Origin of the sequence: Parabacteroides sp. AF48-14, assembly GCF_003477465.1 — a bacterium.
Lineage (GTDB): Bacteria > Bacteroidota > Bacteroidia > Bacteroidales > Tannerellaceae > Parabacteroides > Parabacteroides acidifaciens.
The window spans coordinates 173,015-288,357 of record NZ_QUDI01000001.1 but is presented as its reverse complement, the minus strand read 5'-3'; the positions used below and the strand labels follow the sequence as shown (position 1 = coordinate 288,357).

General features: G+C 45.1%; 96 protein-coding genes, 1 tRNA gene and 7 pseudogenes (1 of these 104 cut by a window edge). 71 read left to right on the top strand and 33 right to left on the bottom strand.

Translation table 11 applies throughout. From position 1 onward, the window contains the following. From DW083_RS01255 to DW083_RS01185, 13 genes and pseudogenes are all read left to right on the top strand, one after another. Positions 1-263 carry part of the coding region annotated (locus tag DW083_RS01255; RefSeq protein WP_122331161.1) for a TraG family conjugative transposon ATPase on the top strand (this coding region is incomplete at its 5' end). The annotated region extends 1,422 nt beyond the left edge of the window, so 263 of the 1,685 annotated nt are shown. Positions 264-277: 14 nt separating this feature from the next. Beyond that, positions 278-592, top strand: a complete 315-nt coding sequence (locus DW083_RS01250; protein WP_004303798.1) for a DUF3876 domain-containing protein — start codon at positions 278-280, stop codon at positions 590-592. A gap of 35 nt (positions 593-627) precedes the next feature. Continuing rightward, complete coding sequence (locus DW083_RS01245; protein ID WP_004295452.1) at positions 628-1,248, top strand: DUF4141 domain-containing protein; 621 nt, start codon at positions 628-630, stop codon at positions 1,246-1,248. Positions 1,249-1,267: 19 nt separating this feature from the next. Beyond that, the gene (traJ, locus tag DW083_RS01240; protein WP_004303797.1) at positions 1,268-2,347 is read left to right on the top strand and encodes a conjugative transposon protein TraJ; all 1,080 of its coding nucleotides are present in this window, start codon (positions 1,268-1,270) and stop codon (positions 2,345-2,347) included. An 11-nt stretch (positions 2,348-2,358) separates the two neighbouring features. Further along, positions 2,359-2,982, top strand: coding sequence for a conjugative transposon protein TraK (gene traK / locus DW083_RS01235; RefSeq protein WP_004295450.1), 624 nt, complete (start codon positions 2,359-2,361; stop codon positions 2,980-2,982). A 4-nt stretch (positions 2,983-2,986) separates the two neighbouring features. Next, positions 2,987-3,286 carry a TraL conjugative transposon family protein gene (locus tag DW083_RS01230; RefSeq protein WP_004295449.1) on the top strand — a complete coding sequence of 100 codons (300 nt, stop codon included), beginning with the start codon at positions 2,987-2,989 and terminating at the stop codon, positions 3,284-3,286. Beyond that, positions 3,261-4,541, top strand: a complete 1,281-nt coding sequence (gene traM, locus DW083_RS01225) for a conjugative transposon protein TraM (protein WP_122331143.1) — start codon at positions 3,261-3,263, stop codon at positions 4,539-4,541. Before DW083_RS01230 ends, traM begins: the two co-directional genes overlap by 26 nt. A 73-nt stretch (positions 4,542-4,614) precedes the next feature. Further along, entirely contained in the window at positions 4,615-5,535 is a 921-nt protein-coding gene (traN, locus tag DW083_RS01220; protein ID WP_118418059.1) for a conjugative transposon protein TraN, read from the top strand. A gap of 1 nt (position 5,536) precedes the next feature. Continuing rightward, a complete protein-coding gene (locus DW083_RS01215; RefSeq protein ID WP_004295446.1) occupies positions 5,537-6,121 on the top strand; it encodes a conjugal transfer protein TraO in 585 nt (194 codons plus the stop codon). A 13-nt stretch (positions 6,122-6,134) separates the two neighbouring features. Then, positions 6,135-6,578: a DUF3872 domain-containing protein gene (locus DW083_RS01210; RefSeq protein ID WP_118458466.1), complete on the top strand. Its 444-nt coding sequence runs from the start codon at positions 6,135-6,137 to the stop codon at positions 6,576-6,578. 63 nt (positions 6,579-6,641) lie between these two features. Next, positions 6,642-8,594, top strand: a complete 1,953-nt coding sequence (locus tag DW083_RS01205; RefSeq protein ID WP_117881280.1) for a DUF4116 domain-containing protein — start codon at positions 6,642-6,644, stop codon at positions 8,592-8,594. Positions 8,595-8,955: 361 nt separating this feature from the next. Beyond that, a complete protein-coding gene (locus DW083_RS01195) occupies positions 8,956-9,342 on the top strand; it encodes a hypothetical protein (protein ID WP_004295441.1) in 387 nt (128 codons plus the stop codon). 70 nt (positions 9,343-9,412) lie between these two features. Continuing rightward, positions 9,413-10,754: pseudogene (locus tag DW083_RS01185) on the top strand (IS3 family transposase). A 69-nt stretch (positions 10,755-10,823) separates the two neighbouring features. On the opposite strand, the gene DW083_RS01180 reads toward DW083_RS01185, so the two are convergent. From DW083_RS01180 to DW083_RS01140, 9 genes and pseudogenes are all read right to left on the bottom strand, one after another. Next, complete coding sequence (locus tag DW083_RS01180; RefSeq protein ID WP_004295440.1) at positions 10,824-11,027, bottom strand: hypothetical protein; 204 nt, start codon at positions 11,025-11,027, stop codon at positions 10,824-10,826. After that, on the bottom strand, positions 11,011-11,190 hold the full coding sequence (locus DW083_RS01175; RefSeq protein WP_004295439.1) for a hypothetical protein: 180 nt from the start codon (positions 11,188-11,190) through the stop codon (positions 11,011-11,013). Before DW083_RS01175 ends, DW083_RS01180 begins: the two co-directional genes overlap by 17 nt. 4 nt (positions 11,191-11,194) lie before the next feature. Continuing rightward, positions 11,195-11,461, bottom strand: a complete 267-nt coding sequence (locus DW083_RS01170; protein WP_004295438.1) for a hypothetical protein — start codon at positions 11,459-11,461, stop codon at positions 11,195-11,197. A 46-nt stretch (positions 11,462-11,507) separates the two neighbouring features. Beyond that, entirely contained in the window at positions 11,508-11,825 is a 318-nt protein-coding gene (locus DW083_RS01165; protein ID WP_004295436.1) for a hypothetical protein, read from the bottom strand. A gap of 42 nt (positions 11,826-11,867) precedes the next feature. After that, complete coding sequence (locus DW083_RS01160; protein ID WP_004295437.1) at positions 11,868-12,194, bottom strand: hypothetical protein; 327 nt, start codon at positions 12,192-12,194, stop codon at positions 11,868-11,870. Between the two features lie 40 nt (positions 12,195-12,234). Continuing rightward, complete coding sequence (locus DW083_RS01155; RefSeq protein ID WP_061436655.1) at positions 12,235-13,518, bottom strand: PcfJ domain-containing protein; 1,284 nt, start codon at positions 13,516-13,518, stop codon at positions 12,235-12,237. Positions 13,519-13,520: 2 nt separating this feature from the next. Next, positions 13,521-13,930: pseudogene (locus tag DW083_RS01150) on the bottom strand (PcfK-like family protein). Between the two features lie 45 nt (positions 13,931-13,975). Continuing rightward, positions 13,976-14,968: a hypothetical protein gene (locus DW083_RS01145; protein WP_117737034.1), complete on the bottom strand. Its 993-nt coding sequence runs from the start codon at positions 14,966-14,968 to the stop codon at positions 13,976-13,978. Positions 14,969-14,980: 12 nt separating this feature from the next. Then, complete coding sequence (locus DW083_RS01140; protein ID WP_004303766.1) at positions 14,981-15,232, bottom strand: hypothetical protein; 252 nt, start codon at positions 15,230-15,232, stop codon at positions 14,981-14,983. 543 nt (positions 15,233-15,775) lie between these two features. Between DW083_RS01140 and DW083_RS01130 the strand changes: the two genes are divergently transcribed. Further along, positions 15,776-16,069, top strand: a complete 294-nt coding sequence (locus DW083_RS01130) for a helix-turn-helix domain-containing protein (RefSeq protein WP_004319131.1) — start codon at positions 15,776-15,778, stop codon at positions 16,067-16,069. Next, positions 16,066-16,377, top strand: a complete 312-nt coding sequence (locus tag DW083_RS01125) for a helix-turn-helix domain-containing protein (RefSeq protein ID WP_004295430.1) — start codon at positions 16,066-16,068, stop codon at positions 16,375-16,377. Before DW083_RS01130 ends, DW083_RS01125 begins: the two co-directional genes overlap by 4 nt. Before the next feature lie 36 nt (positions 16,378-16,413). On the opposite strand, the gene DW083_RS01120 is transcribed toward DW083_RS01125, so the two are convergent. From DW083_RS01120 to DW083_RS01110, 3 genes are read right to left on the bottom strand one after another with little or no spacing between them, the layout of a single operon-like run. After that, positions 16,414-16,779 (bottom strand): hypothetical protein, encoded by a 366-nt coding sequence (locus tag DW083_RS01120; RefSeq protein ID WP_009123631.1) that lies wholly within the window; start codon positions 16,777-16,779, stop codon positions 16,414-16,416. Between the two features lie 27 nt (positions 16,780-16,806). Then, on the bottom strand, positions 16,807-18,096 hold the full coding sequence (locus DW083_RS01115) for a site-specific integrase (protein ID WP_009123630.1): 1,290 nt from the start codon (positions 18,094-18,096) through the stop codon (positions 16,807-16,809). 31 nt (positions 18,097-18,127) lie between these two features. Beyond that, complete coding sequence (locus tag DW083_RS01110) at positions 18,128-19,351, bottom strand: site-specific integrase (RefSeq protein ID WP_004303751.1); 1,224 nt, start codon at positions 19,349-19,351, stop codon at positions 18,128-18,130. A gap of 417 nt (positions 19,352-19,768) precedes the next feature. Here DW083_RS01110 and DW083_RS01105 point away from each other — a divergent pair, with 417 nt between their 5' ends. Next, positions 19,769-20,905 (top strand): ATP-binding protein, encoded by a 1,137-nt coding sequence (locus DW083_RS01105; protein WP_122331142.1) that lies wholly within the window; start codon positions 19,769-19,771, stop codon positions 20,903-20,905. Positions 20,906-21,073: 168 nt separating this feature from the next. Beyond that, positions 21,074-22,174, top strand: coding sequence for a 6-bladed beta-propeller (locus DW083_RS01100; RefSeq protein WP_122331141.1), 1,101 nt, complete (start codon positions 21,074-21,076; stop codon positions 22,172-22,174). A gap of 82 nt (positions 22,175-22,256) precedes the next feature. Here DW083_RS01100 and DW083_RS01095 read toward each other — a convergent pair whose 3' ends face one another. The 6 genes from DW083_RS01095 to DW083_RS01070 are packed head-to-tail and all read right to left on the bottom strand — an operon-like array spanning position 22,257 to position 29,972. After that, positions 22,257-22,733 carry a cytidine deaminase gene (locus DW083_RS01095; protein ID WP_122331140.1) on the bottom strand — a complete coding sequence of 159 codons (477 nt, stop codon included), beginning with the start codon at positions 22,731-22,733 and terminating at the stop codon, positions 22,257-22,259. Between the two features lie 33 nt (positions 22,734-22,766). After that, positions 22,767-23,540 carry a LytTR family DNA-binding domain-containing protein gene (locus tag DW083_RS01090; RefSeq protein WP_115500009.1) on the bottom strand — a complete coding sequence of 258 codons (774 nt, stop codon included), beginning with the start codon at positions 23,538-23,540 and terminating at the stop codon, positions 22,767-22,769. Further along, positions 23,537-24,559 carry a sensor histidine kinase gene (locus DW083_RS01085; RefSeq protein WP_122331160.1) on the bottom strand — a complete coding sequence of 341 codons (1,023 nt, stop codon included), beginning with the start codon at positions 24,557-24,559 and terminating at the stop codon, positions 23,537-23,539. The genes DW083_RS01090 and DW083_RS01085 overlap by 4 nt, the downstream gene beginning before the upstream one ends. Before the next feature lie 42 nt (positions 24,560-24,601). Further along, positions 24,602-25,891: a TolC family protein gene (locus tag DW083_RS01080; protein WP_233551682.1), complete on the bottom strand. Its 1,290-nt coding sequence runs from the start codon at positions 25,889-25,891 to the stop codon at positions 24,602-24,604. Then, a complete protein-coding gene (locus tag DW083_RS01075) occupies positions 25,888-28,926 on the bottom strand; it encodes an efflux RND transporter permease subunit (RefSeq protein ID WP_122331139.1) in 3,039 nt (1,012 codons plus the stop codon). The genes DW083_RS01080 and DW083_RS01075 overlap by 4 nt, the downstream gene beginning before the upstream one ends. After that, entirely contained in the window at positions 28,923-29,972 is a 1,050-nt protein-coding gene (locus DW083_RS01070) for an efflux RND transporter periplasmic adaptor subunit (protein WP_122331138.1), read from the bottom strand. The genes DW083_RS01075 and DW083_RS01070 overlap by 4 nt, the downstream gene beginning before the upstream one ends. A 273-nt stretch (positions 29,973-30,245) precedes the next feature. Here DW083_RS01070 and DW083_RS01065 point away from each other — a divergent pair, with 273 nt between their 5' ends. The 11 genes and pseudogenes from DW083_RS01065 (at position 30,246) to DW083_RS01015 (ending at position 44,419) form a co-directional block, all read left to right on the top strand. Further along, the gene (locus tag DW083_RS01065; RefSeq protein WP_115500012.1) at positions 30,246-31,151 is read left to right on the top strand and encodes a glucosaminidase domain-containing protein; all 906 of its coding nucleotides are present in this window, start codon (positions 30,246-30,248) and stop codon (positions 31,149-31,151) included. Between the two features lie 45 nt (positions 31,152-31,196). Beyond that, positions 31,197-32,389: pseudogene (locus DW083_RS01060) on the top strand (AIR synthase related protein). Continuing rightward, complete coding sequence (prfA, locus tag DW083_RS01055; RefSeq protein ID WP_122331137.1) at positions 32,368-33,477, top strand: peptide chain release factor 1; 1,110 nt, start codon at positions 32,368-32,370, stop codon at positions 33,475-33,477. The pseudogene DW083_RS01060 and the gene prfA overlap by 22 nt, the downstream one beginning before the upstream one ends. 35 nt (positions 33,478-33,512) lie before the next feature. Then, positions 33,513-34,355 (top strand): orotidine-5'-phosphate decarboxylase, encoded by an 843-nt coding sequence (gene pyrF / locus DW083_RS01050; protein ID WP_122331136.1) that lies wholly within the window; start codon positions 33,513-33,515, stop codon positions 34,353-34,355. An 87-nt stretch (positions 34,356-34,442) separates the two neighbouring features. Continuing rightward, positions 34,443-35,483, top strand: coding sequence for a UDP-3-O-(3-hydroxymyristoyl)glucosamine N-acyltransferase (lpxD, locus tag DW083_RS01045; RefSeq protein ID WP_122331135.1), 1,041 nt, complete (start codon positions 34,443-34,445; stop codon positions 35,481-35,483). 13 nt (positions 35,484-35,496) lie between these two features. Beyond that, positions 35,497-36,881 (top strand): annotated as a pseudogene (locus tag DW083_RS01040) (bifunctional UDP-3-O-[3-hydroxymyristoyl] N-acetylglucosamine deacetylase/3-hydroxyacyl-ACP dehydratase). 15 nt (positions 36,882-36,896) lie between these two features. After that, a complete protein-coding gene (gene lpxA / locus DW083_RS01035) occupies positions 36,897-37,682 on the top strand; it encodes an acyl-ACP--UDP-N-acetylglucosamine O-acyltransferase (protein WP_115500018.1) in 786 nt (261 codons plus the stop codon). 133 nt (positions 37,683-37,815) lie between these two features. Next, complete coding sequence (locus tag DW083_RS01030) at positions 37,816-38,376, top strand: hypothetical protein (protein WP_122331134.1); 561 nt, start codon at positions 37,816-37,818, stop codon at positions 38,374-38,376. Between the two features lie 3 nt (positions 38,377-38,379). After that, complete coding sequence (miaA, locus tag DW083_RS01025; protein ID WP_122331133.1) at positions 38,380-39,279, top strand: tRNA (adenosine(37)-N6)-dimethylallyltransferase MiaA; 900 nt, start codon at positions 38,380-38,382, stop codon at positions 39,277-39,279. 329 nt (positions 39,280-39,608) lie between these two features. Then, on the top strand, positions 39,609-42,626 hold the full coding sequence (locus DW083_RS01020; protein WP_122331132.1) for a TonB-dependent receptor: 3,018 nt from the start codon (positions 39,609-39,611) through the stop codon (positions 42,624-42,626). 14 nt (positions 42,627-42,640) lie between these two features. Next, positions 42,641-44,419, top strand: a complete 1,779-nt coding sequence (locus DW083_RS01015; protein WP_122331131.1) for a RagB/SusD family nutrient uptake outer membrane protein — start codon at positions 42,641-42,643, stop codon at positions 44,417-44,419. A 500-nt stretch (positions 44,420-44,919) separates the two neighbouring features. Here DW083_RS01015 and DW083_RS01010 read toward each other — a convergent pair whose 3' ends face one another. Beyond that, positions 44,920-45,291, bottom strand: a complete 372-nt coding sequence (locus DW083_RS01010; protein ID WP_115500023.1) for a DMT family protein — start codon at positions 45,289-45,291, stop codon at positions 44,920-44,922. 3 nt (positions 45,292-45,294) lie between these two features. Next, positions 45,295-46,041 carry a tRNA 2-thiocytidine biosynthesis TtcA family protein gene (locus tag DW083_RS01005; protein ID WP_122331130.1) on the bottom strand — a complete coding sequence of 249 codons (747 nt, stop codon included), beginning with the start codon at positions 46,039-46,041 and terminating at the stop codon, positions 45,295-45,297. Between the two features lie 111 nt (positions 46,042-46,152). Here DW083_RS01005 and DW083_RS01000 point away from each other — a divergent pair, with 111 nt between their 5' ends. From DW083_RS01000 to rpiA, 5 genes and pseudogenes are all read left to right on the top strand, one after another. After that, positions 46,153-47,592, top strand: coding sequence for a tetratricopeptide repeat protein (locus tag DW083_RS01000; RefSeq protein WP_122331129.1), 1,440 nt, complete (start codon positions 46,153-46,155; stop codon positions 47,590-47,592). Between the two features lie 10 nt (positions 47,593-47,602). Further along, on the top strand, positions 47,603-48,079 hold the full coding sequence (locus DW083_RS00995) for an NfeD family protein (protein ID WP_122331128.1): 477 nt from the start codon (positions 47,603-47,605) through the stop codon (positions 48,077-48,079). Between the two features lie 23 nt (positions 48,080-48,102). After that, positions 48,103-49,093 (top strand): annotated as a pseudogene (floA, locus tag DW083_RS00990) (flotillin-like protein FloA). 7 nt (positions 49,094-49,100) lie between these two features. Then, a complete protein-coding gene (locus tag DW083_RS00985; RefSeq protein WP_122331127.1) occupies positions 49,101-49,964 on the top strand; it encodes a nucleoside phosphorylase in 864 nt (287 codons plus the stop codon). A 51-nt stretch (positions 49,965-50,015) separates the two neighbouring features. Continuing rightward, entirely contained in the window at positions 50,016-50,711 is a 696-nt protein-coding gene (gene rpiA / locus DW083_RS00980; RefSeq protein WP_122331126.1) for a ribose 5-phosphate isomerase A, read from the top strand. Here rpiA and DW083_RS00975 read toward each other — a convergent pair. Then, a complete protein-coding gene (locus DW083_RS00975; RefSeq protein ID WP_122331125.1) occupies positions 50,701-51,444 on the bottom strand; it encodes a nitroreductase family protein in 744 nt (247 codons plus the stop codon). The genes rpiA and DW083_RS00975 overlap by 11 nt on opposite strands. A gap of 32 nt (positions 51,445-51,476) precedes the next feature. Continuing rightward, positions 51,477-52,667, bottom strand: coding sequence for an AAA family ATPase (locus DW083_RS00970; protein ID WP_122331124.1), 1,191 nt, complete (start codon positions 52,665-52,667; stop codon positions 51,477-51,479). A 111-nt stretch (positions 52,668-52,778) separates the two neighbouring features. On the opposite strand from DW083_RS00970, the gene DW083_RS00965 reads away from it, so the two are divergent. The 5 genes from DW083_RS00965 (at position 52,779) to DW083_RS00945 (ending at position 61,374) form a co-directional block, all read left to right on the top strand. Beyond that, positions 52,779-53,900 (top strand): DUF362 domain-containing protein, encoded by a 1,122-nt coding sequence (locus tag DW083_RS00965; protein ID WP_115500032.1) that lies wholly within the window; start codon positions 52,779-52,781, stop codon positions 53,898-53,900. Between the two features lie 49 nt (positions 53,901-53,949). Then, the gene (gene mnmE, locus DW083_RS00960) at positions 53,950-55,338 is read left to right on the top strand and encodes a tRNA uridine-5-carboxymethylaminomethyl(34) synthesis GTPase MnmE (RefSeq protein ID WP_199659129.1); all 1,389 of its coding nucleotides are present in this window, start codon (positions 53,950-53,952) and stop codon (positions 55,336-55,338) included. A gap of 126 nt (positions 55,339-55,464) precedes the next feature. Continuing rightward, a complete protein-coding gene (locus DW083_RS00955; protein ID WP_122331122.1) occupies positions 55,465-56,643 on the top strand; it encodes a DUF6361 family protein in 1,179 nt (392 codons plus the stop codon). Next, positions 56,636-58,420, top strand: coding sequence for a phospholipase D family protein (locus tag DW083_RS00950; protein ID WP_122331121.1), 1,785 nt, complete (start codon positions 56,636-56,638; stop codon positions 58,418-58,420). Before DW083_RS00955 ends, DW083_RS00950 begins: the two co-directional genes overlap by 8 nt. After that, the gene (locus DW083_RS00945; protein ID WP_122331120.1) at positions 58,417-61,374 is read left to right on the top strand and encodes a DEAD/DEAH box helicase; all 2,958 of its coding nucleotides are present in this window, start codon (positions 58,417-58,419) and stop codon (positions 61,372-61,374) included. The genes DW083_RS00950 and DW083_RS00945 overlap by 4 nt, the downstream gene beginning before the upstream one ends. A 192-nt stretch (positions 61,375-61,566) precedes the next feature. Here the strand turns inward: DW083_RS00945 and DW083_RS00940 are convergent, their stop codons facing one another. The 3 genes from DW083_RS00940 to DW083_RS00930 all read right to left on the bottom strand — a co-directional run bounded on the left by DW083_RS00940 (position 61,567) and on the right by DW083_RS00930 (position 63,786). Continuing rightward, positions 61,567-61,983: a hypothetical protein gene (locus tag DW083_RS00940; protein WP_122331119.1), complete on the bottom strand. Its 417-nt coding sequence runs from the start codon at positions 61,981-61,983 to the stop codon at positions 61,567-61,569. Between the two features lie 880 nt (positions 61,984-62,863). After that, the gene (locus DW083_RS00935; protein ID WP_122331118.1) at positions 62,864-63,112 is read right to left on the bottom strand and encodes a hypothetical protein; all 249 of its coding nucleotides are present in this window, start codon (positions 63,110-63,112) and stop codon (positions 62,864-62,866) included. 92 nt (positions 63,113-63,204) lie between these two features. Continuing rightward, positions 63,205-63,786 (bottom strand): metallophosphoesterase, encoded by a 582-nt coding sequence (locus DW083_RS00930; RefSeq protein ID WP_122331117.1) that lies wholly within the window; start codon positions 63,784-63,786, stop codon positions 63,205-63,207. 916 nt (positions 63,787-64,702) lie between these two features. On the opposite strand from DW083_RS00930, the gene DW083_RS00920 reads away from it, so the two are divergent. The 20 genes from DW083_RS00920 to DW083_RS00825 all read left to right on the top strand — a co-directional run bounded on the left by DW083_RS00920 (position 64,703) and on the right by DW083_RS00825 (position 88,543). Then, positions 64,703-64,882, top strand: a complete 180-nt coding sequence (locus tag DW083_RS00920; protein WP_122331115.1) for a helix-turn-helix transcriptional regulator — start codon at positions 64,703-64,705, stop codon at positions 64,880-64,882. A gap of 27 nt (positions 64,883-64,909) precedes the next feature. Further along, positions 64,910-66,409, top strand: a complete 1,500-nt coding sequence (locus DW083_RS00915) for an N-6 DNA methylase (protein ID WP_370038520.1) — start codon at positions 64,910-64,912, stop codon at positions 66,407-66,409. Positions 66,410-66,457: 48 nt separating this feature from the next. Next, positions 66,458-67,450, top strand: a complete 993-nt coding sequence (gene xerA / locus DW083_RS00910; protein ID WP_122331113.1) for a site-specific tyrosine recombinase/integron integrase — start codon at positions 66,458-66,460, stop codon at positions 67,448-67,450. 1 nt (position 67,451) lies between these two features. Further along, positions 67,452-68,165, top strand: coding sequence for a restriction endonuclease subunit S (locus DW083_RS00905; protein WP_122331112.1), 714 nt, complete (start codon positions 67,452-67,454; stop codon positions 68,163-68,165). 5 nt (positions 68,166-68,170) lie between these two features. Further along, the gene (gene rhuM / locus DW083_RS00900) at positions 68,171-69,568 is read left to right on the top strand and encodes a RhuM family protein (protein WP_122331111.1); all 1,398 of its coding nucleotides are present in this window, start codon (positions 68,171-68,173) and stop codon (positions 69,566-69,568) included. A gap of 26 nt (positions 69,569-69,594) precedes the next feature. Continuing rightward, entirely contained in the window at positions 69,595-70,776 is a 1,182-nt protein-coding gene (locus DW083_RS00895) for a restriction endonuclease subunit S (protein WP_122331110.1), read from the top strand. 10 nt (positions 70,777-70,786) lie between these two features. Continuing rightward, positions 70,787-71,338, top strand: coding sequence for a restriction endonuclease subunit S (locus DW083_RS00890; RefSeq protein ID WP_122331109.1), 552 nt, complete (start codon positions 70,787-70,789; stop codon positions 71,336-71,338). Positions 71,339-71,343: 5 nt separating this feature from the next. Further along, positions 71,344-71,973 (top strand): abortive infection family protein, encoded by a 630-nt coding sequence (locus DW083_RS00885; protein WP_122331108.1) that lies wholly within the window; start codon positions 71,344-71,346, stop codon positions 71,971-71,973. A gap of 3 nt (positions 71,974-71,976) precedes the next feature. Then, on the top strand, positions 71,977-74,040 hold the full coding sequence (locus tag DW083_RS00880; protein ID WP_122331107.1) for a DUF262 and DUF1524 domain-containing protein: 2,064 nt from the start codon (positions 71,977-71,979) through the stop codon (positions 74,038-74,040). A gap of 5 nt (positions 74,041-74,045) precedes the next feature. Further along, positions 74,046-77,174, top strand: coding sequence for a type I restriction endonuclease subunit R (locus tag DW083_RS00875; protein WP_122331106.1), 3,129 nt, complete (start codon positions 74,046-74,048; stop codon positions 77,172-77,174). Between the two features lie 53 nt (positions 77,175-77,227). Continuing rightward, complete coding sequence (locus tag DW083_RS00870; protein ID WP_122331105.1) at positions 77,228-78,331, top strand: Fic family protein; 1,104 nt, start codon at positions 77,228-77,230, stop codon at positions 78,329-78,331. Between the two features lie 80 nt (positions 78,332-78,411). Then, positions 78,412-78,741, top strand: a complete 330-nt coding sequence (locus DW083_RS00865; protein WP_233551681.1) for a hypothetical protein — start codon at positions 78,412-78,414, stop codon at positions 78,739-78,741. A 95-nt stretch (positions 78,742-78,836) separates the two neighbouring features. Beyond that, positions 78,837-79,754 carry a YafY family protein gene (locus DW083_RS00860; protein WP_115497945.1) on the top strand — a complete coding sequence of 306 codons (918 nt, stop codon included), beginning with the start codon at positions 78,837-78,839 and terminating at the stop codon, positions 79,752-79,754. Positions 79,755-79,828: 74 nt separating this feature from the next. Further along, the gene (locus DW083_RS00855) at positions 79,829-80,158 is read left to right on the top strand and encodes an HIRAN domain-containing protein (protein ID WP_122331103.1); all 330 of its coding nucleotides are present in this window, start codon (positions 79,829-79,831) and stop codon (positions 80,156-80,158) included. Between the two features lie 37 nt (positions 80,159-80,195). After that, positions 80,196-81,638 carry a DUF3375 domain-containing protein gene (locus tag DW083_RS00850; RefSeq protein WP_122331102.1) on the top strand — a complete coding sequence of 481 codons (1,443 nt, stop codon included), beginning with the start codon at positions 80,196-80,198 and terminating at the stop codon, positions 81,636-81,638. Next, complete coding sequence (locus DW083_RS00845; RefSeq protein ID WP_115497942.1) at positions 81,635-82,225, top strand: DUF4194 domain-containing protein; 591 nt, start codon at positions 81,635-81,637, stop codon at positions 82,223-82,225. Before DW083_RS00850 ends, DW083_RS00845 begins: the two co-directional genes overlap by 4 nt. Continuing rightward, positions 82,222-85,596, top strand: coding sequence for an ATP-binding protein (locus tag DW083_RS00840; protein ID WP_122331101.1), 3,375 nt, complete (start codon positions 82,222-82,224; stop codon positions 85,594-85,596). Before DW083_RS00845 ends, DW083_RS00840 begins: the two co-directional genes overlap by 4 nt. Beyond that, positions 85,593-86,747, top strand: a complete 1,155-nt coding sequence (locus tag DW083_RS00835; protein WP_122331100.1) for a Wadjet anti-phage system protein JetD domain-containing protein — start codon at positions 85,593-85,595, stop codon at positions 86,745-86,747. The genes DW083_RS00840 and DW083_RS00835 overlap by 4 nt, the downstream gene beginning before the upstream one ends. A 45-nt stretch (positions 86,748-86,792) precedes the next feature. Further along, positions 86,793-87,320, top strand: a complete 528-nt coding sequence (locus DW083_RS00830; protein WP_122331099.1) for a DUF6125 family protein — start codon at positions 86,793-86,795, stop codon at positions 87,318-87,320. A 266-nt stretch (positions 87,321-87,586) separates the two neighbouring features. Next, positions 87,587-88,543, top strand: coding sequence for a hypothetical protein (locus tag DW083_RS00825; RefSeq protein ID WP_122331158.1), 957 nt, complete (start codon positions 87,587-87,589; stop codon positions 88,541-88,543). Positions 88,544-88,564: 21 nt separating this feature from the next. On the opposite strand, the gene DW083_RS00820 is transcribed toward DW083_RS00825, so the two are convergent. Then, a complete protein-coding gene (locus DW083_RS00820) occupies positions 88,565-89,137 on the bottom strand; it encodes an RNA polymerase sigma-70 factor (RefSeq protein ID WP_115497964.1) in 573 nt (190 codons plus the stop codon). A 163-nt stretch (positions 89,138-89,300) separates the two neighbouring features. On the opposite strand from DW083_RS00820, the gene DW083_RS00815 reads away from it, so the two are divergent. The 8 genes from DW083_RS00815 (at position 89,301) to DW083_RS00785 (ending at position 100,789) form a co-directional block, all read left to right on the top strand. Further along, positions 89,301-90,317 (top strand): FecR family protein, encoded by a 1,017-nt coding sequence (locus DW083_RS00815; RefSeq protein ID WP_122331098.1) that lies wholly within the window; start codon positions 89,301-89,303, stop codon positions 90,315-90,317. A gap of 170 nt (positions 90,318-90,487) precedes the next feature. Continuing rightward, positions 90,488-93,934, top strand: coding sequence for a TonB-dependent receptor (locus tag DW083_RS00810; protein ID WP_199659127.1), 3,447 nt, complete (start codon positions 90,488-90,490; stop codon positions 93,932-93,934). A 12-nt stretch (positions 93,935-93,946) separates the two neighbouring features. Then, positions 93,947-95,770 (top strand): RagB/SusD family nutrient uptake outer membrane protein, encoded by a 1,824-nt coding sequence (locus DW083_RS00805; protein ID WP_199659126.1) that lies wholly within the window; start codon positions 93,947-93,949, stop codon positions 95,768-95,770. Between the two features lie 51 nt (positions 95,771-95,821). Continuing rightward, positions 95,822-97,207: a Gfo/Idh/MocA family protein gene (locus DW083_RS00800; protein WP_122331097.1), complete on the top strand. Its 1,386-nt coding sequence runs from the start codon at positions 95,822-95,824 to the stop codon at positions 97,205-97,207. 171 nt (positions 97,208-97,378) lie between these two features. Next, positions 97,379-98,197, top strand: a complete 819-nt coding sequence (locus DW083_RS00795; RefSeq protein ID WP_158582075.1) for a sugar phosphate isomerase/epimerase — start codon at positions 97,379-97,381, stop codon at positions 98,195-98,197. Positions 98,198-98,203: 6 nt separating this feature from the next. Next, positions 98,204-99,202 carry a hypothetical protein gene (locus DW083_RS22195; RefSeq protein ID WP_199659125.1) on the top strand — a complete coding sequence of 333 codons (999 nt, stop codon included), beginning with the start codon at positions 98,204-98,206 and terminating at the stop codon, positions 99,200-99,202. Next, positions 99,129-99,665, top strand: coding sequence for a hypothetical protein (locus DW083_RS22190; protein WP_199659124.1), 537 nt, complete (start codon positions 99,129-99,131; stop codon positions 99,663-99,665). The genes DW083_RS22195 and DW083_RS22190 overlap by 74 nt, the downstream gene beginning before the upstream one ends. A gap of 128 nt (positions 99,666-99,793) precedes the next feature. Continuing rightward, the gene (locus DW083_RS00785; protein WP_122331095.1) at positions 99,794-100,789 is read left to right on the top strand and encodes a metallophosphoesterase family protein; all 996 of its coding nucleotides are present in this window, start codon (positions 99,794-99,796) and stop codon (positions 100,787-100,789) included. Here the strand turns inward: DW083_RS00785 and DW083_RS00780 are convergent. After that, positions 100,773-103,739, bottom strand: a complete 2,967-nt coding sequence (locus DW083_RS00780) for a PEP/pyruvate-binding domain-containing protein (protein ID WP_122331094.1) — start codon at positions 103,737-103,739, stop codon at positions 100,773-100,775. The two genes, DW083_RS00785 and DW083_RS00780, sit on opposite strands and share 17 nt — an antisense overlap. 230 nt (positions 103,740-103,969) lie before the next feature. Between DW083_RS00780 and gdhA the strand changes: the two genes are divergently transcribed. The 3 genes from gdhA (at position 103,970) to DW083_RS00765 (ending at position 107,471) form a co-directional block, all read left to right on the top strand. Further along, positions 103,970-105,304, top strand: coding sequence for an NADP-specific glutamate dehydrogenase (gene gdhA / locus DW083_RS00775; protein WP_115497933.1), 1,335 nt, complete (start codon positions 103,970-103,972; stop codon positions 105,302-105,304). Between the two features lie 251 nt (positions 105,305-105,555). Then, on the top strand, positions 105,556-106,710 hold the full coding sequence (locus tag DW083_RS00770) for a DUF362 domain-containing protein (RefSeq protein ID WP_122331093.1): 1,155 nt from the start codon (positions 105,556-105,558) through the stop codon (positions 106,708-106,710). Beyond that, positions 106,707-107,471, top strand: coding sequence for a DUF6599 family protein (locus tag DW083_RS00765; RefSeq protein WP_122331092.1), 765 nt, complete (start codon positions 106,707-106,709; stop codon positions 107,469-107,471). The genes DW083_RS00770 and DW083_RS00765 overlap by 4 nt, the downstream gene beginning before the upstream one ends. A 6-nt stretch (positions 107,472-107,477) precedes the next feature. Here the strand turns inward: DW083_RS00765 and ruvC are convergent, their stop codons facing one another. Further along, entirely contained in the window at positions 107,478-108,035 is a 558-nt protein-coding gene (gene ruvC / locus DW083_RS00760) for a crossover junction endodeoxyribonuclease RuvC (protein WP_122331091.1), read from the bottom strand. Then, positions 108,032-108,346 carry a DUF4286 family protein gene (locus DW083_RS00755; RefSeq protein WP_122331090.1) on the bottom strand — a complete coding sequence of 105 codons (315 nt, stop codon included), beginning with the start codon at positions 108,344-108,346 and terminating at the stop codon, positions 108,032-108,034. Before DW083_RS00755 ends, ruvC begins: the two co-directional genes overlap by 4 nt. Positions 108,347-108,429: 83 nt before the next feature. Between DW083_RS00755 and DW083_RS00750 the strand changes: the two genes are divergently transcribed. After that, positions 108,430-108,503: transfer RNA gene (locus tag DW083_RS00750), tRNA-Ala, on the top strand. 65 nt (positions 108,504-108,568) lie between these two features. On the opposite strand, the pseudogene DW083_RS00745 reads toward DW083_RS00750, so the two are convergent. From DW083_RS00745 to DW083_RS00730, 4 genes and pseudogenes are all read right to left on the bottom strand, one after another. Beyond that, a pseudogene (locus DW083_RS00745) lies at positions 108,569-110,142 on the bottom strand (sulfatase). 162 nt (positions 110,143-110,304) lie between these two features. Beyond that, positions 110,305-111,657, bottom strand: a complete 1,353-nt coding sequence (locus DW083_RS00740; protein WP_115497927.1) for a Gfo/Idh/MocA family protein — start codon at positions 111,655-111,657, stop codon at positions 110,305-110,307. Positions 111,658-111,828: 171 nt separating this feature from the next. Continuing rightward, positions 111,829-112,619, bottom strand: a pseudogene (locus DW083_RS00735) (porin family protein). 13 nt (positions 112,620-112,632) lie between these two features. After that, positions 112,633-113,754, bottom strand: coding sequence for a PCMD domain-containing protein (locus DW083_RS00730; RefSeq protein WP_122331089.1), 1,122 nt, complete (start codon positions 113,752-113,754; stop codon positions 112,633-112,635). A 176-nt stretch (positions 113,755-113,930) separates the two neighbouring features. Here DW083_RS00730 and DW083_RS00725 point away from each other — a divergent pair, with 176 nt between their 5' ends. After that, positions 113,931-115,244 (top strand): Gfo/Idh/MocA family protein, encoded by a 1,314-nt coding sequence (locus DW083_RS00725; protein WP_122331088.1) that lies wholly within the window; start codon positions 113,931-113,933, stop codon positions 115,242-115,244. The last annotated feature ends 99 nt before the right edge of the window (positions 115,245-115,343 follow it).

Sequence of the window (115,343 nt, the reverse complement as noted above, 5' to 3'; positions counted from 1 at the left end):
AGTCCTTGTTGGGGCTGACCGACAAGGAGAAGGCGCAGATTCTCTCGATCAACCAGTCCAACGACCCTTCCCGTAAATACAAGGAGGTCTGGATCGGTCTGGGCGGCGTTCAGTCGGCGGTCTATGCCACGGAGGTCAGCGTCCCGGAGTACCTGGCCTACACGACCGAGGAAACGGAGAAAGTGGAGGTACAGCGGCTTGCCGGCGAGCTGGGCGGTGATATGGAACTGGCGATCAGGCAGCTCGCCGAGGGCAAACGTTAAAGGGAGGGCAGGCCATGTATCGCAAGTGTATCGGATCAGACCCCACGGCGGCGCGTTTGGACTTCGCGCTGTACGAGGTGGCGGGCGAGTGGGAAAGCCGCTCGGGTTCTCCCCGGGTTCGCATCTACCGCAACCCGGGACGCCGGGGCGGCGGTTTTTACGTGGAGGTGTCCTACAAGGACGGGACACGCTTCTCCCGTCCCGTAAGGAAGTATTGGGGAGGTATCCGTTACTTCGACCTCTACGGGTATGTCGCCCTGGCCTACGATGCGGGGCGCGAGGTGCTCCAGCTCTCCGCCTACGGGGATTATTACCGGGCGTCGGAATGACCGCCCAAGTATTCACGAATTAAATAATGAAAAGGATGAAACGATTGATTTTAACGCTGTTCGTGGGGCTTCTTTGCTTCACGTACCAGGCAAAAGCGCAGTGGACGGTCATCGACCCGTCGAACCTCGTTCAGAACATCAAGAGCGCGGTTCAAAGCTCGACCACGGCGACCAACATGGTCAAGTCGCTGCAAGAGAGTATCAAGATTTATAACCAGAGCAAGGCTTACTACGACGCCCTCAAATCGGTGCATAACATCATCAAGGATGCCCGGAAGGTGAAGCTGACGCTCGAAATGGTCAGCGAGATCACGGAAATCTACACCTCGGGATTCAACCGTATGGTTTCAGACCCGAACTTCACGGTGGACGAGCTGGCGGCGATCTCGGCGGGTTACGCCCGGTTGCTGGAGGAGGGTGGCGCGCTGGTGGCGGAACTCAAGACGGTCATAACCGGCGGCAACGGCCTCTCGCTCTCGGACAAGGAGCGGATGGACGTGGTGGATCAGGTTTACACGAAGATGCTGGAGTACCGCAACCTCACGCGCTATTACACGCGCAAGACCATCTCCGTGTCCTTCATCCGCAGCCGCGAAAAGGGCGACGCGCACCGGGTGCTGGCACTTTACGGGAACCCGAACGACAGATATTGGTAACCTGAAAACGGAGGCAGTCATGGATTTCGACAATTTACACCAGGTTCTCCGGAACCTGTATCAGGAGATGATGCCGCTATGCGGCGACATGATCGGGGTGGCGAAAGGTATCGCCGGCCTGGGTGCGCTCTTTTACGTGGCTTACCGGGTATGGAAGGCACTGGCCAATGCGGAGCCTATCGACGTGTTCCCGCTCCTGCGGCCTTTCGCCATCGGCTTGTGCGTGATGTTCTTTCCCACCGTGGTTCTGGGGACGATCAACGCCGTGATGTCGCCCGTGGTGCAGGGCACGCACGCCATACTGGAGGGGCAGACGTTGGATTTGCAGGCATACCAGCAACAGAAGGACGATTTGGAAGCCGAGGCCCGCAGGCGCGAGGGCAAGGCTTGGTTAGTGGACGACGAGGTGTATGAACAACGGCTTGCGGATATGGGTATCACGGATTTGGGCGAGATTATCAGCATGTGGGCCGAACGCACGTGGTACGACATCAAGGCCGGTTTCCGGCAGCTTGTCCGGGACTTCTTCGAGTTGTTGTTCAACGCCGCGGGGCTTACCATCGACACGCTGCGGACATTCTTTTTAGTCGTGCTGTCGATTCTGGGGCCCTTGTCGTTCGCCCTCTCCATTTACGACGGCTTCCACTCGACGCTCGCGAGCTGGATTTCCCGCTATATCAGCGTGTACCTTTGGCTTCCCATCGCCGACCTGTTCTCCGCGGTGCTGGCCAAGATCCAGACGTTGATGCTCCAGGCGGACGTCCTGGCCCTGCAAGACCCCAACTACATTCCCGACAGCGGCAGCGGTGTCTATATTATCTTTTTGATTATAGGTATCATAGGCTATTTCACGATCCCCACCGTTGCCGAGTGGGTGATCCAGTCGGGCGGAGCCGGCGGGGCTATGGGCGGTATCAACAAGGCCGGGGCATTCGCCACGGGTGTCGCGGGCGGTATCGCCGGCAACATGATCGGCCGCACGTTCGGGCGTCGCGGCGGTGGCGGTTCCTCCTCCGGTAACGGCGGCGGTGGCCCGGCTTCGGGCAGTGCCCCCAACGGGCGCAACCTGGCAACACAAGGTAACAGTAATCATTCATAACAATTTGGACAATGGAATTCAAGTCATTAAAAAACATCGAAACAAGTTTCAGGCAGATTCGGCTTTTCGGTATCGTGTTCCTCTGCCTGTGCGCGCTGGTATCCGTGTTCAGCGTGGTCGCGAGCTTCCGTTTCGCCGAAAAGCAGCGCGAGAAGATCTACGTCCTGGACGGGGGCAAGTCGCTGATGCTGGCGCTCTCGCAGGATTTGAGCCAGAACCGCCCCGTGGAGGCGCGCGAACATATCCGGCGTTTTCACGAGTTGTTCTTTACCCTCTCGCCCGACCGTGCGGCCATCGAAAGCAACATCAACCGCGCGCTGTTCCTGGTCGATAAGAGTGCCTTCGCCTATTACCAGGACATGCAGGAGAAAGGTTACTACAACCGTGTGGTGTCGGGGAACATCAGCCAGCGTATCGAGGTGGACTCCGTGGTGTGCGACTTCAACGCCTATCCCTACCGGGCCATGACCTATGCCCGGCAAATGATTGTCCGCGAGAGCAACATCACCGAGCGTTCGCTGGTCACGCGCTGCGAGCTGATCAACTCGGGGCGTTCGGACAATAACCCGCAGGGTTTCATCATGGAGAAATTCGAGATTCTGGAGAACCGCGATTTACGTACATTAAAAAGATAAGGCTATGGCAAAGAAGAGAATAAAGGCTTTCGGGGAGTGGGTCGAAGACCACCTGCGCCGCGCTTGCGGGGCGCTCTCGCCCGATAAGCGGATTATCGTGATCCTCACGCTGCTCTTGTTCTTTTCCGTCTTGTCGCTCTACTTTACCGTGTCTTCCATCTACCGCTTCGGCAAGGGAGCCGGGGAACGGATGCAGATACGGCATATCGAGCGGCTGGAGCTGGAATTAAGACAACGGCAGGAGGCCGACAGTGTAAAACATCTAAAAGATTTCAATTATGACGACGAACGAAAAACAGAATAAACGGCCGGAGGCGGGGAAAAAGGAACTCACGCCCCGGCAGATACAGATGCGGAAGAAGATGGTGGTCTTCCCGCTCTTTTTCCTGGCCTTTGCCGGGTGCATGTGGCTGATCTTCTCCCCCGGCGAAAAAGAACGGGAGGAGCCTTCGGCGGGTTTCAACACGGAGCTGCCGACCCCGGAATCGGAGGGTATCCTCTCGGACAAGCGTGATGCCTACGTGCAGGAGGAGATGCGGCGCAGGGAGCGGGAAAAGATGCGCTCCTTGCAGGATTTCGCGTTCGGGATGGAGGACGAGGAGGAAGAACCCGTCATGCCCGCTGCCGTGCCGGATAAGTCTTCCGGCCCTGCCGGCGGTTCGTCGGGAGCTTTCCGGACTTCCCGTGCCGCCTATGCCGACATCAACCGCCAGTTAGGCAGTTTCTACGAGGACACCGCCGGTGAAACGGGGGAAGAGCGCGAGATGCAGGCCCGCATCGAGGAACTGGAACGCCGTCTGGAAGAACAGCAGGCGCAGAAAACGGCCCAGGAGGAGCAGGTAGCGCTGCTGGAGAAGTCCTACGAGATCGCCGCCCGCTACATGAACGGCGGTCAGGCCCCTGAAGCCCCGCATCAGAAAGCCTCCGTTTCCGGCAAGGCTTCCGTGCAGCCCGTGCGCCAGGTGCGCCGTAACATCGTGTCGCTGCTCGCCGCCCCGCTGCCCGATTCGGTCTTCGCCCGTGAGTTCGTCAAGCCCCGGAACTGGGGTTTCAACACGGTGGGGAGCGACCTTCGCGAGCCCGAGCGCAACAGTATCCGCGCCACCGTGCAGCAAACCGTGACGCTCACCGATGGCGGGGAGGTTACTTTCCGGCTGTTGGAACCGATGATGGCGGGAGATCTGCTCATCCCCTCGGGTACGCCCGTAACGGGGGCGGCGAGGATCAACGGCGAACGGCTGACGGTCAAGGTCAGCGCTGTCCAGCACGGCGGGGCGGTCGTTCCGGTCGATCTGTCGGTCTATGACACGAACGGCAACGAGGGTATTCCCGTGCCGGGGTCGGAAGAACTCAATGCCGTGAAGGAGATCGCCGCCAATATGGGCGCGGGCATGGGCAGCAGTATCACGATCACGGACGATGCCGGTTCGCAACTGCTCTCCGACCTGGGGCGCAGCGCCATCCAGGGCGTGTCGCAATACGTGAGCAAGAAGATGCGCTCGGTCAAGGTCACGCTCAAGGCCGGTTACAGCGTCCTGCTGCTCCCGCCCCTTCAATAAGGGTACAAACGACGTACTTCCGTACACCACTGAAAAAAATCCATTTTTATCAACAATCAAAAATTTATCGAGTATGAAAAAGATTCTTCTGGCACTCGCTTTTATCGGGTGCATGTTCGCTGCCCACGCGCAGGAAAAGCCCTCCACGGGCGATTTGTACGACGGTCTTACCCGTCCGCTGACCTTCAACCGGGTTATCCCGCCCTACGCGCTGGAGGTGACGTTCAGCAAGACCGTGCATGTGATTTTCCCCTCGGCCATCCGTTACGTCGATCTGGGGTCTTCGGATCTTCTGGCGGCGAAAGCCGACGGCACGGAAAACGTGCTGCGTGTAAAGGCGGCCCTGCGTGATTTCTCGCGCGAGAGCAACCTTTCGGTCATTACCGAGGACGGGGCCTATTACAGCTTCAATGTCAAGTATGCCGACGAGCCGGTGAAACTGTCGGTCGAGATGGCGGACTTCCTGCATGACGGGGAGGCGGTAAACCGCCCCAATAACGCGCTGGACATCTATTTGCAGGAGTTGGGATGCGAATCTCCGCTGCTGGTCAAACTGATCATGCAGTCCATTTACAAGAATGACCGCCGCGAGATCAAGCATATCGGTTGCAAGCGTTTCGGGGTACAATACCTCCTCAAAGGTATCTACGTGCATAACGACCTGCTTTATTTCCACCTCCAACTGAAAAACTCCTCCAACGTGCCTTTCAACGTGGACTACCTGACGTTCAAGATTACGGACAAGAAGGTGGCCAAACGCACGGCCATCCAGGAGCAGGTCGTATGGCCCGTGCGGGCGTACAACAACGTGCAGGTCATCGGCGGCAAGCGTACCGAGCGCATGATCTTCACGCTCCCGAAGTTCACGCTGGCCGACGACAAGCAGCTGGTCGTGGAACTGCACGAGCAGCAGGGCGGGCGACACCAGACTTTCACGGTGGAGAATGCCGACCTGGTGCGCGCACGTGTTATCAACGAGTTAAAGGTAAAGTGATATGAAACGGGCGATATTCATTCTCACGCTGGGGTTATGCCTCCTCCTTTCGGACGGGGCGCACGCCCAGCGTGCCCTGCCCGCCATGCGCGGGCTGGAAATACGGGGAGGCATGACCGACGGCTTCTATACCCGGGACAGCCGCAGCGAAACGGGCTACTGGTTCGGGCTGGCCATGAGCCGCTACGCGAAGAATGCCGACAAGTGGGTGTTCGGCGCGGAGTTCCTGAACCGTTATTACCCCTACAAGTCGGAACGTATCCCTGTGGCGCAGTTCACTGCCGAGGGCGGTTACTATTACAAGTTCCTCGCCGACCCGTCCAGGACTTTTTTCTTCTACCTCGGCGGCTCGGCGCTGGCCGGTTACGAGAGTGTGAACCGGGGCGAAAGGCGGCTCTATGACGGCTCTACGCTCCGCCACCGCGACCGTTTCCTCTATGGCGGGGCCGTCACGCTGGAGGTCGATGCGTACCTGACCGACAGGATTATCCTCTCGCTGACGGGGCGTGAGCGTATCCTATGGGGCACTACAACGGGACATTTCCACGCGCAGTTCGGCCTGGGCGTGAAATTCATAATCCATTAAACTTGCAAGCGACATGAAAAAGATGAAAAAGATATTGGCCATGGCGGTCTGGATCGCCGCCCTGGGTCTTTTATGCGCATCCTGCGACAACGGGCTGGATATACAGCAGGCGTACACGTTCTCTCTGGAAACGATGCCCGTTCAGAAGCGAATCTCCGTTGGTGAAACCGCTGAAATCCGCTGCACGCTCGTGCGGGAGGGGAGATATGACGGCGCGCGTTACACGATCCGCTATTTCCAGCCCGACGGGCGCGGTGAGTTGAGGATGGACGACGGTACGGTGTTCCTGCCCAACGACCGCTATCCGCTCGACCGTGAGGTGTTCCGCCTCTATTACACATCGCGCAGCGATGACCAGCAGACCATCGACGTCTATGTCGAGGACAACACGGGTCAGGTCGTGAAGACCTCCTTCACGTTCCAGAGCGAGAACGGGACGGAGGAAACGGAACGATAACGGAATATGTCTAACCAAGAGAAGCGCCCGTCACCCGGGCGCTTTCCATAAATACTGAAAACCATGACAGAGCAAGAGAGAATAGATATAGCCTATCTCGATACGGGGGTGTACGAGAACCCGTGGCGCGAGAACCTTTTCGAGACGCTGCCCGAGGATCGGAAAACGGCGGAAGTCTGCCGTTTCGCCATCAAGAAATCGGCTTTCAACATCGAGTTCGTTCCCGAAGCGATGAAAACGCCGGAACTTTGTCTTGCCGCGGCCGGCCACCGGGGCGAAACACTGAAATTCGTCCCTGACCGTCTGAAGACACCGAAAATGTGCCGTGCCGCCGTCGATAGCAACAGCTACGCGCTGTATTACGTTCCGGAGGGGTTGAAGACCCCCGAACTGTGCATGGCGGCCGTGAAGCGCAACGGTCTGGTGCTGGAGGCCGTCCCCGGGGAATTGAGGACGCCGCAAATATGCCGTGCGGCGTTGAAAGCGGTGGACAGTGCCGATTACAAGATACTCCCTTACATTCCGTATCCCGATATATGCCTGGAAGGGCTGAAAAAATTCGGGATGTCGTTCGTGGACAAGTTCGAGATTTTCGCCTCCATTGCCCCGGAGGTCATGACCGGGGAACTGGCCCTTCACGGCGTGGGGATGGACGCGTCCTGCCTTTCGCTCGTGCCGGTGGAACTGCGCACGGAGGCAGTCTGCCTGCGTGCCGTCAGCGGGGACGGCATCCTGCTCCATGAAGTGCCGGAGGAATTACGCACGGAACGGGTCTGCGAGGCCGCCGTGTCCTCGAACTACCTGGCACTGGAGTACGTTCCGAAACATCTGAAAACCGACCGTCTGTGCGGGATGGCGCTGGAGCGCGATCCCCTGGCCATCCGCTTTTTCAACCCCGAACAGCTCACGCCGGAGGTCTGCAACCGGGCGTTGGCCCGTACCGACGACCTGCGTGTCCTCCGCTATATCCCCTTCGAGGAGATACACCTGAAAGTGTTGGGGTTCTATTGCACGAATTACGATAAGACCTTCGATTTTTTGGAGAACATGAACCCCTGGTTCCTCACGCCGAGGGTGGCCCGGGAAATTTTCGCCCTGGAGCCGGAGCTGTTCTACAACCTTCCCGACCACGCCAAGAACGAGGAGATGTGCCGCCGGGCCGTCTGGCACGACGGGAGCTACCTGCAATATGTCCCCGAGAAGTGGAAAACGCCGGAGTTGTGCATGGAGGCCATACGGCGCAGTCCCTATGCCATCGCCCACCTGCCCGAGAGCATGAAAAGCCCGGATCTATACATGAGCCTGGTGCGGGAGAACCCGCAAAACCTGAAAGGCGTCCCCCGCGAAGCCCGGACGCCGGAGATGAGCCGGGAGGCTTTCGAGCGTACCTACGGGAAGGACAAAACCGATTTCTCGGTTATCAGCGCGTTGAGCGACCCCGCCCTGGTCTTGCAGGTGTTCCGCGAGCAGGACGACCCGCAGCAGATACACCGGTTGATGAGTGTCCTGCACCTGAACCGCCGGCTTGTAACGGAGGAGGTGGCGTTGGAGGCCGTTCGCAAGGATGCGGGGGTGCTGTACGACATTCCCCAGAGGGCCATCACGCCGCTCGTGGCCGATACGGCCGTGCGGGGCGACCCGAGGATGATCCAGTGGGTTCCGAGGGAGCTTCGCACGGCGGATCTGTGCCTCTATGCCGAGGCCGCCCATCCCGAGTTGCGGGTTTACGTTCCCGACGAAATAGCAAAGGGACGTAATATCTACTCGTTCCACCGTCAGGTGGACGCGAAATTGCGGCAGCCGCTCGAATACGAACAATACAAGACCCTCTACTCGGGCGGCGCGGTGCGTGTGAACAACGTGTGGACGTCGGTTGCGGGTGAGATTGACTGCTGCGAGGTGCGTTACGACCGTAAGACGGAGAAACTCAAACTGCGGATCGTCGAACCGCCCAGGGAGAAGAAGGCGCAGCCGAAGGTCGCGCCCCGCAAACCCGCCCGGGGGCCGAAATTGTAGGACGGCGGGTAGTTCTTTGGCAGGAAGGTTGTTAAAAATCGCACGTGTTGTCGCCGATACCCGAATGAAATCGTTATATTTGCAATCGAATCCTCCGGCGGCGTGCCGCCGGGCGATTTACATACGGAAGGAACACATTATGGTGGGGCATTGAAAACAGCCAAATTTTAATCCGCTCGCAAAATAATGGGTAGTTCTCTTCTTCATCGTCGTGTCTATATGCGTCAAGCGTATGCGATAGCGGCGTGGGGAGAAATTATCTATCGAGTGGATGGGTGCTTGGCTGTACCTCAATGCCGGTATTTAACGTATTCTCACGCCTTTTTCGTATGGTATTTGTCTGAACCTAAAGAAAAGCGATATGGAAACGAAATCGACAAATGAGGTAAAGGGTGATTACGACCGGGTATCGGCGAGTGAATGCCTGGGGTCGCTAATCGAGTTGCACGGGATTGTCATGGAAGACGATCTGTTCGTCATTCCCGATGCGGATGGCACGGCAGTATTATACAATGACGGGAAGATACGTTTTGACGAGATCGCCGACATCGAGGTCGGCTCGGTGTTTGTGGGCATCCTGCTCCGCAACGGCTATCTGTTCTACCTTTCCCGTACCGAACCGCTCAAGACGTGCATATACACGCATGGCGGGTGGGGTTCAATCTCTGAAATTTCTCCCCGTGGCATTGCCGGACATATCGGGCGTGAACTGCACGGGAAGCTGGGCGACCATACGGCGGTCGATTGACGGGAAACAAAAAAATCGGACGGTTGTTTGTACTGCACCCCAAAAGTTGGACACTTTTGGGGTGTTTTTTATGAAATATAATTATGAGATTCGTTTAAAGGCCGTAAAACTGGTACTCGAAGGCGGACTTTCGGTTAGGGAAGCCGGATGTCACTTGGGCTGTGGCCGCTCGCAAGTTCACTTGTGGGTAACATTATTCGAGCGCCATGGCCTTGCCGGCCTTAAGCTGCGCCACGGTAGCTACAGTGCAGAATTTAAGTTGTCAGTTTTGAAGCATATGCACCAAAATCATCTATCTTTGCTGGAGACAGCAGTGCATTTCGGCATTCCGGGCCCTTTTGTTATTCGTCAATGGGAGCGGCTCTATCAAAACCAAGGTGCTGAAGGCCTGCGGCGTAAACCGCAAAGAAGGAGCCGGCCATGAGTAAATCGAAGACTAAAAAAGTCAAACTCAAAACGACTCCGCACGAAGAGTTGCTTAAGGAACTGGAGTATCTTCGTGCCGAGAATGCTTACTTAAAAAAATTGCAGGCCTTAGTCGAGGAGCGCATTGTCCGCGAGAGCGGGAAAGAGCCCAAGCCATCGAAGGACTAAGGCCGCAGTGCCGGCTTTCAGTATTGCTCAAAGCCGCAGGGATGGCGCGAAGCACATTTTATTATCACTTCAGAAAATCAAAACAACCCGATAAATATGCTCGCGAAAAAGAGAGTATTATAAGGTTATATCACGAACATAAGGGGCGTTATGGTTATCGGCGCATTACCGTTGAAATGAATAAGATCGGATATGCGATAAATCACAAAACCGTACTTAAGCTGATGAATATTTGCGGGATAAAAAGTCAGGTCAGGCTCCGTAAATACTGTTCATACAAAGGACAGATCGGACGGATAGCGCCCAATCTTCTGCAACGCGACTTTGCAGCCGAAAAACCGAATCAGAAGTGGGTTACTGACCTTACGGAATTTTCGGTTTGCGGCGTAAAGTTATATCTATCGCCGATTATGGACTTATATAACCGGGAGATTATTAGCTATAAAATAGCTGAACGCCCTAACTTTATGCAGATCATGAAGATGCTGGACGATGCGTTTGCCAGAATACCGGATTCTCCGGGTATTGTCTTGCATTCCGACCAGGGCTGGCAGTATCAGATGAAGCAGTATCAGCTCCGTTTAAGACAGAAAGGTATTACACAGAGCATGTCGCGCAAGGGTAACTGTCTGGATAACGCTGCTATGGAAAGTTTCTTTGGATTATTGAAGTCCGAATTATTATATTTGCAAAAATTCTCATCCATAGACCATTTCCGAAAAGAATTGGAAGAATATATCGACTACTACAATAACAAGCGGATAAAGAAATACTTAAACAACATGAGCCCGGTACAATACCGAACTCATGCCATCTAAACAAATACTAATCCGTCCAATATTTGGGGTGCACTTCAGTTATCGTCCGATTTTTTTCGCGTCGTATTTTCACGGCCGTTGCCTGCCGTGTTCCCGTTTCCGCCTTTGCAGGGCGAGCAGTTGCCGCAACATGTAGGCATGGTTTTCCCCCACGGTATGCCCCGAGGGCATCAGGTAGGGACTTGCGAGGCACTCCCGGCATTGGCGTACCGCCTCTTTTAAGTCGGTAACGGTTATTTCCGCTCCCGTGATGTCTTTAATCTTTGTTTCCATTCTTGTCCTGTTTTTTTGGTTCGTACCAACTGTCCCGGTAATTTTCTCCCACGAGCGAGAAAATTCCGCTCATGCCGCTTTCAGCGGCGAAATTTTTGGCTTCCCATATACCGGAAAACTCTCCCAGCAGCCGGTAGCCGATGAATAATTTGTACTTGCGCATGATTTTATCGTTTTTCCAGGTTGATAATCGGTGTGTTCTTTTGCAGCCATTCCTTCACGCTGTCCATGTTGTATTCGGATGTGATAACCGCCGTTCGGTCGTCGATTTCGGTGAAGCGCGTAGTTTCATACCCGTCGATCCACTGCTTCAGCGTGGCAACGCCCCACACCTGCGGGTCGTCGAACATGGTGTTGAGCCGCCCGATACCCTCGCCGAAGGTTACGAGCAGCGTTTCATAGGAGATTTCCTTGTTTACTTCATTCGTTTTCATATTCTCGCTTTTTACGGGCGGCTTTTGCCGCCCCGAAATTTTTTAATCAGACAAGTTCCACTCTAACCCTGCTCATGTTCGCCCAGAACACGCCGTTGCAGTAGTAGGCGTAGCCGTTATGCCAGTTGCTCCTGCGGCGTATCACGTCCTGCTCGGGTGGTCGTATCTCGATACTCGTGGTGTAGATGTTGTGTCCCACGGTAATGACGAGGTTGCACCTTCGCCATATCTCGGAATGGGTTTTGAACCCGTTTTTCCCCTCGACGAGCGCAAGGGCCGTCTTGACTGCTTCCCGAACTTCCCAATCCCACTCCCCGAAGGGTTTGAGCGGGCGTGCCATGTAGCTTTTATAGATGATTTTCATTGTTATATTTTTTTTTGTAGGGCGGCTTTCGCCGCCCCGATTTTATAATTCGACAATCCTTTCCACTCTGCCGTACAACATGGAGCGTATGCTCGTCTTGTCCACGCCCTTGTATTCCGTGTAATGCCCGTACTGCTTTACCACGAATGTTTTCAGTACATCGACAAAGTTGAAACGATACCCTAAAAGCGGAATGGAGTCCTTGAAATAGGTGTTATGGTTTACCTCACGGGTAATCCAGTCTTTCTCCTCACGGGTGAGCGTTCCCCCGTCATTGAGCCGTTTGCGTAATATGTACGCTTTTGAGCCTGCAAGGCTTTCGAGTGCGGGAACGTCCCACGACACGAATTTATATGCTATTTGGTTCATTCTATTTTGTTTTTGCGGGCGGCTTTCGCCGCCCCGATTTTTATGCTGTCATTCGTTTCCGTATAAGGGACATGTTCCCCTTCATCAGTTTCAGTATTTGCCCGTGGTATGGGGTATTCTTGTTACACACGCCACGGCTCTGCACGACCTCCATGCGTTTTAGGGACACCTCTATCGTTTCGATACGTTTGCCGTCGATTGTGGCCGAGAGTATGAGCGAGTCGGCTTTCAGATAGTATTCGTTGGTAAACACGCAATGGTGCATGGCCTCGCCCTCCTGCCGTATGGCTTCAACGCTGTCCAATACCTTGATGCAGATTTCCCCGTCGGAAAACTCCACTCCGAAAAACCGCCCTTTGGCTTCGACAAACGAGGCTTCCTGTTCCAACGCCTTGCGCCGTTCCTCCTGCCGCCGTTCCATTTGCATGTGCCGCCGTTTTTTTGCCATGTAGAGGTCATGCGCTGCGGGCAGGTCTGCGGGACACACGAAATGGGCGTTATGCAGGTCTTTCCCGAAAAATCGCAGCAGGTCGATGTAGTCGCACCATTCCGTCGGTTTCCCGATAGCGTACCCGTTACGGATGGCGATACGGATGGCCGGCCAATAGTCTGCGATATTGCGGGAGGAACGGGCGAAAAATCGCACGAGTGCCGTTTGTCCCGCTTTAAGCAGCGTTTCGGCCTTGTTCTCCGAGAGCAGCAGGTGGATAAGGTCGAAAGGGGTTACATCGGGGAGTTGTTTGCCGTAGCCGCTTCGGCGCAGTTCGGGGATAAGCCGTTGCCGGGGATAGATGCGTGTGGGCGTGATGTTGTATTTCCCGTCGTTCTCCGCCCGCAGTTCCAATGCGCTCGACCAACTCCACCCGTGAACGAAGAAGCCCATCGGGCGCAGCCGTGCGAAGGTTGCGGAGCGTCCGTCGGGGGCAATCCACCGCTGTACGGCTTCGATATGGGTGTAAACGGGCGTCTGTCCCACTTTCGCCCAACACTCGATATAGACGAAGCGCAGGACTTGAAAACCCTTGCAGCGGGTTACGATGCACAAATACTCGTAATCGTTGAACTTGCGGCGCAGGGTGGTTTCCACTTTCAGCGTGGTGTGGCAGTGCGGACACTCGCACCCTAACAGATTGTCCGTGAGTTCTCCGTTTTCGCTCTGCCACGTGTGGCCGCACTCGGTGCAGGTGATAAGTCCTTTCGGCGTGCGGCGTCCGATATGCTCGATGCAGTTCTTGTACCCCCATTCGATTTGTGCGGGGGTAAGCGGCGGCAGGTGTTTGCTTGCCGCCACGACGTTCTGTTGGAATTTTGTTCTCGGTTTCATAACTAAAATAGACTGGGCATTAGTTTGTTATCTTCGATTTTCTTGGGTTTGGACTTGGCTTTCGCCAACTTGGCGTAGGCTTCGCTCTCGGCCTTCCGTATGGCGTTCCGCCGTGCCTCGGCTTTTTCCTCCTCGGTCAGTTCAACGGTGTGATTGACCACTACCTTGCAACTGACGGGTTTGCCGATGTCGATGTCCTCCTCGTCGTAATAGTGGAGTGCCATAGAGTATATTTCCTCGTCGCAAACCCGTTGCAACCGCTCTGCCGTACTTGGTTGATGATGAAAGTGCAGCAATCGTCAATGTTCTTTTTCGGGTTGGCGTATCGGGGTGCGAAAAGTTCGTCCTCCCGTGCTCGTGCGTCGAGATAGTTCTGTATCGTCAGTTTGAAATAATCTGTTCCTTGTGCCATGATTTTTTGGTATTGTGGGGCGGCGAGCCGCCCCGTGTTCAACATTTATTCGTCCTTTCCGAGAAGCCGCCGCACCTCGTCCTCTTTGGTCTTTTGGAAAATCCATCCCGCTTTCTTCTGCCCGTCATGCGTCAGCCGTGCGTTGAAGCGTCCCCCGAGTGCGTGAAGGGCGTCCTTGACGGGCTTGGTGTCCCCGAATACGGCTATCGCCTTCTCGGAATAGTCCACGATGATAAACCCGCCTTGCACGCTCGTTTCAGTGCGTTCCGCCCGTTTTTCGTCTTTCGGCTCGGGCAGACATATATTCTCCTCGTTTCCTGCGATATATGCCAGCCTGTCGATGTACCCTTCACGGGTGTAGTGGGTCAGTTTGCAGACACTCCACCCGTATTTCGGACTTTTGCCGAGCGTGAAAACGGGATAGCGGTGTTCGTTCTTGGGGTCGTATTCGGAGAGGTGCGCCGTTTGCGGGAAATTGGCCGCCGCCTTTCTCAACTCCCCGAAGCCGTTGCGGGAGGTGGCCGAAAAGCCGAGAATGACGGTACGCACGCTTCGGGTGGTCGAACACTCGTAAGAGGGGTCAGTGTATTCCGTTTCGTTGAGTTCGGCGATGATTACGCCCTGCACCCCTTCGGGCATGATGCGGCGTAACCTCTGCGCCCCTATTTCCGCTATGCGGTCATGCTCGGCTTTCTCTTTGGCGGCGGCGATGGCCTGCGCCGTGGCTTGCTCTTCCGCCTGCCCCACAAGCAAAGCCACCTCGAAAGCGTCCATGAACTCGGGGTTCACGTCGTCGTAGTACCTGCCGATACCGAATGTTTGCGAGAGGGGTCGCAGAATGTCCGTTTGGCTGATTTCCTTTGTTTCGGTATCGACCATGTGGTACACGTAGCCACGGGCGGTGTGTTCCACCTTGTAAACGACGTAACGCTTTCTGCTCGCACCCGCACCGATACCGATGATAACCTGGTTTTCCTTGACTACCTGCACCTGCGTGTCCGTGGTAGTCGCTCCGAATAATGAAATGTACTTTGTCATACCTGTAATAATTTAGAAGATGTGAGTGAATAGGAAATAGAAAAAGCCGGTTAGAGCCACGAGAGAAACAAGGCAGGAGAAAATGCCCCGCAGGATGTCATAACAGAACGTGAAGCCCAAAACGACCCAAATAAAGTCGATACCCCACACGTGGAAGCCCAAAGCCACCGCCCCGACCTTTACCGCCAACCCGACCTTTGCCTTTATGCCAAGTGGAAGGTTGGAGGATTTCTGTTTCCATTTATTTTTCTCTTCGTTTCTCATAACCTTTGACTTTTTTTTTATGCCGTAGCGGAGCCGGTATGGATGGAATCTGTTTCGGTAGCATCAAAAGGTGTCGGGGATAGCTGCTGCAAGATTTTGTCGGAAAATACGCTCGCCCGCAGGGAAAGAGGAAGATTTTGCGGCAAACCGCCCCGCGGCCCGATCTTGCAGCAGCGTGAGCCCCGTAACTACCTTTGCTACTGACAACAGATTTCCATACCGCGCTCCGCGGCATGAAAAAAAAGAGAGGAAAAGGTTATGGGAGAGAAACGGGGAGAAAACGATATGCCGTGAACGCTCGCGAAAGTCGGTTCACGGCTCACCCTGCATGGAATGATAAATCGCCCGCGAACATTTCCTTTCACGGGCGATTGGCGTATCGGAGCGTGCCGATCCCGTATCGGCGGAGGATCGTTTCCGCCGGACGTGGCGCCACTCGCTGCCACTTTTAAGACGGATACGTCCATATGCCACTGGCTGATAACAAGATACTGTCCATTTGTGTACTTTTGGGCATCCGGGAAACAAAAAATGAAACAGAACATGGAAATAATAAGTATGGACGTGAAGGCTTTCGACGCGCTGGCAGGGCACGTGGAAGCCATTGAAAGAAAAGCCGAGGCGTTATGCCGCAGGCAAGAGGACGTGAGTTTGAAAAAATGGCTGGACAACCAGGATGTCTGTGACGTGCTGGGTATATCGAAACGTACCCTGCAAACCTACCGGGAGAAAGGGTTGCTGCCTTTCAGCCGCATCCGTCACAAAATCTTCTACAAACCGGAAGATGTCGGGAAACTGCTGCAATCGTCGCACTATCCTAATACCGCCGCGTTATGAGCCATTATTTCATCGACAAGCACGATCCGCGTGTGGCGGATCTCTTCCGGCGTTTGGAAAAGGCCGGCAAGGCACTGGATAAACTGGAATCCTCCGGAGGCCGGACACTCAAGGGAGAGCGGTTCGTCACCGACGAGGAATTGTCCCGGCTGCTGAAAATCAGCAGGCGTACATTGCAGGAATACCGTACGGCGCGGATCATTCCCTATTATTTGATTCAGGGCAAGGTACTATACATGGAATCCGAGATACAGAAATTCCTGGAAGATTCCCGGAAGAAATGTATCGGGGGACAGGAATGGGTATAAAAGAAGAACGGCCAACGTTTTGGCTGTTCTTCTTTTTCAGTTCAATATCGTGTTCATACCGGGGAGCTGCCAGACGACAGCAGTCGTCGTGGCCCTTCGGACAAGCCACCGTCGGAAGGCTTCGGCATTCCCGGATTTTAAGCGGAAAGCCAGCGCGGCGATCATTTCGAGCGAATACAGCTCGACAATACCGCCGTCACGGTTGCGCTCCCGGCGGTAAACCCTCTCCTCACAGAGTATGCCGCTTTTGAGTATGGAGCGGATGTTGCTCCCCACGGCAGGAACGAAGACTCCGAACAGGTCGGCAATCTGGTGGCGCGTGAGCCATACACGGTTCTCCGGCGTGTGGATTTCCACCCGCCCGTTTTCAATGCTGATAGGTTCTCTTGTCGTCATAGTCATACAAATTTATCAATTTTGTTATACTGTTCAACCGTTTACCGTTATAATATCTGCCGTTTCCGGTTCGTCCTCCTCGTAGAGATTTATTTTCCGGCCTTTGGTCTGTTCTTTCAGCCGTTTCATGTCCTCGTCCACCTTGCGGTCGGTCACTTTGGCGTAAATCTGCGTGGTGGAAATGCTCTTGTGTCCCATCATGCGGCTGACAGTTTCGATAGGCACACCCAACGAGAGCGTGATATGTGTCCCGAAATTGTGCCTCGCCTTGTGAAAGGTCATGTCGAAGCCGTATGTCCGTCCCAGTTCTCTGGTGAGCTTGATGAGATACCCCCGGCAATAGAGATTGAAAATCCTGTCGCTTTTACGCTCGTGGCGGTATTTCTCGATGATCTGCAACGGCACGTTCAGCAGGCGGATGGCCGAGGGCGTTTCGGTCTTCTGGCGCCGGATGTGTATCCAGTACGTTCCGTCGTCCGACTGCGTGATGTCTTTTTCGGACAAGCGTTTCAGGTCGGCGTAGGACAACCCCGTGAAGGTAGCGAAGAGAAACCAGTCCCGCACCCGCTGGAGGTTGGGTTTATCGACGGGAGTTTCCATCAGCTTTTTGAGGTCTTCGAGTTTCAAATGGCGGCTCTTGCGCCGGGGCAGTTCCGGGTGCAGCTTCCCGTAAGGGTCGCGCCGGAGTGTACCCTGACTGACAGCCCGCTTGGTCATTTTCTTCAACCGGTAAAGATGCTCGTGTACTGTCTTGGGTTTCATTTCACGATCTGTACGCAGGAATATTTCAAAATCATCGTAGAACTCCCGGTCAAGGCTCCGCAACGCTACATCCTCCTTTTCCTTCCTTTTTTTCACGAAGGAGGCTAAAATATTATAGGAGTTCTCGTAACTTTCATAGGTTTCTTCCTTGCGATCCACGCCGACACGCTTGCGGAACTCCTCGTTATGCTCGCGGAACAAGGCAAGGAGGGTGAACGGTTTCTGCCCGATTCCTTCCACGGCGTTTTTGACCAGCTCGGCCGTCACGAAACCGAGGCTTTTACGAATATGACGGTAATGTCCGGTGATTTTTTCGGTCAGTTTCTCTATTGCCAGGTTTACCGTTCGGGCGTTCTCGCTTCGTCCGTTCGCCCTTTTGGTTTCCGGATTCCAAAGCGATGGCTCGACAAACGCGTTGATATTGATCGGGGCCGACTTGGCGTCGATGCTTACCTTGCATAACAATTTACATGTTCCGTCCTTGCGGACTTTCGTGCGGTTGATGTAGAACAGCAGGGAGAACGTGCTGCGGCGTTTTATCTCTTTATTATTCGTTTCCATAATCGTTGTGAATTTGATTGTCAATGATAGATTAAATAGCTACGGAGAAGCGGCCGGCAATCTTTTCCTCTAAAGACCGGGTATCCATGTCGATCTTGTCATCGGTCACTTTGGCGTAAATCTGCGTCGTGGAAATGCGGCTATGCCCCAGCATTTTACTGACGGTTTCAAGCGGGACACCATGCGAAAGCGTGATCTCGGTGGCGTAGGTATGGCGTCCGCAGTGAAAGACGAGCTTCCGTTCAATTCCGCAAATGGCGGCAATACGTTTCAGTGTCCGGTTGAGTTCGTTGTTGCTGTACATCGGCAGCAGTTTTCCTTCCGGGGCCATATCCCGGTACTTGTCGAGGATGAGCAACGGGATGTCGAGCAACGGCACTTCATAGTCGATTTTCGTCTTCTTGCGGGCGGTCTTGATCCATACCTCACCGTCCTCGGCCACTTCCAGATCCTCCGTCGTCAGGCGGCACATGTCCCCGTAAGGGATACCCGTGTAGCAGGAGAAGAGGAACAGGTCGCGGATATGGTAGAGTTTCGGGTCGTGCAGGGGTGTGGTCATCAGCCGTTGTAACTCCGCTGCGGTAAGGTATTTCTGTTCCCGCTCGGGATGTTCGGCTTCATAACCCGCGAACGGGTCGGCAGTGATAATCCCTTCCGCGATGGCTTCCCCGACAATCGTGTTCAACCGTGTGACAAGCAACACGATAGTTCCCAGGGCAAAGCGGCGCTCCGTGCGTAGGTAGAGGTCATAGTTGTCGATGAATGAACGGTTCAGGGCCGTGAAAGGAACATCCGACAACTTGTATTTCTCCTGGATGAAAGCAGCCACACAGTTACAAGCATAGCGGTAAGATTGCGCTGTTCCCTTTTCCCGGTTCACGCCGACACGTTTTTCGAAATGTTCGATGAACGTCCGGAAATAACCCAACAGGGTTTCCTGCCCGAAAGCCGTCCCCAACAACAGATTCCTTATTTCTTCAGCCGTTACATTCTCACGGGTGGCTGACAGTTCGTCATAAATGGAAATGGCTGAAGCTCGCAAATCGTCCAGTTGCCGGTTGATTTCCCGCGCGGCGTTACTTTTACCCGTGGCACGTCCGGATGCCCACAGTGCAGCGGGTACGGACATTTTCGCACTAAAAGCCGCTTCTGAAAATTTGCCGACAACAAGTTTCGCCATGACCGGGCAATGTCCCTCGTCATTCATTTCGCTCTTTTTGAGGTAGAACGTAACCGTTACATCCGTCTGTTTCATAACTCTATTTTTTTTATGTTGCAAAATTACTTGATATATAGCTATTTACAGTTATGAAAATTATAGCGGAACAAAGAATAAAACCCCGGATGCCGGTAACATAACCTGTATTTCCATGAAAAACGGAAAAAAACGGTTATCTTTACGGGCAAAATATAGGGTTCTTTGCATGGTGAACGGTAAAACCGCAGGTGGTCAAGCGTTATTTTGCCGGATTATCCGGGGCTAAAAAAGGTAACGGATAAGTAGCAAATCTTTCTCTTAACCTTTCATTATCCTGCATTTTAGCGATTTGGAAAGGTATAGAAGAATTTGGCTTAACTCTCCTCAATACCAAACACTTACTTTATTTATCCAAATTTTGCCGTTTTTTTGCGAGTTCTCTTTATATTTGTCTGACAATAAACAAGAAATCGTATGAACAATCCATTTGTAACAAACGGTTATGTGTCGCCGAAGTATTTTTGTGACCGGGAAAAAGAAACAGCTAAAATTGTTTCACTCCTGACAAATGAAAATAACATCGCACTCATTTCTCCCCGCCGTATTGGTAAGACTGACCTGTTACGGCATTGTTTCCAACAACCGGAAATAAAAGAGAAATATCATACATTTATCATCGATATTTATGCAACCAGCTCTGTCCGTGACTTCGTTAATGTTTTTGGCAAAGCCATCTTGGATGAATTACGTCCGAAAGGGAAATCAGTCTGGAACAGCTTCTTGAATATTCTTGCATCATTACGTTCGGAAATCACATTTGATATAAACGGACAACCTACATGGGGAATCGGATTAGGCGCCATCACCAATCCGAGTGCTACTTTAGATGAGATTTTTTCTTATCTGAATCACGCCGACAGACCCTGTTTGGTAGCGATTGACGAATTTCAGCAAATAACCAAATATGCAGATGATGCCAATATTGAAGCCGCATTAAGAACTCACATTCAACGTTGCCCCAATGCACATTTTGTATTTTCGGGTTCTCACCGCCATTTAATGGGAGCGATGTTTACTTCCCCGGCACGTCCTTTCTATCAGTCGGTTACTTTGATCAATCTTGCCCCTATTTCTTTGGAGAAATATACTGAATTCTGTTGCAGGCATTTTACGCAAGAAGGGAAAGAATTATTGCCGGAAGTTGTAATCAACCTGTATAAACGCTTCGAGGGCATAACCTCCTACATGCAGAAAGTGATGAACATTCTTTTTACCATGACCCCGGAAGGAGGAAGATGCTTACCTGAAATGACAGATATCGCAATTAAAGATATTCTTGATCTTTCGTCAGACACTTATGAAACATTATTATATCAAATGCCTGAAAAACAACGAGCTGTTTTCCAAGCCATAGCAGCAGAGGGAAAGGCTGAAGCCATATCCGGCGGCAATTTTGTACGCAAATACCGTTTGATATCCGCAAGTTCAGTATCATCAGCAGCAAAAGGTTTGCTGGAAAAGGATTTCATCACTTTTGATAAAGGGATCTATCAAGTTTATGATCAATTTTTCTTGCTTTGGTTGCGCTACAAAGAAGGGGGGGTATTGTAAAAAAACGGCATAAACGGATATTCTTGTAGTTAATGTATTCTTGTTGAAAATCTCCGTTTTTGGATGAAAAGTACAAGTGTCAATAAAATATCAACAAAATAATCACAGAAAGAAGGAAAGAAATTTGTATTATTGCATCTATAACAACACACATATATCATTTGCAAGATGAATCATATATTAGTTTTTTCAATATTAGTTTTTTGTTTGTCCTGTCAAAAGAAACAAGAAGAAAAAGGTTTAGAGAAGGAAATTAGGTTTTCTACAAATGTTTCTGATATTCCTATAGATACTTTGTTTGAAGATATAAAATATACTCCGTTGGAATTGACTGATTCGTCTTTAGTCGGTGATATTAAACGTATTGTATTATACAATACAGATCTGTATATTTATGACAGGTCAGATGGAATTATCGTTTTTGATATGAATGGAAAATATAAATATAGACTTCAGCATAAAGGAAATGGTATAGGAGAATATGCTTATATGTTCAATTTTAATATGAATAACCAAGGTGATATTTCGATAATATCACGTCCCTCATTTATTTATACTTATACGAATGATGATCAGTTTGTATCCAGGATTATGTTAGAAGGAGTATCGATAAAAGATATTTATTATTTAAATGACAGTACGCTACTCGTTCGTTCTGCTGATGATCAAGATGGCTATAAAATTAATATTGTAGACATGAATAAAAAGCAGATAACTCATTCGTATCATCCAATACAAGGACGTATGCTTGATTTTTGCATGAATGATTGTTTTACAACCTACAACGGAAAGTTACTTTTGAATACATATCAGAGTTTGGATATTTACGAATTGACAAAAGACAGCCTTTCTATTCGCTATACAGTGAATGTTTCCGGAAAAGTACCTCCAAGAGATTTTTGGGATCGTAAGATACCTGATTGGCAGTTGATAGCAGAATGGGAAAGTAGTAATTTTATTGCTCATATACCTTGCTTTACCGAAACAGATCGTTCAGTATTGCTCCGTTATGAAGGAAAATCAGAAGAATCGAAAGGATATGCTTTTGTAAATAAGAAAACAGCGCTCCCGTATGTTTTCAAAAAAATCATTTGGGACGATAAATTCCGCTGGGAACCGGAATTTATGTATCCGTTGAACGACGGTTATGTTGCCATTTGTTTATCAGCATCTGTTCTTCTTGAGCAAGGTAGTGAAACAATGAAGGAACGATTCCCTAACTTGCATGAAGAAAGTAATCCTATTTTGATGTTGGCAAAAGTAAAATAAAAGTAAATGGTAAATTCTATCTTTGCATGGGATGTTTCATGGAAAACACAGTAGAAAGACGAGGCAACAATGCCTCAGTCTTTCACTCCAAAGAAGTTTTACCGAAGCAAAGAGGCAACAACGATTCGGCACTCTCCGCTATAATCACCTCTTTTGTTCCGCATAACAGCACCTTCATCGGTTTGCCGTAACGTTGTTCCGTTTCCAACAAGACTTGGCGACAGGCGCCACAGGGTGAAATGCTTTCAACCTGGCGGCCATTTGTGGCGGCAGCAATGGCAAGCGCAACAACCGGGACATCCGGATACCGATGGCCGGCATGAAACAAAGTCACCCGCTCCGCACACAAACCGGACGGATAGGCGGCGTTTTCCTGATTGCTTCCGGTCACAATCGTACCGTTTGCCAACAGGGCGGCTGCCCCTACATGAAACTTCGAATAAGGGGCATACGACCCTTCCGTAGCCTTTACGGCTGCTTGCATCAACGGCAATTCTTCATCCGGCAACTCGACAAGCGGATATATTCTGATTTTTGTTTCCAGTTTGATCTCTTTCATAAGGCAACATTTAAAGTGATATTGGCAAAAATACTAAAAATTAAGCCATAATTTGAACGCAGAGAGTTTTTCTTCGCTAATCGTCACTTTGGTTTTATAAGGCGGACGTACCGTTACTACGATCTTTCCGTTAAAATAAGGTTCCGCATGGTCGATAGCATCAATGCAAACAATGATCTGCCGATTAGCCCTAAAGAAACAGGCCGGATCCAATTGATCCGTCAATTTATTGAGAGATAAATCAATGATATGTTCCTGACCATTTTTCGTAACAGCAAATGTCACCTTGTTTTCCGAATAAAAATAGGCAATATCGTCAACCCGTAACGTCCAAAAACGATCGACTCCTGAAATCAGGAAACGAGACCGGTAACGTTTTTCCTTCTGTTGCAGTGCATCAAGTAAAGTCTCCAGATAATCCTGCGATTTGACATATTCGCCCCCCAGCAATGTCTCATATTTCAGAATGGCATCCGAAAGACGCTTTTCGTCTACCGGCTTCAGTATATAATCGATACTGTTGACAGCAAATGCCCGAACCGCGTACTGATCATAAGCAGTCGTAAAGATAACAACCGAAGTAGGTTTGGCTACCGAAAGAAAATCAAACGAATTGCCGTCTGCCAACTGTATATCGAGAAAGATAATATCCGGATGCGGGTGTTCCCGGAACCATAGGACCGCTTCGTCTACACTGCCCGGCAGGACAGTTACGTTCCACTCCGGACGCAGGCGCGTCACCATCGAATTCAACAAACGGGCCGCCGGTACCTCATCTTCTATTATGACTACATTCAATTTATTCATACCAACAACGGAACTTTTACGATAAACATTTCTTTTTCATGTAAGGCCCGGATTTCCTCACCCAACATCAGCTTGCACCGATTTGACAAATTCTTCAACCCGATACCGGACGATTTCCTGCTTTTACGGGGCTGTACAGGGTTGGCAACGACCAGACGATCTTCCTGCACGAAAATATCGATCTTCATCGGCCGGGCAGAGGTAATCGTATTATGCTTGATCACATTTTCCACCAACAATTGTAAAGTAAGCGGAGGAAGCATCGCCTCCGTCAGGTCGGCAGGGATATCGCACACACAACTGATACAATCTCCCAGCCTCACCTTATGCAGAAACAGATACGAATCCAGGAACTCCAGCTCTTCTCCGAGTGAGACCAGCGTTTTATCCTGGCTTTGCAGGACATACCGATATACACTGGATAAGTTTTTGGTGAAACGGACCGCATTATCAGGATTGTATTCGATTTCGGCAATCAACGTGTTCAAGCTATTGAACAGGAAATGAGGATTCAGCTGGTTTTGTAAAGCGGTGTAGCGTGCCGTATTGTTTTCCTTTTGCAACGCTGCGGCTTCCTGCTGCAATTTCAATGTGTTCTGGATAGAACGGTTCGCCAGCAACAAGCCTAAAATAACCAACTCGACCAACCAGACGACCAGCAGAATACGCCACCCTCCATTGGGGAAGATAAGCGGATCATCCATACCGACCAGCATCTTGGCTACGACCAGCAGACTGTAATTCAATAAGAGCAACAACAACATTACGATCGCATAGATCACAACTATTTTCCATCTTTTCCGAATGTTCAACGCATACTGATCATTCATCCACGAACTGATCCTCAACGTCGAATACCCCAAGACATTGAAAGCTGCCACAAAGAATACAAACGCCCCTTTCGAATACAGAACATCCGCCACATGGGCGGATAGTTCCGTATAATTTACGAGTAAGAGATAGGAAAAAGCTCCTAACCCGGAAAACAACAAACCATATAAAATTGCATTCCACTTCATACCCGTTTCATCCAAATTACAGAATATTTATTTCACACACAATCAATATTTATTTAACGCCTTTATCAACCCGGAATAATAGCCCTGGGCAAGTGCTTTGGCTTGTACGTAATTTAGCTGCGAAGTCTGCCGGTACGCCTGTGCTTCTATCACTTCCACTACCGATATTTTCCCTTCCGCGTAACGCTCCAAGGCCATCCGCTCGTTCTCGCGCGCTTTCCCCAACGAGTTTTCTGCCAGTTCCACCTGTTCAAGCGCCTGGGACAAAGAGGTGCGGGCTGTTTGCACTTCAAGGTTCACCTGATCTTCAACTTTGTTGATCTGATCGTTTGCCATACCAATTTTCATTGTAGAGGCCCGCTTCTCATTCCTGCGTTTTCCCCACTCGAACAAAGGTACGGACAATTTGGCATATACCACATAGTTAGGATCCAAATCCGCACGAAAATCATAACCCGGAGACGAGTAACTCCCGTCCAGCCCGATGTATAACTGTGGTTTGTAGCGGGAATCCGTCAACCTCAATGAGCTTTCCGCCATCTTCAACTGATCGTATGCCATACGGATCTCCGGTCTTCCTGCTCCGTCCGATATCCAGATATCATTCGTATAGCCGACCTCCGGAATGCTTCGGTCTATTTCGGTCGGATCCTGCAAATTCACTCCGATCAACGAATTAAGGGCCATACGGCCTGTCTCGAAATTACTTTTTGCCTGCAACAACTGATATTCCGCCTCATTCTTCTTTACCTCGACCATCAGTAATTCTTGCCGGTCAACCAAGCCCGCCTCTACCCGCTCGCGAATCGTTTGCTCTAAGGTAGACATCGAATTGCGGTACTCAAGCGCCACATCGACAATTTCCCTCCGCGCCACCGTATTCCAATATTGCATATCTGTCTGGTAACAGACAGCCGAGCGAAACAATTCTTCCTGATTGGAGGCTAACGAATGACGATGTCCGGCCATACGGATCGATTCCAGAATCCGCCCTCCCGTATAAACAGGTTGAAGCAAAGAAAGGGAAACACCGTATTTCAAGTCACGGCCTTCAAACGTCATCGGTTGTTCAAGGGCAGGAAGATCCAATGTCAACTGGATCGGTTGCCCGGTATACTGGAAATTGGCATTTCCGGACAGCTTTGGTTTCCAGTCAGCCTTCGCCGCTTTTTCCAGCTCGATGCTGGCCGAAATATTCTTATCTGCCGATTTCAGATCATGGCTGTATTCCAAAGCCATAGACCGGTATTTCTTTAGCAATGAGCTTTGTTGGGAATAAGAAACTCCGGTCCAGAGCAGGAACACACTTATCAATAGATACTTTTTTCTCATATCTGTTCTTTTTTTACCTTATAAAATAGAGTATACAATGCCGGGGTTACAAACAAAGTCAACAGTGTGGCAAACGTCAAGCCGAAAATAATAGTAGCAGCCATCCCTCCGAACGCCACATCGAAAAGAAGCGGAACCATTCCGAGGATAGTAGTCGTTGCAGCCATCAGTACCGGACGTGTTCGGGAGACGGTAGCTTCGACAACCGCCGTGTACGGGGTAACACCTTTCTTTCGCTGTACGTTGATTTCATCCAGCAACACGATCACATTCTTTATAATCATCCCCAACAGGCCCAGCCAACCGGCAATAGGGAAAAAGCCGAAATCAAAACCGGTCAACAACATTCCTACTGCCACTCCGATCAACGACAGGGGTAAAACACAAAGGATAATTACCGGTTGCCGGAAGTTTCCGAACAAAGCGACCAAGACAACCACCAACATCAAGAATGCCAGCGGAAAAAACTTGGCTATCGCCTGCATGGCTTCTCTTTGGTCCTTATATTGAGAGTCCCAGAAAAAAGAATATCCTTCCGGAAGTTTCATCCGTTCCACCTCATGACGTATCTCGCCATGTACCTCCGCCATCGTGTACCCCGGTTTCACACCGCACATGGCAGACATGGACAATTGCCGGTTATAGGTACGCACTTGCGGAAACTCCCAGGTTGTTTCAATCCGCTCAGTCACTTGCGATAAAGGAGCCGACCGTTCGCCGTTCCATACGGAAAAGTTTCCTAACGAACGGGCATCCGTCACCTCCGCCCCATCCGATTTTAACAGGACAGGAACCTTTTTCTCATTATCACGATAAATACCGACCAGCGTTCCATCGTTGATAGATTTGACGGATTCCATCATCGAAGCTTTTGTTATGCCTAACGCGCCTGCTTTTACCGGATCATAGACCGGACGGATCATCATCGACATATTTCCCCATTCATTACGGGCATCGGCCACTTTCGGATTACGCCGCATAATCTCTATAGCCTCTCCGACCAACGAATCCAACACTTGCGGGTCCGGTCCGAGGAAACGGGCTTCTATCACCGCCTCAGTCAGCGGACTCAACTCAAACTTATTGACTTTAATCAGCGGACCCGGAAAACGTGTACGAATCGAGTCCTGCAGCAAGGCATGCAATTCCCGCGACTCTTTGGAGGATTTACATTTGACCAGAACTTGTGCATAATTGGACTGCGGCCCAAACGACACATTAGAGAGATAATAGCGCGGGGGTGTACGCCCGACATAAGTTGAAATCATTTCTGTTTGCTCATACTCCCGGATATAATCCGCCATTTCCGTCGCCAACCGGTCCGTCTCTTCTATCTTCACGCCTTCCGGCAACCAGATATCCAAGGTGAAATATTGTTTATCCAAGGCCGGGACAAACACTTTCGGGATAAACCTGAAGCTCCAGGCTGACAATACCAGCATCACAACCAAACTACCGAGCGTAACTGTCCGGTGCCGGATCACCCAATGCAGGGAAGAGCGGAACTTCTCATAATATTTACCGGAAAACAACGAATCCTGCAACTCTTCGGGACGCGGGCGGCGGACGTATTCCTGAATAAAGAAAGGCGTCTGCGTCAAAGCAAATATCCAACTAAACATCAACGAAACGCCGATAACGACCACCAACGAAGACAACAGTTCGCCGGTGATATGAGGCGAATAATAAATAGGCAGGAAGGTCAGGATCGCAATCACGGTAGCCGCCAGCAAAGGAAGTGCCGTTGCCGAACAAGCCCGCATAATCGCCACCCGTTTACGCATACCGCGCTGCATATTGACCAATGCCGAGTCCGACACAACAATCGCATTATCGACCAACATTCCCATCGCAATAATAATAGCCGCCAACGACATTCGTTGCAAAGCGATTCCCGATCCGAACATCACGATCAAAGTCGCGAAAATGGAAAAGACCAATCCGCTCCCGACGAGAATACCGTTCTTAAATCCGATAAAGAACAACAGGATCGCCACAACGGTAACAACCGATATGATCAGATTGAGGATAAAGCCCTGATTGGCGACATCCGATTCGTAACCCTGGTCGTATATGGATTGCAATTCGAATCCTTCGGGCATGGTTTCGGTTAGCTTGCCGATACAGGTTTTCACTGCTTCCGCCATATCCACCACATTTCCCGTCGGGACGATAGAGATGGCAATTCCGACAGCCGGCTTGTCATCTATCCGCATCAGGTTGGAGGCCGGTTGCTGATAACTCTCTTCGATCGTCGCGACATCGGCCAGACGGAAATGCTCTCCGGTACGCGAAACGATCGTCAGGTTCCGGATATCATCCAGCGAATAGAAATTACCGGTCGATTCGATCCGGATACGATTCTGTCCGGCATCGATGCCACCGGCATCCACCACCCGGTTCTGGGCATCAAAAGCATGGGCGATATCGGCTGTCGTAATACCGCTACGTGCCATCACGGAGGGACTTACAGACACATCGACCGTTGGCGTCCTGACTCCATATATTTCAATTTTAGCGACATCTTTAACCTTCAGCAGTTCGTTCTTGATCCGTTTGGCCTGGTCTTCCAGTTCACGATACGTATAACGGTCTCCCGTCAGGCCATAAAACACGCCCAGAACATCACCGAAATCGTCATTCACAATAGATGTACCGGCGCCAGCCGGTAACTTTCCCTGTACATCGTTCACTTTCCGGCGTAGCTTGTCCCACAATTGCTGCATCTCATCGGCACGGATTTCCTTTTTCACATAAACTGTAATTTTTGATAACCCTGCACGATTCTCCGTCTTCAGATAATAGAGTTCGCCAAGCGATTGAATCGCTTCTTCCAGCACATCCGTCACCTGCGACTGCACTTCCATCGGAGAAGCCCCCGGATAAGGCGTCAGTACCAAAGCCTGCTTAATCGTAAAAGGAGCATCTTCCAGCTTTCCCATTTTGACATACGAGAAAAGCCCACCGGCCAGGACTAAGACCAGCAACAGCACCGTGACAGCTTTCTTTTGCAGAAAATACTTGATCAGCTTCATCGTTTTCCTCTTTCTGAAATTGATACTTCCATTCCGTCCGACAAGAAACGAAGTCCGCTTGTCGCCACGACCTCATCCTTCTGCAACCCCTCTTCTATCCGGACAGTCCCGTCCGGCAACAATTCACCGACCGTTACAGGCTGCCGGGCAACACGGTTTGTTTCAGGATTTACTACCCAAACATAATCCCCTACCGAAGGACGATGACAAAGGGCAGCCTGCGGAATGGTTATATTCCCGGAAACCACAGGGGCAGATTTCAGGAAAGCCTTTCCGGACATACCGGACAACAATCTGTTATCCTCATTCGGCAAGATAGCCGTCAACAGATAGGACAGATTATTGCGGGTCGTTCCTTTGGATATCTCGACCACGCCTGCTTTATATATTTGATCGGGTTGTGTATCGAAACGCAGGCGGATCGTATCGCGGGGCTGTATGGAACAGGCGATATCCTGTGTCACATAGACTTCTATTTTAAGCCGGTCGATATCGATAAAAGAAATCACAGGTTGGGAAGCTTTTACATCCTGAAACTTTTCCAGATAAACCTCTCCGACATAGCCATCGAACGGAGCGAGCAGTTTCGTGTCTTCCAACTCATTCACGGCTGTTTCGAAAGCAGCTTTTGCCGATGCATAATCCGCTTTAGCTTTCTCATATACACTGGCCGCCATATTTTCTTTCTCAAACAAAACCTGTATACGCTCATATTCGGCTTTTGCTTGCAGAAACACAGCTTCCGCACGGTTACGGCGAATCCGGAAATCACGCGGATCGATACCGGCTATAATACTCCCACGCCTATACCGGTTACCGGTATACACGTCAAACTGGTCGACCGGACCGCTCACACGAAAAGAAAGTTCGGAGGTCCGGAACGGTTGGGCGATAAAGGCAAACTCCGTATCGCCATCCATAGAAACGGATGATACGCGGGCCGTATTCACCTCTATGCCCTGCTCTTTTTTTATATCCTTATCTTTACAGGAGACAAACAACAGGGCAATGCCTACAAGCAGGACGGGATTCAATCTAATCTTCATATCTCATCTTTTAAATTCCGTCCAAAAGTAAAAGACCTTTTCTGCTGTTATAGGAAATTAGTTTCCGAAACCGGAAAAAACACTTCCGAAAAAGAAATTCAGCCTGCCGGAACAAAAAGTTTCAGCATATTCGACCCTGTGAAACTTTTGTTTCATCGGCATGGAACTTTAGTTTCTCCGAGATGGATTTTTTGTTTCTTCGGCATGAAACTTTTAACCAATGCCAGAAATAATTATCTTTGTCTCTGAAATAATTACAATAACAGATCAGTCATGCGATTAACACTACGAATTCTTTCCATACTTGTGATATTTTCCATTACAGGGACAGTTCTGGCAGCAAGCCAGCGGAAAGTTCCGTCATACGAAAAGTACATCAAACAATATAGCAACCTGGCCATCCAGCATCAAAAGAAATACCGCATACCGGCGAGTATCACGCTTGCGCAGGGCTTGCTGGAATCCGGCGCCGGGCAAAGCGAACTGGCGCGCAAGTCGAACAACCATTTCGGCATCAAATGCCACTCCGACTGGCGGGGCGGACGCGTCTATCATGATGACGATCTGCGGGGAGAATGTTTCCGTAAATATAAGAATCCGGAACAATCGTATGAAGACCATGCCCGTTTCCTCGTTGATCGTCCGCGCTATGCTCCCCTGTTCAAACTAAAGGTTACGGACTACAAAGGTTGGGCACGGGGCTTGCAGAAATGCGGGTATGCAACCGACCGGGCTTATGCCAACCGGTTGATCAAACTGATCGAGGACTACGAACTCTATCGTTACGACACCGCCAAGGGGGGCGCATCGAAACCCGCCAAACAGCCTGCCCGCGTCTCCAAATACACGGTTTACCGGACAAACGGATTGCTGTATGTTTACTCCAACGGACGGGATAGCTTCGACGATATTGCCGCCAGCCTCGGTTTCCGGGTGAAAGACCTGAAGAAGTATAACGAGGTGCCGGAAGACTTCCCGTTACAGAAAGGCGACATCGTCTATCTGGAAAAGAAAAAGAAGAAAGCCGACAAGCCGAATTACGACCATGTCGTACAGGTGGGCGAATCCATGCATAGCATTGCACAGAAGTACGGAATACAGATCAAGAGCTTATATAAAATGAATAAAAAGCACTATGATTATATTCCCGAAGAAGGAGATGTTCTAAAACTTAGATAAGTAAGACAAAAAAATAGTATCTTTGCAGGCAAATTTCAGAAAAAAATGAGTGACCAACGTTACAACCTACGCGGGGTATCCGCTTCGAAAGAAGATGTTCACAATGCAATAAAGAACATCGACAAGGGAATATTTCCCAAAGCATTCTGTAAGATCATCCCCGATATCCTGGGTGGTGATCCCGAATATTGCAACATCATGCATGCCGACGGAGCCGGAACCAAATCATCCCTGGCCTATATGTACTGGAAAGAGACCGGGGACTTGTCCGTCTGGAAAGGCATCGCACAAGACGCATTGATCATGAACATCGACGACCTGCTGTGCGTAGGTGCAGTCGACAATATATTAGTTTCCTCGACAATCGGCCGCAACAAACTGCTGATACCCGGAGAGGTGATCTCCGCCATTATCAACGGGACGGACGAACTATTAGCCGAACTCCGTGAAATGGGAGTCGGTTGCTATGCGACAGGCGGAGAGACAGCGACGTGGGCGACCTGGTTCGCACCATCATCGTCGACAGTACGGTTACCTGCCGCATGAAACGCGCCGACGTGATCGACAACAAGAACATCAAAGGTGGTGATGTGATCGTGGGAATGGCTTCCTTCGGACAGGCCACTTACGAAAAAGAATATAACGGTGGAACAGGCAGCAACGGTTTGACCTCTGCCCGCCACGACGTATTTGCCAAGTATCTGGCTAAAAAATATCCGGAAAGCTATGACGCTGCCGTACCGGATGAATTGGTTTACTCCGGCGGTTTGAAACTGACGGACCGGATCGAGGAATTAGGTATCGACGCCGGTAAGTTAGTGCTTTCCCCTACCCGCACATATGCTCCGGTAATTAAGGTGCTGCTGGACAAGCTGCGCCCGCAGATCGACGGGATGGTACACTGTTCCGGCGGTGCACAGACCAAAGTCATGCATTTTGTTGAAAACAAACGGATCGTTAAAAACAACCTCTTCCCCGTTCCTCCCCTTTTCCGGATTATCCGGGAACAGAGCGGTACGGACTGGAGCGAGATGTACAAAGTATTCAATATGGGACACCGTATGGAAGTCTACATCGCGCCTGAATATGCAGAAGAAGTGATCAGCATCTCGAAAAGTTTCGGCATAGATGCACAGATTGTCGGCTTTGTCGAGGAAGCGGAAAAGAACGAATTAATCATCGAAAGCGAGAATGGTCGCTTTACCTATAATTATAAATGGCCGAAAGCAATTTATTAGAGAAGTTAGACGGATTGGTGAGCCGTTTTGAGGAAGTCGGTACGTTAATTACCGACCCGGCAGTTATTGCCGACATGAAACGGTTCGTCAAATTAAACAAAGAATACCGCGATCTGGAAAAGATCGTTGCCGCTCGTGAGGAGTATGTCAAGACATTGAACGGTATCAAAGAGGCCCGCGAACTGCTGGACAGCGAACAGGACCCGGAGATGCGCGAAATGGCCCGCGAAGAGCTGGACGCATGCAACAACCGCATCCCGGTATTGGAAGAAGAAATCAAGCTGCTTCTGGTTCCGACCGATCCGCAGGACGACAAAAATGCGATTGTCGAGATACGCGGAGGAACGGGAGGTGACGAAGCGGCGCTTTTTGCCGGCGACCTGTACCGCATGTACGTGAAGTATTGTGAGATGAAAGGCTGGAAAGTCGCCCTGTCCAGTTGTAGCGAAGGCGCAGCGGGAGGTTTCAAGGAAATCATCTTTACCGTCAGCGGGGAAAAGGTGTACGGCACTCTCAAATACGAATCGGGCGTGCACCGTGTACAACGCGTACCGGCCACCGAGACACAGGGACGCGTGCATACTTCGGCAGCCACTGTTGCCGTACTTCCCGAAGCAGATGAATTCGATGTAGAAATCAATGAAGGCGAGATCAAATGGGACACATTCCGTTCGGGTGGCGCCGGAGGGCAGAACGTGAACAAGGTGGAATCGGGTGTCCGCCTGCGCTATGTATGGAAGAATCCGAATACCGGCGTGAGCGAAGAAATCCTGATCGAATGTACCGAGACGCGCGACCAGCCGAAGAACAAGGAACGGGCGCTTACCCGTCTGCGTTCGTTCATCTACGACAAGGAACATCAGAAATATCTGGACGATATTGCCGACAAACGAAAAACGATGGTCTCCACCGGCGACCGTTCGGCCAAGATCCGTACCTACAATTATCCGCAAGGACGTATCACCGACCATCGTATCAATTACACGATTTACAATCTTTCAGCCTTTATGGATGGGGATATACAAGGATGCCTCGATCAGCTGATCGTGGCAGAGAATGCTGAACGACTGAAAGAGTCTGAACTATAACATTATTTTTAGACTAATTTTTTACACGTAACAACATGAACAAGCAGCAATTATTCGAAAACATCAAGAAAAAGCAATCCTTCCTTTGCGTAGGACTGGATACTGATATAAAGAAAATCCCGCAGCACCTGCTGGATGAAGAAGATCCCATTTTCGCATTCAACAAGGCAATCATCGACGCTACGGCCGACTACTGCGTGGCCTACAAGCCGAACCTCGCTTTCTACGAAAGTCTGGGTGTGAAAGGTATGTTGTCTTTTGAAAAGACAGTCGCTTATCTGCGTGAAAACTATCCCGACCAGTTCATCATTGCCGATGCGAAACGCGGCGACATCGGTAACACATCCGAAATGTATGCCCGTTCGTTCTTCGATCATATCAAGGTAGACGCCGTAACAGTGGCTCCGTATATGGGTGAAGACAGTGTGAAACCTTTCCTGATCTATCCGGAAGCGTGGGTTATCCTGCTGGCGTTGACCTCCAACAAAGGCTCACAGGATTTCCAGATGACGGAAGATGCCAACGGCGAACGCCTGTTTGAAAAGGTGTTGAAGAAATCGCAGGAATGGGCTACCGACGAACAGATGATGTATGTCGTTGGCGCAACGCAGGGTAAGATGTTCCTCGACATCCGTAAACATGCTCCCAATCACTTCCTGCTGGTACCGGGTGTAGGCGCTCAGGGCGGAAGCCTTGCCGAAGTCGCACAATACGGTATGAACGATCAATGCGGACTGTTGGTCAACTCCTCCCGTGCCATTATCTATGCAGACAAAACAGAGAATTTTGCGACCGTAGCACGCGCTGCAACAGAGGCCGTACAACGCGAAATGGCAGGTTATCTGCATGATAAAGGAATTATTCCTTGTAAAGCATAGGCTATCCCAATAATTTTCACCATTTTTGCAAAATGCCTTGGTGCAAGTCAGGTTATTGCATTTGAAATATATATAAAAAAATAAGTAATGGAGTTTTCAGCCCAACAAATAGCAAGTGTTTTAGGAGGAACCGTTGAAGGCAACCCTGAAGTGAAAGTGAACAACTTCTCTAAAATAGAAGAAGGTAAACCGGGAACATTATCGTTCTTGGCCAATCCCAAATACGAACATTTCATCTACAACACTGAAGCAAGCATTGTTTTGGTAAACAATGATTTCAGTCCTTCCGAACCGGTAAAAGCGACCTTGGTAAAGGTTGCCAATGCCTATGCTTCGCTTGCCATACTGCTGAATATGGTGGAACAGGCGAAAGCGAAAAAGGCGGGAATAGATGCCACAGCCTTTATTGCCGGCTCGGCAACAGTCGGCGAAGACTGCTATGTCGGGAACTTCGCCTATATCGGTGAAAATGTGAAGATCGGCAAGAACTGCCGTATCTATCCGCACGCTTACATTGGTGACAACGTAACGATCGGAGAAAACTGCACGATCTATCCGCACGCAACTGTCTATAACGGATGTGTGATTGGCAACAACTGTATCCTGCACGCCGGAAGCGTAATCGGATCAGACGGCTTCGGATTTGCTCCCGAAGGCGATAATTACAAAAAGATTCCCCAGTTGGGCAATGTCGTTTTAGAAGACGATGTTGAGATCGGAGCCAATACGACGATCGACCGTGCCGTTATGGACTCGACCATCATCCGCCGGGGTGTGAAACTGGACAACCTCGTGCAGATCGCCCATAACGTGGAAGTCGGCGAAAATACGGTTATGGCAGCCCAGGTTGGTATTGCCGGTTCCGTTAAGATCGGCAGCCATTGCATGTTTGGCGGACAGGCCGGATTATCCGGTCATATTCATGTAGCCGACCATGTCGTGTTCGGTGCACAATGCGGTGTCATCAGTGACGTAAAAGAACCGACGACTCTGCTGGGAGCTCCGGCCATCAACGCAAAGGCGTTCATGCGCTCGAGCGCCATCTTCAACCGTTTGCCGGATATGTATCGCCAAATGGGACAGATGCAGCGTGAGATTGAGCAATTAAAAAAAGAACTTAATAAATAAATCAGATAAACGTATGCAGAAACAGAAGACGCTTGCCACGAGTTTCTCTATGCAAGGAAAAGGGTTGCATACGGGGTTGGACATTCAAATCACATTCCACCCTGCACCCGAAAATCATGGATATAAGATAAAACGTGTTGACCTGGAAGGAGAACCTGTAATCGATGCCGTAGCCGAAAATGTAGCCGGAACCCAGAGAGGTACTGTGCTCTCCAAAAACGGCATTCAGGTAAGTACTATTGAACATGCGATGGCAGCTTTGTATGCCTACGAGATAGACAACTGCCTGATAGAAGTGAACGCTCCCGAATTTCCGATTCTGGACGGCAGCTCCCGTTTCTTTAGCGAAGAGATCCAAAAAGCCGGTGTCGTAGAACAGAACGCACCGAAAGATTATTACATAGTAAAGCATAAAATCGAAGTGAAGGATGAAGAGACCGGTTCTTCGCTCATTATCCTTCCGGATGATAAGTTCAGTGTCAATGTACTGATTTCTTTCGATTCGCCCGTGCTCTCCAACCAATTCGCCACCTTGAACGATTTAAGCGAGTTCCCGGCTGAATTGGCCGCTTCCCGTACATTCGTATTTGTCCGCGAAGTGGAAATGTTGCTGCAGAACAACCTGATCAAAGGAGGAGACCTCGACAATGCAATCGTGATCTACGACCAGAAAGTGTCTCAGGAAGTACTCGACAACCTGGCTGACAAACTGAACATCCCGCACAAGGATGTGAAAGACCTGGCTACATCAACAACAAACCGTTAGTGTTCGACAACGAACCGGCACGCCATAAGCTGATCGACGTGATCGGCGACTTAGCATTGATCGGCAAACCGATCCGGGGCCGGGTGATTGCAACCCGCCCGGGACATAAGGTCAACAACCAGTTGGCACGCATGATCCGCAAGGACATCAAACTGAACGAAGTACAGGCTCCGATTTACGATCCGAACAACGCGCCGGTGATGGACATCAACCGCATCCGCGAGTTGCTCCCGCACCGTTACCCGTTCCTGCTGGTCGACAAGATCATCGAGATAGGCGGCAACTATATCGTAGGTGTAAAAAACATCACAAGCAACGAACCGTTCTTTACAGGCCATTTCCCTCAGGAACCGGTTATGCCGGGCGTGTTGCAGGTGGAAGCGATGGCACAGACCGGAGGACTGCTCGTTCTGAATTCGGTTGACGAACCGGAACGCTACTCTACTTATTTCATGAAGATCGACGGCGTGAAATTCCGCCAGAAGGTTGTTCCGGGTGACACGCTGATCCTGCGTCTGGAACTGCTGGCTCCGATACGCCGGGGTATTTCCACCATGAAAGGTTATGTCTTCGTAGGCGATAAGTTAGTGAGCGAAGCCGAATTTATGGCACAGATTGTCAAAAACAAATAATAATTATATAAGGTAATGAGTATATCCCCCTTAGCAGTCGTTCATCCCGAAGCAAAGATCGGTCAGAACACAACGATTGACCCGTTTGCCGTAATCGAGAAAGATGTCGTAATCGGTGAAAACTGCCGTATTCATTCGCATGTAACGATTCTGGACGGCGCACGAATCGGTAATAATTGTAATGTATTTCCGGGAGCCGTGATCGCCGGCATTCCCCAGGACTTGAAGTTCAAAGGAGAACAGACAATCGCCGAGATCGGCGATAATACGACGCTCCGCGAATGTGTGACTATCAATCGCGGAACAGCCTCCAAAGGGAAAACGGTCGTAGGCCGCAACTGCCTGATCATGGCTTATTCCCATATTGCCCACGACTGCGTGCTGAAAGATAATATCATTATCGGTAACGCTTCGCAGATTGCCGGGGAAGTAGAGATTGACGACTACGCCATCGTGAGCGGCGGTAGCCTGGTCCACCAGTTTTCACGCATCTCCAAACATGTAATGGTACAGGGCGGTTCACGCATCGGCAAGGATATTCCTCCTTACACGCTGATCGGACGCGACCCGATCGTCTACTGTGGTATCAACATCGTAGGCTTGCGCCGTCGCGGTTTCACCAACCAACAGGTATTCCTGATCCAGGATATCTACCGGACGCTTTACACGCGCGGCCTCAACAATACGGAAGCATTGAAAGCTATCGAAACGGAATACGAACCCAGCGAGGAACGTGATTTGATCCTCAACTTCATCAAATCATCCCAGCGTGGTATTGTCAGAGGTTCGATTGATGAGTAAATAATGTGATAATATGGCAATGTGCCAATGTGCCAATTAAATTCATACTCCCATTGGCATATTGGCACATTATTTTATTGGCACATTATTTTTATTTTACTACTTTTGAACCAACAAAAAACTAATAACGATTATGGTATTTAGATTTCTAATTCTATCAGATGAAGTTGACGACTTCAAACGCGAGATAAAAATCGACTCGGAAGCTACATTCCTGGATTTGTACAATGCCATTATGGACTCTGTTGGGTACACAAAAGATCAGATGTGTTCTTTCTTCATCTGCGATGACGACTGGAGCAAGAATACGGAAATCACCCTGGTTGAGATGGACACCACTTCCGAAGTGGACAATTATATAATGGAAGATACACGTCTGGAAGAACTCCTGGAAGACGAACACCAGAAGTTGCTTTTTGTCTTCGATTATATGACCGAACGCGCTTTCTTCATGGAACTCCGCGAGATCATCCCCGGAAAGGATCTGGACAAACCCGTATGCAGCAAGTCTATAGGCGAAGCGCCTGTGCAAATCATGTCGTTCGACGATATGGACCCGAAAGCCGGCAACACCGAAATCGGCGAAGATTTCTATGGTGATTCCGAATACGATATTGATGAACTCGACAAAGAAGGTTTCGACGGACTCGGCGACGGACCGATGGACAATCCGTACGACGACGAGCGTTTCTGATTAATGAACTCCCTTGTCATCCTATTGGGGCCGACAGGAGTCGGCAAGACGGAACTGAGCCTGCGCATAGCAGAACATTTCGGTTCACCGATCATTTCTTCCGACTCCCGTCAGCTCTACAAAGACCTTCCGATAGGCACGGCCGCCCCTACGGCTGAACAAATGGCACGCGTGCGGCATTATATGGTCGGCACCCTGTCACTCACCGATTATTACAGCGCAAGCAATTTTGAAGAAGATGTGATGTCCCTGCTCCGGGAACTTCACCGCACACATCCGACCGTCGTCATGACGGGTGGCAGTATGATGTATATCGACGCTGTTACGAAAGGAATCGACGACATCCCTACCGTCACGCCCGAAATACGAACAGCCATTTACAAAGAATTTGAAGAAAAGGGCCTTGCCCCTATCCTTGCCGAATTGAAGGAAGCCGATCCCATACATTATGAAGAAGTAGACCGCAACAACTACAAACGCGTGATCCATGCCGTCGAGATCTGTCGCATGACCGGCAAACCTTATTCATCTTTCCGCACCAATACCCGCAAAGAGCGTCCGTTCCGGATCATACAGATCGGGCTGACCCGTGACCGTGAAGAGCTGTACGACCGCATCAACCGCCGTGTAGACCAGATGATGGCCGACGGCATGCTGGAAGAAGCACGCCGCGTCTATCCTTTCCGTGAACTGAACTCCCTCAACACGGTCGGCTACAAAGAACTGTTTAAATATTTGGACGGTGAATGGACTTTGGACTTTGCCATCGAAAAGATCAAACGCAACTCCCGCGTTTACGCCCGCAAGCAAATGACCTGGTTCAAGCGGGACACTGATATTAAATGGTTCCACCCGGATAACGAAGAAGCAATACTCGCTTATTTAAATCAAAAAAAATTCTAAATAATGCCGGAGTTCTGATAGAACTTCGTCGTTTCGTTGGCAAATATATGTAAATATTTACACCCGTAAATTATTCTTGCAAATAAATACTGGTTATTAATCAAAATTAACACAAAAAGTTTCATTCTCACTTCCGGTTTTTACTCAAGTCGCATACCGACTTTTATCAATCCGATTATAACAGTCAGAATACATCCATTTTAGCTTTAGTTCTATCAGAACCACGTATAAAACAAAAACATAAATCGCCAAAAATATTCTCTCCTTTATTGTATTCGAGATATGATGGCATAAAAAATCGGACAGTATTCTTTTTAATCTATAATCCTATGTTGAAAAAGTTAAATTTAGTAAGTACTATTTTGCTAACGGGAGCTTTGGCTGTTCCGGGAGGAGCTTGGGCAGATACAGCCCCGGTAAAGCAAGGTGTCAGCATTTCCCAACAGAATGGGAAAGTAACATGTACAGTGGAAGACTCTTTCGGCCCTGTGGTCGGAGCTTCCGTAGTAATAAAGGGTACGACTAACGGAAACGTATCTGACAGTAACGGTCAGGTCGTTTTAGAAGGTCTGAAACGAGGCGATATCATCCAAGTCTCCTTTATTGGCTATATGACACAAGAGATCCCCTACACCGGACAGGCCAGTATCAAGATTGCCTTGAAAGAAGATTCACAGGCCTTTGACGAAGTAGTAATTGTCGGCTATGGTGTACAACGCAAAGAGAGTCTAACAGGAGCTTTGCAGACACTCAAAGATGAAAAACTGACCGACATCACGACTCCGTCGGTTGAAAACATGCTGAACGGAAAAATATCCGGCGTTTTTGTTGCCCCGGGCTCGGGACAGCCAGGTGCGAAAGGCGCTGTAATGGTGCGTGGTAAAGCCACGTTGAGCGGCTCGACAGCTCCTCTATGGGTAATCGATGGCGTAATTGTCGGAGATGGGGCCGGTCTGTTGAATCCTGCGGATATCGAGACCATGACCATCCTGAAGGATGCAGCCTCTACCGCCATCTATGGTTCCGAAGGTGCTAACGGTGTAATTCTTATAACGACCAAATCAGCCAAAAGCGGTAAAATGCAGATCAACGCTTCTGCTAAATTGGGTGTCAGCACACTGAACAACGGTAATCTGAAAATGATGAACGGTGCCGAGTTGTATGACTATTACAATTCTTTCAACAACCCGGAAATGGTCAATTTCACACGTTGGAATCCGGAATTACGTAATTCCAATTTCGACTGGTGGGATCTCGCCACACACGCCGGATTCACACAGGATTACAATTTATCCATTTCCGGTGGGAACGAAAACTTAAAATCCTACTTGTCTGTAGGTTATTATGATGAAGATGGTGCCGTAAAAGGGTATGATTATTCACGTTATACGTTCCGCTACCGTTCCACCTATACCCCGTACAAATGGCTGACTATTAAACCTTCTATTTCCGGCGCCATGCGCGATGTAGAAGATGCGCAATATTCGGTTACTGCCATGTACTCCATGCTTCCCTGGGATAGTCCTTATGATGAAAAAGGGAATTTAGTTCCGGACCGTTATCAGGGATGGGTGAATAGCCAGCAGACAAACTATCTGAACGACCTCTCGTATGGCAACCATACGGATTATAAAACATACGAATTCCTCGGTAATCTGGATTTTGACATCAAGATCACAGATTGGCTGACATTCCGTTCAACCAACAGCTATCAGTACACGAACTACTATTACCATTCCTACTCTGATCCCCGCAGTAACGGAGCCTTAGGCGTAAACGGACGTATCGAGGAATATCAAAGCAACACAACCCGCCGCTACACCAACCAGTTGCTGAACTTCAATAAGATATTCGGCAAACATTCGGTGGAAGCTATCTTGGCCTATGAGTTCAAAGACTATCAAGGCAAAGCGACAAAAGCTATCGGTACGGGATTCGCCCCGGGCTTTGAAGTACTGGACGTAACAGCCTTGCCCGAAAAGGTCGGAGGCAGTTTGAGCGAATCGGCAAGCCAGTCTTTCTTTATGCGCGCCAATTATTCGTACGACAACCGCTATGTAGCTGAATTATCTCTCCGCCGTGACGGAGCCTCTAACTTCGGAACAGATGCTCGCTACGGTAATTTCTACTCCATCAGTGGCGGTTGGAATATCCATCGGGAACATTGGTTTAATGCGGATTGGGTAGATGCATTAAAGCTGCGTGCCTCTTACGGTACGATGGGTAACAGACCGGGTGAACTTTATCCGCAATATGCCCTCTACTCCATCTCCGCCAACTACGACGGCATACCGGGGACACTGATCAGCCAAGTAGGCAATCCGGATCTGACATGGGAACAAACTTCCACTTTCGGACTGGGGCTGGACGCAAACCTGTTCAATGATCGCCTGCGCATCGTGCTTGACTACTATAATAAGTACACAAGCGACGTACTTTACCGTACACCGGTATCAGGCCTTACAGGTGTAACCAGCCGTTGGCAGAATGTAGGCGAAATCAGCAACAAGGGTATTGAATTGACCATCGGCGGAGATATCATCCGTTCGAAAGACTGGAACTGGAGCCTGGAAGCAAACTTAGGACACAATAAAAACACGGTTGAAAAACTATATGGCGATGATCCTGATATGGAAATTATCGGCGGTGGTGATATTAATATTGCGGGAACGGCCAGTAAGATCCTGAAAGTAGGCTACAGCAGTGATGCTTTCTATATACAAGAGTGGGCAGGCGTTAATCCTGAAACCGGTGCTCCGCAATGGTATACGACAGACAAGGACGGCAGTCGTGTCATTACTGAAGACTATTCAAAAGCAGACAGGATAATTTGTCCGCCTTCCACACCGAAACTGTTCGGAGGTTTCAACACCTCTCTAAGCTGGAAGAATATAGATTTGAATGCCGTATTTGGTTATTCGATCGGTGGAAAGATTTACAATTATTCCCGTCTGGAATACGACTCCGATGGCGCTTATACAGATCGTAACCAAATGAAATTAAAGAGTGGTTGGAGCCGTTGGGAAAAACCCGGTGACATCGCAACACACCCGGTTGCCTCCTACAACAACAAGTCCCAATCAAACGTAGCATCTACTCGTTTTCTGGAAAACAGCGACTTTCTGAAACTCCGTTCATTGACGATCGGCTACAACCTCAGCTTGCCGCAATACTATATCCAGAACATGCGTATATTCTTCGCAGGGGAAAACCTGTTCACTGTTACCGGTTATTCCGGTGTCGATCCTGAAATTCCGGCAGATGGTAATTCGGTTATTGGTTCCGCAGGTCCTTCTGTTTATCCATCTACTCGTAAATTCATGTTTGGTCTTAATTTAACATTCTAACACGCAAAGCACGTATGAAAAAGATTATATCAAAATTTCTTCTGGTAACTGCCTGCGCAGGTGTAGCATTGACTTCCTGCGACATCGAACGGTTGCCGAATGGAAGCATGGCAGCCGAAGACATTACTTCGGACCCGAACACTTATCTCGACGGTCTGGTACGCGGCGCATATGCCCAATTGAAAACATGGTCCGACCCGATGCACCGTTTAGGTGAATATGCCGGCGACAATATGATGATTCGCGGTTCTTCCTCGGATGCATTCTACGAATTCATTTCTTATTCCCGTACCGCCGATAACTACCGTTTGCAGAGTTTCTGGGATTCCGGCTACAAAGCTATCGCCCAGACTTCCAACGTCATCAAAATGATCGAAGAAGGACAAAGTACCGAGATCGATAATAAATTAGGCGAATGTTACTACATCCGGGGCATGATGTACTTCTACCTGACCCGTGCCTTCGCCCGTCCTTATTATCAGGCTCCGGACAAAAACTTAGGTGTCCCCATCGTCAACGGTACGCCGGACGACTTGAACAACTTGCAATTGCCCGACCGTGCAACCGTCACACAAAGTTACGCACAAGCGATCGCCGACCTTCGAAAAGCTGAAAACATGCTGACAGTCAACGATGGTCCCGCCTATGCCTCCAAAGGTGCGGCACAAGCCATGCTGTCGCGCGTATATCTTTATATGAGCGGCACCTATTCGAATCCGAACACACAATATGCCGATTCTGCCGCTTATTATGCAACACAAGTGATCAATTCCGGCGAATACCAGTTATTGCCGCGCGAAGAGTTCATGCTCTACAACACCTATGTTCCAGAAAACAACAAGGAATCCATCTTCGTCGTTAAACGGGTTGCTTCCGAATTCTCCGGCGATGACCACTATTACGGCATCGGAGGTATGTATGCCAATATCGGCGGTATGGGCTGGGGTGAAATGTTTGCAAGCGCCAAGTATATAGACTTGCTGAACGAAACCGGTCGTAACGACTGGCGTCCGGATCAGAAAAAGATTGTCGATGCCCGTGCGAACTTTATCGAACCGCAATATGTCGAAGACGACAACGGCAAATACACCGAAGTATTCCGTTTCATTAAGAACGTTTACGACGCAAGCGGCAAGCATACGAACTACAACTACGTACAGGCCGCATTGAACAAAAACGGGAACCAATACACCTGCACGGAAACAGTTGGAGACGTAACAAACACTTATCCGATGACGCCGGTCAATGAAGCTCAGCAAATCTATTCAATCAAGTATTCCGACGGTAATACCTACACCGGTGTAATCGACTACCAGATGACACTGAACCGTGTCTACCCGGAATTCTACATTACAAAATGCTCACGTGAAGGCGAAGACTCGCATCTGTACTCTCCGCTCATCTCGCGCCTGGGCGAACTTTATCTGAACCGGGCCGAGGCTTACGCAAAAATGGGACGTTACGGTGAAGCACTAAGCGACCTCAACACGATTCGCGAACGCTCTATCCCCGGCGCAGGTTATTCTTCACTGGATGCAACGACCGCCCCGACACTCATCGATAAGGAACGGCAGTTGGAATTGGCCTATCAGGCAGAACGCAGCTACGACGTATTCCGTAACGGCGAAGCACTGACACGTCATTATCCGGGTCCGCAAAACGCGATGGAAGACATACCGGCAACAGAATACCGCGTAACCTATTTCATCCCGCAAACGGCTATAAACTCTTATCCGAGCGGTAGCAAACTGACACAGAATCCGTTGGATAACAGCGGAGTTATCCTGAACTAAATCTTTATATATAAGAGAGTATGCCTGACACACTTGGCATGCTCTCTTTTCTTTTCCGCACAACCCGGCATCACCCGGTAATTAATCCGCCATTTTGCCGACACCAACCGGCTTTTCTTCAGCAAAACAACACTATTCAGGTATGCACAAATGATGATTTAACGGTTCATTATTTCTTAAAACTTAAACAAGCGTGAAGGTCCTGACTCGTCAAGATCGGCTACGAAATGGTATTGCAGTACTTCATGGGGTTATAGTGCCGTAAAGGAATGAATAACCCGGCAGATAGAATGAACGATGCGGGATGTGTGCCCCCTCCATACCTACCCGCTATTCATGTTACAGCCGTGAAACAAAAGAAATCCAACTGTAACATAGAAGGAAGACAGTTGTGACATGAAAAGAATACAACCGTAACATGCAATAGAGGACCGGTCTTTATCCGTTATTGATTCGCTATTTGCCAGATATGAAATATTAGTTCTGCAATTCTTCCCTGTTTACTTTTTAAACACCAGGTAGACAGCCGCCACCAGGAACAGGAACGCTAACGCATGGTTCCATTTGAATGATTCGCCTTTGAAGGCAATCGTGCTGAATCCGACAAAGACAACCAGCGTAATCACCTCCTGGATCACTTTCAACTGTATCAGGTTAAACGGGCCGCCGTTATCACGGAATCCCATCCGGTTTGCCGGAACCTGGAAACAATACTCGAAGAAAGCTAAAAACCAGCTAAACAAGATAACGCCGATCAACGGCAGATGCTCGAACCAACTGAACTGCTGTTTCATCTTCAGATGCCCGTACCAGGCACACGTCATAAAGACATTGGACACGACCAATAACAGAATAGTATAAAATCCCTGCATAATTTATTTTAGTTTGTGAGGCAGATAATCCTCCTGAATATTCGACATACTGCTCCAAAGGCTGTAGCGCGCCTCCGGGTTAATCGCTTCCAGCCGCGACAAAACCTCCTTCATATCCGAACGGCTGGAACCGGATTCGTACGGGCAATTCTTGATCTGCTTCCTGTAACCCCGCCACGCCGCAATGCGGACCAGCTCCTTCTCCTCCACTAAGCACATCGGGCGGATAATCTCCATCTCGAACTTATCCATCTTCAGACGCGGAGGCATCGTCCCGATCGCCCCCTGATGGATCATATTCATCAGAAGCGTTTCGAGAATATCGTCCTGGTGATGCCCTAATGCAATCTTGTTGCAGTCGTGCTGCCGGGCAATGTCGAACAAGGCTTTACGCCGTGTCCAGGAACAAAGGAAACAGGGAGATTTGCGAGTGTCGGTCGAGGCGTCGAAACTCGTCTCGTGCACGAAAAAGGGAAGCCCGTGCTCTTCGGCGCATCCCTTCAGGTAGTCGAGATCCGAACGGTACGGGATATTCGACATGACAATATGCGTCACGACCACTTCGAACCGGGGCCGGAAGATTTTGGAACGCCGTCCCAGCAGGTCTACCAGCGCCAACGAATCCTTGCCGCCCGACAGTCCGATCAGGATACGGTCGCCATCCGAGATCAGGCCATATTCGAATATTGCCTTCTTAACCTTCTCTTCTACTTTTCGAAACAGGAGTTCTTCTTCCGTCAGCTTTGCCATACTCTTTTTTAATCGGGCACAAAAATACATATTTATCCCGCGAATTGCATCCTCTACTAAAAATATTATTATCTTTGAAACGGTATAATTATATCATACAATTAAGGTACTATGAATTGGTTATCACATAAACTGTTTTATACAATAGGAATTACGTTACTCTGCGGCGGGCTGCATGCGCAAAGTCTGGCCGAAGCAAAGAAATTATATAATGAAGGGAAATATGCGGAAGCCAAGCCGGCTTTTGAAAAGCTGGTCAAGCAGGCTCCCGGTAACTCATCTTATAATCATTGGTACGGTGTCTGCTGTTACGAGACCGGAGATTTGGCGGGTGCCGAAAAACACTTGCAAGTTGCCGTCAAGCGCAAAGTGCAGGAGGCTTATAACTATATGTCCAAGATTTATTACGAGACATACCGTTTCGATCAGGCAGCCGAAATGCTGGAGGACTACATCGACCTGTTGGCAAAAAAAAAACAGGACCCGCAAGCGTTCGAGGCAAGGCTCGACCTGGCAAACAATGCCCAGCGCATGATGGAGAAAGTGGAAGACGTGCAGATCATCGACAGCCTGGTTGTCGACAAAGATGATTTCCTCTCCGCCTATATCCTGAGTGAAGAAAGTGGGACGCTCGAAACCTATAAAGATTTCTTCCAGACGAACGAGCCGGTGGGCTCGACGGTCTATAAGAACCAGAAAGGCGACAAGATATACTACGCCCATCCGACAGACGGCGACCGCTACTGCCTCTTCACCCAATCCATGCTGATGGATGAATGGGGAGACGAAAAACAGTTACCGATGAATATCAACAGTAACGATGACGACAACTATCCGTTTGTCCTTCCCGACGGTGCTACGATCTATTACGCCTCCAAAGGGAACGGCTCGATAGGCGGTTACGACCTGTTTGTCACCCGCTATAACATCAATTCCGATACGTATCTGGCCCCGGAGCAGTTGGGCATGCCGTTCAACTCGCCTTACAACGACTATATGATGGTGTTCGACGAGGTGAAGGGATTGGGCTGGTTCGTTTCCGACCGTTTCCAACCGGAAGGCAAGGCCTGCGTCTACCTCTTTATTCCGAACCCGGAGCACAAGCGGGTGGAAAGTGAAGACATCGATCTGAAGCGGGCCCGCGCGGCGATCACCTCCATTCAGGACTCCTGGAAGGAAGGTTCCGACTATGCCGAGCTGATCCGTCTTTCCCATACGGAGATTCCTTACGGGGAAGAAAAGATAGAAAAGGATTTCGAGTTTATCATCGGCAATGACATTGTCTACTATAAGTTGGACGATATCAAAAGCCCGGAAGCAAAAGGATATTACGAAAAGGTGGTCGCTCTCAATAAGCAGATCAAAGAGCTGAACGGAAAGCTGGACGGCCTACGTGCATCGTACGCCCAAGGGAACAAGGCCCGCAAAGACCAGTTGAAGCCGACCATCCTCGAAGCGGAAGAGCAACTGAACTCGCTCATGGATCAACCCGGCGAACTGGAGAAGAAGGCTCGTAATGCAGAAATCAAATATTTGACAAACAAACGATAATACGACTCTTATGTTATTCGAAACGCTTATCATCGCTTTCCTAATGATTGTGGCCATCGTGCTCGTCCTGCTGGAAATATTCATGTTGCCGGGAATCACGGTGGCAGGTGTAGGAGGCTTCCTCTTTGCAGCCGGAGGACTGATCTATGCCTACTCGGTAAGCGTATGGATGGGAAACATAACGTTAGGCGTTTCGCTTTTGGTGTTTATCGCTTCATTTGCATGGCTGCTGCGCTCCAAATCGTTCAACCGGGTGGCTCTGAAAACGGATGTTGATTCGAAGTTAGTGTCCAGTCGGGATTTAGGAATCGTACCGGGTGACGAAGGGATAACGCTTTCCCGCCTCGCTCCTATCGGCAAAGCCCGTATCAAAGGGATCACGGTGGAAGCCAAGTCGATGGACGAACTGATCGATGAAGGCACACCGGTCGAGGTGATGCGCGTAGACGGTTACAACGTACTGGTAAAAAGGAAAAATAATTCATAATTCATAACTATAATTCTATTCACATGGAAATGACCTTTGTTCCGATAGCCCTACTGGGCGCAGCGATACTGCTGTTGGTTATATTCTTTTATTATGTGCCGTTCCTGCTGTGGATCTCGGCAAAAGTTTCGGGTGTCAACATCTCGCTGATACAACTCTTCCTGATGCGTATCCGTAATGTACCGCCTTACATCATCACCCGTGCCATGATCGAAGCCCACAAAGCCGGTCTGAAAACATTGACCCGTGATGAGTTAGAAGCGCACTACCTGGCTGGCGGACACGTGGAAAAGGTTGTCCATGCCCTGGTTTCGGCCTCCAAAGCAAACATAGACCTGCCTTTCCAGATGGCTACCGCTATCGACCTGGCCGGACGTGACGTATTCGAAGCCGTGCAAATGTCTGTAAACCCGAAAGTGATCGACACGCCTCCTGTGACTGCCGTTGCCAAAGACGGTATCCAGTTGATCGCCAAAGCGCGTGTGACGGTTCGTGCCAATATCAAGCAGTTGGTCGGTGGTGCAGGCGAAGAAACAATCCTGGCCCGTGTAGGCGAAGGTATCGTTTCGTCCATCGGTTCGTCCGAAAGCCACAAGACGGTATTGGAGAATCCGGATTCCATCTCCAAGCTGGTACTCCGCAAAGGGTTGGATGCCGGGACAGCTTTTGAAATCCTCTCCATCGACATCGCCGATATAGATATAGGTAAGAACATCGGCGCCTTCCTTCAGATGGACCAGGCACAGGCCGACAAGAACATTGCCCAGCAAAAGCCGAAGAACGCCGTGCGATGGCCGTTGCACTCGAACAGGAAATGAAAGCCAAAGCGCAGGAAGCCCGCGCCAAAGTGATCGAAGCCGAAGCACAGGTTCCGCAAGCTATGGCAGATGCATTCCGTTCCGGCAACTTAGGCGTCATGGACTACTATAAAATGAAGAATATCGAGCTGACACCAGCATGCGCGAAGCAATCGCCAAGCCGACAAGTACGCCTTCCAAACCGTTAAAGGACTAACAGAGTTATGATTGCACCTTCTGAACTCATTATCAATCCCGATGGCAGTTGCTTTCACCTGCATCTGAGACCGGAACAGTTGGCCGACAAGATTATTATGGTCGGCGATCCTGATCGTGTGAATACGGTTGCGGCTTACTTCGATACGAAAGAGTGCGAAGTGTCGAGCCGCGAGTTCCATACGATCACCGGAACATATAAAGGGAAGCGCATCACAACGCTTTCCCACGGCATCGGGACTGATAATATCGACATCGTCCTGAACGAGTTGGACGCATTGGCAAACATCGACTTTGCCACGCGTACCATCAAACCGGACTTCCGGCAACTGACAATGGTACGTGTCGGTACTTCAGGAGGCTTGCAACCATTCGTCCCCGTCGGCACATACGTGGCAGCCGAAAAATCGATCGGCTTCGACGGGGTGTTGTATTTCTATGCCGACTCTGCCAAAGTACGCGACAGGGCGTTCGAAGCGGAACTCCTTAAACAATTAGAGTGGAAACTAAGCGGCATCCAGCCGTATGTCGTTTCGGCCGATCCTTCGCTGGTCGAACAGATCACGCAGGGTGACATTATCCGGGGCGTAACGATTGCCGCCAACGGTTTCTATGGTCCGCAAGGCCGCCAACTTCGTCTGCCGCTTGCCGATCCTGAACTGAACCGAAAAATCGAAGCATTCGACTATAACGGCAGCCAGATCACAAACTTCGAAATGGAGAGTTCATCGCTTGCAGGACTGTCCGCCCTGATGGGACACCGGGCAATGACTGTCTGTTGCATCATCGCCGGACGGGTTGCCAAAGACATGAACACCGAATACAAAGGTTCCATGACCGGCCTGATCGAAACAGTATTAGACCGGATCTGAGAACCGAACCTTCCCGCCGGTTGTTGACATTATATATAATGTATGTAGATCATGGAATGGGGAAAGACTATATTATCATCTTTGGAGTGGGGTAAAACCATCTCCAACAGAGAAGAGAAAGAGAGAGTGGCGGAGGTCATTTCCTCTATGGTGAATGACGGGGATATTATCGGTGCAGGCTCCGGCTCGACCGCTTACCTGGCATTAACAAAGATTGCTGAAAGAGTCAAAAACGAACAGCTGCACATCCGCGCTATCCCGACCTCACAGGAGATTCGCATGACTTGCGCCCGTTTAGGGATTCCCGTCACCAGCCTGTGGGAACATAAACCGGATTGGACATTCGACGGCGCTGACGAAATAGATACGGAGCACAACATGATAAAAGGGCGCGGCGGAGCGATGTTTAAAGAGAAGCTACTGATCAGTTCCAGCCCCCGGACCTATATTATCGCCGACCCATCCAAGATGGTCACGAAGTTAGGCACCCGCTTTCCGGTTCCCATAGAAATATTTCCCGAAGCACTTACTTACGTGGAAGAAGTACTCCGGGCTTATAATCCAAAAGAAATCAAATTAAGAATGGCAGAAGGGAAAGATGGTCCCGTAATCACGGAGAACGGAAACCTGATTCTCGATGCCTGGTTCGACAACATTCCCGATAATTTAGAGAGATCGATCAAATCGATTACCGGGGTTATCGAAAGCGGGCTGTTCATGCACTACAACGTGCAGATCATTTCATAAAGCCCTGGTCTTTCAAGACTTTCAACAAGACATCCGAGAAATATTCATTGTTGGCCTTCGTATAACGCACATCCGTAAATACCTGAGCCAATGTTTCTTTCTCATTTTCCCGTACGAATTGTTTGTTTACCTCCAGCTCTTCTTTGTCGTGGTACAACGTATCGATAGAGGCAGGCGTGTAATCCGTATAAGTTTCCTGATGGATAACAGCGTCGAGCGGCAGGCGTTCCACCTGTTCAGGCATTCCGTCCGGATAACCGACTGTCACTGTTACGATAGGCACAACCAAACGGGGAAGCGAGAGGGCATCAATAATCTTATCCGCATTATAGGCAGTCGTTCCTAAGTAACAGATTCCCAACCCTTTTTCTTCCGCAGCCGTGCAGAAACTCTGTGCAAACAACATCGCATCGATCGTCGAAGCGATAAAAGTCTGGAAATTGTCGAAACCGGCCACAGCCTTACGTTGCTCCGCCCACTTGACAAAACGGTTGGCATCTGCACAGAAAGTCAGCACAACCGGAGCAGTTGTTATCATCGGCTGATTGAAATGGGCGGGAGCCAACTTTTCCTTATTCGCCTTATCGCGGGTAATAACAACACTATACAACTGCATATTTCCCGTATTGGAGGCACGGGCCGCTATTTCCAATAATTCATTCAGCAATGTATCCGGGATGTCCTGAGTCGTATATTTACGGATCGTCCGTCTGTTCTTCATATTTTCCAACATAACTTAGTCTATTTAGTTTATGACACAATTTATTAATAGCAAAGACCGAGCGCCCAGATAGGGATCTTGTTTCCTACGCTCTTCGGCTGTCCGTGAATGGCGGCAAAGGCATTCTCCACTTCTTTGATCCGCTCATAATCCATCAACGGATCACCGATCATAAATGTATATTTGTCATTCACCCGGTAATCGCCATTCTGCAAAAGCTCGACCGTTCCGCAGTTCGACATCTGATCGACAAAGAAAGTTTCACCGAGATAAACGCGTTCCATTTCCCGGAAAAGGCTTGCCATCAGATTGGTATTTGCCGTGAACGACCGGTAGGCACGGGACAGGCCGCCTTCTTCTTTCGTAGCCTGCAAAAGCCGGAGGACGCCTATCTCTTCCGCATAATCCAGCAATTTATGCACACGCGTATTATCTAATTCATATTTCGACGACAAGGCTTGCATGCGGGGCACTTCGGGCGCTTCCTTACCAAGCTGCACCAGCAGTTGTTTCATCTTACGGAACATTCCGAAATTCATCGGGTGGACAGAAACCAAGTCTATATCGACCGAGTCACGGACCATATCTTGTAAACGGAAAATAAAAGCATCCGGATCTTCCCAATAGAAAGGATAGCAACCATGTTCCAGATAATTCCGGAAGATCGGAACGACATTGATCTCGTCCATCACCTGCTGTGTCACTTCCGCATGGTTAAGCAGCAGTTCATCCAAAGGGACCGGCTTAAGGTCAAGCGCTCCCTCGTAGGACAAATATTCACGGAACGACATTGTGTGCAACTTGTACCAATCTCCTTTCCCGGCAAAAGGCAGTTCCGCCTTATCACCCTCAAGCAATAAAGGTGCGGCAAATACGATCTGCATCTCAGGGTAAGTTTCATATAAATGCACTATCGCCTGCTCCCAGTCACCATAGCGGTGGACACTATCCAGAAAAAGATGCCTGCCGCCATCCTCGTAAAACGTCTTTACGATCTCGGGCAACATCTGCTGTTCCTGAAACCATATATTGTCGAGTGGCAAATACAATGCTTCATCCGAATCCCCATAAGCGGATTTGATATGCTGAAGCAACAAGGTTGTTTTTCCGACACCTTTTGCACCGAAAATACCGATCAACCTCTTGTCCCACTTGATCTGCCGGGATAAATAACGTTGGAAACCCAAATTGACACCCTTGAGCAATTGCTCATGGTTTAGCCGATACATGTCCATACTATAACTGATTTGAGACAAAAATACTATATTAAAGCCAATCTACAAAACCAACAACTCACAGGAAGAATAGTTTTTTTCGTACCTTTGCATTTCTAAACCAATAAACAAATGGAAACATCTAAAGTTTATTTCACCAATCTCCGCACTACTCCGTCCAGTAACCTGCTGGACAAGATGGAACGTCTTGTAAAACGTGCCGGGATAGCAAGCATTGATTTCCAAAATCAATTTACAGCGATTAAGATCCATTTCGGCGAACCGGGAAACCTGGCATATATTCGTCCGAACTATGCTGCCCGGATGGCAACGTTACTTCGCAGCCTCGGAGCAAAGCCTTTCCTTACTGATTGCAACACCTTGTATTCAGGCCGTCGTGCCAATGCCGTGGATCATCTGGAGAGCGCTATGGAAAACGGTTTCAATCCTATTTCCGCCAAATGCGATGTGATTATCGCGGATGGCCTGAAAGGAACGGAATACCGGGAAATTGAGATTAACGGTGAGTATTGCAAAGCTCCTAAAATCGGTTCTGCCATTGCAGATGCGGATATCGTCATCACGATGAACCACTTCAAAGGGCACGAACAGACCGGATTCGGAGGTGCTTTAAAGAACATCGGTATGGGATGCGCCAGTGTCGGCGGAAAGCTGGAGCTTCATTCGGCTTCACAGCCCAGAATCGACATCGAAAGTTGCAAAGGTTGCAATATCTGTGTCAAGCATTGCCGCCACGATGCCATTCATCTGAATGCATCGCATAAAGCGGAGATCGACTACACGAAATGCGTCGGTTGCGGTCAGTGTGTCGCTCTTTGTCAATACGACGGGGCCGTCATGGGTGAAGGGGATACTTCCGAACGTCTGAATTATAAGATTGCCGAATATTCCAAAGCGGTATTATTAGGTAAAAAGCATTTCCATGTCAGCTTCATCATGAACGTATCGCCGGAATGTGACTGTTGGAATCATAATGACGCGGCTATTATCCCGGATTTGGGTATCGCAGCCTCTTTTGATCCGGTTGCTCTTGACAAAGCATGTGCCGATATGGTGATCAAAGCTCCGATCCTGGAAACGGGCAACCGTCTTTCAGACGCTCCACACCATGATCATCTGGAAGATTGCGACAAGTTCCACATCATGCACCCGGAAACCAACTGGCAAGCAGGTCTGGAACATGCCGAAAAGATCGGCCTGGGAACACAACAGTATGAATTAATAACCGTATAAAACCGTAGGGGCGGTTCGCGAACGCCCTTTATTATTTATTTTTCACATGATCAATCAAGATACCATCTGCGCCGTATCAACCGCCCCTGGGGCCGGGGGAATTGCTGTGATCCGTGTCTCCGGCCCGGAAGCAATCACGATCTGTAACACGATATTCGTACCGCGTACAGCAGGAAAAGGCCTGTTGTCACAGAAAGCCTATACGTTGCGCTATGGTAGTATCCGGCGTGGAGGAGAACTGATAGACGATGTACTGATAGCCCTTTTCCGTGCCCCCCACTCTTTTACCGGAGAAGATACGATTGAAATCACGTGTCACGGCTCCGTTTATATCCAGCAGCAAATCATGCAGCTTCTGATCGAAAACGGTTGCCGCTCCGCCCTGCCCGGCGAATATACGCAGCGTGCTTTCATGAACGGCAAAATGGACTTGAGCCAGGCGGAAGCTGTTGCCGACCTGATCGCATCGACCTCAGCCGGTCAACATCGCCTGGCACTGAACCAGATGCGCGGAGGTTTCAGCAATGAATTAAAAAATCTGCGTGAACAGCTTTTACATATAACTTCCCTGATGGAACTGGAACTGGATTTCAGCGACCACGAAGAGCTGGAGTTTGCCGACCGCAGCGAACTGAGTGCTTTAGCAGCTCATATCGAAACAGTCATATCGCGCCTGGCTAATTCCTTCAGTGTGGGAAACGCAATCAAGAATGGTATTCCGGTTGCGATTATCGGTGAAACGAATGCGGGGAAATCCACCTTACTAAACGTTTTACTGAATGAGGAAAAAGCTATTGTAAGTGATATTCACGGTACGACACGTGACGTAATCGAAGACACGATCAACATCCAGGGCATCACATTCCGTTTCATCGATACCGCCGGCATCCGTGAGACGCATGACGCTATCGAGAGTATCGGCATCGAACGTACATTCCAGAAACTCGACCAGGCAAATATCGTCCTTTGGATGATAGATGCGGTCGATGCACCCCAACAAATCGCCCAATTGTCCGAAAAGATTCTACCTCGTTGCGAAGGCAAGCAATTGATCCTCGTTTTCAACAAGGCCGACCTGCTTGCCAATACAACTGGCCTCATCCCTGCCGACCTACCCGAAAATGTCCAGTCCATCTTTATCTCCGCCAAGAAAAAAGAGAATATCAACGAGCTGCAGGATTTATTAATTCAAGCCGCCCATATCCCTTCTCTATCCCAAAACGATATCATCGTCACCAACATCCGCCATTACGAAGCCCTAACCCACGCCCTCGACTCCATCCACCGCGTCCAGGAAGGCCTCTCCGCCAACCTCTCCGGCGACTTCATCTCCCAAGACCTCCGTGAATGCATTTTCCATCTTTCAGATATCGTCGGCGAGGTTACGACGGACCAGGTGCTGGGGAATATTTTTGAGAGGTTTTGCATCGGGAAGTGACGCACAACAATCACGTGATGTTTTGAAGAATCAAATATTCATCAAAATAGGACTTCGTATGCTCCGCATTTCCACGACAGATACAGTGAATAAGGAAACGATTAAAAATTCATTATTAGAAATTTTATGAAATTAGGATATATACACAGTAACCGAGAGGAACAAACCCGAGCCATGCAGGTACTGAAAATGACTTCGGAATCTGTTGCTCTCGATGAACTCGGCATTGGCCGCATCCGTGATGCCTTCGCAGACCGTATGTTCCCCGGAATATCCACCCTGCAAAAGCACATGAAATATTTTTCGCTCATGCCGCAACTCTATCGCAAGGCTACTGAAAAACGATATAACCGTTTGTCGGAGGTGAAAGCGGAAATTATCCGGCTGGAACGCATCATGACAAAGAATCTCTACGAAGGCAGTGCGGACAAACGAGGCATTACCGGAAGTGAGATGATTGGTAAAAATGGGAACAATTATGTAAAATATGATCCGGCATACATCTACAATTCAGGATTGCAGACCTTCGGAATCTTACGTAGTCCACAATTATATGAATTAATCTACTCCACCTCAAAGGCCTTGCACAATGCCCCTAAGGTGACCAAGACGGATGACGAAGATACGAATGACGATGCGGATGACAAGTCAGGCTTGTTCCAGTTCTGCTCTTTCCCTAATGTGGATTATGATTTTACCCAGAAATGTACATTAGACCTGACTGTAGAGGACAAAAACTTCATTGTGGATCACATACTGAATGCAGAAGCATGTCAAGGTACCTTATTACGTTACATCGTGGATAATCCTGACTTTGCGATAGCCAATAGGTTTGAACAGATTCCATTCCGCCACTTGCCGCAGGAGATTGGAGAATTACAAGACCTGGCCCGACGTTTCGCTAATTTTATATATATGGTGCACATCCGCTATAACTATATCTATTCGCAATACCAAGATGAAGAAATGCGAACTGAATTTCAGGAGAAGCTCGAAGAATACCGGAATAGTGATACAGACATAGACAAAGTGCTGAATGCCGTAAGCATACGGGAGAATAGTGGAAAATGGTTCTGCAAAGAAGTTGCGGAATGCATTACAGCCAATGACATTGAAAAAGATGGAGGTCTGGACCAGTTGATTATCAACCGAGAACGAAGAATGAAAGGGAATCGTCGAAAAATTGGGAATCCTGCATATATTTACGACAGGAAGAACCGCATACACTACTATAAACTCACTTACCGATGGGAAACGGTAAAGACCTTTGCCGAGGAATTAAGAAAGGAGGCGGTCAATGGCTGATACGTTATGGAATGATATAGTCTATACGGATGTGTTGCAAAGCGATGGCTTTGTGATTGATTATGCAGTATGCACCACCTACAGTCTGGACATGCCCTCCTTATTGTCGGTACCATTTATGCTGGGAACGATGACCGACTTGACGGAGACGGCTATGCGCTCTCCTCACCTGATATTGGAGACTATCAATCAATCGGCAGGTAAGTTTGCGGTTTTCTGTAATGCCGGATGTATTGCAGTACCGCAGGCCAACTCTAAAGTGTATTCACTTCTGGAACAGAGTGTTGTACAGGTAGCACTGCAAGCAAAAGGGGGCGGTTTCGTCAATTTTCACCCCAAAGTATGGATAATCAAAGAAACAAATCCGGACACAGGTACTCAGCAAATCAAACTGATTGTCCTTTCCCGCAACCTTACCGGCTCCAACGACTTGGACGTAGTATGTGAACTTGTCGGTAAAATCGGATCAAAACCAGCCACACGAAAAGCCCAAATCCAACATGCACCGCTTGTGGACTTTCTTACATGGTTAATCGCAAAAGCTGATAACCGTACTATCCGTAAAAATATGCGTTTGCTCTGTAATGACATCAACTACATTGAACGATTTGATCTTACAGAGTCTCCCTTTGAAGATTACGAGTTTTTCCCTATGGGGATACCGGAATATGACGGATATGCAGAATGCTTTGAACAAAGTATGCTGAATCATGTGGCAGAAATGCTGGTCATCTCCCCGTTCGTGGACAAGAATATCTTGAATCAGATGGTCGATTGCAGTCCTGGAGCTAAGAAAACACTCATCACAAGACATGCTTCAGTTACACAAGATATAATCAGATTGTTCAAAAATGAGGTTTATGTCCCTAAGGAAGTACTGACCGATAAGGTAGAAAAAGATGTAGCTGTCGATTTACACGAGAAAGTTTATTTCGTACGCCGGTACGAGGGCAATCTTAGCTATAATCATCTGTATCTCGGCTCTACCAATGCCACCATGAATGGATTCGGGCGGAATGTGGAGTTTTTACTGCACTTAAAGTTTGCCCCCTATAAATCCTCGTATGAAAAGTTCCGGAATGAACTGATTAATGACAGTAAAGAATGTATGTTCGAGCAAGTCATTTCGGTACTTGAAGAAGGTGGTGGAAAAGAGGATGTCAGCAACGAATTGATGCTGCGTCGTGCGATTGCAGCCATTCAAAAGGCACAAGTTACATCAAATGACAGTAGCTATACCGTCACAATACAATACCTGCCAAACAAGATGCCTTCGGAACCTGTTTTTCTTTATCCTTTAGGATGTGACAGAAAAGAACAAGAATTGACTGACGACCTTACATTTAAAGATATGCCACTGGATTCATTGACAGAATTCTACACGATAAGAATTGGAGATTTACGCCGTCTGATAAAAATACAGACAGAAGGAATGCCAACAGATGAAAGGGACAAAGCAATATTCCGTTCCTTTATCAATACGAAAGGAAAATTCATCAACTATTTGGCATTCATGCTGACAGATGATGTGGAACAGTATATTCTGGAAAGTCAGCAATTGGAAAAAGAACTGGCCTATGAGAAAACCTCAGCTCTGGAACAGCAAATAAGCACCTCGCTATATGAGGATATGGTGAAAATGGCCTATAAATACCCTGAACGCATCGCTTCCATCCGGCAAATCGTAGAGAAAGCGGACGAGACAGTTATCCCAGACCATTTCATGGAAATGTACAACACATTTGAGAATGTTATTAAACGAATCAAACGCTTATGAGGCAGGAAGTAAAAGATTTTCAACGTGCTACTGCAGACCGTATTCTGCATATCTATAAAAACTTAGGCCACCGTCGGGTATTGCTTGCCGACGAAGTGGGCCTGGGCAAGACGTTAGTGGCCAAACAAGTCATCAATCTGGTTCGTGAATGGCACAAACAGGAGAAGGATGACTTCTTTAAGGTTGTTTATATTTGTTCGAATGCCAACATAGCCGACCAGAACATTGAGAAATTAGGGGTTGAAAATCGGATGAGTATCAGCGAGAGCCGTCTGTCAATGCAGCATCTCTATATTAAATTGGCTGAGAAACGGATTGCAGAACAGCATGAGAAGGGAGAAATGCCTGAATCAATCATTCCGCTGACACCTTCCACTTCCTTTCGTTTTTACAGTGCACAAGGAACGGCCAATGAACGTGCCTTGATGTATGATATTTTGCGCAGACTGACTCAATTCAAAGATTATAAGGAAGTTATCAGTGATTTTCTTAGCTATAATGTAAAAAACTGGCAGGAACTTATCCACATTTATAACGACAAAATCGGACTATGCGGAGAAGATTATCTTTGTGAAATGTATGGCAAGTTACAGACGGGTTTGTCGGATACTATCATCAATCAACTGATTGAATATGCACAGAATGGTTGCGACAATCGTCAGCGGGCAGACATGATTAACAAGCTGCGCCGTATCTTTGCAGAAATCAGTATAGACATGCTTGATCCGGACCTGGTCATCATGGATGAGTTTCAACGCTTCAATTCACTGCTTGAACAAGGCGATGACGAGCAATCCATGCTGGCCAACAAATTCTTTGACAACGAACGGTCCAATACAAAGATTCTGTTACTTTCCGCCACCCCCTACAAACCTTATTCCACTCTTGAAGAGTTGAATACAAATGGGAATAACGAGCATTATCAAGACTTCATGCAAGTAATAGACTTCCTATATGCCACAAAAGATAAAACCGACCAGTTCAAGTTGATATGGCATACATATTCTACTGCATTGAAGCGTACAGATGTGGTTGATTTGACACCGCTTGTTACTGCTAAAAACGAAGCGGAAGAAGCTCTGTATGGGGTAATGTGTCGCACGGAACGGTTTAACAGTGGCATTATTGACGATTCCCGTGTATGCGATGTGCAAGTCATGCCGGAAGATATCCTTTCTTTTGCGGAGGGCCAGTATCTGATGGATTGTCTAAGCCACGAAAATACGAGAGTACGTTTGGGTAATCTTCCCATGGAATACGTCAAATCTTCGCCTTATTTGTTGTCCTTTATGGATAAGTATGAACTGAAGAAGCGAATTGTTTTGGCATTACAACATTCAGATGTAAAAAAATATGGCAAAATGGACGCACTACTTCTATCAAGATATGCCATCAACAATTATCGTTCAATCCCTACTGCCAATGGAAAATTAAAGTATCTCCACGACCTCGTATTTGGTGCACGCCATGAAAAGAAGACGCAGCTGTTACTTTGGGTTCCTGCCTCCAATCCTTACTATAAGGCCGAAGATATATTCGAGAGTTACGAAGCCCGTAACTTCTCCAAGGTTATTTTATTCTCTTCATGGGAAATGGTACCGAGAATGATTTCCATCATGATGTCATATTATTCGGAGTTATATACTTTTGGAGAGTTAAAGAAAACAGAACCGGAGATGCGTTATACTTCTCAAAAGAAGAACCGTTACGGCGAGAACCGTTTAAGAGTCGACGGACTATTGGAGTATCCTTGCCGAACTTTAGCCAATCTTTTTTCTCCTGCCGCATTTTATGGAGAGAGACTTTCTTCAATCCGGAAAATCATAAAACAGAGGATCCAAGAAAAATTTGCACAGAATACGCTCATATGTACTATTCCACAACAAGGGCGTAACAACGCCAGACTTATTCTTACTCTCATGAAAATACTGGATGGAGAACCAGTAGAAGATTTGACCGGCCTGTATGTACCCTCAAATGCATTGGATGTGATGACGGATATCACCATCGCTTCACCTGCGGTATGTACTTATCGGCAATCCGGCAGTGATGAAGATGCCAAGATGGTGGCCAAAGCAATCGTCTCAGTATTCAACAAGCCTGAAAGTGCAGCTGTGATAGACCTGATGTACAATAAAAAGAATGATGATGATTATTACGAATCGGTCCTTGATTACTGTGTGATAGGCAACCTGCAGGCTGTACTCGATGAGTATGCACACATGACACAAACAAAGATGTTGGGACATGCAGTCACGAATGCTATTATCGGCACAAGCAATCTCAGCATAGACACAACCGATTCGTTGGGCAAGGAAGAGAAAAAGCAACTTATGCGTTGCCACTTTGCTATTCCATTCATTGATAAAACGGTCACAGACAAATCTGTCACACGTACCACCAATATCCGTAAGGCATTCAACTCCCCTTTCCGCCCGTTCCTGCTTTCCACTACTTCTGTCGGTCAGGAAGGTCTTGATTTTCATTGGTATGCCAGAAAGATTGTTCACTGGAACCTTCCTTCCAATCCTGTTGATTTGGAGCAACGGGAAGGTCGTATCAATCGCTTCAAATGTCTGGCAATCCGTAGAAATGTGGTAAAATTGTATGGCAGTGAAACCTATCATACTTGGGATGAACTGTTCTCTACGGCCTATTCAAATTTGAAAGGTACACATTCGGATATTGTTCCTTATTGGTGTCTTCCTGTCGCAGAGCTAACGGAAGAACAGCAAGCTAAATTGGAATACATTGAACGTATTGTTCCGCTTTACCCGCTCAGCCGTGACCGATATAAATACGAGCGTCTTATCAAGGTGCTTGCTTTGTATCGCATGACGTTGGGGCAACCACGCCAAGAGGAGCTGTTGAACCTTTTGAAAAATATGCGTCTTTCGGATGAACAGCTCAGAGAGTTGACAATCGATTTGTGTCCATATAATAAAAGAGAATGATTATAGAACAGGTCCTTTCGAAAGACTCCAAATTTTAGAGCTTCACATTTATATCAGATAAAGTACATCCAAAAGTTGAACAACAAACTTTTGGGTGTACTCCATGTAATAGAAATACTCAATTATGCTATTTAATGAACTATAAATAAAATAATTATAACCGCATTTCGAGAGAAAGGCGTCCCTATATAATTATAGACTCTTATGGATTTGCTCTTCCAATATTTGACTCAAATCATAACAATTGATATTTGTCGGATGAATTGGGCATTCTTGAACCCCATTACCAAGATCAAAACAACTATCATATAATTGAATGTTTGTAACACTGGATTTTTCGCCTGATATAAAATCATGACACGCATATACTTCTTTCTTAAACCAATGTGGAAAGACTGATTTCATGTGCAGTATATAGTTATCCCACCTTAAAGTTTTCTTCGGAGGTGAAATAACTCTTGGAGGTTGCTCATAATGCAACGAAGTATATTTTTCAAGTGAAATTTTTGTACCTTCTGAAAACAAAGTTTTTACAATATCATGCGGATCATTAGCTAGGTCATCATGCTGATCAATATGACAAAAGTTATATTCTTTATGCCGATCCAAAGTATTATACTAACACCAGCCTGCAGCAAGATGATTGTCCATTATGTAAGCACAACCTTCTTGATAAAGAATATTTAATACACTTGAAGTGTGACTCCGATTTTTTAAAATTCTTATTCTGTATATGCCAAATATGTTCCATAGATTTATATATAAATATCTTTTATTAAAAGTCAAGCATCTTTTCATAACTTATTCTTTCTTGGATACCTTTTCTCATTTCTTAAGACTCAAATCCTGCAATACTTTTTCCATTGCATCTTCCTTTATAACTGTCTTTTCACTGGTATGCTTATTAGCATGAAAAGCTATATATGTTTGCCTCGGTTTTTTTCTTAGAGAAATCAATCCCGATAAATAATTTATTCATACCTTTATATTGTTTTAGGATTAACCGATAGCAGGGATGGGCTACTACTCTAAATGATATTTAAAGATCTATAATCTATTTAGTCTTTGTCTGCTGGACTAACAGAAGTCTGTTACAATAACTAGTCTCGAGGGACTATTAATTCTTTTAGTGTACTTCCGTTAGTCGGTTAATCTTTTTTCTTCATACAACAAAGATATAAATTAACCTCAGTTTCTTTTATTACGCAAACTTAGAGTAATTCTTAGATTTTCTACTATTTTATACTTGTTATTTATCCAAATTTCGCTATATTCGTATTGAAGTTTTGACTGCAAAAAAGTGGAATAGCACAAGTACGAGAATATATACGTAATCATTGATTTTCAGACAATTAAAATCACCGTAATTTCTTCTCCTATTTCCAAAATGACTACTCGTACCTATTAAATCAGAAAGTGCTGAATATCATAATTGTGAATATATTGTATCGGCAAATAAGAGTGAAGAACGGAAAAAACGCCAACTTACTTATTTACGCATCACTCTGACATACCATTCACAATCAGGATGATAGCCATAATAAGTTTTACCATCACCGCCTAAGTCCCATGGAGAGGTCAATTCAATGGAACGTGTTGGCAACAGTTCATATTTCGCCTGACTAATCAATACTTTTGTACGCCTTCTGAATCGTTTTGAAGCAACCCTTTTTCCTCTCTTTTGCGACTTACAACAACAGCATACTCCTGCAGGAACTTTTTTTCTTGATCTGCTCATATTAATGTAATGTTATGAAGCACAATAGGCCTTGCACTAATTATGCTTCGGTTAGACATTACATCTTCTTACTGTTTAATTCATCATTCTATCTATATATTTCTCGCTTTATCTATCTGTTTTAGAATAATCTTCCTCACCTGCTCATACGAAACAGGCGTATAGTTATTATTATCTACCCCAACATCGTATTGTGTGGGTAAAAGCATATCGAGACGCGACGTATCAAGTCCCGTGCTATTGGGACTGGTATGCACATGACCGAAAAGTTGCCACACATCTCGATAGGCACCGCCATAACTGAGGAAAGGGTAATGATTCAAATAGATGCTACGCTTGCCAACTTCAATACGCATCTGCATCACTACATCTTCAAATTTATTCATATAGCCTTGCCGAATGTTCTTCCGGTCATGATTGCCTATTATCAGATAGATTTTACCATTCAAACGATTAAGTATATTGTTCCATTCAGCGGAACCTCCTAAACAAAAATCACCCAAATGGAAAACTGTATCATCGGGTTCTACCACCCTATTCCAATTAGCAATCAGTGCTTCATTCATCTGATCCACATCCTTAAACGGACGATGGCAGAAACGAATGATATTCGCATGGCTAAAATGAGTATCTGACGTAAAGAACGTATGCTCGGCATCAAATTTATAATCCATAACTTTCTCCTTTCCGCGTATCACTACGCATCTAAATCAATTTAATTTAACGAATAGGGAATGAGGAGAAGGTAACAGGTGGTAAATCTGTGTTTTTCATTCCGATTTTGCTTTCTCAGCATCGAAAAAGTGTGCAAAAATATGATAAAGCATTAAATCTTACAAATTTTTCAGCAACTATTTTCCGAGACAGATTCCATGGGCATGGGATTTCAGATGGATGGGCATGGGATTTCGGATAGATGGGCATGGAATTATCTTCCATTCTTAATTTCCAAATGGTACTTATTGTATAAAACGCATTTCTCAGGCTCGAAAGACATCCAAAACCAAACAAATGTTAATCCACTTTTTTGACCTCAAAAAGGGACTTTTTCGCCTTTTCCGAACGTTTTCCGCAATTACGACCGTCCTCTTTGCCATTACGACCGTGCTAATGTGTAGTGCACTCGGCACCTCGCGAAGATTAAGACGGTCGTAATGGCGATTTGGACGGTCGTAATTGGAAAGAGGACCGTCTTTAGGGCAAAAAAGCACCTAAATTTCCTTCAAATATTCGGGACGCCGTCTGTTTTATTTTGCTACAGGCGATTCTCCAGGAGTTAAGCTTTATCACTTTGCTGGCGTTTCCGTCTCACAGCAATCAAATTGTACGTTTTCCGGAACGATCTCGGCATCCCATTCCATCTATTGTCAGCCAAAATGATCAAAACCGTGAAAAAAGTCAATCCAAAATGGACCAAGATTTCAGACGAAATAGAAAAATACACGGGAAGGGAGGTTGTTGTATTTTTAACATATTTAAAGTCCACTAATCAAGCTGTATATATCAACATCTCCATCTTTCCATTATTATATAGCAGAATATTTCATATCTTTAGAGCCAAACAAAAGAAAACATCAATATCTAATTGATATGAACCGAATAAAAGAAGTCCTTGAAGAGAAAGGGATCAAGCAAACGTGGCTTGCAGAAAAGATTGGCAAAAGTTTCAGCCAGACCAATGCCTATGTTTGCAATCGTCGCCAACCAAGTCTTAAACAGTTGTTTGAGATAGCGAAGATATTGAATGTGGATGTAAAGAATTTGATTTAAAATGAGAAATAATAAAAATTAATGTATATGGCTAATTCTACAGAAATAGGATTTGAAAAAGAGATTTGGAAAGCAGCGGATTTGTTAAGAGGCAATATGGACGCTTCTGAGTATAAATCAGTTGTATTAGGTTTAATATTTCTAAAATATATATCAGACAGATTTGAGTCCAAATATCAATCATTAATTGATGAAGGTGACGGTTTTGAAGAGGACAAAGACGAATATACATCAGAGAATATTTTCTTTGTTCCTAAGGAAGCGAGATGGGAAACTATCGCCAAAGCAGCTCACACCCCTGAAATTGGCACCATAATAGATGAAGCCATGCGCCTCATTGAGAAAGAAAACACCCGATTGAAGGGGATTCTACCTAAAAACTTTGCTCGTCCGGAATTAGATAAACGAAGATTAGGAGATGTTGTTGATCTGTTCACCAATATTTCCATGAAGGAACATGGGGATAGCAAAGACATTCTTGGCCGTGCTTATGAGTATTGTCTTTCTAAATTTGCAGAAGCTGAAGGTAAGTTAGCAGGAGAATTTTATACCCCTGCTTGCATTGTCCGTACACTTGTGGAAGTTTTGCAACCATATAAAGGTCGAGTTTATGACCCAGCTTGTGGCTCTGGTGGTATGTTCGTCCAATCTGCAAAATTCATCGAACGACATCAAGGTAATATTAACAATATATCTGTGTTTGGACAAGATAGCAATCCCACAACATGGAAAATGGCACAAATGAATCTTGCTATTCGTGGTATAGAAGCTGATTTAGGCAAATTCAATGCCGACACATTCTTTGATGACCAGCATCCTACCCTAAAGGCAGACTTTGTCTTAGCTAACCCCCCTTTTAATATGAGTGATTGGGGTGCTGATAAATTGCAAGATGATACACGTTGGAAATATGGTATTCCTCCGTCAGGTAATGCCAACTTTGCATGGCTTCAGCACATGATTCACCACCTTTCTCCTAATGGGCAAATTGGTATGGTACTCGCAAATGGTTCCTTATCATCACAAACCGGAGGTGAAGGTACTATTAGGGAAAATATTATAAAAGCCGACCTTGTGGAAGGTATTATAGCAATGCCCTCACAGTTATTTTATACAACAGGAATACCGGTATCACTATGGTTCTTAAACCGTGCAAAAAAGCAAACAGGAAAGATATTGTTTGTTGATGCTCGTAATATGGGCACTATGGTGTCTCGTAAACTACGGGAACTAACCGAAGATGATATTCTAAAAATAGCAGATACTTTTAACAAATTTAATAACGGTACATTAGAAAATGAAAAAGGATTTTGTGCCACAATTAGCATAGATGAAGTATCTAAACAAGATTATATCCTTACTCCTGGTAGATATGTCGGCATAGCTGATGCGGAAGACGATGGTGAACCATTTGAAGAAAAAATGGAGCGACTCACGACCGAACTATCAGGCTTGTTTGCCCAATCTCATGAATTGGAAGAAGAAATACGCAAACAATTGGGAAGTATCGGATTTACAATTAAATAAATTGTCTTTCGTATTCTTTGCTTAGTACACTACTAACAAATAAGAAATATGAAAGAAAAATTAATTCAAGAGATTAGCAATGCAATGACAGATGTTTTAGATATAGAACAACAAGCTCAACTTAATGGGGTATTGCTTCAAATAATAAGCAAATATACTATTACGGAAGACGGAGAGAAGGCGCATGAAGATATTGCGACCAATGACCGTTTATTAGAGGTTTTTCTGTCTGCCAAACAAGTGGAAGGATGCACAACTCCTACCATTAAGTATTATAGCTCTACTATCAAACAGCTTTTCAAGAAAATGCCTAAAAAGGTTGTGAGTTATACAACTGAGGACATTCGTGCTTATCTTGCTGTATTTCAGCGCAAGAATAAATCCAGTAAGGTGACAATCGACAACATTCGCCGTATATTTTCATCATTCTTTGCATGGCTCGAAGAAGAAGACTATATTCTGAAAAGCCCTATCCGAAGGATACATAAGGTAAAAACAGGGGTACAAATCAAAGCTGTTTTAACAGATGAAAATATAGAGCACTTACGTGACAATTGCAAAGAACCACGCGACCTCGCCATCATTGACTTATTGGCATCTACAGGAATGCGTGTTGGCGAATTAGTCAAACTTAATCGTGAGGATGTCAATTTCAACGAGCGAGAGTGTATCGTATTTGGCAAAGGGAATAAAGAAAGAATTGTTTATTTCAATGCACGCGCTAAAATACATCTAGAACAATATCTCGCAACTCGAAAAGACCGGAACAAAGCTTTGTTCGTCTCTTTAGCAAAGCCACACAACCGACTTGAAATATCAGGTGTGGAAACAAGGTTACGCAAAATTGGAAAACAATGTAAGATTGTACGTGTGCATCCTCATAAATTCCGACGGACATTGGCTACAATGGCAATAGACAAGGGGATGCCTGTGGAGCAAGTGCAACGATTACTTGGTCATGTAAAGATTGACACCACAATGCACTATGCTATGGTGAATCAAAACAATGTGAAACTATCTCATCGTAAATTTATAAATTAGCATGATAAATAAGAATAGTATATATTATACTCATCATCATTTCGCACCACAAAATAAGCACAGAAATGATAATTTAGAGCAGCAGGCACAGGCCTGGCTCAATGAACTACTTAACAAATATGCAGATAGTACAACTGTATTAATTCATGAAATTGCAGAAATTAACCCTAAGCGAAATTTAAGTAAAGGCACATCTGCAAAGTGCATTGAAATGGCAAATCTTCCAACTATGGGGAGCTTTCCTAATGGGTGGATAGAAAAAGAATACAATGGTGGTATGAAGTTTCGTAATGGAGATACTTTGATAGCCCGAATTACTCCTTGCCTTGAAAATGGGAAGACTGCTTTCATCAATTTCCTTGATAAGGATGAAATCGCATATGGCTCCACCGAATATATAGTGATCTCAACTAAAAGCAATTATTCTTCATCATTCTTCTATTTTTTGGCTCGTAACCATGATTTTGTAGACTATGCTGTTAAAAATATGAACGGAAGTAGTGGACGTCAAAGGGTTTCAGGAGATACAATCGGCAAATACAGAATTCCGGTCATTCCCCGTGAAAAACTTGAATCATTCATGAGCCATGCTGAAATTACATTAAAAACAATTAAAGACAATTCGCTTCAAAATATGCGATTATCAATGATTCGCGATGCATTATTGCCAAAACTCATGTCTGGTGAGTTAAAAGTTAATGATTTAAACAGCTAACACATATGGAAGAGAATAAAATACCTGAAATGAAACCTCAGCTTGAACTAATAAAGAAACAAAGCTCAGATGGGAAGGAATATTGGACTTCACGTGATTTGTGTGGGGCTATGGGCTATACCACTTATTACAGGTTCGCTTCTGTAATAAAGAAAGCCATTGCTATTGCCCAAGCAAAAGGAATGAATATAAACGACCATTTTTACCTTACTGTAGAAATGGTCAAGTTAGGTTCAGGTGCATACAGAAATGTAGAAAACTTCCATTTATCAAGAATGGCTTGTCTTATCATTGCCGAGAATGCAGATTCCAAGAAAGCATTAGTACAACAGGCTCGTGCTTTTTTCAAGTGCCAAACAAGTTTGTTAGAATTAACATCCAATAATCTATCTTCCAATATCTTATTCTATAAAACAAGTCAAGGAGAAGTAAAGATAGAAGTAATATTCAATAATGAAACATTTTGGATGTCACAAAAGCGAATGGCAGCTCTTTTTGGTGTCGATGTAAAGACAATCAATTATCATTTAGGACAAATATATGAATCGGGAGAACTACAAGAGGAGGCAACTATCCGAAAAATTCAGATAGTTCAACAAGAAGGAGAGAGAGAGGTGGAGCGTTCTCCCATGTTCTATAATCTTGATGCAATTATTGCCGTAGGATACAGAGTAAACAGTTATCAAGCCACTCAATTCCGAATTTGGGCAACTGGAGTACTTAAAGAGTTTATCGTAAAAGGCTTTGCAATGGATGACGAACGCTTAAAACAAGGTCGTCATTTTGGAAAAGATTACTTTGACGATTTACTGCAACGCATCCGTGAAATCCGTACATCTGAACGAAGGTATTATCAGAAAATAACAGATGTATATGCAGAATGTAGTGCTGATTACGATGCTAAATCGGATACAACTAGGTTGTTCTTCAAAATGGTACAGAACATGATGCATTGGGCAGTAACTCATCATACAGCAGCAGAAATAATATATAACCGTGCTGATGCCGAGATGCCCCACATGGGACTGACAACATGGAAAAAAGCCCCTGATGGAAGGATACAAAAATCTGATACAATAGTTGCCAAAAATTATCTGTCAGACAAAGAGGTATCGCAATTAGAACGTTTATCATCCGCATTTCTTGACTTTGCAGAATTAAGGGCAGAACAACAGCTCATCACAACAATGAATGATTGGAAAAACAAATTAAGCAGTTTCCTATCGATAAGTGATTATGAGGTTTTGATGCACTCAGGCACAGTTTCTAATGAAGAAGCACAAGAAAAAGCCTTTTGTGAGTATGAGAAGTTTAAGCTCATACAGGATCGTGAATATTTATCTGACTTTGATAAAGAGCTAAAACGTTTGAAAGATAAAGGACTATTTAATGACGAAAATTAACTATTTACACCGCTAAATTCTCATTTATGGAAGAGATAAAAACATATACATTAGAGGAACTAATAAAAGGTAAAGGCAATTATGGAATAGCAGCATCAGCTGTACCATACAATCCTTCTTTACGTACTTATTTGAGAATAACTGATATTAACGATGATGGTACACTCAATAAGTCTAGCATGATGTCTGTTGATGAAAAAAACGCAGATGCCTTTCTTTTAAAACCTAATGACATTGTATTTGCAAGAACAGGGAATAGTACAGGGCGTTCCTATTTCTATGACGGCTCTGATGGTGAACTCGTATATGCTGGATTCCTTATAAAATTTTCTTTGGATGAAACAAAAGTTAATCCTCGTATTTTGAAGTATTACACCCATTCAAAGCTTTATTATGATTGGGTTCATTCTTTTGATACAGGTGGGACGAGAGGGAATATCAATGCAAAGACTTATGGAACAATGCCTATTATGTTACCTTCACGAGATGTTCAAAATAGAATAGTTGATATCCTGAAATCTTTGGATAATAAAATCGAGCTCAACCGCCGGATAAATGATAATTTAGAGCAGCAGGCACAGGCGTTGTTCAATCACTTTTTTATTGAACAACCTGCATTATTAGGAAAGTATAGTCTAGGCAATCTTACAGATTCAGCAAACTATATTAACGGTTTGGCTATGCAAAAGTTTCGTCCAAGAGAAGGTGAACAGGGTATTCCTGTTCTAAAAATCAAAGAATTAGGGCAAGGAAGAACTGATACATCATCAGATATTTGTTCTGAAAGTATAGACGAAGTTTATAAAGTTTATAATGGAGATATAATATTTTCATGGTCAGGAACTCTTATGGTCAAAATATGGTGTGGCGGCAAGTGTGGTTTAAATCAACATTTGTTCAAAGTAACATCAGAACAGTACCCTAAATGGTTTTACTATTTTTGGACGAAACATCATCTAGATAAATTCATCCGAATAGCCCAAGATAAAGCTGTGACTATGGGACATATAAAGAGAGGAGAACTTGAAAAATCGGAAGTTTTATTTCCTGATACAGTTGTTCTAAATAAAATCGATGATATTATAAGTCCTATATTTAATCAAATAATCGGATTGAAATGCGAAAATCGTAATCTCACAAAGACACGAGACACTTTACTGCCCAAACTGATGTCTGGAGAGTTAAACGTTAATAAAATAAACTGCTAAATTCTCATTTATGGAAGAGACAAAAATTTATAAGTTCAGTGAACTTTGTTCCAAAATAGGCAGTGGAGCAACGCCTAAAGGCGGTAAGGAGTCATATTTGGGTGGAGATATTGCACTAATAAGAAGTCAAAACGTGTTGGACTTCAATTTTTCAGTAGATGGTCTTGCATATATTAATAATGAACAAGCGCAGAAATTAAACAATGTTTCCATCGAAGAGAATGATGTTCTACTTAATATTACTGGCGATTCTGTAGCAAGAGCTTGTATGGCCCCCAGCTGGATTCTTCCAGCAAGGGTTAATCAGCATGTAGCCATTGTTCGAGGAAATGCAGATCTTGTATTGAATGATTATCTGCTCTATTTTCTGCAATATAAGAAATCTTATTTGCTCTCTATTTCACAAGGAGGAGCTACAAGAAACGCTTTGACTAAAAGAATGATTGAAGATATTGAACTTCTACTTCCTAATTTGTCTCACCAGAGGAAAGTGGTTTCAATACTCCACTCCCTCAACGACAAAATCGAGCTCAACCGCCGGATAAATGATAATTTAAATTAGATACAATGCGCTGGATTCTAGAGCTAATAGAAAAAGTGCCGAGCTTCAAAGCATACGAAGCTCATATCTCAACAATTGAAAATAATGTTGAGACGAATCCTGCTTTATGTATTGAAACAAGCAAAAGTTTTATTGAAGGTATCTGTAAAACCATACTAACTAATCAAGGACAAGCCCTTAATGATGATACTCAATTTCAGGTTTTAGTAAAGCAAACATTAGAGCAACTAATTACACAATCAGGTACAGATTTAGCAGAACTCCCAGAATTAGGGCGAAGAATAGCGTCTGTTGCACAAAAAATAGCTGAGATACGCAATAATGCAGGATTTGCGACTCATGGTTTAGACATAGCACATCCTTGTATTGACAAAGTATTATCTTTATTCATCTATAAAATAACAGATGTGATTGGAGGATTTATCATGTATTTCTATATCAATCATGTGAGAAATGGAGATACGAGAGTCCTATATAAGGATTGTGAGAGTTTCAATAACTGGTTTGATGATGAAAATCCTTTAGAAATTGGAGGAGTGATTATTTCTGCTTCTGAAGCTTTATACAACCTTGATTATCAAGCATACAAAGCAAACTATGCAGATTTTATTGATTTTGAATTAAATAAAGAATAACATATGGATATTGCAAAAGGAAGCATTTATGAATTATTAAATGGCAAATATCAATATATTGTGCCTGTATATCAACGTAAATATAGTTGGCTTAAAGAAAAACAATGTGAAAGACTTTGGAACGATATTGTCAAAATGGAACAGAGTGGTAAGAAGCATCACTTTGTAGGTTCCATTGTGAATATTTCAGATTGCAATGCACCGATGGGCATTCACAAATACCTTGTTATAGATGGACAGCAAAGAATGACTACTCTTACAATCCTAATGATTGCTTTAAGAGATTACATTAAGGAGAACCCCTCAGATGAAGTTGACGAAGACACACTGACATATTTTTTGTTGAAAAACGATCATCAAAAAGGGAATGACAGATATAAACTGATTCTTTCTGATTCAGATAAAGACGTGTTAGTAAAACTAATAGACAATCTTCCTTTTAACAGCTCAGAAGATTCTAATATTTACATAAACTATCGCTATTTCAAAGAAAAAATCGCAATGGGAGAGTTAACGCCTCTACAAATTTATCAGTCTATAGCAAAACTACAGATTGTAAGCATCACACTGAATAATGCCGATGGAGATGATCCACAACTTATTTTTGAAAGTCTGAATTCTACAGGTATGGATTTGTCACAATCAGACCTCATCAGGAATTTTATACTTATGGGCATTTCAAGTGATGAACAAACAGACATCTATCTGAATTACTGGAAACCAATGGAAGATTCTTTCCCCCTTCACGATAGAGCATACTTCATAGACAGATTCTTTCGTGATTATTTAACCATGAAATTAAGCAGGATTCCTAAAATAGAACAGATATACGAAGAATTCAAAAACTATCATACGAACTCGGAGTTCTCTTCTATTTCAGAATTGGCAAGTGATATTCTGCTATACGGAAAATGTTATACGGAAATTATCCAAAACAATTGTGTAGACAAAGAGCTGAACTCCTTGTTTTTAGATATTACTCAAATCAGGATGGAAGTTGCATATCCTTTTCTTATAAAAATATATGGTGATTACAAGAATAAGATTATTAGTAAAGACGTTTTAATAGAAATAGTGCAAGCCACCATAGCTTATGTAGTAAGAAGGGCAGTTTGTGAAATACCAACCAACTCACTCAACAAGACTTTTGCGACAATGAAGAACAACATCGTAAAAGATGATTATCTAAATTCGATAAAATATGCCTTTATTCAACTTGACTCCTATAAGTCATTTCCTACAGATTCCGAATTCGCCAATGAGTTAGAAAAACGAGATATTTATAAAGCAAGAATTATCAACTATCTACTTGTAAAACTGGAGAATTACAAAAACAAGGAACCCATATCGTTTGAAGGTTTCACGATTGAACACATCATGCCACAAAATGAGAACCTAAGATTAGAATGGCAAAAAGCATTAGGTGATAATTGGCAAGAAGATCATGTTACATACCTTCACCGACTTGGAAATCTGACACTCACCCGATATAATTCGGAAATGGGTGATAAACCCTTTCAAGAAAAATTGCATATTTTCAAAAAGAGTGCTACGCATAATCTAAATAGCTTTGTGATAGAACAAACGACTTGGAACACAAAACTTATTAGAGAACGAGCCAAGGGCCTTATTGAATATGCTCTTAATATTTGGGCATATCCTAAATTAGACGAGATAATACTCTGCAAGTTTAATCAGCCTAAGGAAGAAACTGAATCAAAATACACATTTGAATCATATGATTATTCCAATGTATTTGTACGCATGTTATTTGAGAAATTAGATGAAGCTATTTTAGCTATAAATCCTAGCATTAAAAGAGAATATAAAAAACTTTATATCGCATATAAATACAAAACCAATATAGCTGATATCGTTATACAAAAATCCAGATTAAGAGTTAGTATTAATATGAAATTCAATGAAGTACACGACCCTAATAATATCTGCAAAGACATAACCGGAGTTGGACGTTGGGGTAATGGAGATATTGAAATTAGCTTTGATTCATTAGTCTTATTACCTCAAACAATAGAAATTATCAAACAATCTTTCAATAAACAATAATTGCCATGACATTCACCGAAGATAATTACGAAAAGGCATTGATTGCCCTATTTGATAATCTAGGCTATCAATACTTATATGGTCCTAACGTAGAAAGAGATTATTATACTCCATTTTATAAAGAACAGTTGGTAGACAGTTTGCATACTATTAATTCCAATAAGCCAGAAATTGCTATCAATGAAGCCATCACAAAGCTAAAAGATATTGACACAGGCAGTCTAATACAGAAGAATGAACTTTTCATGGATTATCTACAACATGGCATTGAAGTGTCTTATCATAATGGAAAAGAACAACAACATGAAATAATTTATTTAATAGATTACACACATATCAATCGAAACTGTTTCCAAGTTATCAATCAATGGACATTTGTAGAACACTCAGAGAAAAGAGCAGATATTATCATCTTCATAAATGGATTACCACTTGTGGTTATTGAACTAAAATCTCCTTCACGTGAAGAAACCGATGCTTCAGAAGCCTATCTACAATTACGCAACTATATGAGGGAAGTTCCGTCGCTTTTCATCTATAATGTGTTTTGTGTGATGAGCGACATGAGCTGTTCAAAAGCAGGAACCATCACAAGTAAAGAAGACCGCTATATGCAGTGGAAGACAAAGGACGGCCAGTATGAAGATAATGAATATGTAAACTACGATGTATTTTTTGAAGGAATGTTCATAAAAGAACGTCTGGTAGATATTATAAAGAATTTTACTTGCTTTTCTAAAGACGAAACGGGGGCAGCTAAAATTCTAGCAGGCTATCATCAATACTTTGCTGTAAGAAAGGCTGTAGAAAGAACTAAGGTATCTACACTAGGAGATGGTAAAATTGGTGTATTTTGGCATACGCAAGGTAGTGGAAAGTCATTATCAATGGTATTTTATGCCCATCTCTTACAAGAGGAGCTTTCACAACCAACAATTATTGTGATTACCGACCGTAATGATTTGGACGATCAACTATATACTCAATTCTCTAAATGTCAACAGTTTTTACGACAAATTCCTGTACAAGCCAAAAGTAGAGAAGACTTAAAAAGGCTATTATCTGGGAGAGAAGCGAATGGAATCATCTTTACAACTATGCAAAAGTTTGAAGAATCGGAAGAAGCATTATCAGAACGTAAAAACATCATAGTAATGGCCGATGAAGCACACCGAGGGCAATATGGCTTTGAAGAAAAAGTAGATATCAAAACAGGAAAGATTTCTATCGGAACTGCTAGAATTATACATAATTCTTTACCAAACGCCTCATACATTGGATTCACCGGTACACCTATTTCAACTAGGGACAGGGATACAGTAGAGGTTTTCGGCAATTATATTGACGTTTACGATATGACTCAAGCTGTAGCCGACGGGGCAACTTGCCCGGTATATTACGAATCAAGAGTTATCAGTCTTAATTTGGATGAGACTACATTAAAAGCTATTGATGACGAATATGATTTACTGTATTCAGAAGGTGCTACAGATGAACAGATAGAAAAGAGCAAACAAGAAATGTCGCATTTAGAAGAAATCTTGGGAGCACCTGAAACGATTGATTCTCTTTGCAAAGATATACTACAACATTATGAAGAAAACAGACAATATGAACTAACAGGAAAAGCCATGATTGTTGCCTACTCTCGTTCCATTGCCATTAGTATTTATCAAAGATTATTGGAATTACGTCCAGGCTGGGAAGAGAAAATTAAAGTCGTAATGACTGGTAGTAACAAAGATCCGGAAGAGTGGCATGACATTATTGGGAATAAACAATATAAAAAAGAACTTGCCAAACGCTTCAAAGACAACAACGATCCTATGAAAATCGCTATTGTCGTGGATATGTGGTTAACGGGTTTCGATGTTCCATCATTGGCTACTATGTATATTTATAAACCCATGAGTGGACATAATTTAATGCAAGCCATCGCTCGTGTTAATCGCGTATTTAATGATAAAGCAGGAGGACTTGTTGTAGATTATATCGGATTTGCTAAAGCTCTTAAAGAAGCGATGCGTGATTATACAGGAAGAGACAAGCAAAAATTTGGGAATCCGGATATTAAAGAAACAGCATTGCTTAAGTTTAAAGAGAAACTGGAGATTTGTCGCGATATGTTTCATGGATTTAATTATAGTAAATTCCAATCGAGCTCAGATGCAGAGCGTGCTCAAATCATTAAAGGAGGTGTAAACTTTATTATGTCTTCCGAAAAACAAGAAATACAACCTCTCTTTATGAAGGAAGCGATATTACTTCATAACTCAATTACACTCTGCCGCAGCTTACTTAACGAACAACAAAGATTTGAGTCAGCTTTCTTTGAAACAGTCCGTACATTACTTTCAAGAATGACAGGAAAAGGGAAAGTATCTAAGAGAGAAATCAATATACGCATTAGTGAATTGTTGAAACAAAGCGTAAAAAGTGATGGAATTATCAATTTATTCTCTGATGTGAAGGCTGAGTTTTCTTTATTCGATACCGCTTTCTTGGATGAAATATCGAAAATGAAAGAAAAGAATATAGCTATTGAATTGCTCAAAAGGTTATTGGCAGAAAGAGTTTCACTCTATCAAAAAACGAATATAGTGCAAGCTGAAAAGTTTTCAGATTTACTAAATCGTTCACTCTCTAATTATTTGAAAGGACTTCTTACTAATGAAGAGGTTATTCAAGAATTATTAAAATTGGCAAAAGAGATTTCGACATCAGAATCTACAATAGATGAGTTAGGGCTTACAGCGGAAGAAAAATCATTTTATGATGCATTAACCAAGCCACAGGCTGTTCATGATGTTTATTCCAATGAACAATTAGTAGCCATGACTAAAGAACTCACAGAAGCACTCCGCAAAAACCGTACCATTGATTGGCAAAAGAAAGAGTCTGCAAGAGCCGGTATGCGCAAAATGATTAAACGGCTTCTGAAAAAATACAAGTATCCACCTGAAGAAGCATCCAATGCACTGGAAACTGTTATTCGCCAGTGTGAAAAATGGACTGACAATGAGCCTGATACTTTTTCAGGGTACGAGAATGTAGTAAAGTATGACTTGCAAGAAAATTCATACTCTATTGCAGCAGAACCAGAAGTAAAATATTACACAAAAAATAAAGATTAAAACCTTATTTACTGAACAAGGTTGTAGAATAAAAGAATTAAGATTGAATACAAATGAACATAGACTTTGAATCATACATCCGCGGCAGTGAGCCTGACAAAAAAGAAAAGGCTTCAGCTTGGAAAACAGCTATCGGATTGCAGGCGGTAGATGGATTGAAAACGTCCGATTACCTGAAAGATGCAGCAGTCAAGCATATCGAAGGTGATATAAACATTGATGAAGTAAAAGAACTCATCAATGAATATTACCAATCAAAGACTGTACGTACTCCGAAAGATGAAGAAACTGAAGAAGCAGATAAGGTGTCTGCAAATATCACTCGAATATTAAATGAACGGTCATTTGCTTTTTCTGTGACAGGTTTTACATCTATTCACCGTAGATTATTTGAAGGCGTCTTCAAGTTTGCCGGAAAAATCCGAGACTATGATATAACTAAAAAAGAATGGGTACTTCATGGTGATACAGTACTTTACGTCAACTCCGAGGATTTACGCAAGGCTTTGGAATATGATTTGGAACAGGAAAAGGACTTTTCATACAAAGGCTTGTCCATGAACGATATAGTAACGCACATTGCCAGATTCGTGTCAGGCATTTGGCAAATTCATCCATTCGGAGAAGGCAACACGCGTACTACGGCCGTCTTTACTATAAAGTATTTGCGTAGCATCGGCTTTGATGTCGACAATAATCTGTTTGCCGACAACTCATGGTACTTCCGCAATGCGTTGGTTCGTGCAAATTATAGAAATATACGAAAAGGCGTTGAACCAGATATGAGTTTTCTGGTTTTGTTTTTCAGAAATCTAATAATGGGAGAAAATCATGAGCTAAAGAATAGAGCCATGATTATTAACGCACCACTGCTGTTGACCGAACAAGTTAACCGAACAAGTACCGAACAAGTACCGAACATGCTTAGCGCACCACTGTCAGCAATCATAAAAGCAATTGGAACAGAACAAAGCTCTTTAAAAGTAATAATGGAAAGAATTGGATTAAAGCATCGCCCCACTTTTATTACTAATTATCTGACACCAGCTATTCAGAGTGGCTTTGTCACCTCTCTCTATCCAAACAATCCCAAGCACCCGCAACAAAAGTATCTGTTAACGGCGAAGGGGTTGGCTATCTTTAATTCAAACAAATGACAAACAAGGCACTAACAATCAATAACGTAAACAAGCTTATCATTATAAGTAAGTCGTAATCAATAATCATCAGCAAAATCATGGAACTATCCAAAAGTCAAAAAAAAATAGCTCGCCAACTTATTAGCAAAGCTTTACAACGTGAATGTAAAACGTTTTTGGAGGAGGTGAAAGATATACTGCCTCTGAGAGATCAGACACCTCATGAGGTATATCTGAATCTTTACAAAAAAGTCACAGACTTCGACAAGCATATTGCAACACAATATGACGGGCTGTCCGGATCACGTTATTTCATGGCTGTATTCAGCCTGTTTTATAACAATGTCCTAACTGAAGATGACATTAAGTTATTCGATGAAGAAGTGCAACAAAATTTAATGGCGATGAAACAGAATTGGGATTTGTGATCTTCAGGAACAGATAATCGAGAAAAAGATTGTTATCTGTTTCTGATTTTACCATCTTTGCAATTAGAAATGGTAAAATAATTACTCCTGAAGATATGGATCAACCCAAACTCGAACGCTTGCTGCATCTCATGATGTTACTGACAGCCAACACTTGCTATACAATAGAAGAACTGGCCGAACGTATGGATACTTCTCCCCGTTCTATTTATCGTTATCTCGACACATTCAAAGCTGCCGGATTTACAATCTACAAAGAGGGTCCTTATGTCCGGATGGGCAAAGAATCTCCTTTCTTTAAAGATATTTCCCAACTCATTCACTTCAGTAAAGAAGAAGCCTACATGATTCACCAGGTAATCGAAGCCATTGATAATAATAATCTGATAAAACAAAACCTAAAGCGGAAACTGGCTTCAGTCTACAATAGCAAAATAATCGCGGATTCTGTCATCAAAGGAAGGGATGCAGATAATATCCGGAAACTGATCGATGCATACGAGCAGAAAAAACAGGTTATTTTACATAATTACTCATCTGCTCATGGACAAACCGCAACGGATCGGTATGTGGAACCTTTTGCTTTTACTACCAATTATGTAGAAGTATGGTGTTACGAACCGGCCAGCAAACGAAACAAACTCTTCCGTATATCACGCATCGAATCCGTTGAAGTGACAACTGCAAATTGGGAATATGAGGAAATACATCAAGAAGGTTTTACGGATATATTCCGTATGAGCAGCTATGAAGGAGAAAAATACTCAATCACATTGCAACTAACCCGAAGAGCTTACAATCTGCTTATCGAAGAATATCCATTGGCAGAACAAGATACACAACAAATATCACCAGACCACTGGTTATTAAAAACACAAGTAAGCAACTTCATCGGTGCCACACGCTTTATCCTTGGTTTAGCTGCCGACATTCTAATTATTGATTCACCGGAATTAAAAGAATATATCAAGAAATATGTTTCGAACCATATAAATTCACTCATACAAGCATAAAAAAAATTACGTTGTGACAAAACCTGTCAAAACGTGATTGTTTCTTTGCATCATCATACAAAAAAGACAACGTTATGGAAAGAAGACATTTTATTAATTTCGACATTGCAGGTTTCACTTATTGGAATGGGACATTGGTTTTTCAAGAACTCGCTATCGGAACTGAACTGCAATTAAAAAGGGAAAAAGATAACAAATTTGATCCCTATGCCGTAGCCATCTATTACAAGGACTACAAATTAGGATTCATCCCCCGGGATAAGAATCAGGAAATCAGTAAACTTTGTGAACAAGGATATGCAAATATATTCGAAGTACGAATCAACAGGATTTCTAAAGATGAACGTCCGGAGAATCAAATCGGCGTCATAGTATATATCAAACAACGCAATGACATCCAGTAAAGATCCCCGCATTGTTCCATCATAAAAGATATTGTATATGACCTATGAATATATAAACCAATTGCTTAAGAACCATACCACCATCCGATTATTGAAAGCTGATAATGCACCGCTTATTATCAGCTTTCTATCCTCTGCTTTCAAGGAAGAATTCTCGAATCAGGAGGAAGGCGGCATCCTGGAAAAAGAACTGACCAGCCGCCTCTCGGATGTTCTCTATATATTAAATGAACCGGGCAAAACGTACCCTAAACCACCGGCTGAATATTTGACAGATTGGAGCAATGCCGGATTTCTTCGCAAGTATCCGGGGAAAACAGATGAGTTTGTCTACGAACTGACACCGGCCACGGAACTGGCTTTCAAATGGATTGACAGTCTGGAGAAACGAGAATTCATCGGTACGGAATCGCGTCTGAAATATCTTTTCGAACGAATGCAAAAGCTGGTGGGCAAAACCCAAATGAATGCATCGGAAAGACTCGCTCAACTGGAAGCACAGAAGCAGATATTAGAACAGAGCATTGAAAATATCAAGGCCGGCAAACTGGAAATGCTGGACGAACGGCAAATAAAGGAAGAGTATTTCCTGATTGAGGATACAGCCAAATCATTACTTGCCGACTTTAGAGAAGTGGAACAGAACTTCAGGGACCTGGATCGAAATTTCAGAAGACAGATCATTACAACCAGTCAATCGAAAGGCGAGGTCCTGTCGGACTTATTCGAACAACAAGACTTCCTCGCGCAAACCGATCAGGGAAAAAGCTTTACCGCTTTCTGGGAATTCTTGCTGTCACAATCCAAACAAGTGGAATTTGAAAAATTAATTGAACTCATGCTTAATATACCTGTTGTACAAAAGATGAGGAATGATAATTTCCGTATGGAGTTATTGAGAAACAGCTTGATCGAAGCAGGAGACCGTACCAATAAAACGACAAATTCGCTATGGAATCAGCTACGAAGATACCTGGAACACAAATCCTTCTTTGAAAACAAACGAATCCACGAACAGATCGATGAAGGGCTCAAATTAATTTTCGAGCATCCGGAAATCGACTTTACGAAACTCCCGGCATTGGAAGTGGAGGACATCATCCATATCGACCTGATCTGTGACCGTCCGCTGTTTTCACCTCCCGAACAAATAAAATTCAAGAAGCAACCGTTGCAGGAAGGCAAAGCATCCGGAAGCAATGAACTGCTGTACGAACAGTTTGAAATAGATATTCCTAAATTAAAAGATAATATCAGACAATTGCTCAGATATCAGCCACAAGTTTCTTTGCCGGAATTAATAAAGGCACACCCTATCGAAAAAGGAGTGGCTGAAGTAGTGGCTTATCTGGACATCGCAACCAAAAACGAGAAACGGCATTCGGTTTCTGCCGATGAACAGGAGGAGATACAAATCCGTAATTCACAAACCGGACAAATATTCAAAGTGAAAATTCCTAAAATCATATTCAATCGATGAAGAAAGTCTATTCCAACGTACTGATATCCTTATTAAAAGGTATTGTATATAGTCATCAAGAAGAAATATGGAACACATTGATGCAACCCGAACATGAACGGGATATTAGAAACTATTTTGCTGACATCCATCTGGATGTCATTATCGACAAGGCTGAAGGATATGCTTATCTGAAACAACAACAGTCGCAAACAGCCGGTGAAGAGGAATCCTCTGAGCAGGAAAACATTCCTAAATTAATCAGACGCCGTCCGCTCACCTTCCATGTGTCATTACTCTGTTTATTGCTTCGCAAGCACTTGATCGAAAATGATCAGGAAGGGGAATCCGCCAAAGCGATACTGAGCCGTGAAGAGATCGACAACCTGATGAAATTATACCTGAAGGAAACAAGCAATGAAGCCAACACGCAGAAACAAATAGACAGCGCCATCAAAAAAGTGATCGACGAAGGTTTCTTGCGACAAATGAAAACAGAACAGGAACAATATGAAGTCAATCGTATCATCAAGGCATTTGTCAATGCAGACCAAGTCAGCGAATGGTTAGAACGGTATAAAGAATATGTAACACAGTCAAAGAAATGAAGAACGAAGTCGGACAGGTAGGCCACCGCCTGCAATATATGGAATTATTAAACTGGGGAACCTTTAATAATAAGATATGGCGAATCACCCCGCAAGGTGAGAACTCATTACTAACCGGTGCCGTAGGATCGGGGAAATCGACTGTTGTCGATGCATTGACCTGCCTTCTGGTACCCTACAACCGCATAACATTCAATAAAGCAGCCGGCGCCGAAAGCAAAGAGCGCAATCTGGCTTCATACATCAAAGGAAATTACAGTTCAAAAAGCGACGAACTGACCAATGGCAGCAAAGCCGTTTCCCTGCGTTATACAAAGTCAGGCGAAGCTACGTTTACAGTCATTATTGCCAATTTTTATAATGCCGGATACAATACACACACTTCATTAGCCCAACTTTTCTGGATTGAGAATGGCAGTAATGTCCGTAAACTACTACTGATAGGAAGCGAGCCACTCACAATTAAAGAGCATTTCTCCGGATTCGCGGATATTAAAGAACTGAAGAAACGATTGCGTACCAATAACTGCATCGAAATATTTGATGACAACTTTACCCGATACAGCCAACGATTCCGCCAACTGTTCGGCATGAACTCTGATAAGGCTATCGAATTGTTCTATCAAACAGTTTCCATGAAATCGGTAAGCAGTCTTACCAACTTTGTCCGCGAACAAATGCTGGAACCGACTAACATACAAGAACAAATAGATGAACTGAAAAAACGATTCGACAACCTGCATCAAGCGCATGCCGCGGTAATGGAGGCCCGTAAGCAACGTGACATTTTGAATCCGCTGACCGGACTGGATCATGAATATTCCCAAGTAGAAGAACAATTACACGAAATTGAAGTACTGCTGTCGGATGCTATCCCGGCCTACTTTGCCGACAAGAAAATAAGTCTGTTGCAAAAAGAGATCGCCAATTGCAAGCGCAAACTCACACAGCTGGAAAACCAAATCAAACAAGCAGAGACAGAGCTTGATACCTGCCGCAATACGATGAACGAACTTCGACAAGCCATCCACGACAACGGGGGTGCCCGCCTGGATCAAATCAAGACTGAAATAGCACAAGCTGCCAAAGACCAGCAAGACAAAAAGAAACAACACGAAGAATATCTCCAACTGACCCAGCAATGTGGTCTTCCCGCAGCCAACACCGAACAGACCTTTTACCGCAATTTGAAAAGTGCAGAGGAAAAGCAGGACGAAATACAGAAAGAGCGGGATAAGTTGACAAAACTGCAAGGTACGAAAATAGCTGAACATCTCAACACTCGACAGGAAATTGATATGCAAAAGCAGGAGATAGAGTCTTTGCAAACACGCTCCAACCAGTTGCCTTCCGGCATTTTGGAAATACGAAAACAGTTGGTCGAAAATTTAGGTATTCGCGAGGAGGAGATCCCCTTTGTCGGCGAACTGTTGCAAGTCCGTTCCAAAGACAAAGAATGGGAAGGAGCTTTGGAGCGATTGTTACGGGGATTCGGTATCAGCATGTTGGTTCCCGACCGATATTATCACTTAGTATCGGGATTCGTAAATGCCAACAAACTGCAGGACAATCGCCATAAAGGTATCCGCCTGGAATATTTCCGCATACCGGCAGAAAGCAAACAACAGAGTGCTCTCATTGAAGATTTATCTCCCTCGTCAGCAGTAAACAAAATTAATATTAAACCCAATACACCATTCTACAATTGGATAGAGAAAGAATTGGTGCACCGCTTCAATCTGCAATGTGTATCCTTAGATGAATTTCAGCATGTCAGTGATGGGATCACAAAAGAAGGACAAATCAAAACAGGTCGTTTGCGCCATGTCAAAGATGATCGTCGCGACCTTTGGGATCGCAGAAACTTCATATTAGGTTGGAGTAATAAAGAGAAAATACAAGCGATCGAATCCTACCTGAAATCGCTTTTGTCCCAATATAAAACAGAAGAAACCGGAATTGAAGAACTTTCAAAGGCAATAGATGTATGCAATAATACCCGATCGTCTTTAATGCAGATAAAAAGATTCCAAGACTGGAATGATCTGAACTGGCAACAAGAAACAGAACGTATATCCCAACTGCAAAAAGAAGAACAAGAGCTGGCAAAAAGTAACGATCTGATTAAAACGCTGGCAGAGCGGCAAAAGCAGTTGGAAAGCAAAGAAAGCGACTTGAGAAATCAGATCGATAAGCTAAAAGACAATCGAGGACGATTGAATAATCAAGTAGAGACAGACTATGCTCAACTACCGGATTTACAACAACAGTCCGCTTCGCTTTCCTCGGAAAACAAAAGTGCCTATTATTCCAAAATAGAATCGTCGCAACCAAGCAGTTCTTACACACTTGGCAATATAGACAGCCAGAAAGGAGAGCTATCCAAAAGCTTATCGGGAACCCGGTTGAACATGCAGAAAAAGCGGGATACACTGAGAGAGAAGATCACTAAAATCATGCGTGACTATCGTAACGCTTTCCCTTTCGAGGCCCTGGAACTACCCGAAGATATTGAAGCCCGCGCCGAATATCTAAAGATTCTTCAACAGGTTATCACAGAAGGATTACCGGCACACGAAGCAAAACTAAAGGTACTCTTGAATCAGGATACCATAAAAAGCATCGTTACCTTCGACAATAAACTGGATTTGCATGCCAAACAAATTCAGAAAAAAATAGAAATAATAAACCGTCACCTGGAGGCTATCGAGTTCAACAAGGGTACTTACATCAAACTCCAGACGGTAGCCAATCCCAACCGGGAAATTCTTGAATTCAAGGAAAATCTGAAAGCTTGCTACAGCAACATTCTCAGCACGGACGATGCGTACACCGAGGATCGTTTCGAACAGGTACAATGTATTCTGAATCGTTTCCGCAGCAATGAAAACAAGGATATTGAATGGACCGCACAAGTTACAGACGTACGTCAATGGTTCCTCTTCAATGTGAGTGAACGTTACCGGGCCGACGACTCGGAGAAGGAGTTCTACGCCGGCACTTCCGGCAAATCGGGTGGCCAGAAAGAGAAGCTGGCCTACACCATTCTGGCCTCTGCCCTCGCCTATCAGTTTGGACTGAACTATCAGGAAGAGCGGAGTCAGTCGTTCCGGTTTGTTGTCATAGACGAGGCCTTCGGTCGTGGCGATGACGAAAGTACGCAATTCGGACTCGACCTGTTCAAGAAACTGAATCTACAGCTATTGATTGTCACCCCGATGCAGAAAATCCATGTCATTGAAAACTACATCCATTCCGTCCATTATGTATCGAATCCGGAAGGCAATGAGTCGCAAATCCGTAATTTAAGTATCGAAGAGTACAAAGCAGAAAAAAGCCAGTATCATTCACAAATAGAAATCATCCCATGATTACACCACAAGATATAAAAAAACAATGCCTGAATTGGTGGAAAGAATTACTCCTGTCGAACATGGCAGGAGAGCCTTTCTTTCCGAAAAGAATTACCCGCATCGGAAAGATAACAGCGAAAGATATCCTGCTGAAACTATCAGAGCATAAAGCTGCCATCGCAGAACTGCAAAAAAGTGCCTCTATATGGGGATATGTAGTAGAAATGGCAGAAAAGAACTTCGAGAAGATCGGGAATCAGAATATTCCTGTTTGCATACTGATTCCTTCTTTGGATGTTTATTTACGTATTACCCGGAAACGGAATGAATTAGATACTTTTACCCGGAATTGGCAACTCATCAACGATGAAATGCCCCGGCTCATCGAATGGTGCCGAAGCAATCCTCTCCGACTGATCAGCCACGACACATGGAAAGATACAATCAAGGTTTGCAAATACTTTATCGAACATCCCTGTCCCCACCTCTATATCCGGGAACTACCCATTGATGTACACACCAAATACATCGAAGAGAACAAAGATTTACTCAGAAATTTACTGGACGAACTATTACCCGAATCGGCTATTGATCACGAAGAAAAAGCATTTGAGAAACGATACGGATTGAAATGTGCCGAACCGTTAATCCGCATACGTTTTTTAGATAAAGCCTTAGCAATCGGTCCTCGTTGGATGGATACATCTCTTCCATTGCCGGACTTTCGTCTACTAAACTGTGCCTGCAAAAACATATTTATAACGGAAAACAAGATGAATTTCCTAACACTGCCTCAACTACCGGACAGTATTGCCATCTGGAGCGGAGGAGGTTTCAACATCAGTTATCTAAAAGACATTCCGTGGATGACCCATGCCCAATGTTATTACTGGGGCGATTTAGATGCGCAAGGTTTGCAAATACTCAATCAGTTCCGAAACTATTATCCTTCAGCTCTCTCACTGATGATGAATTGGGATACATTCCATAAATATCGGCATCTGGTAAAAGAAGGGACGCCGGCATCACTACAAACATTACCTTTGTTAACCGAAGAAGAGCAGGAGTTATATCGTCATCTACAAGAAAATAATTTCCGGTTAGAGCAAGAACAGATACCATATGTCGATGTTGTGACTTACCTTTGTATCTGTTTAAATGTAGATTAAGACGAAACAAAGTAAAGCAAAGTAATAAAGACAATTCTAAAAATCATGACAGACAAACTCGACCTATTATCAAAAGAAGAACTTAAAGACTTGATCAGAATATACGCGAAGAACATCTATGCCCTTGACGGAATGTGGTTCCAATCAGTGGAAGAGAAGAGCGGTATGGAGGAGGCAATGTGGCATGACAAGAATGCATGGGTGAAATTCACCCGTACGGAAGCCAAAAGAATTAAGAACTTCCTGAACCTTCCGGACGAAGCTGGCCTTGAGGGATTGGAGAAGGCATTGGTGATAAGATTCTCTGCATTGTCGAACCCTTCTGTCAGTATCTTTAGGGAAGGAGATTCTCTTATATATCGTATAAATGAATGCAGGGTACAATCTGCCCGAAAGGCAAAAGGCATGCCGTTTCATCCATGCGCACCGGTTGGTTTCATCGAACATGACGGGTTTGCACGCGTTATCGATGGAAGGATCGTTACCGAAATGATAAGTTGCTATCCGGAGGTTACCGATCAGGGATGCGCCTGCTGTTGGAGATTCACATTAAAACACTCAGCACCGGATTAAACCGGCATAGCATGTTTTTACACATCATGGACTTGCTACAAAAATCACAACTAAAGCCTTACTCCTCTTTCGAAAAACGAAATATCAAAAGACATATTTACGCCAATCCTTACTCAAAGTCACCGCTCCCTTCTTTTTGCTTGCAATTAGACAAAACAATTACTTATTCCAACCTGCTTTTCGCCACTAAGATATTGTTTTCTTACTTTAAATTTGCAAATGCTGTATAAATGGCGGTAATCAATTAAAAAAGGAAAGGATCAATGATGAAAAATCACGTTTTAGACGAACTGACTACGATCATAAAAGAACGAATACCTAAAGGACAAAATCTTGCCAACTACCTGACAGATGCATTGTGTTTAGGGAAAGAAGCTGTTTATCGCAGGCTGCGGGGAGAAGTTGCGTTTACGATCAATGAAGTCGCGCTTCTATCCAACAAGCTGGGTATTTCTATCGACCAGATTATCGGTAATCATTTCTCAAATAAAGTCACTTTCGATTTGAATTTACACAGTCCATCCAATGCCTTGGAAAGTTATTACGATATCGCCAATCGTTACTTTCAAATATTCAACTATGTAAAAAATGACGAAAGCACTGAAGTCCATACAGTCTCCAACGTTCTTCCTTTTACCCTTTATTCTTCATTTGAATACTTATCCAAATTCCGCCTTTGCCGATGGATTTATCAGAATGGGCAAAAAGTACCAAAGTCTTTATCAAAGATGCACGTAGAAGACCGGATTGTGGATGTACATAAACACCTAAGCGAGGCTACAAGACAATGCAAAAAGACCTATTTTATCTGGGATACCAATATTTTTCTCACGTTCATAGAAGAGATTAAATATTTTGCCTGCCTCAACCTGATTTCGCAAGATGACATCATTCACATAAAAGAAGAACTTCATCATTTGCTTGATTCTATGGAGGCATTATCGATCAAAGGTCAATTTAGTGAAAACAAGGAAGTCTATATCTATCTATCCAATATCCATTTCGAAGCGACATACAGTTACATCGAAAAGAAAGATTTTCAAATCAGCATGATACGAGTCTATTCCATCAACTCGATGGATTCGCAAAGTCCGCACATCTGCCAAATGCAACGCAATTGGATCCAATCTTTAAAACGGCATTCCGTTCTGATATCAGGAAGTGGAGAAGCACAGCGTATTCCTTTCCTCAAAAAACAGCATGAGATAATAGATACTTTATAAAAACATACATAGGAATCGTTTTTAAATAATGGCAAGCAATATTGGCAAATAATCTCTCAGATCTACACGCAGCAGTTTCAGCGCTTGTTGGATACGATAGTCTACTGTTTTTGATGAGACATTCAGTTGACTTGCTATTTCGCCATAAGTCAAATGTTGGAAACGATTCATTTCAAAAGCTTCCCGATAGCTATTAGGCAAACGTTGCAGTGCCTCCTCTATTTTCCGGCTCAACTCCTCCACGATATAAAAGTCAGGATCTTCATATCGTAACTGTTGGTCATCATATAAAGTATTCACTATTCTTTGCTTGATTTCATTGCGACTGATCAATGTCAGACAACGGTTCTTCACTGCTTTGAACAAGTAACTTTTCGGAGAAATCTCAAACGTATGCATCTCCCGGTTCTCCCACAGCCAAACCATCACATCCTGCACAATCTCCTGACCATCGTCATACTCCACAAACTGTCGCGCATAAGCACATAAGGAAGGGTAATATTTCAGAAATAAAACATCGAACGCTTTCTCATCTCCTTTAGTTAAATATTGAAAAAGAGATTCATCAGTTGTATATTGAATTTCATGTAGCATTAGAATCATGTATTTAAAATCAACAATCACAGGCCTCATCTACCAGATGCAACAAATGTAATCTTTTATCTCAAAAAAACAATCACAAAAAAATAAATAAAAAAATCCGGTTTCTGTTTAGGAGGTTTCCTTTCCCATCAGTCATATATATAAAAAGGAGAAAATGGAAGAACACATACATATAGATGAAACAACTCTTTTGAACTATTTTACAGGCTCAGTCTCTTTATCTGAAAAAGATATAATCAAACAGTGGATTGAGCAATCTGAAGAAAACAAAAAGTTGGCACGGGACATACAATCAATTTGTCTTGCATCCGAGGCACTAAATACGATTAAACTTACAGATGCTTCCGCATCCCTGAAAACAGTAAAGAGAAAAATCAAACAACGCAAAAGGGCAAGTCTTTTTATCTGGCTCCAGCGTATTGCTGCAATCCTGTTCATTCCATTGTTATTGGTCTCCGCCTATTATTGGCTGAGAGAAGAACCCGTAGAATATATGGAGTTCACAACAACTCCGGGTATGATCACATCCATCGACTTGCCCGATGGCAGTAAAGTGTGGTTAAATTCAGGTTCCAAATTAATCCGTCCGCTAAAATTCACTGGCAAAACCCGTGAAGTCAGTCTTACCGGTGAAGCTTATTTCCAGATAGCGAAAGATCCTGACAAGAGATTTATCGTATCTTCCGGTGAGGATTTAAAAGTTGAAGTTTTGGGTACCAAATTCAACATTGAAGCATATGAAGATGAGAATTACATTGCAACAACCTTGGAAGAAGGTTCTGTTCGCCTTTTATATAAAACGGAAGACAAAAAGTTAAACACTTTAGTCATGCATCCGAACCAAAAAGTGATTTATTGTAAAAATACAGGAGAAGCAAAGAAAAAGGCAACATTCGTCTCAAGCGAAATTGCATGGAAAGAGGGTAAGATTGTTTTAAGAGATACTCCGTTAGAGGCTGTTTTGAAAAAACTAAGCCACCGTTTCAATGTCGATTTTATAATAGAAAGGGAAGCAATAAAGAAAAGTTCTTTCACAGGTACATTCGATACCCAACAGTTAATTCAAATATTGGAGCATTTCCGTATAGCATCCGGCATCCAATATCGTATAATAGAACCGGAACCTGGAGAAAAGACTATTCAAACGAAAAGCAAAGTTGTACTTTACTAAATATCTAACATTATTAATCTTTAAAAGAACAAAACATGAAAGCACGTCCTCCTTAAAAGCAAAACACACGAGAAAATATTGGCGTATTTCCTCGTGTGAAAAACAAAAGGTCCACCTGTTTGGCGACAGGTCTCACTTATCTATTTTATCATTTAAAACAGTACAAAATTATGACAAATTATTTTAGCATCCAATACTTTAGGGTGGTAAAATCACCATTTGCTATCTTAAAGAAAATACCACTATTTATGAGACTATCCATCCTTATGTTATTTGTGTCGATAGGATTGGTATTTGCAGAAAACAGCTACAGTCAATCCACCTTGTTATCCTTGGATATAAAGAACCAAACAGTACAAAACGTACTGGACGAAATCGAGAAGCAATCCGAGTTTCACTTCTTCTACAACAACAAACAAGTGAACACCAGCCGCATTGTTTCGATAAAAAGTAATAACAAAAACGTATTTTCCATTCTGAACGAACTCTTCAAAGGAACGGACATCCGCTATTCGGTAATGGAGAAAAGTATTATTTTATCAACCGGTTCTCCGGGAGTAACGACTTCACAACAATCAGGCAAAACAATTTCAGGTATTGTAACAGATATCAATAATGAGCCTATAATTGGAGCAAATGTGTCCGTTAAAGGAACAACAATCGGTACAATAACCAATGCTGATGGCCATTATACACTGTCTGCAATTCCAGAAAAAGCCATTCTTGTGTTTTCTTTTGTCGGAATGAAAACACAAGAAGTTCCTGCCGGCAATAAAACGACCTTCAATATTGCATTAGAGGAAACAGCGATAGGTTTAGGCGAAGTCGTTGCAATCGGATACGGAACAACAAAAAAAGCGACAATCACAGGTTCCATTGCATCTATGAAGGGAGACAAGTTAAAATCTATCCCTGCTAATAACTTCACAAATGCATTAGCTGGTAAATTCGCCGGATTAACGGCTGTCACAACTTCCGGACAGCCCGGTTCTGACAATTCCACTTTAAGAATACGCGGTTCCAATACTCTGGGAGATAATAATCCATTAGTAGTAGTTGATGGTATTGCGGGACGAGATATGAATCGACTGAACCCTGCAGACGTAGAAAGTATTACAGTTCTCAAAGATGCCTCAGCTGCCATTTATGGAGCACAGGCTGCAAATGGAGTAATTCTTGTCACAACCAAACGAGGCATTATAGGTAAACCTGTTATCAATGTAAACGTTAGGCAGGGTTGGGCAACTCCAACCATTGTTCCAGAATGGGCAGATGCAGCAACCTACGCACAGGCACTTAATGAAATTGATTTATATGCCAACCGTCAGCCAAGATATACAGATGAAGATATTAAGCTATTCGCGGATGGTTCCGATCCTTGGGGGCATCCCAATACAGATTGGTATGATTTAGTTTTCAAGAAGTTCACACCGCAAACATATGTAGATGCATCTTTACGTGGGGGTAGCGAAAGAGTAAAATATTTTGTATCTGCCGGATTCAATTATCAAAAAGGAATCTTCCAACGTAGTGCAAACAGCTATCGACAGATGGATATAAGAAGTAATCTGGATGCGAAGGTTACCAAATATATCAATCTTGGTATCGATCTGGCAGCCCGACAGGAAAATCGTAATAACTCTACGGCAGCGTTAAGTGAACTACTTCGCTATGGAATGGGACGTCCTAATAGAGTTGCTTTTTATGGCGAATATCCTGCGTCTGGGTATGAAGGAGGAATGAATCCTGCCGTTGTTGCTACAAATGCAACAGGCTATGATCGCAATATAAGCTATATATTAACAAGTAACATAAAGTTGGATATCACAATCCCGGGTATAGAAGGATTAACTGTTACCGGTAATGTCGCATTCGATAAATTTATTAGAAACCAAAAAACATGGAAAACACCATGGACTCTTTACTCTTGGGATGGTAAAACGCTTGATTCTAACAATATGCCTGTTGTTTCAGGCGCATCATCAGGATATTCATCCCCCAGTTTAAATCAATATATGCAAGATGATCATGGTTTGACCTTAAATGCATTAGTGAATTACTCTCATACGTTTGCCCAAACACACGGATTAAAGGCGATGATTGGTTTCGAAAGAAAAACAGGAGAGTCTATGAATTTTTCTGCCTATCGGACTTATTTTGCATCCACATTGATTGACGAATTATTTGCCGGAGGGGATCTTGATAAAACCAATACAGGCTCTGCCAGCCATGATGCCCGTATTAATTATTTCGGCCGATTTAATTACGACTATTCATCCAAATATTTAGTTGAATTTGTATTCCGTTATGATGGTTCTTATATTTTCCCAAAAGGAAAACAATACGGTTTTTTCCCTTCTGTTTCATTAGGGTGGGTTATCTCTGAAGAAAACTTCTGGAAAGAAAAACTTGCCTTTATCAACTCTTTCAAACTTCGTGGGTCATGGGGTCAAACAGGTAATGACCGGGTAAGTCCCTATCAATACTTAGCCAGTTATGGTTTTGACAATTCCGCTCGTGGAGATAAATCTAGTCCGAAAGACTCCCAAAATACAACAGTTTTCGATGGGAATACAGAAGCTAAATTCCTCAAAGAATTAAGAATACCTAATCCGTCTATTACATGGGAAGTCGCAAACCAAAGCAATGTCGGTTTTGACCTGCAAACATTAAATGGTAGTTTAAGAATATCAGTTGATTATTTTCATAATATCCGTTCTAATATTTTATGCTACCGTAATGCTTCCATACCAGCGACAGCGGGGTTGACTCTTCCCCGTGAAAATATAGGGAAAGTAAAAAACCAAGGATTTGAATTTGATATCGCATACAATAACAATATTGGGGATTTCACTTATCAAATCGGCCTTAATGGAGGCTTTTCCAAAAGTAAAATTATCTTCTGGGACGAGTCACCCAATATTCCAGATTATCAACGAGCAACAGGAAAGCCTATCAACCCAAGTCTAATCGGAGATAATTCAGCAGGCTTGTATTATGAAGCAATTGGTATCTTCAAAGATGAAGCAGATCTCGAAAGATATCCGCACTGGCAAGGGGCAAAACCTGGAGATATTATTTTCAGAGATGTGAACGGAGATAATAAAATCGATGGGCTCGATCGTGTCAGATCAGACAAGACCAATATTCCGACACTGACAGGAGGGCTAAATATTGATCTTGGATATAAAGACTTTTATTTAACTATAGGCTTCCAAGGTGCAGCCGGAGCCACTCGATATCATGAAGTGGAATCCGGTGAAGCTGGTAATTTTTCTATGGAAGATTTAGAAGGCAGATGGACACCGACTAATACAAATGCATCAAAACCCAGAGTCGGAAACTATAGGTCCGAATATTGGAACCAAACACAAACAGGTCCTAATACTTACTGGAACAGAAAATCAGATTACATCAGATTAAAAAATTTGGAACTCGGTTATAACATGCCACAAAAATTATACAGCAAATTAGGTATAGAAAGTACACGTATATATTTCAGTGGAATGAATTTATTCACTATCTGCGGCATGAAAACTTTTGATCCGGAAACGACTTCAGCAGTCGCATATCCACTTAATAAGATATATAGTATTGGATTAGCATTAACGTTTTAAAAACATACGAATATGAAAGGTTTTAAATATTTTTCAACAGTACTTCTTTTCATGGGAATACTTACCATCTCATGTTCTGATGATGCACTCGTCCTAAAACCATTAGGGGAGTACTCAGAAACCGATGTATGGAAAGATCCTGCTTTATCAGAATTATTCATTAATGGTATTTACGATGCAATGGATATTCCATATGCTAAATATATGCAAATGTGCTTTGTTGATGAAGGGCACCGTCGTGACAACAGTGATGTTATGAATTTCAACAATTGTGTCTTAAGCCCGGATAATATACCAGGGTGGACCAAAGGAGAAGGACATCCACGTATGATATGGGATCAACTCTATGCTATTGTTCGTAAATGTAACATATCTCTAACGGGTATTGATAAATTACCGAATGATAATACCCTCATTGATGGTAAAACAAAAAAAGAGCGTTTGAAAGGAGAAGCCTATTTTTTAAGAGCATGGACTTATCTTTATCTAACCAATCTTTATGGAGGAGTTCCCATTGTAGACAAAGTATATCAATTAGGAGATGATTACAATATTGCCAGAAGTTCTTATGAAGATTGTATTAAGTTCATTTCTGAGGATTGTGACAAAGCCGCTGAATTATTACCTCTTACTCATAGTGGTAGCAACAATGGCCGAGCAACCAAAGGAGCCGCACTCGCTTTAAAATCACGCATATTGCTTTATGCAGCCAGCGATTTACATAACTCTTTCAATTTTGAGAATTACGAAAAACCAGAATATTTAAAATATACCACTGGTTCTCAAAACAGCAGATGGAAAGCAGCCAAAGACGCCGCTAAAGCAGTAATAGATATGCATCTATACGATCTATTCAAAGCAAATCCATCTCCGACAGATTCTATTGCACAGAATATTACAGATCTTTTCCTGGCACCTAAAGCTACGGAAGAAGATATTTTTATAAGATATTTTACCTCCAGACTAGTACCTTATAACAATAACATATTAAATAATAATACACCTAACGGATATCATGGAGGAGGTAACAACTGTCCTATCGGAGAAATTGTTGATGAATATGAAATGCGCTCTGGCATACCTTTCAGCTGGGATAATCCTGAACATGCTAAGACTCCATACAAAGATAGAGATCCTCGTTTCTATGCATCAATCCTTTATGAAGGGGCTAAATGGAGAACTCGGACAGCTGACGTTATCAGTATAGAGCCTAATGGAATTATCAGTATTGGGAATAAAGAAATCTGGAATACTGAAAAGAATGAAATGCAATTATGGTATGGACCAGACGGACGAAATAGTACCGTTTCCGCTTTTGAAGGAGGCTATACAGGATATTATCTTCGCAAGTTTTTGGATCCATCAATGGATGGGCAATATCAAGACATTGCACAAGATACACCTTGGAGACATATCCGCTATGCTGAAATATTACTTAATTACGCGGAAGCATGCATTGAATTAGGGGAATATGATGAAGCAAAAATATACTTGAATAAAATAAGAAAAAGAGCTGGTATGCCTGATATTACAGCTACAGGAGTCGAATTACGAGAATGTTGTCGACATGAAAGACGTGTCGAATTGGCATTCGAAGATCATCGTATGTGGGATGTACGTCGTTGGGCTATTGGACCACAGGCATATAAACCTGTTCATGGTGTTACTATTATATATAAAATGGATCAGGAAACACATGTTACAGATGAAATCCCTACAATAACCCCTTATGAATTTGAAAAAAGGGCATGGTTAGACAAAGCTTATTTTTTCCCTATCCCACGAACAGAAATGAATAGGAATTCATTGCTAATTCAAAATCCCGGATATGAATAATTCTGTTTTTATTATCATAATCAACAAGTTGAACAAATAAATAATTATAATATGGAAAGAAGAGATTTCTTAAAAAGCGCGGCAGTATTAACAGCTGGCTTTACAACTAACACACATATATTTGGTACAGTAACGTCCTCACATAAAACAGGAGCAAATAATAAAGTACGAATGGGATTCATCGGGGTGGGAAACAGAGGCTCCGAACTATTAGGATTGTTTATGCAACAACCAGATTGCGAGGTAGCCGCCTTATGTGACATCTATGAGCCCTATCTTCACAGAGATAGAAGTAAAGTCAATGAACGATGGCTAAAAGATCTCACAGACAAGATTCCAAAGATGGGTGAAAAATTTCCTAAGCAGCCCAAATTGTATTCTGATTTCAGGAAACTACTTGACGATAAAGATATAGATGCCGTATGTATTGCAACACCCGACCATTGGCATGCTTATATCACCATTGCTGCTATTAAAGCAGGAAAGGATGTCTACTGCGAAAAACCCCTGACCAGCACTTTAATGGAAGGGCGAAAAATGGTAGAAGCACAAGCTGCCAGCAAACAAGTGGTAGCCGTTGGTATTAACCGTCGTGGAAATATAGCTTATCAAAAATTAGTAGCAGAGATCCATGCTGGCAGAATCGGACAAATAACAGTTGGCCGAGCAGCTCATATCAGCAATTTGTTTCCGAATGGTATCGGTAAAATGCAACCGGAAGAACCTCCCAAAGATTTCAATTGGGATATGTGGTTAGGTCCGCGCGCATACCGTCCTTACCAGTATAATATCGCACCTTATAAATTTCGTTGGTGGGGAGATTATTCCTCTCAAATGGGGAATTGGGGAGTACATCACTTAGATGCATTACGTTGGCTAATGAATGAGACTGCACCGACTTACATTTCTGCCCATGGAGGTAAATACGTTTTAAATCATGATGCAGATATAGATGACACTGCATTCGTGACATTTGAATTTGCATCTGGTAAAATTATCACCTATAGTATTATGGAAACGACAAGCGGCGGTATGTTCCCTTATGGAGAATTGGAGTTAAGAGGTACAGACGGAATTGCTTATGCATATGAAGGAGGATACCGTATCCGACCCACATCACCAGGACAATTCCAAAATTGGAATAAGCATTTTGATGAAATATCATTCGATAATAAAATGAAACTATTAGGAGATGCCAGTAGTGCAGATAGTACAACCGGACTAATACGAGATTTTCTTGATTGTGTTAAATCCAGACAAACTCCTTTATGCCCATTGGAAGAAGGGCATCGATCAACAAGTTTTGCACATCTTGCCAATATTGCATTAGCAACAAAGGAGCGCTTACATTGGGACGCTGTAAATGAACGTTTCCTTAATTCAGAAAAAGCAAACGAAATGCTGGGATATGAATATCGAAGACCTTGGACTATTTAACTTTTTGGTTATGAATAATTCTAGAAGAAGTTTTATTAAGACCAGTGTTACATTGGCAACGGGGGCTATTTTAGCCCCCAATGCTACGCAAAAAAGGTTTATAATCCAATAATATCTAACATTCCCGGTAATAAAGTAAACTCCCAAACAATATGTGTATTTACAAAATGCTTGCAATATCTGAATTATGAACAACTCGCTCAAACTCTTGCAAAAGCGGGCTATAACGGAGCTGATTTATCTGTTCGCGATGGTGGACACGTACAACCTGAAAAGGTAAAAAGCGATCTGCCACGTTTAGTAAAAACACTCCAAAAAGAAGGTATATCGACACCCATGATGGTAACAACAATCATTGACGCAAAAGATAAATATACAGAATCTATTCTTGCTACAGCAGCAGAAATGGGTATACAGCATTATCGAATGGGGTATATAAATTATGATAAAACAAAAACAATACCTCAGAATATAGATATAGTGAAGAGATCTTTTGAACAGCTTGAAAAACTTAATCGTAAATATGATATACATGGATCTTATCAGAATCATTCAGGAACTCGAGTTGGCGGTCCTGTCTGGGATTTATACTTACTGGTAAAAGATCTGGATCCACAATATATCGGGGTACAATATGATATTCGTCATGCAATATGCGAAGGTGGCCAATCTTGGTCATTAGGGATGGAATTGCTTGCTCCTTGGATTAAAAGCTGTCCAATCAAAGATTTTATCTGGCAAAAAACGGGGAATCATTGGCAAATACAAGACATGCCTTTAGGCTATGGAATGGTTGATTTTGATGCTTTTCTCCGTAAATACGTAGAATTAAAACTTTCCGGTCCATTCAGTATTCATTTAGAATATGACTTGGGAGGAGCCGACAAAGGTAGTCGGACACCGACAATGAGTCATGAAAAAATAGCACACTGCCTAAAACAGGATATTGACTGGTTTCGCGAAAAGTTGAAAGAACACAATTTAGATTAATCGATCATGAACAGAAGAAACTTTATAAAACACAGCAGCTTCTTTGCCGCGACCAGCAGCTTGGCTTTTGCTGCGCAGAGCTGTTCGCCACCAGCCAAAGAAGAGGCTCTTCCTTCGGGAAAAAGTAAGACAATAGGGACAAAATCCACATTTATCGGGATTCCCGGGGAGAAAAAAATAAAGATTATTGAGATGAATGCCAATTTCGAACGGGAGCCTTTAATACGTCCATTCGGATTTAAAGGGGGAGAGATGAAAGAAATCTGGCAAACGGCGGCATTGCTCGGAAGTGAAAATGGATACAGGAAATTCGGAATATGTACCCAAAACGTCCTTTGGAGTGATCCGGCAGTTTTCGAGGTACACTCTGAAAGTGCGGGTAATGCATTGATGTATAACATTACAACACGAGCCTTGCAGATGATAGAAGGGGAAACATTTTCCAATCCAGTCCAATTGCAGGAAGATATATTGGACGAATTATGGGAATATGGAAAAAAGATCACAGGAAACCCTGATTTAAAAGAGACATTTATCCTGAATGCATTAGTCGGAATAGACAATGCAGCGTGGTTGCTTTATTGTGCCGAAAATGGGATTGACAATTTCGACGATATGGTTCCGGTTGCCTATCGCCCATGTCTTTCCAATCATCATAATAAGGTTGCATGTATTCCTCTTATGGCTTACAATATCCCGGTCCAAGAAATAAAAGACACGGTAGATGCCGGATACTTTTTTATGAAAATAAAAATCGGGCAGGCTGGCACACAAGAAGAAATGGTCGAAAAAGACATGAAACGGCTAAGTGAGATACATGCTGCGATCGGGAATGCCCGCACTTCATATACAGAATCGGGAAAACTACCTTATTACTTCGATGCAAACGGCCGATACGAGAAAAAAGAAACCATGTTACGCTTCCTCGACCATGCAAAAAAAAATCGGTGCATTCGATCAAATTGCGATTATAGAAGAGCCGTTCGCCGAAGAAAAAATGTATGATGTAAGTGATATGGGAGTACGTATCGTGTCAGATGAGACTGCACATACCGACAAACATGCATTGGAAAGAATCCGATTGGGATATTCAGCTATCGCCTTGAAACCAATAGCTAAAACGATGAGCATGTCCATGAAAGTTGCCCAGTTAGCGTACGATAATAATATACCTTGTTTCTGTGCGGATCTGACAGTTAATCCGATCCTGGTAGAGTGGAATAAAATTGTGGCTTCACGTTTAAACGCTTTCCCTGGAATAAAAGGAGGGCTCGGACTGGTAGAAAGTAATGGGCATCAAAATTATGCTCAGTGGGATAAAATGCTGACATATAATCCGACAGCCGATAAATCGTGGGCTAAAGTCAACAAAGGGACTTTCGTTCTTGATGATGATTATTTTGCTGAAAGCGGGGGAATATTTGAACAATCGCCTCATTATGCAACTTGGTTTCCTCCACAAATATAGAAGGCATAATTGTTTAGGTTATTAACCGTTTATCAATTATTCGTCAAATAAAAGGTATCGAATTATGAACCAATCACTATAATTCGATACCTTTGTTACATAAAAACATAATCTAAACACATATTGAAATGAAACAACTTCTTATTACCCTTGCGCTTGTATTCGGTTGTCTGCAATCAAACTATGCGCAGAAGCCGACTTTGCAGTTCAACAAAGACGGCAAATTTAAAATCGTACAGTTCACAGATGTACATTACATTCATGGAAATCCCAAATCGGCAATATCCATCGAACGGATCAATGAGGTACTGGACGCCGAGAAACCGGATCTGGTTCTTTTTACCGGAGATGTCATCTATGGGCAGCCGGCTGAAGAAGGGATGCGCACGATACTGAACTTGGCCGCAGACCGCAAAATTCCTTTCGGAGTCACATTCGGAAATCATGATAACGAACAGGGACTTACCCGCGCCCAGTTGTTCGATATCATTCAGACAATCCCCTACAACCTGACCGATTCTGTAGCCGGAGTCGTAGGAGCTACGAACTTCATCCTTCCGCTGAAATCGTCCGACGGGAAGAAGGATGCAGCAATCCTTTATTGTCTGGATTCACATTCTTACTCACAAATCAAGGGTATAGGCGGATACGACTATATCAAGTTCGACCAGATACAATGGTACCGTGAGAACAGCGCCAAATATACGAAACAGAACGGCGGCAATCCCCTACCCTCATTAGCGTTCTTCCACATCGCCCTGCCGGAATACAACCAGGCGGCGGCAGACGAAACCGCTATTTTAGTAGGAACACGTAAGGAAAAAGCCTGTGCGCCCCAACTCAACTCCGGCATGTTCACATCCATGAAAGAAATGGGAGACATCTTGGGCGTATTTGTCGGCCATGATCATGATGACGACTACGCCGTTTACTGGAAAGGCATCCTGTTGGCCTACGGTCGTTATACAGGTGGAGACACTGTGTATAACAACCTGACCAACGGCGCCCGCGTAATCGAAATGACTGAAGGTGAAAAGAACTTCAAAACCTGGATACGCTTGAAAGGTGGCGAAATCATCAACACCGTAAACTATCCTTCGGACTTTATCAAGAAGAAAGATTAGGTTTTAGCACGACTCCCAAACTCTTCTTCCCGTCCATCTTGATGACGATCGGTGCATCGAGGTGGACGTGGCGGAGATATTCGGTTTCTTCTACGGCTGGAAGGGAATTCAGATATTCTTCATCGAACCATCCATCTCCTTTAAACGGGTTAATAGTAAAGTAGCCGACGCCGAATGAAGTCAGATTCTGGAAGAAGTGCGTGCCCTGGCTCGGATCGACGCGATAGTTTTCCAGTCCGCATTCCACAATGACGCGGGCATTACTGATATGCGGCCATTTCACCGGAATTCCCAACCAGGAATCACTGCTTCCCCAACGACCGGGACCAACCAGGACATAATTCTTTTCCCCTTCGGTAAACTGACGGTTCATCTTCTCTATTTCGGAAGCAATCAACTGGTTATTGGAAGAGCTGAAAGCGCCGGTCTTTACATATATAATATCCTGCACATCTGTCACGATGCCATGTCCCAGCACACTGGTAGACGACAGTATCGTATCAGACTGTTCAACCTGCGTCAAATCTTCTTCCATCACCTCCTTATTATCCACGATCGGACGCACCTGCAGCAGATAGAAAGTAGCCCGTTCCGGATTCTCCGGATCAATGTTCACGGCAAACTCTATTTCGATCGGACGTCCCATTTCGTCCTGCCCGACATGCAAAATCTGGTCAAGCGTCTCTGCCAACGGGAAAACGTCGTGCTGGAGAATGTTCACAAAAGACAATATCTTACGGCCACCGGGATAATAACCGTCACGGATTATCTGATCATAAGGATCATAAGTAGATACAATGAATTTCAGAGAACCGTCCGCATCCGCATCTTTCAGATTCAGGCGAAGCAGATTAAAAGAATCGTCTACGGAGAATTGCTCCGTCAAGTTCTTCAAGTCAAGCGCATAATAGCGGGTTTGCGTTTCGCGAAGAGCAAAATCCATCGTACTCATTTGCAATATATTATGCGGATGGCGAGGAGAAAAGCGCAACGTCTGCCCTCCGTCCACAATGTATTTGCCAAGACCTAAAGCGATATTGGCAATCCCGTCTTCCGCTTTTTCATTACCTATCGGGTAGAAATTCAGCGAACGCGCCACACCCGAAATTGTCGGGTAGAAACGGTCATTATAGCGGTTACCTACGACTTCCTGCAAAACAATCGCCATTTTCTCCTGGTCGATAAGATTCGATGTTGCTGTCATATAAGCTTTACTGTCACGATAAAAAACAGAAGCATAAACCGCCTTGATCGCATCGCTCAACGTCCGGAGCATATCATATTTATCCTCCAGTTTAGGTATCATATAGGTAGAATAAATACCTGCGAACGGCTGATAGTGGGAATCCTCCAAAAGGCTGGACGAACGGACTGCGATCGGGCTTTTGACGACATCAAAGAAAGCCATCAAATCTTCGATCAGGCGGGCCGGTAAGCTGGCACGCAGGAAGTATTTCAAGATCGTCTCGTCATCCGCATCACCCAAAGCAACCGGATATAGCTCATTCGTATCCATGAACTCGTCAAAGATATCGGTACAGATCACGACTGTCTTTGGAATGGTTACGGCAAAATGTTCGTGCTCCAGATCAGGATAACGCTTCACCATGGCACCGATAAACGCCAAGCCTCTCCCCTTTCCTCCGAGCGACCCGTCTCCTATGCGGGCGAAATTACTGTATTCGTCGAAACGTTCTTTCTGGTAGACAGCCACGACGCCGGAGTTTTTCATCCGCCGGTATTGCACGATAAGATCGAAAATCAACTGCCGTGCCTCATCCATATCCTTATAATCGCTCACGTCCACGCGTTTCAATACCTCTGCCGGCGGAAACATGGCGCGGGAATAGAAGAAACGGGAGAAATGATTGCGGCTCAGATGATAGACAAGCGAATCATCGGGAATCTGGAACACTTTCTTCTGCAAGTCCTTCAGGTCCTTAATACGCATGATCTCTTCCTTCGTCTGCGGGTTCAGGATGACAAAGTCGCCGAAACCAAACCGCTGCATGATCTTCTTCCTGAGGTCCTGCGGATAGCTCTTGGAGTTTTTATCGATAAAAGAAGCTCCTAACTCCTTTGCATATACTTTATTAGTTGCCTCGGACGATTCGAGCACGAAAGGGATGATCAAACCGGTCTTCCTCACATACTGTCCGAACTTATAGCCGGCATACGGGTCTTTCACGCCATCGTGCATGAAACTCATGTCGGAAATGATCCCCAGCATATTGTCGCGATACTGGTTAAAGATGCGGACAGCCTCCTCATAAGTACGCGCCAGCTTGATTTTAGGACGCCCACGCATACGGAGCGTACGTTGATGATCGTTCAACGCCTCCTTGGCAAACATCTGGCTCTGCTCCAATACGAACTTATACAGATGTGGCAAAGCGGAAGAATAGAAGCGGATGGAATCTTCCACCAGCAGGATAATCTGCACACCGACACTTGCCGTATCATCCGGCGCATTCATCTTGTCCTCGATCAGCTTGATGATGGCAAGCAGCAACTCTGCATTTCCCAACCAGCTGAACACATAATCGATCGCACTCAAGTCCTCATTCGCAATCCGTTTGGACACCTCTTTCGAGAAAGGCGTCAGGACTACGATCGGTATATTGGGATAATGAATCTTGATTTCCGTTGCCGCCGCAAAAATGTCACGGTTATCCATATTCGGCATACAGATGATCAGTTCGAAGTTACGGTCTTTCAATTCGGCAAGTGCCTCCTCCTCTGTAGTCACCTGCGTAAACCGGGGCGGATAACGAAGGCTGAGAGAGGTATATTCGTTGAAGATCTGCTCGTCTACACGCCCGTCGTCTTCCAGCATGAAGGCATCATATTTAGTAGCTATAAGCAATACATTATATATACGCTTATTCATTAGATTGGCGAACGATGTGTCTTTGAACACAAGGTTTTTAAAGTCCGGTATTCCGCTCATGATGATTTTTATAGAATTAACTCCCCAAATGTAAGGAAAAAAACAATTCACAGGTAGTTTGCTCCTGAATTTGAGCCAACCTCTTCCGGAGAAGTACCGGAACAACGCTTGAAAAACATTGTTCAATAACATAGAAAATAACTATCAAAAAGTAAGCAAAATACTTTGCCAACCCAGGTTATTGCCTACATTTGCAAACAGAATGTTATCTAAAAAAGAAATTATATACTATGAAGACAGAAGTCATCTTATCAGCATTGGAAGCAAAACATCCGGGCGAAAAGGAGTATTTGCAAGCAGTAAAAGAAGTTCTTCTTTCAATTGAAGAAGTGTACAACCAGCATCCCGAATTCGAGAAAGCTAAAATCATCGAACGGTTGGTTGAGCCGGAACGTATTTTCACTTTCCGTGTACCCTGGGTAGACGACAAGGGGGAAATACAAGTAAACCTGGGATATCGCGTACAATTCAACAATGCGATCGGCCCGTACAAGGGAGGTATCCGTTTCCATCCTTCGGTAAACCTGTCCATCCTTAAGTTCTTAGGCTTTGAACAAACTTTTAAGAATGCATTGACAACATTGCCGATGGGTGGTGGCAAAGGCGGTTCCGACTTCGCTCCCCGTGGTAAGAGTGACGCTGAAATCATGCGTTTCTGCCAGGCATTCATCCTCGAACTGTGGCGTAACCTGGGTCCGGACCGCGACGTTCCGGCAGGCGATATCGGCGTAGGCGGACGCGAAGTAGGTTATATGTACGGCATGTATAAGAAACTGGCTCGTGAAAACACCGGAACATTCACTGGTAAAGGAATGGAGTTCGGCGGTTCTAACCTCCGTCCCGAAGCAACCGGTTTCGGTGCCCTTTACTTCGTTCATCAGATGCTGGAAACTCACGGTATTGATATAAAAGGTAAAACGATTGCCATCTCCGGTTTCGGTAACGTAGCATGGGGTGCAGCAACGAAAGCAACCGAACTGGGCGGCAAGGTCGTTACAATCTCCGGACCGGACGGTTATATTTACGACCCGGACGGTATTTCGGGCGAAAAGATCGAATATATGCTGGAATTGCGTAATTCGGGCAACGACATCGTAGCTCCTTATGCTGACGAATTCCCCGGTGCAACGTTCTATCCTAACAAGAAACCTTGGGAACAGAAGGTGGATATCGCTCTTCCGTGTGCAACCCAAAACGAACTGGATGCAGACGATGCACGCAAGCTGATCGAAAACAAGACTCTGTGCGTTGCCGAAGTATCCAACATGGGATGTACGGCCGAAGCTGTCGACCTCTTTATCGAACACAAACAGCTCTTCGCTCCGGGTAAGGCTGTCAATGCCGGCGGTGTTGCAACTTCCGGCCTGGAAATGACACAGAATGCCATGCATATCTCCTGGACGGCTGCAGAAGTAGACGCCAAATTGCATCAGATCATGAGCGCCATCCACGAACAGTGCGTAGAACACGGCAAGGACGGCAAATACATCAACTATGTGAAAGGTGCCAATATCGCCGGCTTCATGAAGGTAGCCAAAGCTATGATGGCGCAAGGTATTGTATAAAATCAATGTGTATTCAATATACGTAGAGAATGTGTCTATGAAAGGAGGATGTCTGTAATGTACAGGCATCCTTTTATTTTTTAAAACCATGATAGTATTTAACCTCCGGCTCTCATCGGAGATTCACATTTTGCCAGATATGGAACGAAGAGTCCCCTTCAGCTCTTTGTTTTCCCACCATTAATTCGTACATTTGTCTCACGTGCTATCCGGGATAACACTACGAACATTAACTTTAATTGAATAAAGCCATGCAAAGAAGAAACTTTTTCCGTTCCATCGCGCTGGGAGGTATGACAGCCGCCCTTTCCCCTATTGCCAAAGCGGTTCCCCTGCAGGATCAGGAGAAACAAAAACCGGCAACAAATATAAACGAAGCAACCGCCATCCCCCGGACAGCCCATTCCATGCCGGGCAAATATCCGGGTAAGGTAGTCAAGACCAGCCATCCGGGTTGCATCGTAGACGGACAGCCTTCGGAAACGGTTGCCTATGAGATGTTGAAAACCTCCATGCTGAATCTGACCGGTCAGGCAGACCTGCGTAAAGCATGGCTCGAACTGGTCGGCCCGCAGGATATCATCGGTCTGAAGGTAAACCCGATCGCCGGAAAACTCCTTTCCACCTCGCATGCCGTTACCCGATCTATCATCAAACAATTGGAAGAAGCGGGCATTCCCCGAAAGAATCTAATCATCTGGGACAGACGCGAAGAAGACCTGAAAGAATCCGGCTTCACGGAAGAAAATTATCCCGGCATCAAGATTATCGGCACGGAATATCAGGACGTAGACGGCAGCTATATCGACAAGGACGGTAAGTTTTACGGAGAAAGCCGGATCGACAAATCGCAGTCGTTTTTCGTAGACCTCGAAGGCGAATATGATGCCTACACGATGCCTTATATGATAAACGGAGGAAAGCATTCTTACTTCACCAAGATATGTACGGAGATGGTCACCAAAATCATCAATGTCCCGGTCATCAAGAACGCGGGTTCCACAATCACGGTTTGCATGAAGAACCTCGCTTTCGGTTCGATCACGAACACGGCGCGGCTCCACGGACCGATGTGGCACGACACCTGTGCCTGTGCGTGCGCTTTCCCGCCCTTGCGCGATAAGGTCGTGTTGAACATTGCCGACGGCTTGACCGGATGTTTCGACGGAGGTCCGTCTGCCAACCCTCAGTTTATCTGCCACTACAATACGCTTGTCGTAGGAACCGATCCGGTTGCGACAGACCGTATCTGCTACGACATCGTCCTCGCCAAACGAATCGAGGAAGGCATACAGGACGGCGAAAAGGCAGGCTCGCGCGCTTTTATGGAGACAGCGCAGGAGCTGAAACTGGGCGTTGCCGATAAAGACAAAATAGAACTCAAGGAAATAAATCTGCAAGCATGAACAAATATCTGATAGGACTCCTGTTCACCCTGCTTGTCCCGGTTACGCTCTTCGGGCAAGCACCTGAGGTCAAACGCGAACGGATATTTACCGGCACAGGCCTGTATGGCTTTATGAACGGGGGCGCAGACCAGTTCCTGGAATACGGGGTTAGCAAACTGGTCACACGGGATGTCGTCTATAAAGGGAACGAATATACGATCGACATTTACGATATGCCGACAGCTGAAGATGCTTTCGGTATTTATTCCCTGCATATCTTCAAATGCAGCCGGGCGGACACATTGGGCTGCATCGATTGCCTGGCTCCCTATCAACTGCAGGCGGTAGCCGGGAACAAATACGTGTCCGTCGTGTTTCCTTCGGGTTCCGAAGATGCAAAAAGCAAGGTCGACGAGCTGATCCGCCTGTACGTACCTTTGGATAGTAAAGAAAATCCCCGGATACCGGAAGCACTTGGCCTGTCGACTCCCTACTCCGGAAAGTTGAAACTGCTGCGCGGTCCGATCTCCATATCCGGTGTAAGTATGCCTCTCGCCAATTTGGTGAAAGACATCTCTTATTCGGGCATCTGGTACATCGCCGACAAGCCTGCCAAAGGTTATCGGGCACTCATAGAAGTGACAGACGGGAAAGAGGTCGGGAAGTTAAAAAATAAAGTCGAAGCATCGGACATTCTTCAATCCGGCGATACCTACCTATTGATCAAAGGTCATGAAAAAGAAACGGAGCAGGACGACCACGGAGGTTTCGGCTTCTGACCGGTCTTAGCGCACTTTGCCCGGGTTCTTGGCGATAAAGTCTTTCCATCCCGTGTACTTCTTCTCCTGCACGGGATTATTGGTCTGGAAATAGTGGCACACGGCTGCCGCCAGACCGTCTGTTGCATCCAGCTGCGGCAACATGGATTCTTCCGGGATATGCAGGAAACGCTGTAGCATTCCGGCAACCTGTTCCTTTGCCGCATTTCCGTTTCCGGTAATGGACATCTTAATCTTCAAAGGGGCATACTCGAAGATCGGGATATCCCGTTCAAGAGCGGCCGCCATCGCAACTCCTTGGGCACGTCCTAACTTCAACATACTCTGTACGTTTTTGCCGAAGAACGGGGCTTCGATAGCCAGTTCGTCCGGATGATACTGGTCGATAAGTCCCAATACGCGTTCGAAAATCTTACGCAGGCGCAAGTAATGGTCCTCATATTTATTCAATTGCAGGATACCCATTGCTTCCAGCTTGGGCTTATTACCTTCAATCTTCAGGACTCCGTATCCCATCACAATCGTTCCCGGGTCGATCCCCAATATAATACGGTCTTTTGTCATTTCTCCCAGTCTATCTCTTCCAGTAAAGTACTAAAACCGGCTATCTTATGGCCAAAACGGGCAACCAGTTCCTTATGAAGACGGCCTCCCTCATTCTGCAACCAGAAATTCAGCGTATCGACATTCTTCACATGAAACTGCACAGAGAAGCTCACCCCCTCTTCCGCCTCCGTATGCATCACCCGCCGCAGGCACGGGCGTTGCAGAAAGCCACTTGCTATTGCTTTCGGCATATACTGTTTCTTCAGATAATCCAGGCCTTCCTCCTGAATATCTTTTTCTATATGGAACGTTGTATTGTAGACTATCATCTTATTTTTGATAAAAATTCTAAGACAAAGATAGTGCTAATATCAGGAAAAGCCCTATATTTGCACTCGAAAATAAACGCTACGGGGCATTAGCTCATCTGGCTAGAGCGTCAGACTGGCAGTCTGAAGGTGATCGGTTCGAGTCCGATATGCTCCACAAATTCACTACTATTCAATAAAAAAGGCATTCATTTCTGAATGCCTTTTTTGTTTCTATCCATCTTACTTCTTTGCATTTGCCAGCTCCGACTCGATCGGGTCGTCATATTGTTTTTGCAATTTATGAAGTTCCGTTTTGAGGCTGTCGATCAGGGATTCATTGCCGGGTTCGTTATAGATGTTGTGCATTTCCTGAGGATCGTTTTGCAGATCGTACAGTTCCCACACGTCGATGTCATTGTAGAAATGCATTAGTTTATAGCGGTCGGTACGGACACCGTAATGGCGTTTCACGGCATGTTCCGCCGGATATTCATAATAATGATAATACAGGGAAGTACGCCAGTCTTTCGGTTTTTCCCCTTTCAATAACGGCAGATAAGAATCGCCTGGATGTCTTCGGGAACGGGAGCACCGGCCAGTTGCAGGAAAGTGGCGGCATGGTCGATGTTTTGAACCATTTCCGGAATATCGCCTTTCACTCCACCCGGGAAACGAACCAGCATCGGGGTACGGAAAGACTCTTCATACATGAAACGCTTGTCGAACCAACCGTGTTCGCCCATATAGAAACCCTGGTCGGAGGTATAAACGATAATCGTGTTCTCCAGCAAACCGTTTTTCTCCATATAGTCCAATACGCGGCCCACATTACGGTCTACGGAATGGATCACACGCAGGTAATCATGCATATACTGCTGGTATTTCCATTCGGCCAATGCTTTGCCTGTGAGTTTCTGCTCTTTGAACTTCTTTATGATCGGGTCGTAATGTTTGTCCCAGGCTGCTTTCTGCGCCGGAGTCATCCGGTTATACAACGCACGGCCGTTAGCTTCCAATCCGGTTGTCGTATGGATCTCGTTTTCCTTATCCGCCATCTTCAGGTCATAGACAAGGTCCATATCTTTGATAATATTCATTTCCTGTTCGGAAGCGGCGATACGGCCTTCGTATTTGTCATAGAACGTTTCCGGAATCGGATAGACAATATCGTCATACAAGTCCAGATCGCAAGTATCTGGCATCCAGGTACGGTGCGGAGCTTTGTGATGCAGCAGGAGGCAGAACGGTTTGTCTTTATCACGTTTGGTATCCAACCAATCCAAAGCCAGGTCGGTCGTAATGTTCGTTGCATAGCCTTCTATCTGTTTCTTCTCCCCGTTGTCAATAAAATAGGGATTATAATAATCACCTTGTCCGGTCAGGATGTTCCAATAGTCGAACCCTGTCGGATCGGATGTAAGATGCCACTTTCCGACGATGGCAGTCTGGTAACCGGCCTGCTGCAAGAGTTTCGGAAAGGTTTGCTGGCTGCCGTCAAAACGTTTCGTATTATCGGTAAAACCGTTTTTATGGCTGTGTTTACCTGTCAACAGGCAGGCACGGCTGGGACCGCTCAACGAGTTGGCGACAAAACTGTTCGTAAACCGTACGCCCTCGTTCGCAATCCGGTCTATATTCGGCGTTTCAATAAAACGATGGTCGTAGGCGCTGATTGTCTGATAAGAATGATCATCACACATGATGTAGAGAATGTTCATAGGTTTCTCCGGTACCTCTTTTTTGTCCTTTTGGACACAGGCAGGAAGAGCAACTACTGCCAATCCCGTCAAAAGAAATAGTTGATTAGTTTTCATGATACATTATGTTTTTTGTCTGGATTTTGCAAATTTAAACAGAGCTGGCGGAATTATCACTATCGCAGGTGGAAAAATATAAAAAAAGAGGGTGCGTCTGTAAACAAATAAACCGGACGCAGACAGCGCTCGCCTGCGTCCGGTAAATACTTTCTATTTTCCTTATTTATGGCAATACGGCAATTTATACGGATTCCGATATTCGTACCAGTACAAGCGGTGCGCCTGTGCTTCTTTATCACCTTCAAAGCTCAGGGTTGCCGGATTCCAATGAACCGGACGGCCCAATTCGCGGGCGATATTCTGCAAGCAGCAAAGCGTATTCGTACTGCAACCGACCTCAACCGGAGCAATCGGGTTCTCGCGTGAACGGACGCAATCGATAAAGTTCTGCATATGCGGAGAACTTACTTCATATTCGCCTTTACCGACTTTCTGTTCTTTCTTCGGCAACAGGGAAGGATCCGAGCATTCGATATAGCCACGAGCCACTTTCAACCAACCCTTGTCGCCGACAAACTGTATTCCCTGTGCATTCGGATTGTCTTCACGATAAGGCTGTTCGGTCATCACGATGCCATTCGCATATTTCATGGTTGCATATTTCGTTCCTTTATATCCGGCCGGAATAAACTCTACCGGACCGGAACCATCCATACCGATAGCCGCCTGTGCAATGTCAAACATATGTGCACCCCAGTCTGCCGTATATCCGTTTCCGGTTTCCTGATACCAGCGCCATGCGCCCCATAACTGTTCATTCTGTTCGGGTTCAAGCGTGATAGGAGGACAAAGATCGGGATGATAATGTATCTTCGGATCGTTCAACGGTCCCATCCACTGGTTGAAGTTCAGATTACCGGGAACATCCATTTCCGGCAAGTCCAGTGGTTTGGGAGGCTCACCGACACGGGCATAAATCTTTTCGATATGGCCGATCTTGCCGGCGCGGACCAATGCGATCGCATCCTGAAATTCTTTGCTCGAACGCTGCTGGCTACCGATCTGGAACACGCGGTTATTATCGCGTACGGCACGGGCCACGGCCAAACCTTCCGTAATGGTATAGGCCAACGGTTTCTGGCAATAAACATCCTTGCCGCTCTGGCAGGCATGGATGGCAACCAAGGCATGCCAATGGTCGGGAGTCGCAACTTCGATAACATCGATATCCTTACGATCCAGCAAGTCTTCATAGAACTCATACATATCGCAACGGGGAGCCACATTCAGCGATTTCTGCCAAGCTTCGGCACGACGTTTGAAACGTTCCCGCTTCAACGAGTCTACATCACAACATGCCGCCACCTGTACACCCGGACAAGTAGAGAAACTCCGGAAGTCGGACAAACCTTGCTGCCCTAATCCGACAAATCCTAAAACGACACGATCACTCGGTGCGATACGCACACCATTAACAGCCCAACTGGGCAGGATAGTCAAACTTGCCAATCCAAGAGCGGAAAGGCCGAGGAACTCTCGACGGGTTACCCCTTTCTTAGTGTTTTCTTTCATGGTAATTCAAAATATATTGGACTAAAAAATTAAATCAAAGGCAAATATATTAATTAAAATCGGAATAATGAACTGTTACGAAAAAGATGTCTTTTAATAATATAATTATGGCTCTCCCATTTCATAATGATGAATCAGGAAAGCCACAACAATGAGTATAAAATATGTGCCTTAAAAGGCGTATCCGAAGCTACATTCAGGTAAATCGGATACATGGCAAACGTAATCGTTTCGAAATCTTTCCGGAAGATATCGTTCAGCCCCCAAGTCAGGTCTGCACAGACGTTCAAGTGCTTGAAAGCACGCCATTCAGCCCCCAACTGCGCTCCCCACTGGAAACGGCGGAGGTTTTTCGAGAAATCGTACGACGCGCTCTTGCCGTCTTCAAAAACAACCTTACTCCCCGTCGGATCTCCCTCACGCAGATAACCGTCATAGACATTTCCCGAGAAATCCCCTTCCAGCATATAAGCCAAATACGGGCCGAGGCTCATGCTGAAACGAGGATTGAACTGGTGAGTCGCCAAAACAGGGAAAGAGAGGTAAGAATTCTTCACCTTTGTCTTTACATATCCCGTCCAGTTCCCCTTTACAATCTCGCCTCCATCTCCGATAATCTCCATTCCGTAATTCTTAACCCGTGCATCGGTATTCATTCCTTTATTATCGAGACGGATACCGATCCGCATGCCCCATTTCCTTTCGGCATCGAACCATTTGGTTACATTTCCTTCTATCGCCACGGCGAGAGTCGGATTATAGCCTGTTATCTCACGGATTTCAACCGGCAAAGGTAGTGGCGCCGTACCGCCGATATTAAACCCGGCTTTTATTTCATACTCCAGGCCAAGCAGGGCCGATTTGATAATTCCCTGATTCCGGTCCATCTGCCCAAAAGCAGGAAGTGTCGCCAACGACAAGGTCAGCACACAGATATAGATAGATATGATATTCTTCTTCATTTTGTTCTTCGTTTTAATTGTCGGCAGCATAAATCAATTCCACTTCATCGATCAGCAAAGTGCTTCCGGGGGCACCCCGGAAATAATTGCCTTCTCTACTGGAAGAGAAGACGATGGAGACATTATAGCCACCGGCTTTCAGCTTCTCACGATCGATTGTCTTTCCGGATTTCATCACAAAAGGAATATAAAACTCCGTCCACTCGTCCGTTTCTTTCCGGTCTTTATCGTCCAACAAAGCGACAGACACCAGGTTCGGGTGCGTATAATTGTCCTCGACAATGGTTCCGTCAAGATAACGGACTTTGTCGGTTACTTCGTAGAAGATAGCGTAGACATCCCAAGTATCCTTCTTGTCTGGTACGGGCTTGCCTTTTTCTTCAAATGTTTCCCCTGCTTTATACTTATAATATCCTTTCAGGTAAGTCGGGACATGCTCGAACGGCATGCCGAGACGGGTTGCTTTCAAGGCATTAGTCAAGGCACTCAACACATCGAATGTTCCCATAAAAAGGTTACCGGCAGCAATCGGCATACCGACTTTTGAGCCAAAATCACCAGTAGACTTGGTTTCCAACCGTACGCCTTTTCCTACTTTTCCTTCTTCCATCGAAGAAGTGGGAAAACTGGCCGGATCTTTCGTACCTACTCCCGTGATGGCAAAACCGGAATTACCGCTCGCCCAATCTATCGTATTACCTGTTGTCTTATCCGTATCATAGAATACATCATATGTATAAGCCAAACTTTCGACTTTACGCACTTCCTCAAAATGATATTCGGTACTGATACCTGCAATCTGATATGATACCTGATACTTTTTCTTCCAGTTTCCATCTTCCGATGTCACCGTATAATATTGCGGAGTCGTGAAATCGCGTTCCGTACCGCTGGTCGGAGAAATCGTTGCACCGGGAGTCAAGGTAAACTCCGGAGCCTGATGCTTTAGATCGATATCAGCCCTTACCATCAGCGTCACTTTATTATTCTCGATGACCGGATCCCTTTTCAGTATATCGGCAGGAACTATACAAGTTAATATATCAGCTTCGGCATTCGGGGCTTCGTCCCGTATACACGAAACCAAAACAAGCCCCATCAAAAGACAAGTAATTAAATGCGTTCTTCTCTTCATTTGTTTGTGTTATTGAAATTATTAGCCTCTGTTAATGCAAACCAGCCACAAAAATACGTTCCTTTTCCTAAAATGCCATTGCATTTATGTTTTTATCACAGTTTTTATTGTACTACTCACCTTTTATTCATACATTTGGCTCAATAACTTATTAATATAATCTAATTCATAAGACCATGACAACACGCAGAGACTTCATCCGGCAAGCCACTTTATTAGGCGCCGGAATGACAATGAGTCCTTTCTTTATTAATGCAACCCCTGGAAATGTTGGAGCGAACGACAAAATCCATGTCGGCCTGATCGGCTGTAACGGGATGGGATTTGAAGATTTGAAAGCATTCCTCCGCAATCCGGAAGTAGAATGTATCGCACTGTCGGACATAGACGAAAGCGTACTGAATAAGCGAGCTGCCGAGACCGAAAAGATTACCGGGAAAAAAGTAAAAAACCTCTACAAAGATTGGCGCAAACTGATTGATAACAAAGATATCGACGTCGTGATCGTCGGCACTCCCGACCATTGGCACTGCCTGCAAATGGTATCAGCTTGCCAGGCGGGCAAGGACGTCTATTGCGAAAAGCCGTTGGGCAACAGCATCGAAGAATGTAACATCATGATCCGTGCCGCCGAAAAATACAATCGCGTCGTACAGGTCGGCCAATGGCAACGCAGCGACCCGCACTGGCAAGACGCCATGGCTTTCGTACATGGCGGGCAGTTGGGAAAAATCCGTACCGTACGCGTATTCTCTTATCAGGGCTGGTGTCCTTCCATCCCGGTTAAGCCGGACGAAGCTGTCCCGGCCGGAGTAGACTACGATATGTGGTTAGGCCCGGCACCTAAACGTCCTTTCAACCGCAACCGTTTCCACTTTACGTTCCGCTGGTTCTGGGATTATGCAGGCGGTCTGATGACAGACTGGGGCGTGCACCTGCTTGACTATGCTTTGTACGGGATGAATGTAACGGCTCCGAACTCTATCATGGCTTCGGGCGGCAAATTCGGTTACCCGGACGATGCTTGCGAAACACCGGACTTATTACAGACGATCTATACTTTTGACGACTTCACCGTCATGTGGGATCATGCAATCGGCATCGATGACGGAGCTTACGGACGTAATCACGGCCTGGGATTTGTCGGAGAGAATGGGACACTGGTCGTAGATCGCGGCGGCTGGGAAGTAATCCCCGAAAAGGTAAACGGTAAAGCCCGCATGGAAGCTGTTCCGTTGAAGAAATCGTACGGCGAAGGCGGATTGAACCTGCATGTCAAGAACCATCTGGAATGCATCAAGTCGCGCAACCGTAACTGTAATGCCAGTATCGAGATCGGCGCCCATATCGCCAAGTTCTCGCAGTTAGGAAACATCGCCTACCGTACCGGCAAAAAGCTGACCTGGGACGGCAAGAGCTTCCACGATGCAGAAGCCGACAAGTACTTGTGTAAAGAGTACCGGGCTCCTTGGGAACTACCGAAAATCTGATTTTCTGACTGATAACGGCTGATGCTGGGAGTAAACCCAAAAATAGTTTTGATAATCCATAACTAAATGTTTACTTTTGTAGTTATAATACAAAAAGGT

Bases quoted from the DNA above. Each gene is read 5' to 3' on its own strand.
- rhuM (WP_122331111.1), top strand. From the start codon at position 68,171: ATGGAAGAGAATAAAATACCTGAAATGAAACCTCAGCTTGAACTAATA.
- DW083_RS01000 (WP_122331129.1), top strand. From the start codon at position 46,153: ATGAATTGGTTATCACATAAACTGTTTTATACAATAGGAATTACGTTA.
- DW083_RS01155 (WP_061436655.1), bottom strand. From the start codon at position 13,518: ATGAAACCGAGAACAAAATTCCAACAGAACGTCGTGGCGGCAAGCAAA.
- DW083_RS00770 (WP_122331093.1), top strand. From the start codon at position 105,556: ATGCAAAGAAGAAACTTTTTCCGTTCCATCGCGCTGGGAGGTATGACA.
- DW083_RS00985 (WP_122331127.1), top strand. From the start codon at position 49,101: ATGATTGCACCTTCTGAACTCATTATCAATCCCGATGGCAGTTGCTTT.
- DW083_RS00880 (WP_122331107.1), top strand. From the start codon at position 71,977: ATGGATATTGCAAAAGGAAGCATTTATGAATTATTAAATGGCAAATAT.
- DW083_RS00765 (WP_122331092.1), top strand. From the start codon at position 106,707: ATGAACAAATATCTGATAGGACTCCTGTTCACCCTGCTTGTCCCGGTT.
- DW083_RS01165 (WP_004295436.1), bottom strand. From the start codon at position 11,825: ATGAAAATCATCTATAAAAGCTACATGGCACGCCCGCTCAAACCCTTC.
- DW083_RS00805 (WP_199659126.1), top strand. From the start codon at position 93,947: ATGAAAGGTTTTAAATATTTTTCAACAGTACTTCTTTTCATGGGAATA.
- DW083_RS00950 (WP_122331121.1), top strand. From the start codon at position 56,636: ATGGCTGATACGTTATGGAATGATATAGTCTATACGGATGTGTTGCAA.
- DW083_RS01250 (WP_004303798.1), top strand. From the start codon at position 278: ATGTATCGCAAGTGTATCGGATCAGACCCCACGGCGGCGCGTTTGGAC.
- ruvC (WP_122331091.1), bottom strand. From the start codon at position 108,035: ATGACAAAAGACCGTATTATATTGGGGATCGACCCGGGAACGATTGTG.
- DW083_RS00850 (WP_122331102.1), top strand. From the start codon at position 80,196: ATGACCTATGAATATATAAACCAATTGCTTAAGAACCATACCACCATC.
- DW083_RS01015 (WP_122331131.1), top strand. From the start codon at position 42,641: ATGAAAAAGATTATATCAAAATTTCTTCTGGTAACTGCCTGCGCAGGT.
- DW083_RS00785 (WP_122331095.1), top strand. From the start codon at position 99,794: ATGAAACAACTTCTTATTACCCTTGCGCTTGTATTCGGTTGTCTGCAA.
- rpiA (WP_122331126.1), top strand. From the start codon at position 50,016: ATGGAATGGGGAAAGACTATATTATCATCTTTGGAGTGGGGTAAAACC.
- DW083_RS00830 (WP_122331099.1), top strand. From the start codon at position 86,793: ATGACAGACAAACTCGACCTATTATCAAAAGAAGAACTTAAAGACTTG.
- miaA (WP_122331133.1), top strand. From the start codon at position 38,380: ATGAACTCCCTTGTCATCCTATTGGGGCCGACAGGAGTCGGCAAGACG.
- DW083_RS01005 (WP_122331130.1), bottom strand. From the start codon at position 46,041: ATGGCAAAGCTGACGGAAGAAGAACTCCTGTTTCGAAAAGTAGAAGAG.
- DW083_RS01095 (WP_122331140.1), bottom strand. From the start codon at position 22,733: ATGAAAGAGATCAAACTGGAAACAAAAATCAGAATATATCCGCTTGTC.
- traK (WP_004295450.1), top strand. From the start codon at position 2,359: ATGGAATTCAAGTCATTAAAAAACATCGAAACAAGTTTCAGGCAGATT.
- DW083_RS01175 (WP_004295439.1), bottom strand. From the start codon at position 11,190: ATGCGCAAGTACAAATTATTCATCGGCTACCGGCTGCTGGGAGAGTTT.
- DW083_RS01195 (WP_004295441.1), top strand. From the start codon at position 8,956: ATGGAAACGAAATCGACAAATGAGGTAAAGGGTGATTACGACCGGGTA.
- DW083_RS01130 (WP_004319131.1), top strand. From the start codon at position 15,776: ATGGAAATAATAAGTATGGACGTGAAGGCTTTCGACGCGCTGGCAGGG.
- DW083_RS01070 (WP_122331138.1), bottom strand. From the start codon at position 29,972: ATGAAGATTAGATTGAATCCCGTCCTGCTTGTAGGCATTGCCCTGTTG.
- DW083_RS01205 (WP_117881280.1), top strand. From the start codon at position 6,642: ATGACAGAGCAAGAGAGAATAGATATAGCCTATCTCGATACGGGGGTG.
- DW083_RS00855 (WP_122331103.1), top strand. From the start codon at position 79,829: ATGGAAAGAAGACATTTTATTAATTTCGACATTGCAGGTTTCACTTAT.
- DW083_RS01230 (WP_004295449.1), top strand. From the start codon at position 2,987: ATGGCAAAGAAGAGAATAAAGGCTTTCGGGGAGTGGGTCGAAGACCAC.
- DW083_RS00740 (WP_115497927.1), bottom strand. From the start codon at position 111,657: ATGAAAGAAAACACTAAGAAAGGGGTAACCCGTCGAGAGTTCCTCGGC.
- DW083_RS00935 (WP_122331118.1), bottom strand. From the start codon at position 63,112: ATGAGCAGATCAAGAAAAAAAGTTCCTGCAGGAGTATGCTGTTGTTGT.
- gdhA (WP_115497933.1), top strand. From the start codon at position 103,970: ATGAAGACAGAAGTCATCTTATCAGCATTGGAAGCAAAACATCCGGGC.
- traJ (WP_004303797.1), top strand. From the start codon at position 1,268: ATGGATTTCGACAATTTACACCAGGTTCTCCGGAACCTGTATCAGGAG.
- lpxD (WP_122331135.1), top strand. From the start codon at position 34,443: ATGGAGTTTTCAGCCCAACAAATAGCAAGTGTTTTAGGAGGAACCGTT.
- traM (WP_122331143.1), top strand. From the start codon at position 3,261: ATGACGACGAACGAAAAACAGAATAAACGGCCGGAGGCGGGGAAAAAG.
- DW083_RS01065 (WP_115500012.1), top strand. From the start codon at position 30,246: ATGCGATTAACACTACGAATTCTTTCCATACTTGTGATATTTTCCATT.
- DW083_RS01120 (WP_009123631.1), bottom strand. From the start codon at position 16,779: ATGACTATGACGACAAGAGAACCTATCAGCATTGAAAACGGGCGGGTG.
- DW083_RS00820 (WP_115497964.1), bottom strand. From the start codon at position 89,137: ATGCTACATGAAATTCAATATACAACTGATGAATCTCTTTTTCAATAT.
- DW083_RS00815 (WP_122331098.1), top strand. From the start codon at position 89,301: ATGGAAGAACACATACATATAGATGAAACAACTCTTTTGAACTATTTT.
- DW083_RS00970 (WP_122331124.1), bottom strand. From the start codon at position 52,667: ATGGACATGTATCGGCTAAACCATGAGCAATTGCTCAAGGGTGTCAAT.
- pyrF (WP_122331136.1), top strand. From the start codon at position 33,513: ATGAACAAGCAGCAATTATTCGAAAACATCAAGAAAAAGCAATCCTTC.
- DW083_RS00835 (WP_122331100.1), top strand. From the start codon at position 85,593: ATGATTACACCACAAGATATAAAAAAACAATGCCTGAATTGGTGGAAA.
- DW083_RS00885 (WP_122331108.1), top strand. From the start codon at position 71,344: ATGCGCTGGATTCTAGAGCTAATAGAAAAAGTGCCGAGCTTCAAAGCA.
- DW083_RS00920 (WP_122331115.1), top strand. From the start codon at position 64,703: ATGAACCGAATAAAAGAAGTCCTTGAAGAGAAAGGGATCAAGCAAACG.
- DW083_RS00895 (WP_122331110.1), top strand. From the start codon at position 69,595: ATGGAAGAGATAAAAACATATACATTAGAGGAACTAATAAAAGGTAAA.
- DW083_RS01160 (WP_004295437.1), bottom strand. From the start codon at position 12,194: ATGAACCAAATAGCATATAAATTCGTGTCGTGGGACGTTCCCGCACTC.
- DW083_RS01180 (WP_004295440.1), bottom strand. From the start codon at position 11,027: ATGGAAACAAAGATTAAAGACATCACGGGAGCGGAAATAACCGTTACC.
- DW083_RS01085 (WP_122331160.1), bottom strand. From the start codon at position 24,559: ATGAAGTGGAATGCAATTTTATATGGTTTGTTGTTTTCCGGGTTAGGA.
- DW083_RS00945 (WP_122331120.1), top strand. From the start codon at position 58,417: ATGAGGCAGGAAGTAAAAGATTTTCAACGTGCTACTGCAGACCGTATT.
- DW083_RS01125 (WP_004295430.1), top strand. From the start codon at position 16,066: ATGAGCCATTATTTCATCGACAAGCACGATCCGCGTGTGGCGGATCTC.
- DW083_RS01090 (WP_115500009.1), bottom strand. From the start codon at position 23,540: ATGAATAAATTGAATGTAGTCATAATAGAAGATGAGGTACCGGCGGCC.
- DW083_RS00810 (WP_199659127.1), top strand. From the start codon at position 90,488: ATGACAAATTATTTTAGCATCCAATACTTTAGGGTGGTAAAATCACCA.
- DW083_RS22195 (WP_199659125.1), top strand. From the start codon at position 98,204: ATGAACAGAAGAAACTTTATAAAACACAGCAGCTTCTTTGCCGCGACC.
- DW083_RS00905 (WP_122331112.1), top strand. From the start codon at position 67,452: ATGATAAATAAGAATAGTATATATTATACTCATCATCATTTCGCACCA.
- DW083_RS01145 (WP_117737034.1), bottom strand. From the start codon at position 14,968: ATGACAAAGTACATTTCATTATTCGGAGCGACTACCACGGACACGCAG.
- DW083_RS00780 (WP_122331094.1), bottom strand. From the start codon at position 103,739: ATGAGCGGAATACCGGACTTTAAAAACCTTGTGTTCAAAGACACATCG.
- DW083_RS00845 (WP_115497942.1), top strand. From the start codon at position 81,635: ATGAAGAAAGTCTATTCCAACGTACTGATATCCTTATTAAAAGGTATT.
- DW083_RS01140 (WP_004303766.1), bottom strand. From the start codon at position 15,232: ATGAGAAACGAAGAGAAAAATAAATGGAAACAGAAATCCTCCAACCTT.
- DW083_RS01245 (WP_004295452.1), top strand. From the start codon at position 628: ATGAAACGATTGATTTTAACGCTGTTCGTGGGGCTTCTTTGCTTCACG.
- DW083_RS00890 (WP_122331109.1), top strand. From the start codon at position 70,787: ATGGAAGAGACAAAAATTTATAAGTTCAGTGAACTTTGTTCCAAAATA.
- DW083_RS01210 (WP_118458466.1), top strand. From the start codon at position 6,135: ATGAAAAAGATGAAAAAGATATTGGCCATGGCGGTCTGGATCGCCGCC.
- DW083_RS01020 (WP_122331132.1), top strand. From the start codon at position 39,609: ATGTTGAAAAAGTTAAATTTAGTAAGTACTATTTTGCTAACGGGAGCT.
- DW083_RS00870 (WP_122331105.1), top strand. From the start codon at position 77,228: ATGAACATAGACTTTGAATCATACATCCGCGGCAGTGAGCCTGACAAA.
- traN (WP_118418059.1), top strand. From the start codon at position 4,615: ATGAAAAAGATTCTTCTGGCACTCGCTTTTATCGGGTGCATGTTCGCT.
- DW083_RS01215 (WP_004295446.1), top strand. From the start codon at position 5,537: ATGAAACGGGCGATATTCATTCTCACGCTGGGGTTATGCCTCCTCCTT.
- prfA (WP_122331137.1), top strand. From the start codon at position 32,368: ATGGCCGAAAGCAATTTATTAGAGAAGTTAGACGGATTGGTGAGCCGT.
- DW083_RS01075 (WP_122331139.1), bottom strand. From the start codon at position 28,926: ATGAAGCTGATCAAGTATTTTCTGCAAAAGAAAGCTGTCACGGTGCTG.
- DW083_RS00975 (WP_122331125.1), bottom strand. From the start codon at position 51,444: ATGTTGGAAAATATGAAGAACAGACGGACGATCCGTAAATATACGACT.
- DW083_RS00825 (WP_122331158.1), top strand. From the start codon at position 87,587: ATGAAAAATCACGTTTTAGACGAACTGACTACGATCATAAAAGAACGA.
- DW083_RS01115 (WP_009123630.1), bottom strand. From the start codon at position 18,096: ATGGAAACGAATAATAAAGAGATAAAACGCCGCAGCACGTTCTCCCTG.
- DW083_RS00995 (WP_122331128.1), top strand. From the start codon at position 47,603: ATGTTATTCGAAACGCTTATCATCGCTTTCCTAATGATTGTGGCCATC.
- DW083_RS00955 (WP_122331122.1), top strand. From the start codon at position 55,465: ATGAAATTAGGATATATACACAGTAACCGAGAGGAACAAACCCGAGCC.
- DW083_RS00915 (WP_370038520.1), top strand. From the start codon at position 64,910: ATGGCTAATTCTACAGAAATAGGATTTGAAAAAGAGATTTGGAAAGCA.
- DW083_RS00755 (WP_122331090.1), bottom strand. From the start codon at position 108,346: ATGATAGTCTACAATACAACGTTCCATATAGAAAAAGATATTCAGGAG.
- lpxA (WP_115500018.1), top strand. From the start codon at position 36,897: ATGAGTATATCCCCCTTAGCAGTCGTTCATCCCGAAGCAAAGATCGGT.
- DW083_RS01100 (WP_122331141.1), top strand. From the start codon at position 21,074: ATGAATCATATATTAGTTTTTTCAATATTAGTTTTTTGTTTGTCCTGT.
- DW083_RS01080 (WP_233551682.1), bottom strand. From the start codon at position 25,891: ATGAGAAAAAAGTATCTATTGATAAGTGTGTTCCTGCTCTGGACCGGA.
- DW083_RS00860 (WP_115497945.1), top strand. From the start codon at position 78,837: ATGGATCAACCCAAACTCGAACGCTTGCTGCATCTCATGATGTTACTG.
- DW083_RS01010 (WP_115500023.1), bottom strand. From the start codon at position 45,291: ATGCAGGGATTTTATACTATTCTGTTATTGGTCGTGTCCAATGTCTTT.
- DW083_RS00930 (WP_122331117.1), bottom strand. From the start codon at position 63,786: ATGGATTATAAATTTGATGCCGAGCATACGTTCTTTACGTCAGATACT.
- DW083_RS00965 (WP_115500032.1), top strand. From the start codon at position 52,779: ATGGAAACATCTAAAGTTTATTTCACCAATCTCCGCACTACTCCGTCC.
- DW083_RS01170 (WP_004295438.1), bottom strand. From the start codon at position 11,461: ATGAAAACGAATGAAGTAAACAAGGAAATCTCCTATGAAACGCTGCTC.
- DW083_RS00730 (WP_122331089.1), bottom strand. From the start codon at position 113,754: ATGAAGAGAAGAACGCATTTAATTACTTGTCTTTTGATGGGGCTTGTT.
- DW083_RS00725 (WP_122331088.1), top strand. From the start codon at position 113,931: ATGACAACACGCAGAGACTTCATCCGGCAAGCCACTTTATTAGGCGCC.
- xerA (WP_122331113.1), top strand. From the start codon at position 66,458: ATGAAAGAAAAATTAATTCAAGAGATTAGCAATGCAATGACAGATGTT.
- DW083_RS00800 (WP_122331097.1), top strand. From the start codon at position 95,822: ATGGAAAGAAGAGATTTCTTAAAAAGCGCGGCAGTATTAACAGCTGGC.
- DW083_RS00875 (WP_122331106.1), top strand. From the start codon at position 74,046: ATGACATTCACCGAAGATAATTACGAAAAGGCATTGATTGCCCTATTT.
- DW083_RS00840 (WP_122331101.1), top strand. From the start codon at position 82,222: ATGAAGAACGAAGTCGGACAGGTAGGCCACCGCCTGCAATATATGGAA.
- DW083_RS01030 (WP_122331134.1), top strand. From the start codon at position 37,816: ATGGTATTTAGATTTCTAATTCTATCAGATGAAGTTGACGACTTCAAA.
- DW083_RS22190 (WP_199659124.1), top strand. From the start codon at position 99,129: ATGCAAAAAAAAATCGGTGCATTCGATCAAATTGCGATTATAGAAGAG.
- DW083_RS01110 (WP_004303751.1), bottom strand. From the start codon at position 19,351: ATGAAACAGACGGATGTAACGGTTACGTTCTACCTCAAAAAGAGCGAA.
- DW083_RS01105 (WP_122331142.1), top strand. From the start codon at position 19,769: ATGAACAATCCATTTGTAACAAACGGTTATGTGTCGCCGAAGTATTTT.
- DW083_RS00865 (WP_233551681.1), top strand. From the start codon at position 78,412: ATGGAACTATCCAAAAGTCAAAAAAAAATAGCTCGCCAACTTATTAGC.